Genomic DNA, 113,529 nt, shown 5'->3' with positions numbered 1-113,529 from the left:
GGGAGACGGTCGCCGGCTGCGGGGTGCTGTGCCCGGGTGGGGCGCGCGGTGGTGGCACGGCAGGTGCATGAGTCCGCTCGAATGCGCGACCATGGTGTGGGGCCGATCCGGTAGGAGGGTGTGGTGCGGCTGAGCGAGGTGCAAGCGCGGGCACGGTTCGCCCGAGGGCGGGTGGCGCGGTTGGCGACGGTCACCCGGAGCGGGAACCCGCATATCGTGCCCATTGTCTTCGCGCCGGTCGGCGAAACCGTCTACACCGGCGTCGACGCGAAACCCAAGTCGACGACCGCGTTACGGCGACTGGAGAACATGGCGGCGAACCCGAATGTAGCCGTGCTGGTCGACCATTACAGTGAGGACTGGGCACGGCTGTGGTGGGTACGCGCCGACGGCACGGCGCGGTTGGCCGAGGCGGATGAGGCGCGCACGGCCGTGGAACATTTGGCCGCGCGCTATCCGGTGTACCGGACCCAGCCGCCGCCGGGTCCGGTGGTCGCGATCCGCATCACGCGCTGGTCGGGCTGGTCGGCGAGTTGACACTGCCCGGACGGCTCGGATGTCGGCCGGTTTTCATGCCATCGCGAAGCGCAGCAGGGCCTGCTTATCGCCCTGCTTGATCTTGCCCTTGCGGTTGAGCACCTCGAGCTGCCAGACATCGCCGTTGCGGAACGCGCGGGCGACGGCATTGGCATTGTCGGTGCCGAGCAGCGACGGCCAGATATCGGCGACCTGCTGACTGCTGCCGCCGGTGCCGTCGTAGATCTTGAACGAGATGTTGTTCGCCTTGTCGAAGGATGAACCCTTCTTGAAGGCCGCGGCGACGAAGATGATGGCGTCGATGGCGCCCGGAACGTCGGCGAAGGTGACGTGCACGGTTTCGTCGTCGCCGGAGGCGGCGCCGGTCTGCTCGTCACCGGTGTGCAGGACCGCGCCGTTGCCCAGCGGATCGAGCGAATCGAGTCCGGCGAAGCGCACCGGCTCGCTGCCCTGCATGAGGATAGCGATCAGGTCCAGGTCCACTCCGCGCTTACGGCGTGCCCAACCGAGCGCTCCACCGCTGGTGCCCGCGCTCGGGTCCCAGCTCACTCCGACACTCAACTTGGTGATCCCCGCGAGATCCGCTGCGCCGTCTTCCTTCTTGAGCGTGATCATGAGTTCACAGTACCGGGCGTTTTCGAACGCCGGCCGACGACGGTTCGCCGACCCGCGAGTTCATCGCGCGGTGATGAACCCCCGCCTCACCATCCAGTCACGCGCCACTTCCGCCGGCTCGCGGCCGTCGACATCGACCTGACGGTTGAGTTCGGTGATGGCCGTGTTGGTGAGCTGTTCGGAGATGGGCGCCATGACCTCGGCGACCCGGGGATGGGCGGTGGCGAAGTCCGCGCGCATGACCAGGGCCGCATTGTATTTGGGGAAATAGCTTCGGTCGTCGTCGAGGACGACCAGGCCGAGGGCGGGGATACGTCCGTCGGTGACGGCCACCGAACCGAAACGGCATTGGCGGCCATCGGCCACGGAGGTGTAGACGAGGGCGTCCTGGACGATGTTCTTGCGGACGGCGCTTTCGTCGATACCGTATTTCTTCGCCATACCGGGAAAACCGTCCTGCCGGACATTGAATTCGGTGCCGACGCAGGTGACCGCGGCCCCGGCGTCGGAATTCACCAGGCGGGCGTAGTCGGAGAGGGTGCGCGCCCCGGTGGTTTCGGCGGTGGCCCGGTTGGTGACCAGGGCGTAGGTGTTGTTCATGGGGGCCATGGCCGTCCACACCATATCGTTGGCGGCCAGGTCGGCGTCGCGGACGGCTTCGAACTGGCCGATTTCACCGGCAACGGGGGTTTCGTTGCCGAGGTAGTTCATCCATCCGGTGCCGGTGTAGTCGTAGGCGAGGTCGATCTGGCCGTGCAGTTGCGCGTCGCGCAGGCTGTTGGAGCCCTGGATATCGGTGAGGTCGCGGACATCGGCGCCGGCGGCGACCAGGGCGAACTCGATGAGGTAGCCGAGGATGTTCTGTTCGGTGAAATCCTTGGAACCCACGGTGACCGGGACGCCGGCCAGCTCCGGCACCGGTTGGATACTGCCCGGGCCGACCCGCAGCGGAACGGCACCGCCGGATTCGAGGCCGCAGCCGGCGATGAGGGCCAGAATGGCGCAGAGGACGGCGGATACCGCGCCCGAGCGGATGGGGAGGCGGAACCGTCCGGTCATCGCAGTCCCCGGGGTCCGAGGAATTCTTCGGCCAAGGCGCCCAACCAGTCCACCAGCAGTGCCAGGACAACGGCGAGCACGGCGCCCACCATCAGCGTCACGGTATCGCGCAGTTTGTAGCCGGTGTCGATGAGGATGCCCAACCCGCCCGCGCTCACCAGGAACGACAGGGTCGCTGTGCCGACCGCGAGCACCAGGGAGGTGCGCAGCCCGGCCAGGATGTAGGGGATGGCGAGCGGGAACTCTATCCGGCGCAGCACCATGGCCGGTGACATGCCCTGCCCGCGGCCCGCGTCGATGAGTGCGGGGTCCACCTGCCGGTAACCGAGGATCGTATTGCGCAGAACCGGCAGCAGCGAATAGAAGGCGATGGGCGCCACTCCGATCCAGAAGCCGGTGGTCTCGGTGACCAGATAGAACAGCACGATCAGGCCGATGGCCGGGGCGGCCGCGCCGATATTGGCGACTCCGACGAATACCGGGGCGAGGCGGCGGTATCCCGGCCGGGTCAGCAGGGTTCCGAGGGGGACCGCGACGGCCAGCACAATGGCCACCACCGTGGCGGTGATCAGCACATGCTGCCAGGTGACGGTCGCGATAGTGCCCGCGCGCAGGCTCGCCCGCTGGGTGACGGTGAGATCGCGGTCGAAAGCCCACACCAGCACACCTACCGCGAGGGCGAGGGCCGACGCCGGCTGCAGCAGCAGACGTAACCGTTCCGCATGGCGTTGTGCCGCCCGGGAAGTGGTCCGAACCGGGCCCGACGCTGTCACGGCGTTCTCCCCTCGTCGGTCCGGCTGTCGGCGTGTTCGGCGCGCTGCCGTGCCAGATGCCCGACCAGGAGATCGATGGTGACCACACCGGTGTATCGGCCGCCTGTGTCGGTGACGATCGCGCGGGCGGTGCTCTCCCGCAACAGCGCTTCCAAGGCGTCCTGGAGGGTGGCCTGGTCGGATATCGGCTCGCCCACCGGTGTGCCGGCGGTGCGCACGGATTCGGCACGGCTCGTTTCCGGCGCCGATACCCAGCGCCGGGGACGGCGCTCGGAATCCAGGACGAGCACCGGGAGCCGGTCGGCGTCGTCGAGCGCGCGTCGCAGGGCCTCGACCGGTGCGTCCTCGGTCACGGTGGGGCAGCGGTCGAGTTCGATATCGCCCACCCGGGCGAGAGTGAGCTGTTTGAGGGAGGCATCGGCACCGATGAACTCGGCGACCGTCTCGTCGGCCGGGTCGGCGAGGATCGCGGCGGGGGTGTCGTATTGGCGGATCCGGGACCGCGCGCCCAGTACCGCGATACGGTCACCGAGTTTGACCGCCTCGTTGAAGTCGTGGGTGACGAAGACGATCGTTTTGCGCAGCCCCGACTGCAAGCGCATCAACTCGTCCTGCAGGAGTCCGCGGGTGACGGGGTCCACGGCACCGAACGGTTCGTCCATCAACAGCACCGGCGGGTCGGCGGCCAGCGCCCGTGCCACCCCGACGCGCTGCTGTTGGCCGCCGGAAAGCTGTCGGGGGTACCGATCCCGGAACTCGTGTGGCGGCAGGCCGACCAGTTCCAGCATCTCGTCGACGCGTGCCGCGATGCGGTCGCGGTCCCAACCGAGCAGTCTCGGCACGGTGGCGATGTTTCGGCCGACCGTCATATGCGGGAACAGGCCCGCTTGTTGGATGGAATAGCCGATGCCGCGGCGCAATTCGTCGGCATCGATGGACAGGGCGTCGATGCCGCCGATGCCGATGGTGCCGGAGGTGGGCTCGATGAGGCGGTTGATCATCCGCATGGTGGTGGTCTTGCCGCAGCCCGAGGGGCCGACCAACACCACGACCTCCCCGGCCGGGATGGTCATGCTCACGGCGTCCACGGCCGGTTGCGTTTGTCCCGGATACCGTTTGGTGACCGAGTCGAGCACGATCTCGACACCGGATACGGGTTCGGAGTCAGCCACGGATTCCCCTCGAGGTGGTCGGTCGGCCCAGCAGCACCAGGATGCCGTCCAGCAGGAGAGCCAATGTGACGATGAGCACCGTGCCGGTCAGTGCCTGCGGTACCGCGTTCGGGGTGCCCAGTCGGGAGAGGCCGGAGAAGATCAGATTGCCCAGTCCGGGGCCTTTGGCATAGGCGGCGATGGCGAGGATGCCCATCAACATCTGGGTGCTGATGCGGATTCCGGTGAGGATCGACGGCCATGCCAGGGGGAGTTCGATCGCGGTGAGAACCCGCAACCGGCTCATTCCGACTCCACGGGCGGCGTCGGTGACCGCGGGATCGACGGAGGTCAACCCGACAATGGTATTGCGCAGAATCGGCAGCAGCGCGTACAGCACCATGACGGTGATGGTCGGCGCCACCCCGAGTCCGAGCAGGGGGATCAACAGGCCGAGCAGGGCGAACGACGGGACGGTGAGAATGGTGCTCGCCGTGGCCGTGGCTAGCGCGGAGCCGAGCGGACTGCGGTGGACGAGGACGCCCAGCAGCACCGCGGCCGGCGTGGCCACCGCCACCGATTGCACCACCGCCGAGATGTGCAGGTATGAGTCGGTGAGCAGTTGGTAGCGCCGGTCGACGACGAAATCCCACAGGGTGTCCAGGGTGCCCTCACCTGCCGGTTCGGTCGGGGTACGGGCGGCGGGAACGGTTGTGCGCGAATCCGGGTGGGAGCGAGTGCACCGGGTCTACCGCTCCCGCGTGGGCCGCGGCCACGGGTTGCGCTCGAGTCGCTCGACGGATTCGTTGAAGCGTTCGACCAGCCGACTCAACTGTTCGACATCCTCGTCCGCCCAGTCGGCGACGACCTTCTCGAGCCCGCGGTGGTTCTGGGCGAGATCGCCTTCCAGCAGTTCCAACCCCTTGGCGCTGGGACGGATCTTGCGAGCTATGCCGCCTTCGGGGTCGGGAACCCGGTCGACCAGTCCCTGGTCGAGCATGGCGGCCACCTGGCGGTTGATCGTCGAGATGTCGAGTTTGAACGCTTCGGCCAGTTCGCGCAGGGTGAGCGGGGCGCCGAGACGCAGCCGGGTCAGGATCAGGAATGCCGATCGGTCGAGCCGACAACCGGGGTTGCGGCGGGTGGCCGGGAAATGCCGGGACAGCAGGGTCAGCTCCAGCGAGAGCCGGGACACGACCGTGTCGCCCGGGCTGTCGGTGGCCGTGGGGGAAGCACCCGAATCGGACATCTGTTCACTATCCCGTCTGTCTTCCGCGGATTCCAAATAATGCATTACACATAATATGTGTATTACGCACTCATATCGGCCGGGGTGGGACCTCCGATATCGTCGGCTTCGGGCGACTGTAGGCGTACTCGGGCCACGAGCTCGGACGGGCGTGCCGGTCCGTCACCTTCGTCGCGTACCGTGACGAACAGTTCGTGGGAGGTGATGGTCTCGGAGCGCTGGATGGTACCGATCGCTGTAGACGAACCGGTCTGGATCGACTACACCGAGTTCGGTGAACGTTTCGTCACCCACGCGGTGACGGTGCGGCGGATCGAGGACGCCATCGCCGGTATCGCCGGCCGTGGAATCACGATCGGACCGTTTTCGCTGGGGCCCGCCGGGCTCGCGGGGTTCGTCGCCGAGGGCAAGATGGGCAGACCCGAGGTCGTCCGCAACGGCCCGGATATCGTCTTCGAAACCCGGATTCCGGCGTTCCTCGCGCTGAAGGTGCTGCTCGGCGGAAAGAAACTGCGGGTGGAGACGGGTGTGTTCATCGGTCTCACCCTGCATGCCCGCACCGCCGAGCCCCTGCTGGTTGTCATCGACATCCCACGGGTTCGCCCGAACGATGTGAACGTGGTGCTGCGCGCCCGCGCCGAGGATTCGATGAGCGAATGGCTGCTCGACCCGATCGTGGGACGCTTGCGGCGCGAAATCGCCAAACGGGTGAACACGCTACTCGCCGATCCGTCGACGCGGCGCAGTCGGATCTACGATATCGAGGCCATCGTCGCGGGCGTCCGATCCGAACACCGCGCGCGCACCGAATTCGACTGGATCGACTACGCCGAGTTCGGGCGGCGGTTCTTCCCGCGGATCGTCACCCGCGAGCGGGTATTCGAGGTGGTGGACCGGCTTTCCGGGCGCCGCATCGAAGTCGGACCGTTCCGCGCCGGACCCCGGGCCTCGGCTCAGGTCGAGGTGCACGGCGAGGTCGGGACCCCGGAACTGGCCGAACGGGTCCATCTCCCTGCGGAACTCGGCGAACGGCTCGTGCCCGCGCTACCGACTCCCGCGGCCGGTACGTCCGCCGTCCAGTTCGATCTGCTGGTTCCGGTGTCGCTGGACATCACCGTCGACGTGCTCAAATCCAACCACTACCGAGTGGATCTGGCGATCCCGCTGGTGCTCACCGCCCGTGCCGCCGCACCGCTGTGGATCGTGATCGAGGCAGCGCCCCCCGTGGCCGCCGATATCCATATGGAATTCGCGGCGGACGGATTGCGGGCGGCCGCGCTCGGGGTACTGGCCAAGATCAAGAAACAGGTCGTCGGCCAGGTGGTGCGGTTCGTGGAACGGGAATTGGCGGACCCGGCGGGGCGCACTGTCGACGTGGCCGAACGCATCGATCGGTTGCTGTGATCTCGACACCGCCACCTTCCGAGTTACGGGTGTGATGGATGGTCCTGGAGTTCCATATGTGATTGTGATGGAATGAGGGCACGTTCGAGGCTCCCGGCGCGCGTCGCTTTGGGGAAGGCGCGCCGGGCACGCTGTTGCCATTCCGTCCGATTGTGCGCGAAGGAGTCCTGCGATGCCATCTGCCCTGTCTCGACGTGCTCTTTTCGGATACACAACGGCGGCCGCGGTCGGCGCGGCGGTCGCTACCACCGGGATGGCGGTCGGCTCACCTCGTGCCGCCGCCCGGCCGCTCGGCACCCTGCTCGACTACTCGGCCGGAGTGCCCGCCGCGGAAGCCATCAAGAACGCGGGTCATCTCGGGGTGATCCGATATGTGTCGGATCGACGACCCGGTGCCGAATGGATGGTGGGCAAACCGCTGCGGCGTGCCGAGGTGGAGACGCTGCGGGCGGCGGGACTGCGGATCGTCTCCTGCTATCAGTACGGCAAGGGGCCGACGGCGGACTGGCGAGGTGGCCAGGAGGCGGGGAAGCGGCACGCCGAACGCGGCCTGGGACTACATCGCGCCGCGGGCGGTCCGGAGGGGCGGCCGATCTACGCCTCCATCGACGACAATCCGACTCCGATCGATTTCGCCACCTTGGTCCTGCCGTACCTGCAGGGCTGGCAGGCGGTGCTGGGCCAGGAGAACACCGGCGTCTACGCCAATGCCCCGACCATCGAACTCGCCCGGCTCGCCGGCGTGGGCTCCTGGTATTGGCAGCACAATTGGGGAACCCCCGCGGGCTTCGTCCACCCGGCGGCCCACCTGCACCAGGTCGAAATCGACCGCCGCACCGTCGACGGGGTCGGAGTCGACGTGAACGATATCCTCACTCCCGAATACGGCGCCTGGTGAGCAATCCGCGAATCGCGCCACCCGCCGGCGGATACCGCCCGGAGCGAGATGAGGTCGCCACGTCGTAGTGCGGCAGCGGACCCGACCCTCAGGTTTGGCAATGGCAGGTGGAGGCGACGCGCAGGTCGGGTTCGTCGTCGGGGACCACACGCAGACCGGGCCGGGCCTCGGGAGAGTCGTGGTTGCCCATCCAGGACAGCAGCGACCACCGTGACAGCCCGGACAGGGCCGAACCGAGACTGGCGAACGAGCCGGACGAGATGACCGAGGCGAACGATCCGACCGAACCGATCGACAGGATCGAGCCGACACTGCCGATGGACAGGATCGAATACGCCGATCCGATCGACAGGATCGAGCCTTCCGAGCGGATGGACAGGATCGACCGGTGGGCGCGTCGGCTGTGGAGGCCGGTGCGGGACTTCGTCGGAATGTCGAGAGTCGCCATGGGTCCCGGTTTACCACAGTGGCGGGATGCGCGGGAGGGGTGAACCGTTTCTCCGCACGTCGATGCAGGAGGCCCGGCAGGCGAGAGCCGTGCCGGGCCTCCTGCACACGGATGTGTGTCAGGCGACCGTAAAGAATCCGAGGGTGGGTACGAAGGAGCAGGTGCGTGCCGCGCCGCCCTCGACCTGGGTGGTCAACGAGCCGCCGATGACGGCCACGATCCGGCCGCGGCCGGTGTCGGCGATCGCCGACAGGGTGGCCGGACCGTCGGGGTTGATATTGGCCTCGGTGGTGAGCGGCTGTACGCCGGAGGCGCCGGTATCCAGGTTGCGCCACTGCACGGTCATCGGCGGGTTCTGTGTCGCGGTCGGCCGTTCGGTACCGAGCGCGGTGAACACGAACCCCGTCTGGCCCGCGGCCGGACCGGGCGGCGGCAGCTGCGCGGGCCCGGGGACGGCGAGCGCGGTGCCGACCGAATCGCCGGAGGGAGCGATACATCCCTGGCCGATGGTCGGGTAGAGGAACTGGGCGATGGCCGGGCCGTTCTCCGGAACCTCGACGCCACCCCCGCCGCTTCCGTCCAGGAAGGTGATGACGCTTTCCAGGGTGGACTTGAGCTGCGGCGACAGCGGTACCGTCGCGAGCAGCTTGCGCGCCTGGTCCAGAATCAGTGCCTGCGTGCTGCCCGGTGCGGCGATATTCCCTGCCGGGCCGGGGGCCGCGATCGCGTCCGCGACGACGGGAGCCAGGGCGACCAGGGCGTCCACGGGTACGCCTTCCGGCACCATTGGGACACTGTTCACCGACGCTGCGGGTGCCGCCGGGGCCGCGAGAGCCGTGGTCGGCGCCGCGAGGGAAGCGCTCGCGGCAATGACAAGCGCGGACAATGCGATCCGCGATCCTCGGGTGCGAAGCACTGGTCTAGCCGTCCTTACCTCGGGGTACATCGGGTCGACGCTGAAATGCCGTCGTTTCGGGGTCACTCTAAGGACATCCTTGCACCTTGTACAGCGACGGGGCCGAGTTCATGACTGTTACCCATTCGTGGTATAGAACTTTGGGGTGTGACCCGTGTTTCTGCTGTGATTATTGATGCAAATGTTATTTGGAGCGTGTCACGAGGACCCATACCGTCCCCTCCGGTTTCGTCACAGAACAATGATCGATTCCGACAGCGCCGCCACCGGACGGCGCAGCCCGCTCGGTCCATCGAAGTGACATACGACAGCACCCTTGCGCGAGAAGCGCCCCGCGCGACAGAGCCTCCGTCTACTCGGGGGCCTCACCACGGTGCCCGCGCCCGCCCCGAGTCCACCAACCGCAGCGATTCCGCGCCGGCGACCTCGTACGGGAGGAGGCTCGAATATCGGTCCCGGGCCGACACCCCCTCGGACGTCTCACCCGGTGGTCGGGGCCCGCCCCGAGGGCCCGGTTCGACCGGAGCGACGTGGCGTCGGCAGCGCCGCGCTGGGAGAGCCCGCGTTGCCGGGCCCGTCCACCACCTTCGCGGATGCCTCACCCTCGGTGGCCGGGGCACGCCCCGGGTCTGGACCGGCCGGAGCGACGTCGCGTCGGCAGCGCCGCGAAGGGAGGGAAGGCCCGGGGTCATGAGGACCCCGACCCGCGCCGCCGGAGGCGGCGCCATTGAACACAGCTAATGTAGTGCGGGCCGGAAGCACCTGTCGCCGAATCGCCCACCCCTGCGGGTCCGGCCGACGGCCCGACTCGAAAGCCCGTGTAGTGAACCAGTCCCGCGCCCGGACCGATAGCCGTCCGTCCGCCGCACCCTTCCGTCTTGCCGTAGCGGCACTGGGTCTGACCGTGCTGGCGCGAATGCTGTGGATGCTGTTGGCACCCAATGGGATGAACCTGGTCGATCTGCACGTCTACGTGGACGGTTCGGCCGCATTGCTGACCGAACATCTCTACGACTTCACCTACGCGGAGAAGACCCCGGATTTCCCCTTGCCGTTCACCTATCCGCCGTTCGCTGCGGTGGTGTTCTTCCCACTGCACTATCTGCCGTTCACCCTTGTGGCGGTGTTGTGGCTGTCGGCCATCGCGGCGGCCCTGTATTGGGTGGTGCGGATCGCGTTCGAACTGCTGCTGGGTGCCGAGGAGGCTCGCCGGCCGCACCGGAGTACGGCGGTCGTGGCCTGGACCGCGGTCGGGCTGTGGCTGGAGCCGGTGCGCACCACCATCGACTACGGACAGGTCAATGTCTTCCTGATGCTCGGTGTCATGCTGGCGGTCCGCAGCAGCCGCTGGTGGGTCTCCGGACCGCTGGTCGGCATTGTCGCCGGCGTCAAACTGACCCCCGCGATCAGCGGGCTGTACTTCGTGGCCCGGCAGCGCTGGGCGGCGGTGCTGTGGTCGGCGGTGGTTTTCGCCGCGACCGTGGGTCTCAGCTTCCTGCTCGCGCCGGCGGAGACCCAGCGCTATTTCGGCACCCTGCTCGGCGACGCCGACCGGATCGGACCCGTGGGTTCGGTATGGAACCAGTCGTTGCGCGGGGCGCTGAGCCGCCTGCTCGGCACCGATGTGGAGACCGGCCCGTGGTGGCTGGCGGGGGTCGCGCTGACCGCCGTGGCGGCCTGGTTCGCCTGGCGTGCGCTGCGCCGCGACGATCTGCTGGGCACCCTTGTGGTGGTGCAGTTGTTCGGGCTGATGGTTTCGCCCATCTCGTGGTCGCACCACTGGGGCTGGCTGCTGCCCGCGGTGTTGTGGCTGCTGTACGGGCCGTACCGGTCGATGCCGGGAGCGAAGATCCTGGCCGGTTACTGGCTGCTGACCACCCTCGTCGGGGCGCCGTGGGTGCTGTCGTTCTTCCAGGACTCGATCTGGACGATTTCCCGGCCGGGGGTGCTGTCCTGGCTGGGTGCGGTGGATGTGATCGGTGTGCTGGTGCTCTATGCCTGGATCATCCGGTCGGGCCGTCAGATCGGTCGGGTCGGTCCGCCAGCCGATCTATCCGTCGAGCCAGAGCCACGTCCAGTGCCGTGAGCCCGCCCATGGAATGGGTGGACAGGGTGAAGGTGACCCTGCGCCAGCGGATATCGATATCGGGGTGGTGGTTGGCGTCCTCGGCGGCTTCGGCCACCCGTCGCACAAGTTCTATACCCGCGGGGAAGGAGGGCGCCTGCACGGTGCGGGTAATGGCGTCACCGGCGCGGGTCCACTCGGGCAGCGAATCGAGCGCTTCGGTTATTTCGGCGTCGGAGAGCAGCTGAGCGGTCATAGTGGCCGTGATACCACGGCACGCGGGATTTCATGCCCGGTTTTCGCATGCGATGCGGCGGGATGAAAAAGCGGCGGGCGCTCAGGCAGCGCGCGCCTTCTTCAGGCCTTTTTTCAGATCTTTGCCGGTGACGCCCGCGGCCTCCAGGCGTTTCATCCGCATAATGACGACAGGGCATTTCACGCAGCGCGTCTTCTTGCGGCAGCATTTCTTCTTCGGCTTAAGGTGCGAGACCTCTTTCGCCTTGACCTTGCCCATGGCGAGTTAGCTTACCCTAACCGGCATGCACCGGAGGAGGGGTGCGGCGGTGCCGGTAGGGTGTAACAGGCCGCGATGCCCGGAGTTCGCGTCTCCCTGTCGCAGGGTCCGGCCGAACAGCACAAGCCAACAGCAGGAGGAACCCGGCGTGTCGTCTGCACGCGATTTTCGCAATGTCGCCATCGTGGCCCATGTCGACCACGGAAAGACGACACTGGTCGACGCCATGCTGCGGCAATCAGGGGCGTTCGCCGAGCGGGTCGAACCGGTCGACCGGGTAATGGACTCCGGTGATCTGGAACGCGAGAAGGGCATCACCATTCTCGCCAAGAATACCGCCGTTCACCGGCATCACCCGGACGGCAGCGTCACCGTCATCAATGTCATCGACACCCCGGGTCACGCCGATTTCGGTGGCGAGGTGGAGCGGGGGCTGTCCATGGTCGACGGTGTGGTGCTGTTGGTCGACGCCTCCGAGGGCCCGCTGCCGCAGACCCGGTTCGTCCTGCGCAAGGCCCTGTCCGCGTGCCTGCCGGTGATCCTGGTGGTGAACAAGACCGACCGGCCCGACGCCCGGATCGCGGAGGTTGTCGAGGAAAGCCACGACCTACTGCTGGACCTGGCCTCCGATCTGGACGACGATGCCGCCGAGGCCGCCGAACTCGCGCTGGACCTGCCGGTGCTGTATGCCTCCGGCCGTGAGGGCAAGGCGTCCAAGGAGCGGCCGGAGAACGGCAGTGCCCCCGCCGCGGAGAACCTGGACGCCCTGTTCGACGTGTTGCTCGAGTGCATCCCGGCGCCCAAGGGCGATCCGAGCGCGCCCCTGCAGGCGCATGTCACCAACCTGGACGCGTCCGCGTTCCTGGGTCGTCTGGCGCTGGTACGGGTGCACAACGGCGAGCTGCGCAAGGGACAGACCGTCGCGTGGATGTACGCCGACGGCGTGAAGAACGTCAAGATCACCGAACTGCTGCAGACCATCGGCGTGGAACGGCAGCCGGGCGAGGTCGCGGTGGCGGGCGATATCGTCGCTGTCGCCGGGATCCCGGACATCATGATCGGCGATACCCTCGCCGATCCGGACAACCCGGTGGCGCTGCCGCGGATCACCGTGGACGAGCCCGCCATCTCCGCGGTCATCGGCACCAATACCTCGCCACTGGTGGGTCGGGTCCAAGGGCACAAGCTCACCGCCCGCATGGTGAAGGCGCGGCTCGACCAGGAACTGGTCGGCAATGTCTCGCTGCGGGTGCTCGATATCGGCCGCCCGGACGCCTGGGAGGTTCAGGGTCGCGGCGAACTGGCGCTGGCCGTTCTGGTGGAGACCATGCGCCGCGAGGGTTTCGAGCTGACCGTCGGGAAACCGCAGGTGGTGACCCGTCAGGTGGACGGCAAGGTGCACGAGCCGTACGAGGAGCTCACCATCGACTGCCCGGACGAATACCTGGGTGCGATCACCCAACTGCTGGCCAACCGCAAGGGCAAGATGGTGCAGATGACAAACCACGCCGCGGGTTGGGTGCGGATGGAGTTCATCGTGCCCTCACGCGGGCTCATCGGCTTCCGCACCGATTTCCTCACCGAGACCCGCGGCACCGGTATCGCCAACGCCGTTTCGCACGGGTACGCGCCGTGGGCCGGGGAGATCCGCGCCCGGCACACCGGGTCGCTGGTCTCCGACCGCGCAGGCACCGTGACCCCGTTCGCCATGATCCAGCTCGCCGACCGCGGCCAGTTCTTCGTGGAACCGGGCGCGGAGACCTATGAGGGCATGGTCGTGGGGATCAATCCGCGCGCGGAGGACCTCGATATCAATGTCACCCGGGAGAAGAAGCTCACCAATATGCGCTCCTCCACCGCCGACGTGATGGAGACCCTGGCCAAGCCGCTGCAGCTGGACCTGGAGAGTGCCATGGAGTTCTGCGCCGCCGACGAATGCGTGGAGGTGACCCCGGAGGTGGTGCGGGTGCGCAAGGTGACCCTGGGCGCCACCGAGCGGGCCCGGGAGCTATCCCGCCGCAAGGCCCGTGACCGGGCGGTGGCGCAGTAATAACCGGGTGTTCTGTTGCCTACCAGTAACGCCACCAGAAGGCCCCTCACCGTGGTGCCCGGCCCCATGAGGTCTCCAAAGGGTTGCGGCCCGTCTCGCGTTTCGGCGCCCGAAGCGCATGTGCCGAAGGCGCGAGTCTCGGGTGCCGAAACGCGAGACCCGTCAAGGCCGCAACCCCGCGCCGCCGGAGGCGGCGCAATCGAACACAGCGCAATCGGACACAGTAATGTGCCGATGGTGATTTCGGGGCTCCACCGGCGTGCGGTGCTACGCGCCCTCCTGGTCTTGACGACAGTCCTGCTGCCGGTTGTGGCCGGGTGCGCCGCGAATCCGCCGCCGCCCATCGCCAGCACCGAGAGCCCGGAGACCGAACCGGCGCGGCCGACCAAGAACACCGTCGTGGTGGCCATCGACGATATCGGGCTCGGGTTCAATCCCCATCTGCGTTCGAACCAGTCCCCGGCCGCCGCCGCCGTCGCGTCCATGGTGTTGCCGAGCCCGTTCCGCCCCACCCCCGATCCTGCGGTGCCGGGCGCCACAGTGTGGGTGCCGGACGCCGACCTGATCGAATCGGCGACGGTTACCGCACAGGAACCGTTCACCATCACCTACGAACTGCAGGATCAGGCGCACTGGTCCGACGGGGCGCCGATCGCCGCCGAGGACTTCTGGTATCTGTGGCAGCAGATGATCACCCAGCCGGGGGTTATCGACCCCGCCGGGTACCGGCTCATCACCGGGGTCACGTCCTCGGGCGGCGGCAAGACGGTCACGGTCACGATGGCAACCCCCTATCCGGCGTGGCGGGAGCTGTTCACGAATCTGCTGCCGTCGCATCTGATGAAGGATTCGCCCGGTGGTTTCCAGCGGACGCTGATCGAGCGGATCCCGGTCTCGGGCGGCAATTTTCACATCGAATCCGCCGACCCCGGCCGCGACGAGATCCTGCTCGAACGCAACGACCGTTTCTGGGGTAGCCCCGCTCGGCCCGATCAGATCCTGTTGCGCCGCGGCGGCACCCCCGCCCAGGTGGCCGATTCGCTGCGCACCGGTGACGCTCAGATGGCGCTGATCCACGGCGGTGTCGCCACCCAGGCACAGCTGGGGGCGATTCCATCGGTGCGGACCGCGATCATGCCGCAGTCGCGGCAGTTGCGGCTCGAACTCAACGGCCGCGACGGGGTGCTCGGCGACCACCGGGTCCGCACCGCGGTGCTCGCGTTGCTGGATCCGGCGCTGTTGGCGACCGTCGGCGCGCAGACCGGCGGCTGGGTGGAGCCGGTCCGGGCCCAGGTGCTCTCGCCCTCGGATCCCGGCTATGTGCCGACGGCGCCGCCGCGGCTGACCCCCGAGCAGGCGTTCGGGCTGCTGGCCGAGGCCGGTTTCGGTCGCGCCCCGGAACCACCGCCGGTATCGCCGACCTCGCCCGCGCCGCGACCTCGTTCACTGGCGAAGAACGGGAAGGCGCTGGCGCTGCGGATCGGCGCGGTGAGCGGGGACGAAACCGCGCTCGCGGTGGCCAATACCGCGGCCGACCAGTTGCGCAGCGCGGGGATCGAGGCCACCGTGCTCGCCCTGCCCGGTGACGAGCTGTACGGCAAGAGCCTGGTGGAGAACTCCGTCGACGCCATTGTCGGCTGGGAGGCCACCGGCGTGGACGCCGCCACCGTACTCGCCTCACGATACGGCTGTCCCCCTCGGCCGCCCGCGGACCCGGACGCCGAGGTGCCCGCCGCCGTGGAGGCGACCGGGCGGGCACCGAGCAATCTGTCCGGCGTCTGTGATCCGGCCCTGCAGCCGGAGATCGACGGCGCCCTGCGCGGTATCGACGTGGGACGTGTGCTGGGCGAGACCGAGCCGAAGCTGTGGGGAATGTCCACGGTGCTGCCGATCGTGCAGGACAATGTGGTGGCCGCGGCGGGCCCGTCGGTGGACGGCGCCTCGCTCAGCGGCGCCATCCAGGCCGGTATCTTCGGTGACTCGGCGATGTGGCGGAGAATGCCGTGAGCGCGGTCGACGGTACAGGCGGGCTGCTGCTGGTACACGCCCATCCCGACGACGAGTCCATCACCACCGGCGGCACCATCGCGCTCTACCGGCGACGCGGCGTGCCCGTGACGGTGGTGACCTGCACCCTCGGTGAGGAGGGGGAAGTCATCGGCGAGGAATGGGCCGGGCTGACCGCCGACCGTGCCGACCAGCTCGGCGGCTACCGCGTACTCGAACTGACCAGGGCACTGGCCGAACTGGATGTCACCGGGCCGCGTTTCCTCGGCGGTGCCGGCCGCTGGCGCGATTCCGGTATGGCGGGAACACCCTCGGCCGAACATCCCCGGGCCTTCGTCCGCTCCGGCGCCGCGGCGGTGGAGGCGCTGACGGATGTGCTGTTGGAGCTGCGGCCCCGCGTGGTGGTGGGGTACGACCCGAAGGGCGGGTACGGGCATCCGGACCACATTCGGGCCCATGAGGTCACCACGGTCGCCGTGGACGTCGCCGCCGAACGCGGGTGGGACACCCCCAAGTTCTATTGGACGGTCACCGACGAGGATATGCTGCGGCTGCACACCCGAGCCCTGACCCGCCGCACCGTCGATGGCCTCCCGGGTGCCCTGCCACCGGGCTGGCGGCTGCCGGGCGAAGGCGAATTGGCCTGTGTGCCCAGTATCTCCGTGACCACCACGGTGGATATCTCCGAGGTACTCGCCGCCAAACGCGCGGCGTTGCGCGCGCATGCCACCCAGGTGGCGGTGGCCCCGTCGGGCCGCGAATTCGCGTTGTCCAACCGGATTGCCCAACCTGTGCTGCCCGAGGAACACTATGTGCTGGTCCGCGGCCGGATAGGGCCCTGTGGGGCGGACGGTCGCGAGCACGATCTGTTCGCCTGACCGGAGTAGGTCGCGTGCGGCGGACCCCGACGACGGAGCACCGGTCCACGCGGTTTCGCCGGCTGCCGGGTCGGTGCGGGCGGGCCGCTTAGACTCGGCGCATGGACAACCGGGACCTCCAGCGCGCCGTACGGCACATCGCCCGCACGATTTCCCCGAGCGGGTATCAGCAGTCGCCTCTGTCGGCCCGGTCGCTCGCGTGACCGCCGCCGTGGACGATCCGGCACCCGTCAGCCCCGAGCGGTGGTCCCGTGCGGCCGCCACGCTGGGACCGATCGTCATCGGTGTGCTCATCCTGGATGCCGTGATCACCCTCGCCCTCGAGGTCCTGTACCTGCCCCTCTACCTGGGTGGTACGGCTTTCCCGGTCGCCGCGCTGTGCGCCGGGGCGGTGAATATCGCCCTGGTGCACGGCGCGAGTGTGATCTTGCCGCGCCCGGCGGTCATGTTCTTGCCGATGGCGGCGTGGTTGCTGTGTTTCCTGATCGCCGCCAGCAGCGGTCCGGGCGGTGACGTCCCGTTGGGCAGTAACCTGCGCACCCTGTTGTTGTTCCTCTGCGGAGTGGTGCCACCACTGCTCTACCTGTATGTGCTGGCCAACCGTTCCAGGCCCGCGGCCGCCCCGCGTCAGCGGCCCGGCAGCCCGCTGACCGGCCCGGAATAGTCCGGTACGGAATGGGGTTGTCATGGCTCACGAACTTGGTCGGGCCCGCCCCGGGTCCGGACCGGCCGGAGCGGATTCGCGGCAGCGGATTCGCGCAGGAAGGGACGACCCGGGGCGGCCCCGACCCGCGCCGCCGGAGACGGCGCTATCGGATACAGAGGGAGACAGTCGCGGATGAGTGACGCATGATCGAGGACGTGATCGACCTACCGAAGCCGGCCGTTCCATCTCCACCGCCCACCCCGTCGGCCTTGCGCCGGGCGCTGCGGCGCGCGCGAGACGGGGTGACACTCAATGTCGACGAGGCCACTGTGCTCCTGCACGCCCGCGACGATGACCTGGCCGATCTGTGCCGCAGTGCCGCTCAGGTACGCGATGCCGGGCTCGCCTCCGCCGGCCGCAGCGGCACCATCACCTATTCGCGCAATGTCTTCATCCCGCTCACCCATCTGTGCCGGGACACCTGCCACTACTGCACTTTCGTCACCGTGCCGGGCAAACTGCGCGCCCAGGGCCGGGGCATGTTCCTGGAGCCGGACGAAGTGCTCGATATCGCCCGGCGTGGCGCCGAACTGGGCTGTAAGGAGGCCCTGTTCACGCTCGGCGACCGACCGGAGGCGCGCTGGCCGGAGGCGGCCCAGTGGCTCGACGAACGCGGCTACGATTCCACGCTGGACTATCTGCGCGCGGTGTCCATTCTGGTGCTGGAGGAAACCGGCCTACTGCCGCATCTGAACCCCGGTGTCATGTCCTGGGAGGAGATCTCCCGACTCAAGCCGGTCGCGCAGTCGATGGGAATGATGCTGGAGACGACCGCGACGCGGCTGTTCACCGAGAAGGGCAACTGCCATTACGGAAGTCCGGACAAGGACCCGGCGGTGCGGTTGCGCGCCCTCACCGATGCCGGCCGGCTGTCGGTGCCCTTCACCACCGGCATCCTGGTGGGTATCGGTGAGACCGTGGCCGAACGGGCGGAGACCATTATGGCGATCCGCAAACAGCACAAGGCCTTCGGGCATATCCAGGAAGTCATCGTGCAGAACTTCCGCGCCAAGGGCGATACCGCCATGCGGAACGCTCCCGACGCCGATATGCAGGAGTTCCTGGCCGCTATCGCGGTGACCCGGCTGTTGCTCGGCCCGGACGTGCCGGTGCAGGCACCGCCGAACCTGGTGTCCGAACAGGAGTGTCGCGCCCTGCTCGACGCCGGTATCGACGACTGGGGCGGGGTGTCGCCGGTGACCCCCGACCATGTCAACCCGGAACGCCCCTGGCCCAATCTCGACACCCTCGCCGAGATCACCGCGTCCGCCGGATTCGAACTGGTGGAGCGCACCTCCGCGCATCCGAAATATGTCTGCGCGGGCAACCCGTGGACCGATCCGCGGATCGGCGCGCACGTCGCCGCCCTCACCGACCCCGAAACCGGGCTGGCCCGCCCCGATGTCGTCCCGACGGGTCTGCCGTGGCAGGAACCCGACGAATCGTGGGAGTCGGCGGGCCGGGTGGATCTGAATACCGCCATCGACACCGACGGCCGCAACACCGACACCCGCAGCGATATCAACAGCGCCTTCGGTGACTGGGAGACCGTGCGCGAACAGGTCCGCGATCTCGCGTCGGCGCCACAGCGTCTGGACGCCGACGTGCTGGACGCGCTGCGTGCCGCCGAACGCGACCCGGCCGACCTCACCGATGCCCAGTACCTGGCCCTGGCCACCGCCGACGGCCCCGATCTGGACGCGGTCGCCGACCTCGCCGACCGACTGCGCCGCGAGGTGTGCGGTGACGACGTCACCTACGTGGTCAACCGCAATATCAACTTCACCAATATCTGCTACACCGGCTGCCGGTTCTGTGCGTTCGCCCAGCGCAAGGGCGATGCCGATGCCTTCACCCTGAGTACCGAGGAGGTCGCCGACCGAGCCTGGGAGGCGTATGTGGAGGGCGCGACCGAGGTGTGTATGCAGGGCGGTATCGACCCCGACCTGCCGGTCACCGGGTATGCGGACCTGGTGCGCGCGGTCAAGGCCCGGGTGCCGTCCATGCACGTGCACGCCTTCAGCCCGATGGAGATCGTCAATGGCGCCTCTCGCGGCGGGGAAAGCGTGCGGGACTGGCTGGTGGCGTTGCGCGAGGCCGGGCTCGACACCATTCCCGGCACGGCCGCGGAAATCCTCGACGACGAGGTGCGCTGGGTGCTCACCAAGGGCAAACTGCCCGCCTCGGCCTGGATCGATGTGGTCACCACCGCACACCGGGTGGGGCTGCGATCCAGCTCGACCATGATGTACGGCCACGTCGACAACCCGAGCCACTGGGTCGGCCACCTGCGCATCCTGCGCGATATCCAGGATGAGACCGGAGGTTTCACCGAATTCGTGTTGCTGCCGTTCGTACACCAGAGCGCCCCCCTGTATCTGGCGGGCGCCTCCCGTCCGGGCCCGACCAACCGGGACAACCGCGCAGCGCACGCCCTGGCCCGCATCATGCTGCACGGCCGCATCGACAACGTCCAGACCAGCTGGGTGAAACTCGGCACCGTCGGCACCCAGGTCATGTTGCGCAGCGGCGCCAACGACCTCGGCGGCACCCTCATGGAGGAAACCATCTCCCGAATGGCCGGCTCCCAGCACGGTTCGGCCAAAACCGTCGCCGAACTCACCGAGATCGCCGCCGGAATAGGCCGCCCCGTCCGCGAACGCACCACCACCTACGGCACCCCGGACCACCGCGGCCCGGTCCCCGGCCTGGAACTGTCCCTCGGATGAGCCCACGACACCTCACCCGGTCATGGACAACGTCCAGGCCATACCGCCCATAGACGCCGGCCCGGCCGTACCCGCCCTCGGTACACCGGGCCGTGTCGTACCTGCCCCCGGTGCGTCGGGTCCCACGCGGTAACGCATCCGAATGGGCCGGGCCTTACGTCGGTAACGGCCCTAGCGCGCGCCGAGTCCTACGAGGCCCACAATGGGTTGCGGCCTGTCTCGCGTTTCGGCCCCCGAAGCGCATGCGCCGAAGGCGTGAGTCTCGGGGGTCGAAGCGCGAGGCCTGTCGGGGCCGCAACCCCGCGCCGCCGAGGGCGGCGCCAAATAGCACTGCGCCAGATAGTTAGGCCAGGCTGACCGAGGGTAACGTGTGGGGCGCCAGGATACTTGTGCACGGGCGTAGTGACCCCCCGAAGAAGGAAGACTAGGAGAGCGGCAGTGCCGTACATCATCGCTGAACCGTGCGTTGACGTGAAGGACAAGGCGTGCATCGAGGAATGCCCTGTGGATTGCATCTACGAGGGTGGCCGCATGCTCTACATTCATCCCGATGAATGCGTCGACTGTGGTGCGTGTGAACCGGTCTGCCCGGTGGAGGCGATCTTCTACGAGGACGACACCCCCGATCAGTGGAGCGGTTATGTGAACGCCAATGTCGACTTCTTCGACGAGCTGGGCTCGCCGGGTGGTGCCACCAAGGTCGGCAAGGTCGATTACGATCCGCCGTTCATCAAGGAACTGCCGCCCATGGCGGAGGACTGAGCGCGGCACGGTATGAACACCGAGGTTTCACCGCGTCGACGGGTCAGCGCGCTGCTGCCCGATTTTCCCTGGGACACCATCGCCGAGGCGAAGGCGAAGGCGGCCGCGCATCCCGACGGAATCGTCGATCTGTCGGTCGGCACTCCTGTCGACCCGGTGGACCCGTTGATCCGGATGGCGCTGGCCTCGGTGGCGGAGGTGCCCGGCTATCCCACTACGCACGGCACTCCCGAGTTGCGGGCGGCGGCCGTCGCCGCGTTGGCACGGCGATATGGGGTCACCGGGGTGGACTCGGCGGCGGTGTTGCCGGTTATCGGCACCAAGGAGTTGATCGCGGGGTTGCCGCGGCTGCTCGGCCTCGGTTCCACCGACCTGGTGGTGATTCCGGAGATCGCCTATCCGACCTATGAGGTGGGTGCGTTGTTGGCGGGGGCGGAGATCGCCCGGACCGACGGCCTCACCCGGTTGGGGCCGCGTTCGCCCGCGCTCATCTTCGTGAACTCACCGTCGAACCCGACCGGGCGTGTGCTCGGTGTCGGGCATCTGCGCAAGGTGGTGGCCTTCGCCCGCGAACGCCGTGCGATCGTGGCCTCCGACGAGTGCTACCTGGGGCTCGCCTGGGAGGGTGAGGCGGTATCGCTGCTGGATCCGCGGGTCTGCGACGGGGATCACACCGGCCTGCTGGCGGTGCATTCACTGTCGAAGACATCGAATCTGGCCAGTTACCGGGCCGGGTTCGTCACCGGCGATCCGGAACTGGTCGCCGAGCTGCTCGAGGTACGCAAGCATTCCGGGATGATGGTGCCGTTCCCGATCCAGGCGGCCATGACCGCCGCGCTCGGCGACGACACCCACGAATCGGCCCAGCGGGAGCGTTACCGGGCCCGCCGGGAGATTCTGCGGGCCGCCCTGATCACTGCCGGCTTCCGGATCGACCACTCCGATGCGGGGCTGTATCTGTGGTCCACCCGTGGTGAGCCCTGCCGTGACACCCTGGACTGGCTGGCCGACCGCGGGATTCTCGCCGCTCCCGGTGATTTCTACGGTCTCGCGAGCGCCGAACACGTTCGAATCGCGCTCACCGCCACCGACGAGCGGGTGGCCGCCGCCGCCGAACGGTTACGTAGTGTTTGATTGCGCCGCCTCCGGCGGCGCGGGGTCGCGGCCCTGGCGGGTCTCGCGTTTCAGCGCCCGAGACTCGTGCCTTCGGCACATGCGCTTCGGGCGCTGAAACGCGAGACGGGCCGCAACCCGTTATGGTCTCGGGACTTCAGGTCTTTCCTTTCTGCGCGAATTCGCGGACGTGAATCGCTGTGGTCGGTCCGGAGTCGGGGCCCGACCACCATGGCCTGTCGATGGTGGTCGGGGCGATACTGGTGCCTTTGTGGGGGTGGGCTTCATGTTCGGTGTGTAACAGCCGGCCGACATGCGCGTGGTGAGTACACGGCGGGGGCGGGAACGGAGCTAGCCTGGGGTATGGACGCTGTCACAGTTGTCCCCACCCCCGGCAACGAGCCGGTGCACAGCTACGCGCCGGGCAGCCCCGAACGGGAGCGGCTGCTCGGCAAGCTCGCCGAGATTTCCGGAACCACGGTCGATATCCCTCTGGTCATCGGGGGTAAGCACCGACCGGGAATGGGCGAGCGCCACGATATCGTCGCGCCGCACCGGCACCGGCAGGTGCTCGGGACCTACACCAACACCACCCACGCGGAGGCGAACGCCGCCATCGACGCCGCTTCGGCCGCCGCTCCCGAGTGGCGGGCCCTGCCGTTCGACGAACGGGCCGCCGTTCTGCTGCGCGCCGCCGAACTGCTGTCCGGACCGTGGCGGGAAACCCTGGCCGCGGCGACCATGCTCGGCCAGTCGAAATCGGTGGCGCAGGCTGAAATCGATGCTCCCTGTGAACTGGTGGATTTCTGGCGGTTCAATGTCGCCTTCGCCCGGGGAATCCTCGAACAGCAGCCGCAGTCGAGCCCGGGGGTGTGGAATCGGCTCGACTATCGGCCGTTGGAGGGTTTCGTCTACGCGATCACCCCGTTCAATTTCACCGCTATCGCCGGCAATCTGCCCACGGCGCCCGCGCTCATGGGCAATACCGTGGTGTGGAAGCCGTCGCCCACCCAGACCCTGGCCGCCTACTACACGATCCGCCTGCTGGAAGCGGCCGGACTGCCGCCCGGGGTGATCAATATGGTCACCGGCGACGGTGGGGAACTGTCGGAGGTCGCGTTGGCCGATCCGCGCCTGGCGGGAATCCATTTCACCGGTTCCACCACCACCTTCCGGTACCTGTGGCGGCAGGTGGGGGCGAATATCGGCAAGTATCACGGGTATCCGCGGCTGGTCGGCGAAACCGGTGGGAAGGATTTCATCGTCGCGCATACCTCCGCCGATCCGGCGGCGTTACGTACGGCGCTGGTCCGCGGCGCGTACGAATACCAGGGACAGAAATGTTCGGCGGCGTCCCGGGCGTATATCCCGCGGTCGGTATGGGGCGAAATGGGCGACGATTTCCTGGAACTGGCCGCGGGTCTCGAGTACGGGGACGTTTCGGATCTGGCGAATTTCGGCGGGGCGCTCATCGACCGTCGCGCCTATGACAAGAGCGTGACCGCTCTCGAACGAGCCCGCGCGGCCGGGGTGACCATCCCGGTGGGCGGCACTTACGACGCCGGCGAGGGCTGGTTCGTACGCCCGACCGTCCTGCTCGCCGACGACCCGCGTGACGAATCGTTCACCACCGAGTACTTCGGTCCGATCCTGTCGGTGTATCTCTACGACGATTCCCAGCCGGGCGCCTACGCGGCGATCCTGTCCGAGGCGGAGTCGGCGGCGCCGTATGCGTTGACGGGCGCGATATTCGCCCAGGAGCGGCAGGCGATCGAGCAGGCGTCGAATGCGCTGCGCTATGCCGCGGGGAACTTCTACGTCAATGACAAACCCACGGGGGCGGTGGTCGGTCAGCAGCCGTTCGGGGGCGCCCGAGCCTCCGGGACGGACGATAAGGCGGGGTCACCGCTGAATCTGCTGCGCTGGGTGGCGCCGCGGACGGTGAAAGAGACGTTCGTGCCGTCGGTGGATCACCGATATCCGCATATGGGGGTGTGATGAGAGTGGCCGGCGCGATCGTGGGGCCGCGTGGTCACGGCGTGTGCGGTCTCGGGCGGGCGCCGAGCGTCGATGTGGCCCGGACCGAGGAGGGGGCGTGAACCCGCTTCGTCCCGTGATTCTCGCCGCCGCCGGCTCGGGTCGGGTGAAGCGGATACTTGCCGGGGCGCCGGTGACCGCGCCGATCGTGCGTCGGTTCGTGGCGGGGGAAGGCCGGCCGGAGGTGATCGAGGCGGTGGGGGGACTGTTGGCCGATGGACGGGCGGTGAGCGTCGATTTTCTCGGTGAGAACACCACCGATCGCGTGCAGGCCGAACGCGCGGTGGCCGAATATCTGGCGCTGATGAACGATATGGCGGCGCTGGATATTTCGGCGGTTTCGAATACCGCCGCCCCATTGGAGATTTCGGTGAAATTGTCGGCGCTGGGCCAGACGCTGCCGGGGGGTGGTCCCGCGCTCTCCACCGACCACCTGCGCACCGTGTGCACCAAGGCGGCGCAGGCCGGGATATGGGTCACCGTGGACGCCGAGGACCACACCACCACCGATGCCACCTTGGCGGCGGTGGAACAGGTGCGGCCGGACTTTCCGTGGCTGGGCACGGTGGTGCAGGCGTATCTGCGACGCAGCGAGGGCGATTGCCGGGAATTGGCCGCGGCGGGTGCGCGGGTACGGCTGTGCAAAGGTGCCTACCGGGAACCGGAATCGGTGGCCTACCGAAGGCGGGTCGAGGTCGATTCCGCCTATCTGCGCTGCCTGGAGATACTCGCGCGCGGTGCGGGGCGACCGTTGGTGGCCTCGCACGATCCGCTCATGATCGCCGCGGCGGGCCGCATGGCCGCCGAAACCGGGCGCGGTGCGGGTGATCTGGAGTATCAGATGCTCTATGGTATCCGCGCCGATGAACAGCGCAGACTGGCCGCCACGGGGCAGTTCGTCCGGGTGTATGTGCCCTACGGCGACCAGTGGTACGGCTATCTCATGCGCAGGTTGGCCGAACGGCCGGCCAACCTCGCCTTCTTCCTCCGGGCGCTGGCCGGGAGGCAGTGATCAGACCAGCGGCTTGCCCTTGCGCATCCGCTTGCGCAGATCCCACAGGTAGTAGTTCATCGGGAACATGCGCAGCGGTTTGGGCAGCCGCCGTACCACGGCGCCGATGGTCCGCATCAGCCGGTCGAACCGCCGCTGGTCCTTCTCGGTCCACTCCATGAGCATCTGGTCGCGCAGATGCCGGGGCACCACACCGGTCACCACGAAACGGTGGAACCGCGCGGACATGATCCGCAGCGGCCAGGACACCATGGTCAGGTCGATCAGCCGGTTGAAGTACACCCGGGTTTCGTCGTTGATCGTGGTCCGGGCCAGGTTGTAGTCCCAGTATTCCTGGAAGGCGGCGCGGTCGGGCGGCCACATTTCCGGCCGCACCTGCAGGGTGGTGCCCAATCGGATGCTGTGCGCGTAGAACGCGTCGGCGGTGGCCTCGTCCATCGGTCCGCGCAGCTTCTCGATCATGTCGACGAAGCCCCAGTACAGGCAGGCGGCGACCCACAGTTGGAGTTTCGGGTCGAAGGCGTTGTACTTGACCGGGCTGGTGGGCTTGGTGCGGATATGGCGGTGCGAGCCGTTGACCGCCTGGCGGTAGGCGACGCGCTCTTCATCAGTGCCCATCATGGCCACCGCGAGGTAGGTCAAGGTGGTGCGTAGCCGTTTGAACGGGCGCACCATGATGTTGCCGCTGCGGACCTCGCTCTCCATCACTCCGTAGGCCACCGGCGGCATGCCCAGTTGCATGATGACGTTCGCGTTTCCTCCCAGGAAGGACGCGATGCCGTCGATGTAGTCCTCCACGTTGAAGTCGGGGTTCGGGGCGGTGGCGGTCTCGGGTCGCCGGCCTCCGAATTCCGGGCGTGGTGGGGGACCACCCATGGGGGCGGGCCGGGGAGCGGTCATCGGTGACCTCGCTTCACATGAGACGTTCCGGTGAGAAGGTAGTGCAATGAAAATCTCATTACCTCGGTGTCATGTCAAACACTGCTGAAACTATGAGATGATTACTTTGTCATTGCTTCGCGGGAATCGGGAGGTACCGAGATGGGCGGTCTGGCCAAACTGCTGCCCCTAGTACGTACAGGGCGCCGCGAACATGATCAGACGGTACTGCAGGCGGCGCTGCCGGCGTTCCTCGATTTCGGCATCAAGCGCACGAGTATGGCCGAGGTGGCGCGTCGCGGCGGACTGTCGCTGGCGACGCTGTACCGGCGCTTCTCCGGCAAATCCGAACTCATCCAGGCGGTGGGTCTTCAGCAGGCGCGGGAATTCATCGAAGGCGTCGACGCCGCCGTGCAGCGCCAGGCCGATCGCGATGCCGGCGCCGCGGATCAGATCGTCGAATTGTTCGTGGCCTTCCTCGAGGGTCTGCGCGGTAACAAACTGCTGGACCGACTGCTGACCACCGAACCGGAGATCGTGCTGCCGTACCTCACCACGCGGGGGGCGCCGGTGATCGAACTCGGCCGCGATTATCTGGCCGAGTTCATCACCCGACTACAAGGCGAGGGCAAACTGCCCGCCTATGACCCTCTGCCGCTGGCGGAGATGATCTCCCGCACCGCCCTGTCCATGGCGCTCACGCCGCAGACGGTCATTCCGCTCGACGATGACGCGGCGGCTCGGGAATATGCCCGCAACCATGTGGTGACGGCATTTCGGGTGCCCGGTTCGCTGGACTGAGGACGCCCCGGCAGAGGTCATACGAGCGGCCTGTCGAATCTGCGGCGCAGTCGCACATCGAGCAGGAGCAGCGATACGGGCAATGTCTTGGACCAGGTGGGTAGGAGTTTTTCCACCCGGCCGAGACACCGGAACAGGGTGTCGAACCGGTGTTGATCACGCTCGGTCCACCGCATGCCCATCTGTTCGCGTAACGGCGGTGGGAGCAGACCGGCGGTGACGAAGCGGTTGAACCGGCCCGCGGCCGGCCGGATCGGGCGGGGGAACATCTTCAGGCTCGCGATGTCGTCGAGCAGGTCGCGTACCGGCGGGTCGATCGACATGCCGGCCAGGTTCTCGTGCCAGTAGCGGTCGAACGCGGCCCGGTCCGGGGGCCAGAGTTCGGCCGGCATCTGCAGGGTGGTGCCCAGGCGTTCGGCATGGCGGTAGTAGGCATCGGCGAGTGTGTCGTCGAGGGGGCCGTGCAGACGGGTGTGGATGTCCTGCGCTCCCCAGTAGAGGCAGGCGGCCACCCAGAGTTGGAGTTTCGGGTCGAAGGCGTTGTATCCGACCGGGCTCTCCGGGGCGGACCGCACGAGGCGGTGCGAACCGTTGACCGCGCGGCGGTAGGACGCCCGCTCCTCCTCGGTGCCGAGCAGGGCCACCGCCAGGTAGGTCAGGGTGGTGCGGGTGCGCTTGTACGGGTGCAGCATGAGGTTGCCGCTGTCGACCTTGCTTTCCAGCACGCCGTATCCGACGGCCGGGTGGCTCAACTGCATGATCACATTGGCCGCGGCCCCGAGTAGCGCCGAGGCGTCGAGATGCCGGCGGAAATCGAAATCGGGGGCGGGCTGCCGGGTGTCGGGCCGGGACTCGGCCGACCCGGAGTGCTGGAGGTTGGTCATGGAGATCCTCCATGTTGAGAAACTTGTATACTAAGCCTCTCAATCTGTCACAGGTGTGTCAAGCGCCAGGAAAGCCGGCGCGGCGGATCGGCCCTGGTTCGGGCTGTCAACGCCTGTGGACAATCCGTAGAACGTTCCCGGGGCGCGCCGAGAACATCCGTCAACCCTGCGTCAGGGACGAGAAAGCGGCGCAAATAAGCTCGTCCAATGCCGTCCGGTCCCTCGCTGCTGCTCAGTTCCCTGGAATCACGTGCCATCGCCGCGGGCGTGGACATCCCGAACGCCGTGACGATCGACGGCGAGACGCTGTCCCGCAGCGACCTCCTGGGTGCCGCCACCTCGGTGGCGGAGCGGATCGCGCGCGCCGACCGTATCGCGGTCCTGGCCCGACCGACCGTCCCGACCGTGCTGGCCCTCGTCGGCTGCCTGATCGCGGGCGTCACCGTCGTACCGGTGCCGCCGGACGCCGGCCCGGCCGAGCGAGACCATATCCTCGCCGACTCCGGCGCCCAGGCCTGGCTGGGTTCGGCGCCCGAGGGCAGCGACCTGCCGGTGATCCCGGTGCGCAAGCACGCCCGCTCCTGGCACACCTACCCCGAACCGGATCCCGCCGCGCCCGCTTTCGTGCTCTACACCTCCGGCACCACAGGCCTGCCCAAAGGGGTGGTGCTGAGCCGGGCCGCCATCGCCGCCGGACTGGACGCCCTCGCCGACGCCTGGGCGTGGACCGCCGACGATGTGCTGGTCCACGGGCTGCCCCTATTCCACGTACACGGTCTGATCCTGGGTCTGCTGGGGCCGCTGCGTATCGGCAGTCCGCTCGTGCACACCGGCAGGCCGACACCCGAGAACTACGCCGCCGCCCACGGCACCATGTATTTCGGAGTGCCGACCGTATGGACCCGGATCGCCGAGGACCCCGACTCGGCGAAACGGCTACGCGACGCCCGGCTGCTGGTCTCGGGCAGCGCGCCACTACCGGTACCGGTGTTCGAGCGGCTGGTCGAACTCACCGGGCAGGCGCCGATCGAGCGGTACGGAATGAGCGAGACCATGATCACGCTGTCCACCCGCGCCGACGGGGAACGCCGCCCCGGCTGGGTGGGGACCCCGGTACGCGGGGTGCGGACCCGGTTGTATGACGAATCCGGGGCGCCGGTCCCGCACGACGGCGAGAGTATCGGCGGCCTGCAGGTGCGCGGCCCGATGCTGTTCGACGGCTATCTGGGGCGCCCGGACGCCACCGCGGACTGCTGGACCGACGACGGTTGGTTCCGCACCGGCGACGTCGCCGCCATCGACCCCGACGGCTTCCACCGCATCGTGGGCCGGGAATCCGTCGACCTCATCAAATCCGGCGGATACCGCATCGGTGCGGGCGAGGTGGAGACCACCCTGCTCGGCCATCCGGCGGTGGCCGAGGTGGCGGTGGTCGGTCTGCCGGACGACGACCTCGGACAGCGCATCGTCGCGTTCGTCGTGCCGCGCGCGGACGCGCCCGCCGAACAGGAACTGGTCGACCATGTCGCCGCGCAACTGTCGGTGCACAAACGTCCCCGGGAGATCCGCTTCGTGACTTCGCTGCCGCGCAACGCCATGGGCAAGGTGCAGAAGAAGCAGCTCGGACAGATCCGACCTTGACCTGAAGGGAACTCGAGGTTTTAGCGTCGGGGTCATGAACGATACGCTTGCTCCGGAACACATCGACTACCTCGCCGGCCAACGGCTCGGTCGCCTCGCCACCGTGCGCCCGGACGGCACCCCGCAGAACAACCCGGTCGGATTCCGCTACAACCCCGAGCTCGGCACCATCGACATCGCCGGATGGAATATGGGCCGATCCCGCAAGTTCCGCAATCTCGCCCACAACAACCGGGTGGCGTTCGTGGTGGACGATATCGCCTCGGTGCAACCCTGGCGGGTGCGCTGCCTGGAGATCCGTGGCACGGCCGAGGCGCTGACCGGGGTCGAAACCTATATCGGCGACCGTTCGGGAGAACTGATTCGCATCCACCCCGAACGCGTTATCGCCTTCGGTCTCGACGCCGGACGAGTGGCGGCCACGTCCTGAACCGGCGGGGCCGCCACGGGCTCAGTTGTGGGCGTGCAGTTCCTCGTTGAGCTCGATCCCCGTGCCACTGCGGGACAGCACCTCGACGGCGCCGGTCTGCGCATTGCGGCGGAAGAGCAGATTGTCCCTACCGGCGAGTTCCGCGGCCTTGACGACGGTGCCGTCAGGAGTGCCGACCTTGGTCCCCGCGGTCAGATACAGACCGGCCTCGACCACACAGTCGTCGCCGAGCGGGATACCGAGACCGGAATTGGCGCCCAGCAGCGACCGCTCGCCGATGGAGATGACCGTGGTACCGCCGCCCGAGAGCGTACCCATGGTGGACGCGCCGCCGCCGACATCGGAACCGTCACCGACCACCACACCGGCCGAGATACGGCCCTCCACCATCGACGTGCCGAGGGTACCGGCATTGAAGTTCACGAAACCCTCGTGCATCACCGTGGTCCCCGCGGCCAGATGCGCTCCCAGCCGCACCCGGTCGGCGTCTCCGATCCGCACCCCGGTGGGGATGACGTAATCGACCATGCGCGGGAACTTGTCCACGCTGTACACGGTCACCGGCCCGCGGGCCCGCAACCGGGCACGTGTCGCCTCGAAACCTTCCACCGCCGCCGGACCGTGGTTGGTCCACACCACATTGCTGAGCAGGCCGAACTGGCCTTCCAGGCTCACCTCGTGGGGTCGCACCAGACGGTGTGAGAGCAGATGCAGCCGCAGGTAGACATCGTGCGCGTCGACCGGCGCGGCGGACAGGTCCGCGATGGTGGTGCGCACCGCGACCACCTCCACACCGCGCGCGTCATCCGGACCCACCAACTCGGCGAACTCGGTCGGAACCTCGGTCGGCCGTTCGGTGCCGGTCGCGGTGAACTCACCCAGCTCCGGGCTCGGGAACCAGGTGTCCAGGACGGTCCCGTCCGTGGTGATATTGGCGATGCCGACAGCGGTTGCTCCCTGAGTGCTCACGACCCAAAGCCTAGCTGTGTCGGATTGCGCCGCCTCCCTGCCGTCCCGGTCAGGTTCTTCCGGCAATGGTTCGGGGTGGCCGCGGTAGCCGAGGACGTCGACAGCGAGGTAGTCGGGCGCCCTACCACGCCGTATCACGGCGTGTTCGTCGTCGACATCCACGACCGCTCCGAAGTGAACGACACTCGCATGGTTCCCTCGAGATTCCGGTGGTATAGCGCAGAACAACCGAGTTCGTGTAGTGCCTGGTCGGCGAATAGGTGGCCGGCCCCGGGAATGAAGGAGCAAATATGTCCACCCTCCACTTCACAGAGACGACGAGCGCGACACCCGAGCAGTTCGTCGCGGCCCTCACCGACTTCGGTCCCGGCCGCGAGCAGCTGTTCGGCAATAGCGCCGACGAATACCTCGAGGTACACGGCCGTGGCCCCAGCGAAGCCGATGTCACGGAGGGCTCGCGCGGCATCTGGGAACGCCTGCACTACGACTGGTCGGATCCCGATCACATCGTCATGAAGACCACCGACTCCAACCTATGGGGAGGCCACTCAGGCCACACCTACACCTTTACACGCCGACCCGACGGGAAAACCGAGGTGGATGTCGTCGTGGTGCGTGAGGGCAAGAATCTCAAAGGTCGGGTACTCGAAGCCGTAGTCGGAACCATCGGCAAGCCCGTCTTGGGGCAGGCGCTCCGAAAGACGGTCAAGGCTGTCGAAGCCCGCAACAGGGGCACGGACGAACCCTGAGGCCGGGTACGGCCGGGGATCGGTTCACGGGTCCGGGCCGAGACGGTCGCGGAGAGGTTCGGTTATGGCCGCGGGGGTGCCCGGGAGGTGCCGTGGTGGAGTGGCCGCATACGCTCGTAAATGTTGTGCGGCGTCGACGGCCGAACAGGCTGTCGCGCAAGGTCGTTGCAGGAGGCAAGTACGTGCTCGAACTCACTATGGCCGCCGTGTCCGCGGCGGATGAAGACGCCACCGGCGGCATGTTCATGGCCGAGGCACCCAGCGAGGAGGGTGCCGTACTGCGAGTGGGGCGGGACAAGGCGGCGTGCAGGCTCGCGACGCCGGAGGACTGGTTGTTCGTCTCCCGGGTCCAGCTGGAGTTCCTGTGTGGCCCCGACGGTGTCTGGCAGGTGACCTGGCTTCGCGGTTCGCAGGCCGACCCGGTCTCCGAGGTGCGGCTGACCGTGGACCGGTTCGCCCGGCCGATCGGATACGGCGCGACGGTGCCGCTGTCGAGGGGCGGCAACGGCAAGATCATCATCCAGGACCGCACCGGACCTCGCAGCATCGAGGTCGGCTTCTACCACGAGGCCTGAGCCACGCAGACGCCGGCGAAGGAGCCTCGGACGGTCGCGGACCCGACCAACTTCTCGCCCGTGAAGATCGAGTTCGTCGAGCCACCCCTTTCAGGCCGCCGCCGGTGCTGTTCACGGTGTCAGAACGAGGCGACCGGAAAAGTGGCCGGCGGCGAGGCGAATATGGGCTTCGGCGGCCGCATGCAGTGGGAGGGTGTCGGCGACGCGAGCGGTGAGCTGTCCCGCGAGGCGGGCGAGGGCTTTCCCGTCGGCGTGGATCCATTCGTGGTGGATGGTTATGCCGCGCAGGGGGACCGGGTCGACAACGCCGACGGCGGTGACGAAACAGCCGCGGTTGCGAATCGCGGCAAGAGCGCGGATACCGATGCCGGCACAGACTACGAGGTAGAAGGCGTTTCGCACGGTACCGCCGGATTTCTGGCGGATACTCCCCCTACCCCGAAAACCGGGCGGATATGTCGTATCTCCCGATGAGGCCGCCGGTCCCCGGTGGTGCCGCTCTACCGAATCCGGCGCCGAGCCGGTACGGGCAGCGGTTCGGAAAAAATCTTCACCGACAGCGATGAATTCTTCGCCGGTGCTCCGTCCTATCTGTTGAACGCGCTACCAACCCGGCGCGAACGACCACCACCCCCACCACCCCCACCACCCACTTCTCCGACGACGTCACCGACCGTCCCGGCACGATTGGCAACCGCGTCCTGTGGACCCTGCAGATCCTGCTCGGCCTGTTCTTCGTCATCGCCTCCGGCGGGCCGAAGCTCGTGATGCCGCACGCCTTGGCCGACAACGCCCCCGAGAATCTGACCATCCCCCTGGGACTGCTCGTCTTCATCGGAGTCGCCGAGGTCGCCGGCGGTATCGGCCTGATGGTGCCCCGGCTGTGCGCCCTGGCCGCCGCGGGTCTGTCCGTTCTCACCGTGCTCGCCGCCGCCACGCAGGCCTTCATCGCCGACAAGCCCGCGATGGGGATCTTCCCGTTGGTGCTCGCCGCGATCTTCGCCTGGATCGCCTACCAGCGCCGCGCCACCCTCACCGAGCTGCGCACCACGCTGTCGCGATGACAAATCCATGAGCACGACCGGCGCTCGGTGGACCACCCACCGAGCGCCGGTCGTGCGTTCTCGGATCGATCGCCTGTCGGGTTGGCGGCGATCGGTCCGGCGGCCATCTGGTTCGCGACGCCCCGGCTCGGGCGCCGCACCAGGTGGCCGTCGTCTTTTTCTCGCGAATGTTCCCGGCCCCCCGAACAGTTGGCGGGATCGCCGGCCTCGAACGGTATCCGCCGCGTCTCCTCGAGGAGCGCGTGTGCGCGGTCCGGAGTTTTATGCGTACGGCACCGCTGGGCGTAATCGGTCCGACGGTCCCGGGCCGCGGCGGGCGTGCGAGAGACGCGGTCGCGTGGGTGCCGGACGGTGTCGCGGTGGGGCGGACGCCTACGCTCGTATTCCGTGACCCTCGACCTGCGTGCCGATCCGATCGCGCTGACCGCCGCCCTCGTGGATATTCCGAGCGTTTCCCGGGACGAGGCCGCGATCACCGATGCCGTGGAAACCGCGCTGCGGACGCAGACCACCGGTTTCGAGGTGCTGCGGCACGGCAATGTGGTGCTCGCGCGCACCGACCGCGGGCTGCCGACCCGGGTCGTATTGGCCGGGCATCTGGACACCGTGCCGATCGCGGACAATGTGCCGAGCCGCCGCACCGTCGAGAACGGCGCCGAGGTGCTCTACGGCTGTGGCACGGTCGATATGAAATCCGGCGACGCGGTCTTCCTGCACCTAGCCGCGACCATCGCCGAACCGGCACACGATCTCACCCTGATCTTCTACGACTGCGAGGAGATCGCGGCCGAGTTCAACGGCCTGGCCGCCATCGAACGCGAGCTACCGTACTGGCTCGACGGTGACCTGGCGATCCTCGGAGAACCCTCCGGCGGCTGGATCGAGGCCGGCTGCCAGGGCACCCTGCGGGTCCGTCTGCGCACCGCCGGAGTGCGGGCGCATTCGGCACGGTCCTGGCTGGGTGACAACGCGATCCACCGGTTGGCCCCGATTCTGCGCCGGCTATCGGAGTACGAGGCCCGGCGGGTCGATATCGACGGATGCGAGTACCGGGAGGGGCTGTCCGCGATCCGGGTCGGCGGCGGGGTGGCGGGCAATGTGGTGCCCGATATCGCCGAGGTGGAGGTGAACTTCCGTTTCGCCCCCGACCGGTCGGTGGACCAGGCCGTCGAACACGTCCGCGAGGTATTCGCCGGTCTCGAGGTGGATTTCGAGGTCACCGACTCCGCCCCCGGAGCCCTCCCCGGCCTGACCGCACCCGCCGCGCAACGCCTCGTCACGGCCGTACGCGCCCACGGTTCGGCCGGTGTCCGCGCCAAATACGGTTGGACGGATGTCTCCCGGTTCGCGGCCCGCGGTATCCCGGCCGTCAACTTCGGCCCGGGCGACCCGAACCTCGCCCACAAACGCGACGAACACGTCCCCCTCACCCAGATCACCGCCGTCACGGCCATGCTCCGCGACTACCTGACCGACACCGCGCTCTGATCTCCTGTCGCCTCCCCACCGAATCCGCCACCTATGCACTCCCATTCACGTCGTGGTGTTGCTCTGGGGCATCGGCGCCCATGAGTTCGGCGATAGAGGACCGGCGCGCAAAACATCCGCCGTGTAGGTCGATCACGTCGGCAACACGCACGATCCGATCCAGTTGCCCGTCCAGATGGTCGATGGTGGTGACGAACACGGCCTCGGCCCTGTAGTGGCGGATCGTGGCGAGTAGCAGCGACAGCCGGGCGGTCTCGCCGCTGTCGACGCGGATCGTGGCGCACAACTCGTAACCTAGGCGCTGGGCCTTCTTTTCCATGCGCCGCTCGTCCCACTCCTGGCCGCGACCACACAAGTCGGTGCGCAGGTAGGCGACGGCCGGTGCGCGGTCGTCGTCGATCACCGGGCCTCCAACGGGTCGGAAGTGTTGTCCAGGGCGCGCAGATGGTCGATGACACGGGCCAGGATGACGGTGTGCGGCACATACGGCAGGAACGACACGCGGCCCATGACCTGCTCGTCGAGTGGGAATCGTTGGGGCAGTGTCATTCCATCACCGCCGACGTGTAGGCGAGACCGTCGAGAAAGCGGCAGCAGCCGTGTCCGGCGTGGAAGGACAGCAGAAACCGCGCGTGCTCGATACCGGCCGGGGCGATGTGGTCGTGGCACTTCTCCATCCGCCACCGGTTGACCAGATCGGCGGAGGCCGCGGCGATCATCGCATCCTCCCGGTATCCGGGACGATCTCGCCCATATCGACGAGGGTTCGCCAAGCGGCGCGTTTGCGTGCGCAGGCCAGGACATCGCAGTCGATATGGGCCTGCATGGCCGCGTGGGCCTCGAACCGGTTGAACGGGACCTCTGGTGCTTCATGCGGCCAATTCGGCGCCCATATGCCCGACCGCATCTCGGCGACCGGGTCTTGGATCTCTGTCATGGAGACCTCGGTGTGTTGTGGGTGTGTTGTGTAGTGGCTTGACGGCGCGGGGTCGGTGAGAGGCACGGCACCCATCGGCCATCGGGGGCCACATCCAGGATCGGTTGCCGGCGATGGTGAATACAGGTACGTGACAGGCACTTTGGTCCTACTCTGTCGGTATTCGACGCGCCGAGTTGAGGGGCAAAGGTGATCGAGCAATGGACGGGGGCCGACGTTCGTGCGCTGCGCGATGCGATGCGGCTGACACAGGAGGAGTTTGCGGCGGTATGCAACCGGGGGGTGCGCACGATCGGAAAATGGGAGCAGCAAGGCGAGACGGCCCTATTGAGCCCGCGGTCTGCGGATGTGATGGATACGCTGCTGGATGGGTTGCGTCCGGAGCAGACGCGTCGGTTTTACGGCGCCAGGCCGTCGTCTGAGCTGTCGGTAACTGCTGCCGTGCCCCGATCGGGGGGCCTACACTCTCCGTTGGATGCCGAACTGCGAGCGTGGGTCGAGATGAACCGAAGGGAATTGCTCCATATATTCGGTGGCGTTGCAGGTGGGCTGCCTGCCATTGCCGCAATGCTGGCCGGCCTGGATACGGACGAGCGACAGCAGTTCGGTGATGTGCTGATTCGTCCCGAACGCATCAACGATGCCACCATCGGACACATCGAGGATGCGTTTGACATAGCGTTGGCACAGAACGACCTGTACGGTCCCCATGCCGTTCTGCCCATGGTGATCACTCAACGGGCCATCGCCTCCGCGGTACTCGAGCAGGCACCGGATCGACTGAAGCCGCGGTTGTTGACGATCCGCAGTAAGCTCGCGCAACTCGCCGGGTGGATGCAGTTCGATCTGCGTGACTTCGGCGCCGCGAACGCCAGTTACGAGGATGCCCGCGAATCTGCTCATGAAGCGGGCAATGACGCGCTGGTGACCTTGGTGCTGTGCAATCTGAGTTACCTCGCGACCTGGAGAGGGGCACCCCGGACCGGTATCGACCATGCAGTGGCCGCGCAGAACTGGGCGCGGTCCGTGGATGACGGACGTCTGCGGTCATATGCCGCTGCCATGGCGGCGTTTGCGTACGCGAGTGCGGGCCAGCAGGGCGCGTGCCTGGCCGCGCTCGATGTCGCTGATGGCACTCTGCATGACATTCCGACGGAGGAAAATTCTGTCGCCTACTTCCATAGCCCCGGGTTGTTGCTGTCGTTCCGCAGCGACTGCATGTACCGGCTCGGGCGCGCAGACAATGCCCAGCAGGCGGCGGAGTCATCACTTGCATTGATCGATGGCAGTTTCATCCGCAATCGGGCCTTGGCCTATGTCGATCTCGCCCGTGCTCACATCGAGGCACGGGAAATCGATGGAGCGACGCAGGCGATCGGCAGCGCGGCCGGGTTGGCAGCGTCATGTCGTTCGGATCGTCTGCTGAGCATCATCTGCGAGGCGCGATCCGGTCTGGACCCGTGGTCCGGGGCTCTGTGCGTCCGTGAGCTCGACCAGTCGTTGGCCGACTATGGGCTTTTCAACTCTCGGATATAGATATCGAATTCTGGAGACACGAACGCTGGGGTGTCCTGTCGCCCGACCAGGCGCCACCCACCGATCGCGTGATAGAACGCGTGTGAGCCGTCGGCTTGGGGCTGCACGGCCAGCGTTGCGCGCTGTTCCGGGCGACTGTCGAGCAGCGTGTCCAATAGACGACGGCCGATGCCTCGCCGCCTATTGGACGCTTCAACCGCAAGATCGATCACGGCGAATGTCCTTCCCGGCCATTCGCATATCACCTCCGCGGGCACCGGCTGTCGGAAGCCGTCCCACCATCCGGCGTCCGGCGAAAGCGTAGACCCATAGACGAATCCGATCAGCGAGTCCTGATCGGACACCGCAAGTGCAATGCCGAAGCCCGGCGAGTCGATCATGTCGTTGAGCATTCGCCGATGCCGCGCGGCTTCGTTGTCCGGCCAGATAAACGGCGGCGCCGAGAACGTCCTGTCATATAGCGCGCAGATGGCGTCGAAGTATTGCCAGGCATCAGCTGCGGTTCCAACCCGCACCGAGACGTCCTTGTGCATGATCCGACGATAGGGGCGACACAACGCCGCTGCACGCCGAGCGCATCGCGCCTCACTACGTCCGCTCGCAAACCGTGGTGCGGGAGCTGGTCGGATCCTGGCCTCGGGCGAGTCGAGCTGTCGAGCGGGTCTGCGCCTGCTGTCGCAATGCTTCGTTCCATCGATATCCCGGCAGGGCCCGAAGGAACGTGCCGGCCATCACTACATCGAGCTGTCCCGCGCGTATCTACTGCAAGGAAACCGGCTGCGGGCATGGGAGGCGTTGTACGAAGCGAAAACGATCGCCCCGGCGCAGACCCGCTACAACCCGATGGTGCACGAAACCGTGCGGGCGCCGGCGCGTGCGGAAACCCGCAAGGTTGACACTGTGCACGGTTTTGCCGTGTGGTGCGGCATAACCGACCGGCTGTGATTCAGCCGGGAAGCCCCTTGGCCGTTGCCGGGGTAAGGAACTCGACCCGAAAGTCGGCGACGTAGTTGCTGCGTTGGTCGAGGAATCGACGGGTGTGTGCCTGCCGTTCGTGCTCCTCGAATGCTTCCCGGTCACGATAGACCTCGTAGAACACACGCGAGAGTGGCGCGTCTTCGATGGTGTGTGTGGCGTATACCAGGGTGCCGGGTTCGTGTTCTGCTATGCCCTGGGCGGTCTCTTCCACGAGCTGATCGAACGCTTCGGCGGCCACGGCGTCTTTCAGTTCGAACCTCACCACAAGCGCGAACAACGAACCCTCCCGTACATTCGGATCGTCCGAGGGGTCAGTGTCTCACGATCGCGGCGTAGAAGAGGGCATGGTGTGGCCGGAGGACTCGGGTGAAGATTCAGGCCGGCCGAACGCCGAGGAGGCGCCTTCCTCGACGGCCGAGCACCCCGGCCGTGGAGCGGATCACCCGGCCCGACACAGTAGCGTTGCGTTCATGTCCACCGATGCAGCCGATCCAGAGATCTCGGGTAAACCGAGGGTGTCAGCCAGATTCCGCGGACCCATCATGCTTCGCCGTGCGCGCAAGCCCGCGGGGGGCGATACGGCCGACCAGCATCTGCTGGATCGGCGCGACGACAGCGACTGGGTGCATACCGATCCGTGGCGGGTGTTGCGTATCCAGGCGGAATTCGTCGAGGGTTTCGGGGCGTTGGCCGAGGTTCCGCATGCGGTGAGTGTTTTCGGTTCCGCCCGTACCCCGGTCGACCATCCGGAGTATCAGGCCGCCCGGGCCATCGGCGCGGCGCTGGCGAGGGCCGGTTTCGCCGTGATCACCGGTGGCGGGCCGGGTGCCATGGAGGCAGCCAATCGGGGTGCGTCGGAGGCGGGTGGTTTCTCGATCGGGCTCGGGATCGAGTTGCCGTTCGAGCACAGCCTGAACGAATGGGTCGATCTGGGGATCAACTTCCGCTACTTCTTCGTCCGCAAGACGATGTTCTTGAAGTATTCGCAGGCGTTCATCTGTCTGCCGGGTGGTTACGGCACCCTGGACGAGATGTTCGAGGCCCTTACACTGGTGCAGACGCGCAAGATCACCCGTTTCCCGATCATCCTGTTCGGCACCCGGTACTGGGCGGGTCTGGTCGACTGGATTCGGGATTCGCTGCTGAGTTCGGGCAAGATCGGCGGGCTCGATATGGATCTCCTCCATCTCACCGACAGTGTGGAGGATGTGGTGCGGATCATCGAGCAGGCAGCGGCCGAACGGAACACGCTGGAAACGATCGGCACGGAGGACGAGTGGTGAGCGCGGGGACCGACGCCTCCTTCGCGGTGTGCGTCTACTGTTCGGCGGGCACCACCGATCACGAGCAGTTGCAGTTGGCGGCGCGGGTCGGCACGGAGATCGCCCGGCGCGGTTGGCGGCTGGTGTCCGGCGGGGGTCATGTGTCGATGATGGGCGCGGTGGCGACCGCTGCCCGCGCGGGCGGGGCCACCACCATCGGGGTGATCCCGAAACACCTGGTGCACCGCGAGGTGGCCGATGTGGACGCCGACGAGCTCGTCGTCACCGACACTATGCGCCGGCGCAAGCAGGTGATGGAGGATCGCGCCGACGCGTTCCTCACCCTCCCCGGCGGTATCGGCACCTTGGAGGAGTTCTTCGAAACCTGGACCGGCGGCTATCTGGGCGTGCACCGCAAGCCGATGGTGGTGCTCGATCCCGGCGGACATTACAAGGGCCTGTTCGCCTGGGTGGAGCAGCTGCACGATCGGGGTTTCGTCTCGCGGGAGGCGCTCGATCTGGTCACGGTCGTCGTCGATCCGGCGGCGGCTTTCGCCGTCCTGGATCGGGCGGCCGGTACGGTGCGCACCCCGGGCGGATGACCGGAGGCGAGCCTTCCGTCGGTACAGTCGAAGCCATGTTCGAGCCCGTCCGGCCGTTGCCGACACTGTGCGGACGGCCGGTGGCGACGGATCGCGCGCTGGTCATGGCCATCGTGAACCGCACTCCCGACTCCTTCTACGACCGGGGCGCCACCTTCGACGACGCGGCCGCCATGGCCGCCGTGGCCCGGGCCGTGGACTCCGGCGCCGACCTGGTCGATATCGGTGGAGTGAAGGCCGGGCCCGGTGCGACGGTCGATACCGCGGAGGAGATCCGGCGCGTGGTGCCGTTCGTCGCGGCCATCCGGGAGAAGTACCCCGAACTGTTGATCAGTGTCGACACCTGGCGGGCGGCGGTGGCCCGGGCAGCCGTGGGCGAGGGCGCGGACCTGATCAACGACACCTGGGCGGGCGCCGACCCGGAGCTGGTGCCGGTGGCCGCGGAGACGCGGGCGGGCATTGTCTGCAGCCACACCGGTGGCGCCGTGCCTCGGACGCGCCCGCATCGGGTCCGTTACGCCGATGTGCTGACCGAGGTGACCGAGACACTGGTGCGGGCGGCGGAGGCGGCCGCGGCGGCCGGGGTGCGACGGGATTCGATCCTGATCGATCCGACGCACGATTTCGGTAAGAACACCTACCACGGGCTCGAACTGTTGCGTGGAGCGGACGTTCTTGTAAACACCGGATGGCCTGTCTTGATGGCGCTTTCCAACAAGGATTTCATCGGAGAGACATTAGGTGTCGGTCTTTCCGAACGGTTGGAGGGCACATTGGCGGCAACTGCGTGGTCGGCGGCGGCCGGCGCTCGCGTCTTTCGCGTGCACGAGGTCGCCGAGACGCGGCGGGTCGTGGATATGATCGCCGCGATCCAGGGCATCCGGCCGCCGGTACGAACTCTGCGAGGTCTGGTATGAGCTTCCTACACACAGAGCATTCGGCCCCCGGGTGGTCGACCACCAATACCTGGGACACACCGGACTGGACGGTGGTCGACCTGGTTGCCGCCAAGGCGGGGCGCACGGTCTCGGTGGTGCTGCCCGCGCTCAACGAGGAGGACACCGTCGCCGAGGTGGTGGCGAGTATCCGGCCGCTGCTCGGCGGTCTGGTCGATGAATTGGTGGTGCTGGACTCCGGTTCCACCGATGCCACGGCCGAACGCGCCCGCGCCGCCGGCGCCCAGGTGATAACCCGGGAGCAGGCGATACCCGAACTGGAGCCGGTGCCGGGCAAGGGCGAGGTGCTGTGGCGCTCACTGGCGGTGACCAGCGGTGACCTGGTGGCCTTCGTCGACTCCGATCTGATCGACCCGGATCCGGCCTTCGTGCCGAAACTGCTCGGCCCGCTGCTGACCATCGACGATATGCATCTGGTCAAGGCGTACTATCGCCGACCGCTTCGGCACGGGACCGGACTGGACGCGCACGGCGGCGGCCGGGTCACCGAGCTGGTCGCCCGCCCGTTGCTGGCGGCCCTGCGTCCGGAGCTGTCGGTGGTGCTGCAACCGCTCGGCGGGGAATACGCGGGGACCCGGGAACTGCTCACCGCGGTACCGTTCGCCCCCGGCTACGGGGTGGAGATCGGACTGCTGCTCGATGCCTACGATCGTCTGGGCCTCGATGCCATCGGCCAGGTGAACCTGGGGGTGCGTACCCACCGCAATCGTCCGCTCGCCGATCTGGGCGTAATGAGCAGGCAGATCATGGGCACCGTTCTCGGACGCAGCGGCGTCCGGGACTCCGGGGCGGCGTTGACCCAGTTTCCGGTGGTAGGGGATGTCTTCACCGCTCGGTGTACGGAGGTCTCGCTGGCCGACCGGCCACCGATGAACACCATCCGGCCGGACCGGGTCGCCGCTTGACGGAGGGGCCGGCCCGGTAGGGACGGAGGAGACCCGGCGGTCGTAGGACCGGTCGTCGCCGGGCGGTGCACTGTCGGGGTGCCTTGGGGAGGGGCGGTCAGTGGTCCGGCTGCCGGTGCTGTGCCACGCGGGTGAAGGCCGAGGAGCGCCGCGGGAAATCCCGGCGCGGAGTGGAGGACCTTTCGGTGGTCGCGGGGGCTTCGGGGGCGCCGGCCGCGCGGCGGGAGCGCCGGGCACGCCCGGGCTTCGGCGTGGGAGAACCGGCCGCGTTGGTGTTCGCGCAGTCCTTGTTCCCTGTACCACCGTTGTCCGTATTGCCCTCGCGGCTCTCGTCTTCGGTGTTATCGGATGTGGGGGCGAGCTCCGGAGCGTCCGATGGCGGGGTGGGGGTGGGAGTGGTTCTCGGACCGCGTTTTTTGTCGGAGCGGCGGGAGCGCTTCATATGAGCGGAGGATTGCTCGGCCGCGGGTTCGGTCTCGGCCGCAGATTCGGTATCGGCCGCAGGTTCGGTCTCGGCCGTGGGTTCGGTGCCGGTCGTGGCCGAGCTGTCGGTGACCGATGTGGCCTCGGCTGTCGGCCTGGCGGGGTGTGATCTGCCGGCACTGTCCGGGACGGCGGTTGTGTTCCCTTCTGTGCCGGTCTCGTCCGCGGATGTTGTATCTGTATAGCTCGACGGTGACTTCTCGGTGGGGGAGTCCGGAGCCTCGAAAGGCTCGGGATCCGGATTGTCCGACCGGTCCGGTGCTGTTGTCCGTCGAGTATCGTCCGCGCCTGGGAAGTCGCCCGCGTCCGGTGAGTTGTTCGCGTCCGGTGAGTCGCCCGTGTCCGAGGAGTCGTCTGCGTCCGGTGAGTTGCCCGTACCCGGTGAGTCATCCGCGCTCGAGGAGCCGTCTGCGTCCGGTGAGTCGTCCGTGGTTGGCGGGGAAGCCTCCGCGTCTCGCGATCCGGGGCCTGCGATACGGTGCGCGCCGCCTGTGGTCCCGGGTGAGTCTTCGCTTCCGGGTTTTTCCGGTTCGGACCCGGTATCTCGTTCGTGATGGTTGCCGGAGGGCGGGGCGTCGGGTTCCTGATCTCGTTCTTCGGAGTGCTCGTCGGCCAGACGCGCCTGGAGTTCGGCAACGGTGATGTGTTCTCGTTCGAGGGTGGGATGGCGGACCACCAGGATCGCGAACGTCAGCAATCCGATAGCGATCAACACAATCCCCACGATTACCAGCGTATTCACCTGCGCCTCCATGGCATTTTTTCGGCGGATATGGAGATCGGCACGGTGTACTCACCCACGGGGGAGTTACTCCATAGTTATCCAATCATTGGAATGACGAAAAGAAACACACGGCATGAGTGACCTGGGTCACATTCAGCCTAACAATGTGGGCCGCGCGCGCAATCCTCCACCGGGTGGTATCGGACAGATCGTCGCTGCCGTACCCGTAGGGGCCTGCGGTGCGGACCGGTGTCGGTGGCGGGCTCGGGGCGCGGGTGTGGGGAGGTCAGCGGCGCTGTCGGAGCGCGTGCGCGCGCATATCCACCGGATCGTGCCGGAAAACGGGGGTGAGCAGATCGGCGTCCACCGGCTCCCCGGTGCTGCGGTCGTAGCGCACTCCGATCAGGGTGGAGAACCGGCGATTGCCGGCACGTTCGTGCAAGGTGGCGAGTCGGGTGGCGAGCAGGCGGACGGCCCCCAGCGAGCCGGGCGGATGCAGACCGTCGATAACGAGGACCGACCCGCATCCGTCGGGGCGCGGCAGCCGCGCCAGATAGGCGATATCGTGCGGGTCCGGGCCGGCCGGGCGGTAGATCCGCCGGGCCGCGCGGTCCTCGATACCGCGTCGCCCGTCGCCGGCGCGGGCGACCGCGCGACGCAGGCGGGGATCGGCGGAGATGAGATGGCGCAGACTGGGGGACAGTTCGGGGCCGCCGAGCACGATGAGTCCGTCCCGGCGTAGATCGATCGGCCGGCCGGGCGCGAACTGTTCGACGGTGACCGAGAAGCCCAGTTCGCGTAGCAGTTCCGCCAGGCGCGGCGCGGCCGCCGGGTCGGGTGCACCGATCAGCCTGCCCGCCCGGGTGTCCGGCACCAGCACGGTGAGTGGACCGTGTCCGAAGAACAGGCCCTCCGGTGCCGGTCCCTGGGTGCTCACCTGGTGAATGCGAGCGCGGGATAGGCCGGCCGCCGCGCCGATCCTGGCGAATGTCCAGCCGTCGGCGTGTAGTTCCCGAATAACCGCACGGCGAATCCGAGTGAGCTCGTTGATGGTCTGTTGCGCCGCGGCGACCCCCTCGGTAGCGGCCTTGAGTCGCTCGACTTTGTCTTCGATCGCGAATATTCGCGCCACGTCATCGGCCGACATGTGCGAAGTCTAGACAGCGGGCAGTCTTTCGGTGTCTAGATCGGTTGACGAATCAGGTGGCGTCGGTATCGATCGGCGGACGTTCGTTGCGTTCCAAGGGTTTCTCGTTCTTCGGCATTGGGTAATCTGTCAACCCACCGCTCGCGCCGAGTAGGTCCTTGGTATCGGGCACCGCCCGCTCGAGGTCTCTGAACAGCGAGTCATCGCCGTTCAGAAGGTGTTTGGTAACCGCCGCCCGCGGCGTCATTCCGCGCAATTCCTGGAGATCGGCCAGCGGTTTGCGGAGATCGTCGAATTCGGGTCCGAGTTCTTGTCTCAATTGCGCCGTCGCGCCGGTGGCGTAATCGCGTACCTGACGCAGGCTGCGCACAGTCCAGCGCACGGCTCCGGGCAATCGCTCCGGACCGAGAATGACGAGCGCGGCGACGAGCAAGACCAGCATCTCGCTCCACCCGATACTGCTGAACACGCCGTCCAGGCTACCCGCCGCGCCCGCCCGCCCGTCAGTCGGAGACCAGGGTCACCGGTATGTCCACCTGTCGGCCTTCCCTGATCAACTGCACGTTCACCTGCTGACCGATCGCGTGCGACTGCACCGCCACGACAAGTTCGTCGGGGTCGCTCACCTGACGATCACCAACCTTGACGATCACGTCGCCCTCGACGATGCCGGCGTTCGCGGCCGGGCTGCCGGGCATCACGTCCGCCACCTCGGCGCCGCTCATGACCTCGTTGGCGACCGCCTTCTGTCGCGCGCTGACCCCGAGGACGGGGTGGTGGATAGCGCCGTCGCGAATGAGTGTCTGGGCCACGGAGGTCATCTTGTCCACCGGTATGGAGAAGCCGAGACCGACGGAACCGCCGCTTTCCGAACGGATCGCGGTATTGATGCCGATCACCTGACCGTTCATGTTCACCAGTGCGCCACCGGAGTTACCGGGATTGATCGAGGCGTCGGTCTGTACGGCGTCGATCACGGCCTTGGTGTCGCTGCCCTCGCCCTCCAGTTTGACCGGGCGGTGCAGGGCGCTGACGATGCCGGACGTCACCGTCTCGGTCAGCCCGAGCGGGGACCCGATGGCCAGGACCGCGTCGCCGACCTGGACATCATCGGATTTGCCCAGCTGCGCCACAGTGAGATTTTTCACATCTACCTTGAGCACGGCCAGGTCCGTTTTCGGATCCCGGCCCACGATCTTCGCGGGCACGCGGGTGTCGTCGGAAAAGCTGACCTGGATGGTCGCTCGATTGGACTGGTCCTGGGCGGCCATCGAGATGACGTGGTTGTTGGTGACGATATAGCCGGCACCGTCGATGACCACACCCGACCCGGTGGCCCCATTGTCTCCGACAGTGGTGCGGATCGAGACCACCGAGGGCAGGACCGCATCCGCGACCTGGGCGATCTGCCCGTGTGGCCGCTCGCCGTCACTCTGTTCGAGGGTGACCCTGCGCGAGGTGAGGACGGAGGCGGTTTCCGCGGTCAGCCGCCCGACCAGACCGCCGATCAGACCGATTCCCAGAGCGATCGCGGCGAGTACCGCCAGCGCCTTGGGGGCGACGCGGGAGCCGAAGAGAACCTCTCGGGCGGACAGCTTCTCCGCCCGGGGCGCGACCGTCTCCGGGGCGGTGGGCAGCGCGGGGGCGCCCAGGCGGGCCCCGGTGCTCGGGTCGCGCCACGGGTTGGCCGGACCCGCGGTGGGCTCGGCATCGCCGACGGCATCCGGATCACGCTGCAGAAGTTCGGTGGAGCCCGGTGGACGCCCGAACGCCTCGGCCAGAACCGCCTCCGGCGGAGCACCGGATACCACCGGGGGCGTGTTGCTCGGAGCCTCGGAACGGGAAGGGTGTGGCCCGAACGGACCGGACTGGCCGGCCGGGCGGCGGAACGCCTGTGCGGTATGCGTGTCCACATGCGGGCGGTAGACCGGTCGCGGGGCCAGCACCGGCGCGCCGGCCGGCCGTAGATTGCCGTTGTTGGCCGCCGAATCCGGGTTCTCGGCCGGTGTGTTGTGCGTCGATTCGGAGGTCACTCGCCAAACTCTACTTGCGCCACCACGCTGTCCACCGCCTGCTGTCGAAGGTGGCGGTGAACGACTCGCTCAGGAAACCGAAAACTGCCTCGTTACGAGGGCTTCCGGCGGGAGTGCCGGGTTTTCCGCCACCGGGAAGTTCGGCCAGCGGGATGCGGGTCAAGCTGTCGTGCAGCCCTGCGGGTACCGACACCTGACCGGCCCGGCGCAGCGCGATCCGTGCCTGCTGCTGGGCTTCCACCTCGGCCGCGCATTCCGGGCACAGGGAAAGATGCTGCGCGGCACGCATATACGCGTTCATCCGCAGTTCGCCGTCCACATAGGCGGCGATGGCCTCGCTCGCCAGATGCTCGGTGGAGCGGAACCGCGGTGAACGAGGACTCGACATACCGAAGTCGTCACTCATTCGGTGCTCATCCTTCCCAACCGACATCGCTGATCGGCGGGCGCCGACGTCGTCCGGCGTCGAATCACCCGGGGTTCGCCTCGGCGGCGAACCTCTCCTGTGACCCATTATGCGCAAGGTAGTCGCGCAATGCCTGTCGACCACGATGGATACGACTGCGCACGGTTCCCAGTTTCACGCCGAGCGTCGCGCCGATCTCCTCGTAGGACAGTCCTTCGATATCGCACAGCACGACCGCGGCACGGAATTCCGGAGCCAGCGAGTCCAGCGCGGATTGGAGATCGGGGTCGAGTCGGGCATCGTGGAAGACCTGCTCGGGGCCGGGGCCGTCGGCGGCAACCCGCTCGTAGTCCTCGGGCAGCGCTTCCATCCGGATGCGGCTGCGGCGCCGGACCATGTCCAGGAAGAGGTTGGTGGTGATGCGGTGCAGCCAGCCCTCGAAGGTGCCCGGCTGGTAGTTCGACAGCGACCGGAAGACCCGGATGAAGGTCTCCTGGGTGAGGTCTTCGGCGTCCTGGGGATCACCGGAGAGGCGATACGCCAGTCGGTAGACCCGGTCGGCGTGTTCCCGGACCAGGTCGTCCCAGCTGGGCATGGCCGAGGGGTCGCCGGTGGCGTCGAAGGCAGCGGTTCCGGTGAGTTCGCCCAGACCGGACAGGTCCGCCATATCCATGGCGTCCCCTGCCGCGGCGAACCGGCCGGTTTCGCTCGGGTCGTGGTGCGCGTCGATGGCCGTGGCGCCGGCGTTGTCGGGACCGTCCGCCATGCCGGTATCCCATTCGGACACTGTGGTCTCCTCCCAGGGCAGTGTCGTATCCTCTTCGGTCAGTGCCCTGTCCTCACCGGGGAGCGGGTGCTCGGAGCCGGTGAATACTGCCGATCGGCGGGCCCGGGGCAGTTCGGACGGGCCAGTATACTCGCGCGCCGCATCGACCATGTGGATGTGGGGTACCTCCTACTCGGGACCGAGGCGCAGGGTCGCATACGGCGGTCCGGGTCTCGGAACGCCGTCGGCGGGTACAACCATCTCTTGGCTCGTCGTTGTTCCCGCGCCGGTCGGTCGACTGGTCTTGCGTGGTCACTACTGTCTCCTTCCCCGATATGGCTGGGGTATGCAGATCCTGAGGGACACCTGAGAATGTTTCGACCCGCTTTCCGCCGATTGGCATAGCCTCATGGGCGTGGCATCGAACCTGGAGCGAAATCTCGCCTACGTGGAGGAATCCGTCGTGGAGGACGAGGTCCTCGTCATCGCCCGCGAGCGGGCCACCGAACTGGGCGTCGCGCCGGTGGCGCCGTCGGTCGGGGCGCTGCTGAGTATGTATGCCCAGCTCGTCGACGCGCGGGCGGTGGTCGAGGTGGGGACCGGTGCCGGGATCAGCGGCCTGTGGCTGCTCGACGGTATGCGTGAGGACGGGACGCTCACCACCATCGACCTCGAGCCGGAACACCAGCGGGCCGCAAAGAAGGCGTTCCGCGCCGCCGCCATTCCGCCCGCCCGCACCAGGATGATCAACGGCCAGGCGCTGGATGTGCTCCCGCGCCTGGCCGACGGGGTCTATGACCTGGTGTTCGTGGACGCGGCGCCGATCGAATGCGCCCAGTATCTGACCGAGGCCGTCCGACTGCTCCGGCCGGGCGGCGCGCTCCTGTTGCACAACGCCCTACTGGGGGGTCGGGTTCCCGACCCGGCGCAGCGGGACGCGACCACTCAGGCGGTTCGGGAGGCCACCCGGACCATAGCCGAGGACCCCATGCTGACCAGCGTGCTCATCCCGGTCGGCGACGGCCTGCTCTGCGCCTCGAAGGGGTAGCGAAGACCGCTCACGGTGCCACGGCCGGGTGAGAGGGGCCGCCGGCCGGTGCCTCCCACCGGTCGTTGTCGCGCCGTCCGTCGGTCGAAGCGTCTTTACGGAATCTCTACGGAGTACCCCCTTGCCCAGTGACTGAACGAGTGTTTAACGTACTGAACATGCGTTCAACCGATGACCTGAATGCCCGGGCCCGTATCCGCGACACGGCGGTCGCGCTGTTCGGTGAACGAGGGTTCGGCATCGGGGTCCGCGCCATCGCGGCCGCGGCCGGCGTCTCCCCCGGATTGGTCAACCACCATTTCGGCTCCAAGGACGGGCTGCGTCGAGAATGCGACGACTACGTGTTGGGGGTTATCCGTGACTCGAAGATGAGTTATTTCAACCAGCCGTCCAGCGGCAATCTGCTACACCAATTGGCGGAGATCGAGGAGTTCGCTCCGGTTATCGCCTACGTGGTGCGCAGCTTCCAGGCCGGTGGCGGCCTCGCCGGTTCGCTGTTCGAACGCATGGTCGCCGACGTGGAACAGTATCTGGACGTGGGTATCGCCAACGGCGTCATGCGCAGGCCGCGGGACCTGAAGGCGATGGCCCGTTATCTCGCCACGGCGAACGGTGGCGGCATGCTGCTGTTCTTGCAACTGCACACCCAGGGCGACGGTCCCGTCGACTACCGCAAGGCGTTGCGGGAATACGCCGACCAGATGATGCTGCCCGCCCTCGAGGTCTTCACCGAGGGCCTGCTCACCGATTCGTCGATGATGGACACTCTGCTCTCCGCGGGCTACGACCACGGTTCATGGGCGCCGGACGCCGACCCGCTGTCCACCGAGCACGGGACGCCCCCGCTCGGAGGCGGTCCGGCCGGCCCCGACCGCGAGGCCGACTCGGCGACCGACAGGCACTGACCGGGCGCCGAGCCGGACGGACGCGCTCCATATGGGGGCGCAACGGGACTTTACAACTACCTTATTTCTCTTTTCCCACAAGGAGATTCGATGGTTTCGGCAATCCACATCCGAGATCTGCACAAACACTTCGGGCAGGTCCGTGCACTCGACGGGCTCGACCTGGAGGTCTTCGCGGGCGAGATCCATGGTTTCCTCGGGCCCAACGGAGCGGGCAAGTCCACCACCATCCGGGTCCTGCTCGGCCTGCTGTCGCGTACTTCCGGCGAGGTGCGGATGCTGGGGCGGGACCCGTGGGCCGACGCGGTGGCATTGCACCGCGAAATCGCCTACGTCCCCGGCGATGTCACACTGTGGCCGTCGCTGAGCGGCGGCGAGATCATCGACCTGCTCGCCACGATGCGCGGCGGTCTCGACACCGGGCGACGGGCCGAGCTGATCGAACGCTTCGAACTCGATCCTCGCAAAAAGGCCCGGACATACTCCAAGGGCAACCGGCAGAAGGTCGCGCTGGTCTCCGCCTTCTCCTCCCACGCCCAACTGCTGCTGTTGGACGAGCCGACCTCGGGTCTGGACCCGCTGATGGAGCAGGTCTTCGGCGAATGTGTTGCCGAGGCGACCGAACGCGGCGCGACCGTGCTGTTGTCCAGCCACATCCTGTCCGAGGTGGAAAAGCTGTGCGAGCGGGTCACCATCATCCGCGCCGGACGCACCGTGGAGAGCGGGACACTGGCGTCGATGCGGCATCTGAGCCGCACCTCCATCACCGCCGAACTGACCGGCGATCCCGGTGATATCGCGGCCCTGCCCGGCGTCGCCGACGTTCGCCTGGACGATCACACCCTGAGCTGCCAGGTCGACAGCGAGCACCTCGCCGGACTGATCCGCGTGCTCGGCGATACCGGGGTGAGGAGCCTGATCAGCCGGCCACCGACTCTGGAAGAGCTGTTCATGCGCCATTACTCGGTCAACGGCCGCGAGGCCGGCGAACTGCAGAAGGTGACGAAATGACCACCGCGATCGCGGGAACACGGCACCGCGTATTCGATACGCCACCCACCCGTATGGGCTTCGCCGGAACAACCCGGCTGCTGCGGTTGTACCTGCGCCGCGATCGGATCGTGGCGCCGTTGTGGATCCTGCTGCTGTCGCTGCCGCTGGGCGGGGTCTACATCGCCAGTATCGCCTCGGTGTACCCGACCGAGGCGGACCGTGCCTCGTTCGCCGCCACCGTGCTGGCGAGCCCGGCCCAGCTGGCCATGTACGGGCCCGTCTACAACACCTCCCTCGGCGCCGCCGGGGTCTGGAAAGCAGGAATGTTCCACACCCTGATCGCGGTGGCGACCATTCTCACGGTGATCCGGCACACCAGGGCCGAGGAGGAGACGGGCCGTGGCGAGATCATGGGCTCCACGGCGGTGGGCCGGTACGCGAACCTGACGGCCGCCCTGATCCTGGCCTTCGGTGGTGCGCTGGCGACCGGCCTGCTCGGCACGGTGAGCCTGGCCGCCTCGGATGTTCCGGCAAGCGGCTCGCTGGCCTTCGGACTCGCGCTCGCGGCCTCCGGCATGGTGTTCGCCGGTGTCGCGGCGGTGACGGCACAGGTCAGTTCTGGTGCCCGGTTGGCGCGAGGACTCGGTTTCGCGGTGCTGGGCGTGACCTACACGCTGCGTGCCGTCGGCGACGCGCAGGCGGGTGACGGGCCGGTGAGCCCCCTGACCTGGCTGTCTCCCCAGGGTTGGTCGCTACAGGTGCGGCCGTACGCGGGTGACCGGTGGTGGGTGCTGTTGCTGCATCTGACGCTGCTCGTGGTACTGATCGTCACGGCCTACGCGCTGCTGCGCCGGCGTGACGTGGGTGCGGGGCTCATCGCCGAGCGGCCGGGTCGGCCCGAGGCCGGGCCCACGCTGACCGGACCGCTCGGCCTGGCGGTCCGGCTGCAGCGGGGCACGCTGCTGGCCTGGACCATCGGTGTCGGCCTGTACGGCCTGGTGATCGGCAGTGTCGTGAACGGTATCGGCGACAGCTTCGGCAGCAACGAAACCCTGCGCGAGCTGATCACCAGAATGGGCGGCACCGACTCGCTCGAGGACTCGTTCGTCAACTACGCCTTCACGATGCTCGGTGTCGCGGGTGCGGCCTATGCCATTTCCGCGTCGCTGCGGCTGTTCGGCGAGGAGAACGGCGGACACGCCGAATCCGTGCTCACCGGCGCGGTCGGGCGGGTCCGCTGGGTGGCCTCGCATCTGGTGTTCGCGCTGGGCGGTCCGGTGGTCATCATGGTGACCGCCGCGGTGCTGGGCGGGCTGGTCTACGGGATCGCCGCCGACGATATCGGCGGGAAGCTGCCGGGAGTACTGGCCGCCGCGCTGGTGCAACTGCCCGCCATCTGGTTGTTCGCCGCGATCACCATCGCCCTGTTCGGACTGGCCCCGCGCTGGACCCCGCTGGCGTGGGGGTTGCTCACCGCCGCGATCGCGGTGTTTCTGCTCGGCTCGATCTCCGGCGCCCCGCAGTGGTTCCGTGACCTGGACCCGTTCGGTCACGCGCCGAAGGTCCCGGGCTCGGAGTTCACCGCCACGCCCGTGATCGCGGTCCTCGCTCTTGCCGCCGTGCTGTTGGCGGCGGGACTGGGCGGGGTGCGGGGACGCGATCTGCGCTGATCCGACGCACCTCGTACCGGTGCGCCCCCGTTCCGTATGAACGGGGGCGCACCGACGTGCGAGCGGTCACCGGCCGATCGCCTGCCGGTCACGCTCAGACCCAGGTCCCCTTGCCGACGGTGACCACACCACCGTTGCTGATGGCGAAGCGGCCGCGGTCGCGCTCCGGGTCGACCCCGATGATCTCGCCCTCCGACACCATGACGTTCTTGTCCAGGATCGCCCGCCGCACCACCGCTCCCCGCCCGATCCGCACCCCCGGCATCAGCACACTGCCCTCCACGGTGGCCCCCTCGTCGACCACCACATTGGCGCTGAGCACCGAATTGCGGACCGTCGCCGCCGACAGAATGCTGCCCGCGCCGACAATCGCCTCCTGTGCCAACCCGCCCTTGGCGAATTTCGCCGGCGGCAGGTTCTCGGCGGCGCCGCGGATCGGCCAGTGCCGGTTGTAGAGGTTGAACACCGGCTGTACCGACACCAGGTCCATATGCGCCTCGTAGAAGGCGTCGATGGTGCCGACATCCCGCCAGTAACCGCGGTCGCGGTCGGTGGCCCCCGGGACTTCATTGGCGGCGAAATCGTAGACGGCGGCCCGGCCCTCGGCGACCAGGTACGGAATGATATCGCCGCCCATATCGTGGTCGGAGTCGGGATTCTCCGCATCGGCCTTGATCGAATCCACCAGAACCTTGGTGGTGAACACATAGTTGCCCATGGACGCGAAGGTCATATTCGGGTCGTCGGGAATTCCCGGCGGATGCGTCGGTTTTTCCAGGAAACCGATGATGCGGCCGGATTCGTCGGAGTCGATACAGCCGAAAGCGCTCGCCTGGCTGCGCGGCACCCGGATACCGGCCACCGTGACCCCGGCGCCGGAATCGATATGGTGGGCGACCATCTGCTCCGGGTCCATTCGGTATACGTGGTCGGCGCCGAATACGACGATGTAGTCGGGATCCTCGTCGTAGATGAGGTTCAGCGATTGCATGATCGCGTCGGCGCTGCCGGTGTACCAGCGCGGACCGAGTCGCTGCTGGGCGGGCACGGGGGTTATGTATTCGCCGGCGAAACCGGACAGGCGCCAGGTCTGCGAGATATGCCGGTCCAGGGAATGCGATTTGTACTGTGTGAGCACACAGACCCGCATAAAACCGGCGTTGACGAGATTGCTGAGAACGAAGTCGATGAGGCGGTAGGCGCCGCCGAACGGAACGGCCGGTTTGGCCCGGTCGGCGGTGAGTGGAAAGAGTCGCTTGCCCTCGCCACCGGCGAGCACGATTCCGAGTACGTGCGGCTGGCTCCTCACGCTTTCAAACTACCCAACCGCCCGGCCCGTGGTGGCCCGTGCCGCCGGCAGCGTCTACGTTGAATCTCGTGAATTCCGGCACGGATGGTGAGCGTGCGGCGGTGGATCCGTTCGACCTGGAGTGGCTGCGGGTGGCCGTGCTGACCCGGGAGTATCCGCCGGAGGTGTACGGCGGGGCGGGCGTGCACGTCACCGAACTGGTGGGCCGACTGCGGTACTTGTGTGATGTGACGGTGCACTGCATGGGCGTGTCACGCACGGACGCGGTGGTGCACGGCCCGGACCCCGCCCTCTATGCCGCCAACGCGGCCGTGCAGATGATGTCCACCGAACTACGGATGGCCGACGCCGTCGGGGAAGTGGACGTCGTGCATTCGCATACCTGGTACACCGGCCTGGCCGGGCACCTCGCCGCCACCCTCTACGGCATCCCGCATGTGCTGACCGCCCATTCGCTGGAGCCGCGGCGGCCGTGGAAGGCCGAACAGCTCGGCGGCGGCTATCGCCTGTCGTCATGGTCGGAACGCACCGCGATCGAATCCGCCGACGCCGTTATCGCGGTGAGTGCGTGGATGCGCCGCGACGTGCTGGACGCCTATCCGGGGCTCGACCCGGACCGGGTGTACGTAGTGCACAACGGCATCGACTCGGCGGCCTGGCATCCCGGTCCGCCGCCCGCGGAGGGTCCCTCCATCCTCGCCGACCTCGGGGTGCGGTCCGACCGCCCGATGGCGGCGTTCGTGGGGCGGATCACCCGACAGAAGGGTGTCGCGCATCTGCTGGCCGCGGCACACGAGATGGACCCTGATATCCAGTTGGTGCTGTGTGCGGGTCTGCCCGACACCGAGGAGCTGGCGGTCGAGGTCGCCGATGCGGTCACCGAACTGCGCCGACAGCGGGGGAACGTGTTCTGGGTGCGGCAGATGCTGTCCACCGAGCAGGTCCGGCAGGTGCTGGCAGCCGCGACCGTGTTCATCTGCCCCTCGGTCTACGAGCCATTGGGCATCGTCAACCTGGAGGCCATGGCCTGCGGTACGGCGGTGGTCGCCTCCGATGTCGGTGGTATCCCGGAGGTCGTCGTCGACAACCGCACGGGCCGGCTGGTGCGCTACGACGCCGCCGACCCCGCCGCCTACGAGCGGGGTCTGGCGGCGGCGGTGAACGAGCTCGCCGCCGACCCCGACCGGTCGGCCGAGTTCGGAGCCGCCGGCCGGACACGTGCCATCGCCGAGTTCGACTGGTCTCATATCGCCGAACAGACCCTGCGGATCTACGACCGCGTCCGCAAGCCGTGACCCGAGCGGCCCGGCGCGGCCGACCGTTACGCCGAGCCGACCGAGGCGTTCGAAGCGATATCGTCGGCCAGCGGCGCGATGGCTGCGATGATCTCCTCGATGGTCTCCGCGGGCACTCCCGCCGCGGCCAGCGAGTCCTTCAGATGTCCGGCCACCAGTCCGAAATGGTGCATGGTGATTCCCCGACCCTGGTGGACCTGCTTCATCGGTGCACCGGTGTACGGGTCGGGGCCGCCGAGCGCGGCCGCGAAGAATTCAACCTGTTTGCCCTTCAACCTCGCCATATTGGTGCCGGTGAAGAAACCGAACAATTCGTCGTCGGCGAGTACGCGTGTGTAGAAATCGGCGACGACGGCTTCGAGTGCCTCATATCCGCCGATCCGATCGAAGATATTGATGGTTTTCCGCTTCTGGAACAGTGTCGGCATCCGCATGGAACAAGGACACCATCCGGTCGTTGCCGGGCCGTAAGTTGCGTGTGGCAAATGGATTGCCCTGTATACCAATGCGTTTACCGTCGCCTCACCGGTCGGCCACCGGCGCGGCGAGGTTTGTCACGGAACACGCGGGGCATGCCCGGGCCGGCTCATCGTCGGCGGTAGAGGCGCACGGTAACCGAAGCGGTCACTTCCCACGGCTCGGGCAACGTCTCGACCCGCTCCGCCACGGATAGCGCGTGATGGGCGGACGGCCCCATCGCCACCACATGGGCCATATCGGCGCGGGCGAGCCTCATCGGATACTCGACCGTGGTGCGGTCTTCGAGCTCGAAATATCCCGCCATACTCTCGGCGAGCCGCCGGTCCTTGTCCGGGTCGACCTGGACCATACCGAGTGGACGGATCAGCTCACCGAGATGGCGGGTGGTGGGGGTGACCACCGCGTAGCGGCCGTGCGGGCCGAGGGAAGCGGCGACCGCGGCGGGATTGCGCGGGGCGAAGACCGACAGCACCGCGTCCAGGGCCGCGGCGCGGATCGGCAGTCCGCGCCAGGCGTCGGCCACCACGGCGGCGGCTCGCGGGTGGACGCGCGCACAACGCCGTCCCGCGAATTTGGATACGTCCAGGGCGATCCCGCGCGCCCGCGGCAGCGCGTCGAGCACCCGGGCCGAGTAGTACCCCGTGCCCGCGCCGACTTCCAGGATCAACGGGTCCGCGGCCGGTATCCCGGGTACGGCGAGGACCCCGATCACGGCATCGGCGATCGGGGCGAAATGGCCGCCGCCCTGAAATGCCGCGCGGGCATCCAACATGGCGGCGGTATCGCCGGTCATGTTGGTGGCGCTGCCGGTGAGCAGACTGATATAGCCCTGGCGGGCGATATCGAAACTGTGCCCGTTCTCGCACCGCAGCCGACCCTCGAGGGGATGCAGGGCGCCGGCGCATTCCGGACAGGCCAACGCGTCCGCGACCGCCGCGAGCGCCGAATGGTCGATGGGTCTAGCTGGTGACACTCTTCAGTTCGTCACCGAGAGCCGCGGCTTCATCCGGCGTGAGCTCTACGACCAGACGCCCGCCACCCTCGAGCGGGACCCGCATGACGATCCCACGCCCTTCCTTGGTTGCCTCGAGGGGACCGTCCCCGGTGCGGGGCTTCATGGCCGCCATCCTCTGCTCCCTCCAGATCTGCGCGGTATGCTGCGCACTTGCTCGGATCTTGCGGTTGTTGCCAACCGTGCGGCCCGCCGACATCTGCGGGCTGCACCTGATCTATTCTTCCCTATCGCCGGATCGGCCGGATACCTGACGTCGAAATGTAACCGCTCGGTCATCGCCTCAGGTAGTACTGTCCACCCAGCACTCGGCGAGGTGATCGTCCACCATTCCGGTGGCCTGCATAAGGGCATACGCCGTGGTGGGGCCGACAAAACGAAACCCGCGTCGCTTCAATTCCTTTGCCAGGGCGGTGGATTCGGGGGTTATCGCGGGAATGTCGGCAAGGGCGCGTGGACGCGGGCGCGGCGGCGGCGCGAACGACCACAGCAGTTCGTCGAGCCCGATATCGAGATCCCGTGCCACCTTCGCGTTCGCGATACACGCCTCGACTTTGGCGCGGTTGCGCACGATCCCGGCATCGGCCAACAGCCGCTCCCGATCCGCCTGGTCGAACTCGGCCACCCGCCCGATGGTGAACCCGTCGAAGGCAGCCCGGAACGCGGGTCGTTTGCGCAGGATCGTGATCCAGGACAGGCCCGCCTGGAAGGTTTCCAGACACAGTCGTTCGAACAGCGCGTCGTCACCGTGCAGTGGACGACCCCACTCCTGGTCGTGATAGTCCCGGTAGATCTGGGAGTCCACCGACCACGGGCAGCGCACTCGGTCCTCGGGGTTCATGATGCCTCGGATCCATTGGGCGGGACCGGATGCGCGGCAGCGCGCGCCTCGGCCAGTTGAGCCTGGAGTTCGTCGATACGGGCCGCCAGCCGGGACAGGGCCCAATCCACCTCGCCGGCCTTGTATCCGCGAAACACCTGCTGGAAGCGCAACGCCCGGACATCCGCCCCGGTGATCCCCTCGACCGGCAGCACCGTGGCCGTCGTCCCCTCGGGTAGTGGACCGAGCTCCTCCGAGCGGCCGAACACGGCACTGGCCACGAGGAACAGCACCGCGGCGACCAGGCCGACGATCAATACGTACAGCAGCAGGGTGAGCATGCGCCGAGCATATTAAGCGTCGCCGACACCCGACACCGTGCCGGGCCTCACAGATGCCGGGTGGTGTCGATACCCAGCGACATACCGGCCAGCCCCCGACGGCGTACGGCGAGTTTCTCGGCAACCTCACGGAGGGCGACGGCGGCCGGATTGGCCGGATCGCGCAGGACGATCGGGGTGCCCTCGTCACCCGCCTCGCGCAGCGCCTGCTCGATCGGGATCTGGCCGAGCAACGGGACCTCGGCGCCGACCGCGCGGGTGAGCCGGTCGGCGACGGCCTGCCCGCCGCCGGAACCGTACAGATCCATCCGCGTGCCATCCGGAAGATCCAGCCAGGACATGTTCTCCACCACTCCGGCGATGCGCTGCCGAGTCTGCAAGGCGATGGCCCCGGCGCGTTCGGCGACCTCGGCGGCCGCCGGCTGCGGTGTGGTGACTACCAGGATCTCGGCGTTCGGAATCAGCTGGGCGATGGAGATCGCCACATCACCGGTGCCGGGAGGCAGGTCCAGCAGCAGAATGTCCAGATCGCCCCAGAACACATCGGCGAGGAACTGTTGCAGAGCCCGATGCAGCATCGGGCCGCGCCACACCACCGGGGTGTTGCCCCGAGTGAACTGGGCGATCGAGATCATTCGCACGTCGTGCGCGGTCGGCGGCATGATCATCCGCTCCACCTGGGTGGGGCGGGCATCGGTGCCGAGCATGCGCGGAATGGAGTGACCGTAGATATCGGCGTCGAGTACCCCGACCGAAAGCCCACATGCGGCCATGGCCGCGGCCAGGTTGACGGTGACGCTGGACTTGCCGACCCCGCCCTTACCGGAGGCCACCGCATATACCCGAGTCAGCGAACCGGGCTGGGCGAACGGAATCACCGGATCGGCCGAATCACCGCGCAGCTGCCTGCGCAGCTCGGTGCGCTGTTCATCACTCATCACATCGAGGTCGACCGTGACCGGACCCACCCCGGGCACATCGGCGACCGCCTTGGTGACACGCTGAGTGATCTCGGTGCGCAGCGGACAGCCGGCCGTCGTCAGGTAGACATCGATGTGCACACTGCTGTCGTCACCGATCCGGATGCTCTTCACCATGCCCAGTTCGGTGATCGGCTTACGGATCTCCGGGTCGTCAACCTTCGCGAGAGCGCCCCGCACCTCCGCTTCCGTTACCACTGGCATACCGCCGAGTCTAGCCGTGTTCGATGGCGCCGCCTTCGGCGGCGCGGGGGCCGAAGAACCGGTTAGTGGATGCGGGGGAGTTCCGACGGGTGGGGGGTTACGCCGGTGTTGTAGGAGTTGGCCCAGGCCATGACATTGGCGACGTAGGCCATGGAGTGGTTGTAGCGCAGGATCGCGCGGGTCTGCTGGCTCACATCGCGCATGTTCAGTCCGCCGTCGCACAGATATTTGCCCGCGGTCAGCGTCGCGTCGTAGTAGTTCTGTGGATCGGCGATACCGTCGCCGTTGCCGTCGGCGCCGTAACGCGCCCAGGTCTCGGGCAGGAACTGCATGGGTCCGACCGCGCGGTCGTAGCCGGCGATACCGTCGAGGGCGCCGCCATCGGAGTCGGAGATGACATTGTTGCCCGATAGGCTGCCGTCCAGGGCCGGTCCGTAGACCGGTTCGAGCGCGTTGCCTTCGGCGTCGGCCCGACCGTCGAACATATGCGTGGATTCGACCCGGCCGATACCGGCCAGCATCGTCCACGACATTCCGCACTCGGGATTCTCCTCGGCCAGGATCTGCTCGGCGGAGGTATAGGCGGCGTTGGCGATACCGGGAATACCCATATGCCCCGGCGGCAGTTCGGCCCGTGGCCGACCCGCGGGTCGCGCAACGGTTTTGATCTCGGGTTCGACGCTGCGCGACTGTTTGGCCATGGCGTGCACCGCGTTCTCGTCGACCACGGGCCGCTCCGCCGCCGCCATCGAGGCGTCCGGTTTATCGGAGTCCGCGCTCGGTAAATGCATCTGCACCGTTGCCGCGGTCGGATCGGTGTTCACGGCCGCGGTGGCATTGACCGCCACGACACTTGCGGGGACCAATCCGGTGAGCGCCAGAATGGAACTGCGGGAAATGGTGGCAGGTGTTTGTTTACGGTGACGCCCCACGTGCAGTGACCTTCCATCGAACACACTTGCACTCAGCTGCACGGAGGCCGGATTCGTTAGCTCCTCGTGATCTGAGTAGGGGAAGGCTACCGCATCCGAGATGTATTTGTTACCCCTCTGTGATCGAAAAAAGGTTTGGTTCAGGATTTTTGGCGTAACCAGAGGCGGCGTGGCGGAAGCGGGGTGCCCTCACGGCGGCGGCGGGATCTGTTCGGTCGGGGCCGGTGCGGGAGCCTGCGGGAGAGGGACGACGATGCCGAACGGGAGGGAGAGAGTCGGCGCGGGCGGCGGGGTCGGTGCGGGTTGGGTGCCCTCGGGGGCCGGCGGGGCCGCCGAGGGGTCGGAGTGTTCGGGTGCGGGGGCCGGGGAATTGCCGGGCGGTACGGCGGGGGTGTCGGGGCGGGCGGGGGCGGGAAGCACCTCGGGTTCGGCGTTCGGAGCACCGGGGGCCGGTGGGCAGAGGACGCCGCAGGGGATGGGCGGCAGGCCGGGGATGTGGATCATCGGCTGCTGCGGGGTCGTGGGGATGACGGGTGGTACCGGCGGCGGTGCCTCGTTGGTGGTGGCCGTTCGGGTGTCGACGGCGGTCATATCGGTACCGGGGCCGAGAGGGGTGGGGGAGCTGCCGGGCGGGATGACATCGGGGGTGATCGGTACGGCCGACGGGCCGCCGCCGGTGCGGTAGGCGAGCGACCAGCTCAAAACATTGGCCGCGTAGGACATCGAGTTGTTGTAGCGCAGGACGGCGCGCAATTCCTGTTGCGGATCACGCAGATTCAGTCCACCCGAGCACAGGTATTTTCCGGCGGCCAGGGCGGCGTCGAAGACGTTGTGCGGGTCGGCGCGGCCGTCGGCATTGCCGTCGGCCTGGTAGTGGGCCCAGGTCTCGGGCAGAAACTGCATGGGGCCGAGGGCGCGCACATAGCTGCCGTCGGGCGCTCGGATGACCTCGTTGCCGGGTAGGGTGCCATCCAGGGCGGGGCCGAGGATGGGGGTGGTGGTCGTTCCGGCGGCGTCGGTACGGCCGTTGTTCGCGTGCCCGGATTCGATTCGGCCGATAGCGGCGAGCAGACTCCAGGACAGACCGCAGCCGGGCATCGTCGACCGCATGGCCAGTTCGGCATTGCGGTAGGCGGCCAGCACGATTTCCGGAATACCGAGCGCGCCACCGCTTCGCGGGAAGTTGAGGGTGTGCAGCGGAACAGTGCCGGCGAACGGGGGAATCCCGTCGGCGGGAGCCGGGCGCAGGGCCCGCAGTTTGCGCGGGGGTTCCGGTTCGACCGGCAGCATGCCAAGTGTCTGGGCCACTTTGGCCTCGGCGGCCTTCTCGTCGGCCGCGCGAGCCGCGTCGTCCGCCTCGGCGTGGCGGGCCCCCTGAGCCTTCGGAGGGGCGGACGGACTGCCGATATGTGCCGCAGAACCACCAGCTACCAGGCCTGCCATGACCAGAGCCGACATTGCAACAGGGGTAGGTATCCGCATTCGGCAACACCAATCCTCTACGTCGCTGGAGAGCAACCGTCTCGGACATCGTCCGGGGGCCGGCTCAGGACAACGTGATCCAGGTTACCTAGCGGTCAGGAGCAAGTTGCGGATTTCCGGTCAGCCATCCGCTCGAGGCGGTGAAACCGAGACAGAAGAGGGCTTGCGGCCGGAGCTTTTCTTGCGTGCGATCTTGGTCGCCTTATCCGGCTCGTACACCGAATCACCTTTCGCCGCAGCCTCGATCCGCCCCAGCGCGGTGTGGACATCGTCCAGTTCGCGGCGGAGGTAGTCGCGAGTGGCCACCTCGCCCACGGCGAGTCGCAGCGCGGCGAGTTCTCGGGCCAGGAATTCCGTATCGGCCTTGGTCTGCGCGGCGCGCAGTCGGTCCTCTTCCAGCGATATTCGGTCACGGTTGTCCTGCCGGTTCTGCGCCAGCAGGATCAGCGGTGCGGCATAGGCGGCCTGGGTGGAGAAGGCCAGGTTGAGCAGGATGAACGGGTATGGGTCCCAGCGCAGCGAGATGGCGAACACGTTGAGCACGATCCAGACGAGCACCACCACCGTCTGCAACGCGAGATAGCGGCCGGTGCCCAGGAACCGGGCGATTCGCTCGCTGCCGCGGGCCAATGCCTCGGCGTCCCAGTCGAATCGGAACCGTGATTCGACCGGTGTCTCCAGTCGCTGCCGGGCAGTCCGCCCGCCCACGCTCTTGTCGGTGATACCCGGGTCAGTCACGGCCGCCCACTCCTTCGTACAGTTCCTCGTCCTCCCGCCAGTCCGTGGGCAGCAGATGGTCGAGCACATCGTCCACGCTCACCGCGCCGAGTAGATGGCTCTGATCATCCACCACCGGCCCGCACACCAGGTTGTATGCGGCGAAATAACGGGTCACGGCGGTGAGCGCGGCATCGGGACGCAGCGGGGCCAGGTCGGTGTCGAGGATTCCGCCCACCAGGTGGGCGGGCGGTTCCCGCAGCAGCTGCTGCAGATGGACGCAGCCCATGTAGCGCCCGGTGGGGGTGGCGGTCGGAGGCCGCACCACGAACACCATCGACGCCAGCGCGGGGGTCAAATCGGGATTGCGCACCCGGGCCAGCGCTTCGGCGACCGTCGTCGCGGGAGTGACGATCACCGGCTGGGGCGTCATCAGGCCGCCCGCCGTATCCGGGGAATGCTCCAGCAGCCGGCGCACCGGCTCGGACTCCTGCGGATCCATCACGGTCAGCAGCGATTCGGCCTCGCCTTCGGACAATTCGCCCAGCAGGTCGGCCACGTCGTCGGGGTCCATGGCCTCCAAGACGTCGGCGGCCCGGGCGATGTCCAGATGGCCGATCAGTTCCAGCTGGTTGTCTCGGGGCAGCTCCTGGATCACATCGGCGAGCCGTTCGTCGTCGAGCGCGACGGCCGCCTCCAGCCGTCGTTTCACCGGCAACTCGCGCAGCAAATGCGCGACATCGGCGGCGCGCAGGCCCTCGAACTGTTCCAGCAGGACGGTGACGTCCTGTCCCGGCCGGCCGATCTCGTACGGGGTGAGACCGCCGATGTGGGTCCAATCCACCACATGCACGGTGCGGCGCCGGCCGAGCCGTCGGTGGCCGCGGACCGCGACCCGGCACACCCGCCAGTCGCGGGTCCGGGTCTGTTCGATACCGAGGTCGGTGACGAAGACGTCCACCCCGGCCAGGTCGGGCAGATCCGGGTCGTCCACCCGCACCGCGGAATCCACGATCTGCGCCAGCGCCAGCAGCTCTCCGGGACGCTGGGCGAATCTGCGCAGGTTGACGGTGCCGGTATTGAGGGCGACCGCGCCGGGTTCGATCGAGGTCACCCGCAGCATGGGCACGAAGATCCGTCGCCGGGTCGGCAACTCCACCACGAGCCCGTGTACCTGCGGCTGCTGCCGGTCGTAGCGGACGGCCACCACGACGTCGCGGACACGGCCGATAGACTCGCCGTCCGGCCCCAACACCGCCAGACCGGCCAGTCTGGCGACATACACCCTGGTCGCTGCCATACGGCCAGGCTAGAGGTTCCCGGGCCGCACAGGGCCGACGACAGGAGTGTGATGAAGCCACGCCGTTCCGTGCTCGCCGTGCCGGGCAGCAATCCGACGATGATCGCCAAGGCCAAGGGCCTGCCCGTCGACGAGGTGTTTCTGGACCTGGAGGACGCCGTCGCCCCCGGCGCGAAGGTCGCCGCCCGCGCCAATATCGTGGCCGCCCTCAACGATTCCGGATGGGGCGAGCAGCTGCGGGTGGTGCGGGTGAACGACTGGACCACCGCCTGGACCTACGCCGATGTCATCTCCGTGGTCGACGGCGCCGGCACCGCCCTCGACGCCATCCTGCTGCCCAAGGTCATCGACGCGGGCCAGGTGCGGGCCCTGGATCTGCTGCTGAGTCAGTTGGAACGGGCCAACAGTCTGGAACCCGGCCGGATCGGTATAGAGCCGCAGATCGAGAACGCGCTCGGCCTGCGCAATATCGACGAGATCGCCACCGCGAGCCCCCGGGTGCAGACGTTGGTGTTCGGCCCCGCCGATTTCATGGCCAGTATCAATATGCGAACTCTGGTCGTGGGAGAGCAGCCGGAGGGTTACGACACCGGTGATGCCTACCACCACATCCTGATGACCATCCTGCTCACCGCCCGAGCCCATGGACTGCAGGCCATCGACGGCCCATATCTGCAGATCCGGGATATCGAAGGCTTCCGTCGGGCAGCGGCGCGCACCGCGGCCCTCGGCTTCGATGGCAAATGGGTACTGCACCCGAGCCAGGTCGACGCGGCCAACGAGATCTTCAGCCCGCGCCAGGCCGATTACGACCGCGCGGAGCTGATCCTCGACGCCTACGCCTACCACACCTCGGAAGCCGGCGGCGCCCGCGGCGCCGTCATGCTCGGCGACGAGATGATCGACGAGGCCAGCGCCAAAATGGCCGCTGTCGTCGCTGAGAAAGGCCGTGCCGCCGGTATGACCCGCACCACCGCCTTCACCCCACCCCAGGAGTAGAACCACCGCCCGACAGGACCCACACCCCGCCAAGCCCCCGGACGGACAAGCCTTCGCCGGTGGGCCGCCCGCGCCCCGGGCCGCCCGGCGCGATGTCGTGCCGGCGTTATCGCGCAGAGGGAACCCGCGGTAACGGCCCGCCGGCCTCCACTCTTCGGACACCTCGCCGTGGTGGTCGGGCTCGGCTCGGTTTCGACCGATGTCGAGCGGGTGGTCCGGGCAGAGAGAAGCCCGAACCGCCGGCCCCTCGACGCACCTCGTCGGACACGTCACGGTGGTGTTCGGGCCCGCCCGCCCCTGGACCGACCGTAGCGACGACGCAGCAGCGGCGCGCGGAAAACAGGCCCCAAGGCTTCGAAGTCCACAAAGGGTTGCGTCCCGTCTCGCGTTTCAGGCCCGAAGCGCATGTGCCGAAGGTACGAGTCTCGGGCGCTGAAACGCGAGACCCGCCAGGGCCGCAACCCCACGCCGTCGAAGGCGGCGCCATATATACAGCAGAATGGATGTATGACGAATCCCATAGGGAACCCGAATCGTGGCAGACAGGGGCTGCCGACACCGCCTTCGGGGTGGCCTGTCGGTTCGTATCCGACCTATGCCGAGGCCCAGCGGGCCGTGGACTATCTGGCCGACAACCAGTTCCCGGTGCAGAACGTGACCATCGTCGGAGTGGACCTCATGCAGGTGGAGCGGGTGCTCTACCGGTTGAACTGGGGCAAGGTGATCGGCGGCGGGGTGGTGTCGGGCGCCTGGCTGGGTCTGTTCCTCGGTCTGTTGCTGAGCTTGTTCACCACCGGCGGTGCGCTGGGTCCGCTGCTCGTCGGTCTGGTCGGCGGCATCATCTTCGGGGTCATCTCCACCACGATCCCGTATGCGGCCACCCGTGGGCAGCGTGATTTCGCCTCGACCATGCAATTGGTCGCGGGGCGTTACGACGTGCTCTGTGATCCGAAGACCGCCGAGCAGGCCCGGGACATGCTGGCCCGGCTGGCGATCTAGCGGTGGAGGTCGTCGAACGGGTACGTGCCGGTGTGTTGCGGCATTTCGGGGTGGATGCCGCGTCGGTGGACGCCGCGTCGGTGACATTCCTCGGCCTCGAACCCATCGAGATTCTGCGTATTCCCAGCGCCGATCGGGTGCACTATGCGACGGTGGGCGGGTCCCGACACCCCATGGGCGATCCCGGCCAACCGCATGCCGATCCGGTGCGCGGACCGCGCGCGGAACTGGTGTTGACCTTGGCTTCCAGCGTGGGCGCGAGTTCCGGCCTGGTGCGGTCGCTGGGGGTGTTGGTCGCCACACCCGCTGTGGAAGGCGTTGTGCTGCAAGCGGACGCGCTACTGGATCTGGGGGAACCGATCTGGCGGGATGCCCCGTTCACCGCGGCCCTGCTGGGCCCGAGCGATATTCCGGAGATCGATCTGCCCGCCCCGGCGGAGCCGGTGCGGTATTTCGAGCTCGTTCCGGTTACGGCCACCGAGGCGGCCTGGGTACGTGTACGCGGTGCACAGGCCTTGCGTGACGCGTGGGACGAGGCCGGTATCGACGTATACGACCCCCACCGCGGCGCGGCCTCCCTCTGAGCCCTTTCCGAGCCGAGTCCTTCCAGGCCCCGTGAACGCCTCCTCTCCCCGGGTAGGCGCCGATACCCCCACGGTTGATGGCCTGTCCCTGCCTCCAGGAGGCGCGTCACACCAACGGTCAGGACCCACGCTCTCGACCGACCGCAGCGGCGCCGCGCCGGGAGGGCCCGCGCCGCCGGCAGGCGGCGCCATCGAACACAGCCGCCGGCAGGCGGCGCCATCGAACACAGCCGCCGGCAGGCGGCGCCATCCGACATTGCAGACTGTAGGGCGTGCGTATCGACCTGCATACCCATTCCACCGCGTCGGATGGGACCGACAGCCCAGCGGAGTTGGTCGGAAAGGCGGCGGCCGCCGGTTTGGACGTGGTGGCGATCACCGATCACGACACCACCGCCGGGTGGGCCGAGGCGGTGGCGGCTCGCCCGGCCGGGCTCGCGCTGGTTCGGGGGATGGAGATGTCGTGTGTGGGGCTCGGCGAGGACGGTTGGCCGGTGCCGGTGCATCTGTTGGCCTACCTGTTCGATCCGGCCGATCGCGGCTTCGCCGAGGAGCGGGAGCGGTTGCGGGCCGAACGGATCGAGCGGGTGCGCGCCATGGCCGAACGGATGGCCGAGGACGGGCTTCCCATCGATCCGGACGCGGTGTTGGTGGGGGCGGGTCCAGCGGCGGGTCGTCCGCATCTGGCTCGGGCGCTGGTCGCGGCCGGGGTGGTCCCCGATGTGGACGCGGCGTTCGCCGAGCTGCTCGCGCCGACCGGCCCTTACTACGTGGAGAAGGCCGATACTCCGTTGCGGCGTGCCGTGGAGTTGATCGCGAACGCCGGTGGGGTGAGCGTTGTCGCACATGCCCGGGCCCGGAAACGCGGCCGGCTGTTGGCAGTGGAGGAGATCCGAGACCTGGCCGGGCGCGGGCTCGGCGGTCTCGAGGTCGCTCATCCCGATCACAGCGTGGACGATCGGTTGCTGCTCGCGGATCTGGTCGCGGAGTTGTCGCTGATCGGCACGGGTTCGTCGGATTACCACGGCGACAACAAGACGATCGCGCTCGGTGAGTGCACCACCGAGGTGGCGCAATTCGAGAAGCTGGTAAATCGTGCGACCGGTGTGTCGGTGGTGTCGTGAAACTGGTGCGCGGTATCGGTGGGGCGGTCGCCGCGGGAGTTGTGCTGCTCGCGCTGGTGGTGGTGGGCGCCGCGGTCTGGGGGCAGCGGCGCGGTTTTCCCGGGCCCGGTGGTGAATCGGTGGCGTGGCATATCGGGGTCGCGGTTCTTGTCGTTGTGGCGCAATGTTTTTCGGATCGACACCGGGGTACGCGGGCATTCGCGGCTTCGCTGGGAGTATTGGTGGCGGCCGGTTTTCTGCTGAATACGCAGTGGTGGGGCTGAGCGCGCCGCACAACGGTCCGCGTTCGGTTGTCGGGCGGCTCTCACATCGGTTCTCGCCGGCCATGGGAGCTTTCCCTTGCGCGAGGGTAATGCCGGCGTCCTAGGCTGATCCGATGGTGGGAGCGCTTCGACCGCGACGCGCGGATATCGGTACCCGGTTTGGTATCGGACCGCGGAGCCGGCACAATTATGCGAATTCCCGATCGTTGCCACCGCCGGGTCGGGATGTCCGGCTGTCACCGCTATCCGACGCACCATCACGGTCCGCGATGATCGCCCCTGCTTTTCCACCGGGCGCACCCGCCCGGTTTCGCTGTACGGATCAGCGCCCGCCTCGAATAACCGCGCCGCGTCGCATGTTGTCGAGCGCGCCCTGCTGTCGGGATTGTCGAGAACATTTCGCCGGAAACACGTCGGCCGGCGCATCCGATGAGCGATATGACGCAGCTAACACCGAATACCCGGCGGTAACCGTCCCTTGGTTACGACCGCAACCCGCAGGAGTGAAATCGTGTCATCTGTGACTGACTCACCGAACGCCACTGCCAGCAAGAATGGGTCCGACGACCTGTCGGCGATCACCCACGAGGAGATCTTCGCCGGTCACCTCGGCGGCAAGCTCACGGTAGAGCTCAGCGCCCCACTGGAGACCCAGCGCGATCTATCGATCGCCTACACGCCGGGTGTTGCGCAGGTGAGCCGGGCGATCGCCGAAGACGAGTCGTTGGCCAAGCGCTACACCTGGACCGACCGGCTGGTCGTCGTGGTCAGCGACGGTTCCGCGGTGCTGGGTCTGGGCGATATCGGTCCGCGGGCCTCGCTGCCGGTCATGGAGGGCAAGGCGGCGCTGTTCAAGAAGTTCGCCGGCCTGGACTCCATTCCGATCGTGCTCGACACCAAGGATGTCGATGAGATCGTCGAAACCCTGATCCGGCTGCGTCCGAGCTTCGGCGCGGTGAATCTGGAGGACATCTCGGCGCCGCGCTGCTTCGAGATCGAGAAGCGGGTTGTCGAGGCGCTGGATTGCCCCGTCATGCACGACGACCAACACGGCACCGCCATTGTGGTGCTGGCGGCGCTCAATGGGGCGGCCAAGGTTCAGGGGCGCGGTGTCTCGGGGCTGAAGGTGGTGGTCTCCGGTGCCGGCGCGGCCGGTGTCGCGTGCACCAATATCCTGATGGCCGCCGGTGTCGCCGATGTGACGGTGCTGGACTCCAAGGGCATCGTGAGCCGCGATCGCTCCGACCTCAACGCGGTGAAGTCGGATCTGGCCCGGCGCACCAATCCGCGCGGGCTCACCGGTTCCGCCGTCGATGCGCTGGCCGGCGCCGATGTGTTCCTCGGCCTGTCGGCCGGAACCATCGCCGAGGAGCTCATCGCGTCGATGGCACCGGAGGCGATCGTGTTCGCCATGTCCAATCCCGATCCGGAGATCCACCCGGACGTGGCCGCCAAGTACGCCTCGATCGTCGCCACCGGCCGCAGCGATTTCCCGAACCAGATCAACAATGTGCTCGCCTTCCCCGGCGTGTTCAAGGGCGCGCTGGACGCGGGCGCGCGGCGGATCACCGAGGGGATGAAGATCGCCGCCGCCGACGCCATTCTCGGCGTGGTCGGCGACGAGTTGGCGCCGGACAAGATTGTGCCCAGCCCGCTGGATCCGCGTGTGGCGCCCGCGGTCGCCGAGGCGGTCGCCGCCGCGGCCCGCGCCGAGGGTGTCGCCTGACGGATCGTTCGGCCGCCTCCCGCGGCGGATGAGGTACCGAGACAACGACAGGGCACCCGGCCGCCGCGGCCGGGTGCCCTGTCGTTGTCGCACCGGTGTCCGGCGGTGTCGCCCGGTGGGGATCTCAACGCACGGCTGTGGATACGGGGTCGAGAACCACCGGTAGATTCGGGAAGGTCATGCCGCCCTTTGCCGGGGTGTACGGAGCGGGTTCACGGAAGTTGGTGTCGCCGAATGGTGCTGGCCGCGTCCGGTCGGATACTGGGCCGGGTTCTCGTCGTCGCGATGACGGTGCTGGCCGTGTCGTGCGGTTCCGACGAGACCGAATCACTTGTCGTCGGGGCGGGGGATTCGGCGGAATCGCGGCTGCTGGCCGAGATCTACGGTCAGGCACTGGCCCGGACCGGTGCGACCGTGGAGGTTCGACCCGAGCAGGGTGGACGTGCGCGGCTGCTGGCGGCACTCGACGCCGGGACGGTCACCCTGTTCCCCGACCACAACGGCGCCCTGTTGGCCCAGCTGAACGCCGATGCCGAGGCGTGGACGCCGAAGAAGGTGGATGAGGCGTTGAACGGCTCCCTGCCGCAGGGGCTGACGGTCTCCGACACCGCCGACGGCACCGATCTACGGCCCACGGTGTTGATCACCGCCGCGACTGCCCAACAGCGCGGTATCCGGGATCTCGCCGATCTGGGGCCGGTGTGTCCTTTGCTGACAGCGGGGGTGGCGCCGGCGCCGGGAATGCTCGGGCTTCCGGCCGCCGCCACGAAGATCGCGGAGTGCGATTTCACCGCTACGCGTGTCTTCGCTCGCGCCGATGAACTGCGGCGTGCCCTGGCGGACGGGCTGGTTCAGGTCGGTGTGCTCGGTGGTCCGGTCGAAGTGCTTGCCGGCGGCATCGACGGGTTGACCGTCCTGGCGGACCGTCCGGGCGCCGCGGACGATCCGGATACGGCCGCGGTGCGTGCGGAAAATGTGCTTACGCTGGTCCGCAAGGGCATGCTCGACGAGCGGGAACTGGAAAAGCTCAACTACGTGGCCGGTGAGCTCACCACCGATGAATTGCTCTCCCTCGTCCGGCGGGTCCGGGAGGAGAATGCTCATCCCGGTGACCTCGCCAGGACCTGGCTGGACGCGCACGGTCTGTAGTGCCCTTCGTTCGGTGAAGTAATGGACAAGTCCGTGTCGGTTGGCACGGCGGATGTCTGCCGGGGCGGTATGACCGTTGATCGGCAGGCGAATATCGGGCTACGATTCAACCGTAGAGTTCGCTACGGTGCTGAAAGCGATAGCGCGGTCGCTTGTCGGGTCGTATTTGTCCGAATATGTGAAATTCTCCCGAATCCCGGCGCATCGGAGGGTGATTCGTCTGCCATTGTAGGGTTTTCCCTACTGCTGTTCTGTCTGTGCAGTCGCCAGAATTGTGTCCCTGACTCGACTCAGCGAGTACCGAATACCGCTATCAGAACGCAGGCAGAAACGTGCCCTCTCTCTACCTCGGCGCCGTCGGCGCTGCCATGGAACATCAATGGATACCGCAATATCACGCGGGGACCGCAAATCGGGAGTTGTCCCGGGGGAGGCAGCGATGACCGCCGGGCATCCGGCCTCGCACCGGCATACGCGAGAAATCGGACCAGTGGACCTGGGTGAGCATCGGGCACGGGAAATCTGTGGGACGTACTTTCCGGCCTGCACCGAAGAGGTGCGGCAGAGGGTGATATCGGCGGCGCGTGCGGGAATCCCGGTGTATCCGCTGAGCACCGGCCGGAATTGGGGAATGGGTTCACGCTTTCCGGTGGTCGACGGCTGCGAGGTCCTCGACCTGAGCCGGATGACCACTGTCCGGACGCTGGACCTGGATCTCGGCTATGCCGTGGTCGAGCCGGGCGTGACCCAGCGACAACTCGCCGAATTGCTCGTCGACACACCGTGGATGCTGAACGTGACCGCCGGCTGCGCGGACGCCGGCATTGTCGGGAACACACTCGAGCGTGGCGACGGTACGATACGCCCGCGGCTCGATGATCTCCTCGGGCTCGAAGTTGTGCTCGGTTCCGGTGAGGTCATGACCACCGGCGGTCTGGACCGCAACGGTCGGCGACCGGGTGCGGTGGCGGGGCCGGATCTTACTCGTGCCTTCGTGCAGAGCAATCTCGGTGTGATCACCGCGATGGCGATCGGTCTCGTCCCGCGCCCCCCGGCGATCACCCTGGTGCACGCCACCTTCGCCAAGACCGCCCTCACCGAGGCGATCGAGGCGGTGATCCGGGTCGGCCGAACGCGGATCGCGACCGACGGGATGCTGCGCTTGAAGGAGCTTTTCGTGGTTCCCGAGGCCGGTCGCACCGCGGTCCCCGAAACCGCCGACCTCGACGCCGTCACGGTCCAGGTGCCCCTGCTCGGCTCGCACGCGGCCGTCGAGCTCGCCGAGAACAACATCCGCGAGATATTCTCCCGTGTCCGTGGGCTCCTCTCCTACCGAGCACTGGACACTTCGGACACGCCTGCCGACGACCCGCTGTACCCCCGCACGCTGTTCGCCCGCGGGATTCCGTCATGCGCGAATATTCAGCGTGGAATGGGCGTCGACTCCTGCTCACAGGTCGACCGGTCGCCGGTCGGTTGGCTGATGTTCCTGCCCGTGGTGCCATTCGGGCAGGACTCTTTGGGCAAGGCGGTCGAACTCTTCGAAGCCGAGGCCGAGCGGTACGGCACGGCGGGAATGCTCGAGTTCAATGTGATTTCGCAGCACTCCACCAATATGGTCGCGCAGATCCCGTTCGTGCGGGACTCCGATGGTATCGAGCGGGCACACGAGTTGCGCCGGGCGGCGCGTAAGTCGTTTCTGCGTGCGGGCTTCCCGCCATATCGCTCCAATATCGACCATGAGCCGTGGGAATTGGCCGATCGGTCGGCCGACTACCAGGACACGCCACTACATGTGCTGAAACGCGCCTATGATCCGGCCGCGATCATCGCACCGGGTCGATTCTTGGCAGCGAACCGATGACCGGCGCGCGGACCGAGGTAACGGTCCCGCTGGATGTGGACTGCGTCATCCTCGGTGCCGGGGTGGGCGGTGCGCTGCTGGCGTTGCTCCTGGGCCGCAAGGGTCATCGCGTGCTGGTGGTCGAATCCCGGCCCGACATACCCTCACGCGGCGCCGACATCCTCAAGCCGCGCGGCATCCGCATCCTCGCCGAACACGGTCTGCTCGACGGACTTGTGCTACGGAAGGCGTTGAAGCGCAAGGTCATCGACTTCCACCATGACGGTTCCCTGCTGTTCTCCTATGACTTCGCCGAGCACACCGGGATCGGCTACTTCCTGGCCGTCCCGTACTCCAAGACGGTGGGCACCATCCTCGCGGCATGTGGCGAGCTGCCGAATGTCGACATCTGCTTCGGCAGGCGGATGGTCGATGTGCACGTCGCGGATTCCGGGGTGACCGAGGCGGCGTTGGACAACGGCACCGTGGTGCGAGCGCGCGTGTTCGTCGATTCCGGCGGTTCCCCCTCACCACTGTGCGATTTCGTCGCGGCACCCCGGGTTACCAGCAGCCACGGCCACCTTCTGCGGATGACCACGGTGCCGGTCACGCCCAGCGTCGTCGCGCGAAACCGGCTCTATTTCGATTCGAGTGGCTGGTTCGCCTACTTCTATCCGGTGACCACCGAACTGGCCAGAGTGTTCGTCGGCGTCCCGAAGGATCTGGACGCACCGGTGTTCTGTGACCGTGCCATCGACCTGTCCGCGCGGTTGGCCACCTTCGTTACGCACAGCGAGGATGCGCTCGCGCTGCTGGACCTGGATCAGTTCGTTCGCGCACCTGTGTCCGTCTACTACAGCATGTCCAATCACCGTGGCAATGTGGCTCTTCTCGGCAGTGCCGTGTTCTCGCCGCACCCGATGACCGGTCAGGGAATGAGTTACACCATGGAGGACGCGACAGTACTGGCAGAGATCCTGACCGAGGCGTGCGAGGACGGTGAGTTGGAGCAGTCGCTCCGGCAGCGATACCGGCCACGGTGTTCGATGCACTCCGAACTGATCGCCTACGGCGATGCCCTCGCCAACTCCTACTTCGATCGCGCTGCCTACCTGAACGCGCACCGAGCCCATCTCCATGGGGGGGACTGCTAGCCGTGTCCCGGCATGCCGGCGGCAGGGAGATCCTCCACCGTCATATTCGACGCCGGCTCCGGCCTGCCGGGACGAGGCGGGCAGGCCGCGCATGGGCTGTAACGTACCTTCGCTCGGCGAAATAACGGGCGGTATGTGACAGTTGGCATGGGTAGTGTCTGTTGCGGCAGCGTGGCCGGTAACCGGCAGGCGGATCTCGGGCGGTGATCCGACCCGCACCCGACGACCAGTGACGGCGCTCCCGGTGCCGATCGGATAGGTAGGAACGAATATGCCCACCCGTAACCCATGGCTCGCGTTATCGGCGCTGGTCGTCGGTTTCTTCATGATTCTGCTGGACATGACGATCGTGGCCGTCGCCAATCCGGCCATCATGCGAAGTCTGCACGCCGATATCCCGCAGGTCGTCTGGGTCACCAGCGCCTACCTGCTCGCCTATGCGGTGCCGCTGCTGATCACCGGCCGGCTCGGCGACCGCTTCGGGCCGAAGAACATCTACCTGCTCGGCCTGACCGTCTTCACCACCGCCTCGCTGTGGTGCGGGTTGTCCGGCACCATCGGCATGCTGATCACCGCGCGGGCCGTCCAGGGGCTCGGCGCCGCGCTCATGACCCCGCAGACCATGGCGGTGATCACCCGTACCTTCCCGCCGGACCGCCGCGGCGCGGCGATGGGTCTGTGGGGCGGGGTGGCCGGTCTGGCGACGCTGGTCGGCCCGCTGCTGGGTGGTTTCCTGGTGGACGGTCTGGGATGGGAGTGGATCTTCATCGTCAACGTCCCGGTCGGTATCGTCGCGTTCGCGCTGGCCTTCTGGCTGGTCCCGTCCCTGCCCACCCAGTCGCACAAGTTCGACATCCCCGGCGTGGTACTCAGCGCGCTGGGCATGTTCGGCCTGGTGTTCGGTATCCAGGAGGGCAACAGCTATGACTGGTCGGCCCGGATCTGGTTGCTGATCGGAGCGGGACTGCTGGTGCTCGCGGTGTTCGTGCTCTACCAGGCGCGCGGGGTCGGCGAGCCGCTGGTACCGCTGGGACTGTTCCGCGACCGTAATTTCGCCCTGTCGAATCTGGCCATCGCGTCCATGGCGGCGGCGACCACCGCCCTCATGGTGCCGACCTACTTCTATCTGCAGTCCGTGCGGGAAATGTCACCCACCGAATCCGCACTGGTTTTCGCTCCCATGGCAATCGTCACCGCGTTCAGCGCGCCGCTGGTCGGCAGGTTCGTGGGGCGGCGGCATCCCCGGATCATCCCCACCGTCGGCTTCACCTTGTTCGCACTGTCGGTGATGTGGTTCGCGCTGTTGATGAGCGATTCGCACTCCTCGATCGCGGCATTCCTGGCCGCTTCGGTGGTGGCCGGGTTGGCGAACGCCTGTATCTGGGGCCCGCTGGCGACCACCGCCACGCATAACCTGCCGGTCCGACAGGCGGGCGCGGGTGCCGGTGTCTACAACACCACCCGGCAGGTGGGGTCGGTATTGGGCAGTGCCGCCATCAGCGCGCTGGTCGCCGGCCGGATGAGCGCCAACGGCCTCGGCGAGGTGCCGGCGGGCGAGGGGATGGGCACCGGCCCGATTCCGGAACCGGTGCAGCAGGCGTTCAGCTCGGCGCTCGCTGATTCCACCTATCTGCCCGCCCTGATCCTGGTGATAGGCGCGGTCACCTCGGCCCTGTTCATCCGGCATACCACCGCTCGTCCGGCCCCGTCCGTGGAGTTGGGGAAAGAGGAGTCGCTCACGGTCTCGTAGGGGTCGGATCGGGTGACACGCGGTTCGGCGGGTCTCGGCCTCCTCTATGAGGATCTGTTTATCGGCTACGGAACGAGGCGATGTCGTGAATCCAATCGCCGAGGCCACCCCCGATACCGGATGCCGAGCGCATGCGAGCCTGTGGATCAACGATCTGGCCTGGTATGCCAGGGCTATTGGCAACCGACGAGTTGGTCTCCCGTGACAAAGGGTTTCGCCCGAGCGCATTCGAGCAGTACATGCAGACTTTGGCTCGGTAAAGCCTCGAGATTCGGCAGGGTCCCACCTCCCCGGGTTCGTCGATGGCCGCTTGCCTTGGTTCGAGTTCGGATTTTCGTCTCGGAACGATATGGGCGCCGATGGCGGATCGTCGCCACCGACGCCCGTCGGTATCGGAGGACAGTGGATCAGCTGTAGATTTTTTCGACCTCGTCGCCGTACTTCTTCATGACGACCGCCCGCTTGAGTGACATCTTGGGGGTGAGTTCGCCGGTCTCCTGGGTCCAGTCGACGGTGAGGATACGGACCTTCTTGATCTGCTCGGCGCGCGAGACGCTCCTGTTGGCCTCCGCGACCGCGGCATCGATCTGGGCGACGAGTTCGGGGTGCTCCAGCAGCTGTTCCATCGGAAGGTCGGCGGCCACCTCATGGCGTTCCTTCCAACCCGGCAGCGCCTCCGGGTCGAGGGTGATCAGCGCGGCGATGAACGGCTTCCCGTCGCCTACCACCATGACCTGGCCGATCAGGGGGTGCGCCCGCAGTGGATCCTCCAGCAGGGTCGGCGAGACGTTCTTACCGCCCGCGGTGACCAGGATTTCCTTCTTCCGGCCGGTGATGGTGATGAACCCGTCGGCGTCGAGGGTGGCCAGGTCGCCGGTCTTGAACCAGCCGTCCTCGAACGCGTCCTCCGTGGCGTCGGCATTGCCCCAGTAACCGTCGAACACCACCGAGCCGCGCAGCAGCAGTTCGCCGTCTTCGGCGATCTTGACGGCATGCCCTTCGATCGGCCGGCCGACGGTGCCCACGCGAATGTGCTCGGGGGTGTTCACCGAGACGGCCGCGGTGGTCTCGGTGAGGCCGTAGCCCTCGTAGATGGTTACGCCGACACCGCGGAAGAAGTGACCCAGGTGCGCGCCCAGTGGGCCGCCACCGGACACCGCGGCCTCGCAGTTGCCGCCGAGCGCGGCGCGCAGTTTGCCGTAGACCAGTTTGTCGAACAGCGCGTGCTTGGTCTTCAGGATCAGACCCGGCCCGCCGGTTTCGAGGGCCTCGCTGTAGGCGATCGCGGTATCGGCGGCCGCGTCGAAGATTTTGCCCCTACCCTCGTCTTGCGCTTTCTGCCTGGCGCCGTTGTATACCTTCTCGAACACCCGCGGCACCGAGAGCACGAAGTTGGGCCTGTGGTGAGCGAACTGTTCCACCAGGGTGGACCAGTCCGAGGTGTGCGCGACGGTGACCTCGGCGTCGAAGGCGGCCAGGGCGACGGCGCGGGCGAAGACGTGCGCCATCGGCAGGAACATCAGCGTCTTCTTGCCCGGCGCCACGTACCGGCCCAGCGCGATCCGGTCGGAACGCGATTCGGCGTAGAGGTTGGCATGGGTGAGCATGACACCCTTGGGCCGCCCGGTGGTTCCGGAGGTGTAGATCAGGGTGGCCGGGGAGGCGGCGTTGACCTGCTTGCGCCGGTTGTGCACCTGCTCGTCGTCCAGATCCTTACCTCGCGCGATGAGGTCGTCGACCGCGCCCTGATCGATCTGCAGCCGCTCCCGCAGGTCGGGCAGGTCGCCGGGGGTGATCTCGTCGATCACCTTCCGGTGTTTGTCGTTGTCGAGGATCAGCAGTTTGGTCCCGGAGTCCTGCAGAATCCACTTGGCCTGTTCGGCGGCCGAACTGTCGTAGATGGCGACGGTGCAGCCGCCGGCGGCCCAGATCGCGAAGTCGAGGACGGCCCACTCGTAGCGGGTCGGAGCCATGATGGCCACGCGGTCGCCCAGTTCGATTCCGGAGGCGATGAAACCCTTGGCGACATCGGTGACAGTGCGAGCGAACTCCGTTGCCGTCACATCCCGCCAGGTGCCGCTGCCGGTGGGCACATTGAACAGCACCGCGTTCGGTGATTCCTGGGCGTGGCGGAAGACGCTGTCGGAATTGTTGGCGTCATCCGGGATGGTGTAGGAAGCCGGAGCTTCGAACTCTCGCATCATGGCCCTTCCACGTAGTCAACTCGTCGGTAATGTACGCCACCGCGTGCGGCCGATGGGCCCGACCCCGTCGACAAAAAGCCCGGTCGACGCGGTAGCCGGCGGAAACAGACCCGATCAACTCATCCTATGTCGCGCAGCGGCGCGGGACGCAGACCTTCTCGGAGAAATTCGGCCAATTCGGACAATGCCGCGGCGGCGGGCCGGACCAGGGCGGCCTGGAGCTGGGCCACATGCCACAGCCCGTGGGTCTCGGTGAACCGGACACTCACCCCGGCCGCCCGCAGCGCCCCGGCGAGTTCGACGCACTGCGAGTGCAGCAGTTCGCCGGTGTCGACCTGGATACAGGTCGGCGGCAGGCCGGGGAGGATGCCGCGCAGCGGCGCGTAGCCGGGATCGGTGCAGTCGCCGTCGCCCAGGTAGGCGGCGGCGCAGGCGCGCGACCACAGTGTGCCGACCACCAGATCCCGCTCCCGCTCCGGGACGTGGTTCGGATCGACCCACGGGGCGATCAGTCCGAGGGCCGCCGGGGTGTGACCGTGGCGGGCGATCAGGCGCTGAGCGGTGGCCAGTGCCAGTCCGCCGCCGGCCGAATCGCCCGCGATGGCGATGCGCTCGGGGTGGTAGTCGTGCCGCTCGACCAGTTCCAGGAACGCGGCCTCGGCATCCTCGAGGGCCGCAGGGAAGGGGTGCTCGGGGGCCGGCCGGTAGTCGAGCGTGTAGACCGGGCTGCCGGTATCCCGAGCCAGGCGGGCGGCCAGCGAACGGTGGGTGGCCAGGGAGCCGACCGCGTATCCACCGCCGTGGAGGTAGAGCACGGCGGCGGGGTGGTCGTCCGCGGCGGGGGAGCCGAGACGTTCGGCGGGCCGACCGGCCAGCCGCATCCGCCGCACCGTGGTGCCGGGTGGAACCGGCTGCAGCCGGGAGCCGATATCGATCAGGGTCCGCTGCAGCGGAAACGGCATGCGGTTGTGGAGGGCCACCCGGTACAGCGGGCCGAGTACGGCGCGCACAACGGGCAGCGGTATGGCGATGTCGTGCATGGAATCTTCCGGTCCGGGCCCGATCAGGGCAGAAAGCGCCGCTCGACGTTGGCCGCGATGCGCTGGTAACCCGACGCCGCGACCCGCACGAACAGGTCGAGTAGTTTGGCCTCCCAGCCGATCAGTATTCGCCCGCGGCCCTTGCGGACCCCGTCGACAATGGTCTGCGCGGCCATCTCCGGACTGTGCATGGCCAGGTACCTGTCGAACATCGCGCCGGCGTTCTTCGCGTCGATGCCCTCGACGTAAGTGGCGTTGCGCGCGACCGCGGTCTTGATACCGCCGGGGTGTACACAGGTGACCCGCACGGGATGGCGGGCGACGATCATTTCCTGGCGCAGCGCCTCGGTGAAACCGCGGACCGCGAATTTGGCCGAGTTGTAGGCGCTCTGCCCGGGCACGGCGATCAGCCCGAACAGGCTGGATACGTTCACCACGTGCCCGTCACCGGATTCGATCAGATACGGCAGGAACGCCTTGGTGCCGTTGACGACACCCCAGAAGTCGACGTCCATGATCCGTTCGATGTCCTTGAAATCGGTTTTGACGACTTCACCGTGATGGGCGATACCGGCGTTGTTGTAGACCTGGTGCACCACACCGAAATGCTCTTTCACCGCCTCGGCGTAGAGCAGGACCGATTCCCGTTCCGCCACGTCGAGCCGATCCGATTTCACCTGCGCGCCCAGCCGCTCGCAGCGTTGTACGGTTTCGGCCAGGCCGTCGGTATCAATATCGGACAGCGCAAGTTCGGCGCCGCGCCGGGCCAGGTTCTCCGCGAGCGCGCGACCGATACCGGAACCTGCTCCGGTGATCACGCAGACCTTGCCGCGGAAGTAGCCTTCGTCGCGCCCACCCGTCTCCCGGCCGCGACCCCTCACGGAATCGCTGCGCGATGCTGTGCTCATTGTGCAGTCACCACTTTCAGATCGGACCGGGCGGAGGCGTCGTCCTCGGCCGTGGTCATAGAGTAGGCATCGATATCGAATTTCTTTGTCAGCCTACGGAATTCGAAGGTGAAATCCGGCCAGAGCGTGGTGTTGTTACCGTGCTTGTCCAGATACCAGCTGGCGCAACCACCGGTGTTCCAGACGGTTTTGCCGAGTTTTCGCTGCAGTTCGGCGTTGAAGGCGTCCTGCACGTCGCGGCGCACCTCGAGGGTGCGCAGCCCCTTGCGTTCGAAGGTGGCCAGCGCGTCGGCGATGTAGTTGATCTGCGATTCGATCATGTACACCATCGAGGTGTGCCCGAGGCCGACGTTCGGTCCGAGCAGGAAGAACATATTCGGGAAGTTGGCGATGGCCGATCCCTTGTAACCCTGCTGGCCGATCTCGTCGAACACCTCCGACAGGCTGCGGCCGTCGCGGCCGTAGACGGTCTCGTAGGTGGGGGAGTCGGTGACGTGGAAACCGGTGGCAACGATGATGGCGTCCACCTCGCGGACGGTGCCGTCCTCGGTGACGATGGAGTTCTCCCGGATCTCGGCGATACCGTCGGTGACCACGTCGACATTGTCTCGGTCGAGCGCGGGGTAGTAGTCGTTGGAGATCAGCATGCGCTTGCAGCCGATCCGGAAGTTCGGGGTGACCTTCTCCCGCAGTTCGGGGTCGCTGATCTCCGAGCGCAGCTTGGCCTTGGCCAGGGCTTCGAAACCGCGCATCAGCGGCGGGAACTTGGCCAGGCCGACGACCTGGGTCTCGCGGGCCGCGTAGATGGCGGCGCGTGACAGCCGCTGCACACCGGGCACGTACTTGAACGCCAGCCGTTCGGGCAGGGTGTAGGGACGGTCCAGGCGGGGGAGCAGCCAGGGCGCGGTGCGCTGGTAGACGTCGAGGTGGCCGACCTGCCCGGCGATGGCGGGCACGATCTGGATGGCCGAGGCGCCGGTGCCGATCACCGCCACCCGTTTGCCGGTCAGGTTCGAGTCGTGGTTCCAGCGGGCGGAGTGGAAGATCTCGCCGGTGAAGTCGTTGATGCCCTTGATATCGGGCAGGTTGGGTTCGCAGAGCGCGCCCACCGCGGAGATCACCGTATCGGCGGTGAAGCGGCCTTGACCGGAGTCGATCTCCCAGCGCGCGTTCTGGGCGTTCCAGCGTGCGGAGGTGACGTCGCAGTCGAAGAGGTGGTTGTCCAGAACGTCGTAGCGGCGGGCCACGTCGCGGATATAGGACTGGATCTCGGTCTGGCGGGAGAACGAGCGCGACCAGTTCGGATTGAGGGCGAACGAGTACGAGTACAGATGCGACGGGACGTCGCAGGCCGCGCCCGGGTAGGTGTTGTCGCGCCAGGTGCCGCCGACATCGCTGCCGCGCTCCAACACGAGGAAATCGCGCTGCCCCTGCTGGGCCAGCCGGATGGCCATGCCGAGGCCGGAGAATCCGCTGCCGATGATGATGGTCCGCAGGTGGCGGGTGTGGTCGGCGACAGCTTTGTCTGTAACCTTGCGACTCATATACTCAGCCTAAGTTGCTATTGAGTGGGAGTCAATAGTATTGACCACTGCTCAATAGGGGTCAAGGATATTGACTCGCGTTCAGTAATATGACGATGTGACTACGACGAGGCCGGAGGAAACCGCGAAGCGAATCCGCCTGAGTCCCGAGGAACGCCGGGCTCAGCTGATCGGCCTCGGCATCGAAATGCTGGGCGAACGCGCCATCGAGGACATCTCGATCAGCGAGATAGCGGCGCAGGCCGGGATCTCCCGCGGCCTGCTGTTCCACTACTTCCCGACCAAACAGGACTACCAGTTCGCTGTGCTGCAACAGGCCGCCACCGGCCTGCTCGAACGAATCGCCCCCGACCCCGAGCTGAGCGCGTTCGACATGCTGCGCGATTCGGTCGGCCGCTATGTGAACTACGCCGACGAGAACCGCACCACCTACCTCGCTCTGCTGCGCGGTCCGTCCGGCATGAACCCCGAACTATCGGGCATGATCGACGAAACCCGCAACGCCATCGTCCGTCTCGTCCTCGATGTGGCACCCCTGGCCGACGGGGACAAGGCCGACCCCCGGCTCGCGCTCGCGGTACGCGGCTGGATCGCCTTCACCGAGGAAATCACCCTGTCCTGGCTGCGTGAGGAAAGTATCGCCCGCGCCGAACTGATCGACCTGCTCGTCGAGTCCCTGCCGGCACTGACGATTTCGATCAACCCGGCTCTCGCCGCCGCCTTGCGCTACTGAGCCCACTTCGACCGCGTCGGGCCTGCGGTTGCCGCCCGTGGCCGTTGGGCACTACTCGCCGGCGGTGGTCTGTCCGACGATCTCGTCGGTGGCCTGCCGGTAGGCGTCGGCGGCGCGGGTGAAGTAGTCGAAGAGGAGTGCACGCTGTTCGGGCGTGTAGCTCTCGATGATGGCGCCGATCTCGCGACGGGCGGAGGACGGCACTCGATCGAGGTCGGCAGGTCGGTCGACAGGTTCGACCATGACCTTGCGGCGGTCGCCCGGGGCGGCGGCGCGGCGCACGTAGCCGGCCTGTTCGAGACGGTCGATGAGACGGGTGGTGGGACCCGTGGTGAGACCGGTGCGGGCACCGAGTTCACCGGGGGTCATGGCCCCGCTCAGCTCCAGGATGTTCAGCGCGTACAGGTCCGTCGCCCCGAGTCCGACCGCCTTCGCTCCGGCCTGCGCGTGCAGAACCACCGAACTCAGGTACCGGCGAAAGACCAGGCCGGGATCGTCGTCTCGCGGACGTGTTGACAAGGCGAAGCCCTCTCTCCTAATCTCTTCCTAGACGAAGAGAAATCTTTTAGGAAGTTAAATCTTCCAAGAAGAGAATAGCATGGGAAGGGCTACCGTCATGACGTCGGCCATTGCCGAGACCGAACCGACCACGCCACGCAAGCCGCGACGCCGCACCGTGCTGCGCGCCCTCGGGGCCGCCACACTGACACTCGGCGTCGTCGCCGGCGGATACGTGTGGCTGGATCGGACCTCCGATATCCGCAGTACCGGTGTCGCCGAGTGCACACACGTCACCCCCGATGGTGGCAGCGCCGACGACCTGCGGGCGGTATGCGCGACCATCGCGACGATGACCGCCGCCTGGGACCGCAACGACGCCGACGCGTTCGGCGCGACCTTCACCGAGAACGCCACCTACACCACCTTTCTGGGCACCCACTACGCGGGTCGCCGCGATCTGACCGAGGCGCACCGTGCCCTGTTCTCGGGATTCCTCGAAGACACCAAGCTCGCCGACTCCTTTCTCGGCGTGCGGTTCCACGGCGACGACGTCGCGATCGTCACCACCCGCGGCGACCGCTACGAAGATGACCGCCCGGCGGCGCTGTCCAAGACGCAGACCTACACCCTGGTGCGGGAAACCGACGGGCAGTGGCGGATCGCGAGCTTCCACAACACCAAGCGGCAACCGATCATGGAGCGCATCTCGTTCCTGTTCGACCCGGCGACGGAGCCGGAGGCCGAACGGTGAGAGCGATGGTGACCGGCGCCAGTGCCGGAATCGGACGCGCCTTCGCGGTATCGCTTGCGGCGCAGGGCTATTCGGTAACCGCCGTGGCACGTGGAACCGAGGGGCTCGAGACGTTGATCGCCGACCTCGGTGACGGACATGACCACCTCACCGCCGACCTCGGCTCCGAAGAAGGGCTGCATGCGGTAGCGGAACGGCTCCGGGGCGGCGGTTACACGCTGCTGATCAACAATGCCGGGACCGCCGTGCACGGTGATTTCGCCGCCGTCCCGCTCGAACCGTCGCTCACCACACTGGATGTGAACTGTCGTGCGGTGGTCGTCCTGGCCCACGCCTTCCTCGGCACGGCCACACCCGGCAGTGCCCTGGTGAACGTGTCCTCGACGCTCGGGCACACCCCGAAACCCGGCCTCGCCGTCTACAGCGCCACCAAGGCCTTCGTCACCGCATTCTCCGAAACGCTGTGGTACGAGCAGCGAGCGCGCGGCGTTCGGGTGTCGGCCCTGTGCCCGGGCGTCACCGCCACGGCCTCGCAGGCCGCCACCGACGTGCCGTCCTGGTTGGTCCAGACATCCGAGCAGGTGGTGGATCGCGCGTGGAGAGCACTATCCGACGAGGGCGGTCCCGTCGTATTCACCGGCCCGCTCAACCGGGCATTCACCGCCGCATTGCGGCTGCTACCCCGTCGGGCCGCTCTGGCCCTGTCGGCCGATTGAAGGAGACCGAAATGACCACCGATACCATCGCTGTCCGCGCCCTCATCGAACGCAGCCGAGAGGCGTGGAATCGCGGCGACGGCGCCGCCTACGGCGCCTGCTTCACCGACGATGCCACCGACGTCACCTATGTCGGCACCGTCTACCACGGCGGTTCGGAGATCGGCCGAGCCCATCAGGCCTTGTTCGACAGCTTCCTGAAGGGCACGCGTCTGACGGTCGAGATCCTCGAGATCCGCTACTACGGAGCGGACACCGCCATCGTTGTGACACGCGGTGAATCCTCGAAGCGACGGCCCGGAAAGCTGGGCAAACTGGCCACCTACACCGTCGTCCGCGACACCGACGGACAGTGGCGTATCGCGGCCGTGCAGAAGACCCGGCGCAAGCCGCTCATGGAGGCCGTGACCTTCATGTCCCGGCCCGCCACTCGGCCCGCCACACACTGATGGCCGCCATCGCGGTCCTCGGCGCCACCGGCCGCACCGGGCGGGTGGTGGTCGACCGGGCCCTGGCCCGAGGACATCACGTCACCGCGATCGTCCGCCCGACCACGGCCGCGGCTCCCGTGCGCGGAGCGACCGTGGTCACAGTCGATCCGTGCGCGCCGGGAGGATTGACCGGACTGCTCGACGACCACGACGTGGTGATCTCGGCGCTCGGCGCGACCGGGCGCGGCCCCACCACCGTCTACTCCGACGCCACCGCCGAGATCATCGCCGCCATGCACCCGGCCGGACGACTTCTGGTGGTCTCCTCGGCGGGGCTGGGCGTTCCGGCGGATGCGAGACCGAGTACCAGGCTCCTCGCCGCCGTTCTGCGCGGAGCCATGCGACACACCTACTCCGATATGGCCCACATGGAACGCCTGCTCACGCGGAGTGAACTGCGTTGGACAGCCGTCCGCCCCACCGGGCTGACCGATGCGCCCGCCGGCGGCAGACCACGTATCTCTCACCGGCCGCGAGCGCGAAGGTCGGTCCGCGTACCTCACGAACCGATCTCGCCGACTATCTCCTCGACGCCATCGACGACCCGCGCACCCATCGGTCCGTGGTCGCCATCTCGTCCTGACCACGACCTGCCTGCGCCGTGGCGCATCGTGCCGATTCGGCGGTGGTTGTCCGACAGTTCGGTTGTCGGCCGCCGAGTCGTGGCCGAGCCGCAGGTGCATCGTACCGGGGCGCGATCGACGGCTCCTCGGTCAAAGAATACTGGATCTCCCGGTTGAGCGCCGCCAGATCACCGCGCAGGGAGCCGGTATCGCCGGGGTGCCAGTTCTGGTCGAATCCCTATCACCCATTTACCGAAGGAGCCCCTCCATGCCCGATCGTCCCGCACTCGTTCCCGCGGACCCCACCATGCTCCACCCCATGCCCGACCAGCCGCGGGTGGTGCTGCTGAAACCCCTGATCACTTCGCCGCTCATCGAGGTCGGGGAGTTCACCTACTACGACGACCCGGACGATGCGACCGCGTTCGAAACCCGCAACGTGCTGTACCACTACGGACCGGAAAAGCTGATCATCGGGAAGTTCTGCGCGCTGGGCACGGGAGTGCGCTTCATCATGAACGGCGCCAACCACCGCATGGACGGCCCCTCGACCTTCCCGTTCCCCACCATGGGCGGCTCATGGTCGGAGCACTTCGATCTACTCACCGGTCTGCCCAACCGAGGCGACACCATTGTCGGCAACGACGTCTGGTTCGGCCACGGTGCGACGGTGCTGCCCGGCGTACGGATCGGTCACGGCGCGATCATCGGCACCGGAGCCATGGTCACCGGCAACGTACCCGACTACGGCATCGTCGGCGGTAACCCGGCCCGCCTCATCCGCGCCCGCTACAACGACCGGGACATCGCCCGACTGCTGGCGGTGGCCTGGTGGAACTGGCCGCTGGAGCACATCACCGAGCACGTGCGGACGATCATGTCGGGCAGCATCGCCGACCTCGAAGCCGCCGCCCCGCCCACCGTGTGATGCGCACGGGCAGTTCCCGCCGCGAAGAGCCCTGTGCCCCTTCGCCGTAGACCTGAAACGAGTGATCCGCCATATCCCCTCACCCCGCCGGGCGCCGCCGCGTACCGGGCGAAGTTCGCCCGGTGGCTTGCCGACTGCGGAGCGTCCACCCCCGACGTGGACGCCTTCTCCGGTCTTCCTGCGCGGGCTCTGGCGCTTGATCCCGCGGGCGATCCTGGAACAGGCGGACGCCTTCGTCACCCACGCCGGAATGGGTGGTTGCGGCGAAGGACTGTTGGCCGGTGTGCCGGTGATCGCCGTGCCCCAGGCCACCGAACGGTTCATCAACGCCGACCGGCTCGTCGAACTGGGTATGGCCCGCCGCATCGACACCCGGGACGCCGCCCGGGACTCTACGGGCGGCCTTGAACGACCCCGTCGGCGACGCCGAGGTCGCCCGCCGGTCGGCGCGGTTGCGCGCCGACGCACGACCCGAAGGTGGCACCATGCGAGCCGCCGACCTTATCGGGGACAGTTGGGCCGAGTGCTATCCACCGCAGAGGGGGCGGTCACGGCTTTCGCCTCCGCCGCACTCGCCGATCCCTGAGGACTACGCCGCCTGCCGTGCGAGAACCTCTACCTCGATGGGTAGCGGCGTATGGCCGGAACCGCCCACCACATCGGAACCGACCTCGTTCACCAGGACAGCCGGAGTGTCTGCAAACCTCGGAAGTAGAACGCGGGGGAGTAGTCCACCCGGTATTCGGAGGCGAGGGCGGCCTGGGGCAGCCGGCCGGTGAGGACCGTCAGTGCCTCGATGGCCTCGCGGTGAGCCAGGGTGCGGCCCAGACAGCGGTGGATTCCTTGGCCGAATGCCATGTGCCGACGGATGTTGTCGCGACCGGGGCGGAACCGACCGGGTTCGTCGAAGACCTCGGCGTCCCGGTTGGCGGCGCCGAACAGCAACAGCACCTGTTCACCCGCACGCACGGTGATATCGCCGATCCGCACATCACGGGTCGCCACCCTGGTGAGTCCTCGATGGGGTGCCTCCGTGCGCAGTGTTTCCTCCCACATCGCCGGTATGACACCGGGATCGCTGCTCGCCTCATGCCAATGGCGGCCGCCGTCAGTGGTCAGCATCAGATAGACGGTGCTGTCGATGCCGTCCGTCGTGGTGTGGATGCCCCCCGCGTACAGACCTCGGATGAACATCTTCATATCCGGCAGCGCCCGCTGTTCGGGGATGTCCTCGTCGGCGTAGACACGCACCAGATCGGACACGATGTCCTCGCGTGGGTCGGCACGGCGGTCGGCGATGAGCTGTTCGAGGTACCGCTCGTATTCGACGTATTGATGGGCCAGCGTGATCTGCCGGTCGTGGGGGGTCAAGGGGCTCATCAGGCCCAGGAAGGCATCGTTCCAGGTTTCCACCTGGTCCATATCGGGTTCAGGGATGCCCACCAACCGACTGAGCACGCGCTTGACATACGGCAGTGTGAACCGGGCGACCAGTTCCACCGAGCCGTCTTCGACGAAGCCATCGACCAGGGAGTTGGCGAGTTCTCGAAGGTAGGGAACCTGTTGTTGGATGCGCGGGCCGTCCATCACAGCGTGGCCGATCCGTCGCATGGCCTGGTGTTCGGGCGGATCGGTCTGCAGCATGTGCTGTCCGGGCGGACCGGCCTGCGCGATGATGCCCAGCACGTCCGGGGGGAGCACCTTGTCCAGGGGCGGAGCCGCGGCGGCGTTGGAGAAGGTGTCGGTATCGTTCACCACGCGTTCGATATCGCTGTAGCGTGTGAGTAGCCAAGCCCCGATGGCCTCGTTCCATACCACTGGCTCATGGCGTTGGGACCAGGCGTAATAACGGAACGGGTCTTCCCGGTGCGGGGATCTGGTCGGATCGTAGTCGGTGTCTATGATCGCGTCGGTAATGGAGCTGTCGGTCACGAGATACTTTCTGCTCGCTCGGATCGGGCGGAACGCCCAGCGCGACTATATGGCCTATTACCCGTCCGTACTCCTCAATCATGGTGAACGCTATGCGTTTGGAGCTATCGCACACAGCGCGCTGCCATGTGCGGTGATTTCTCGGCGCCGGATTTCACCCGTATGGCTCCCCTACTCCGGGATGCTCCTCGGAGTAGGCAGGCCCGTTGCGCGACGAAGGCCTAGCCCCACCGATGTGCCTGCGTATCCTCGACCGACTCCGGCAGGACCGATAGGGAATCGGCGAGCGAAACGGTGTGGACAACCGAGGTGGAGGGCGTGGTCGTGTCGGGGTTCTCCGGGAGCGCGATCTCTGGCGGTGCCGGCAGCCTATCGGGTCTCCCCGCTGCCGACCGAGCGAGACATCCGGGTGAGCATCGTCTTGCGCGGTGTGCGCATGGACTACCGGGCCTGCCGCACCGCCGCCTGAACTTCGTCCGGGAGTGGCGCCGAGAATACGGTTCGGATGAGGTATCCATATCCGCGGACGGTGTAGCGGGATTGCGCCGCCTGCCGTGCGAAAGCCTCTACTTCGAAAGATAACGCCGCCGTAGGGTACGGCTCACCGATGCCTACCTGTCGCGGACAGGCGCAAGGTGATCAGCGCGGCGGCGGTTTCCTCCTCGAGGCGCCGGCCGATTTCCTCGAAACCGAGGTGCGCGTAGAAACCGCGGGCCGCCGAATTGCGTTCGTATACCTCCAGGGTGACGGTGCCGTGCAGGTTCAGCGCGTGGTCGACCAGCGCTCGGCCGATGCCGATGCCTTGAACCTCCGGGTCGACGAACAATCCGCCGATTTCCGAGCCCAGCATGCCGAGCAGGCCCACCACGCCGTGCGCGCGGGTTTCGGCGACCCAATTGTCGGCCTGGACGAGGTACACCTCGCGGATCTTGCGTTCGCGTTCGCCGGTGCCCTCGCCGGGGATGAAGGGGTGGGCGATCCTCGATGCCCGCCCCCACAGGTCGACCACCACTTCCTCGTCGTCGTGTCGGTAAGGGCGGATGGTCGGCAGGTCCGGTGTCATGGGCTGAGCGATCACCAGAGGACTGTAGGCACTCGCCGGTGCCGGAAGAAACCGATTTGCGGCGCCGGCCGGGCGCCGACTTGCCGATTGTGATACTGCCCAGACTGTCTAGACGGATAGGTGGATGGAAAATGAGCTGGCAGGTTCAGGAAGCGAAACAGCGCTTCAGTAAGTTGCTCGGAAGCGCTACTACCGAAGGACCGCAGGTGGTCACCCGCCACGGTGAGGAGATCGCCGTGGCGGTGGACATCGCTGAATACCGTCGGCTCAATGGCGAGGTTCTCGACTTCAAGGACTTTCTTCGTACCGGACCGGAACCGGACGACGTCGACATCACCCGTGACAAGGCACTGCCGCGCGAGATCGACTGGGAAGTCTGATGGCGTTCCTTCTCGATACCAATGTGGTATCCGAACTGCGTACACGGAACGCGGACAAGAATGTGCTCACTTGGTACGAAGGAGTCCAGTCGAACCAGCTCTACCTCGGCGTTGTCACCCTCGGTGAAATCCGGCTCGGTATCGAGCGGCTTCGGCGGCGGGACGGTGTCCAGGCGGAGCTTCTGGAGAAATGGCTGGGAAGGCTGCGCGTCACATACCGGGATCGCATCCAATCACTCGACGACGAGGTGGCCGAAGAGTGGGGTCGTCTCAATATTCCCGATGCGCTGCCGATACTCGATGGCCTACTGGCGGCGACCGCATCCGTGCGCGGCTGGACGCTGGTGACGCGAAATGTCCGGGACATCGAGCGCTGCGGCGTAGCGACGCTCAACCCGTTCGAGTACACAGGCTGACCGAAATCGAACATTTCGGTGCGGGCCGGCCTGATGTCCGGCTCGCAGTAGGCCCGGCGGCTCGCGGCGCGCGGTCACTGTCAGGACTTCGCCGGCACGGCGAAGGGCCGAGCCCCCATACGGTGGCTCGGCCCTTCTCGCGGTGCCGATCAGTTGGTCGGCTCGAAGGCCTCTTCGATGATCTCGGCCTGTTCCACCGCGTGCACCTTGCTCGAACCCGAAGACGGGGCCGACATGGCGCGACGCGAGATACGACGCAGTCTGCCCAGGCGATCGGGGAGGATCTCGGGCAGGTGCAGACCGAAGAACGGCCAGGCACCCTGGTTGGCCGGTTCTTCCTGGACCCACGCGATATCGGTGGCGTTCGGGTAGCCCGCCAGCGACTCGTTCAGGCGGTACTGCGGGATCGGGTACAGCTGCTCGATCCGCACGATCGCGATATCCTCGCGCTTCTGCTTGGCCTTGGTCGCGGCCAACTCGTAGTAGAGCTTGCCGCTGGTCAACAGGATCCGCTTCACCTTCTCGCGGTCGCCGACGCCCTGCTCATAGGTGGGCTCGTCGAACACCGAACGGAACTTGCTCTCGGTGAAGTCCTTCAGGTCACTGACCACCGCCTTGTTGCGCAGCATCGACTTCGGGGTGAAGACGATCAGCGGCCGACGGATACCGTCGAGCACGTGCCGGCGCAGCAGGTGGAAGTAGTTGGCCGGCGTGGACGGCACCGCGACCGTCATGGAACCTTCCGCACACAGCTGGAGGAAGCGCTCGATCCGGCCGGAGGTGTGGTCCGGGCCCTGACCCTCGTGGCCGTGCGGCAGCAGCAGCACGACCTCCGACAGCTGACCCCACTTGGCCTCACCGGAGGAGATGAACTCGTCGATGATCGACTGCGCGCCGTTGACGAAGTCGCCGAACTGCGCCTCCCACAACACCAGCGCGTCCGGGTTGCCCAGCGAGTAGCCGTACTCGAAACCGACGGCCGCGAATTCGCTCAGCGCCGAGTCGTGGACGGCGAACCAGCCGGGATCGGCGCTGCCGATATTGTGCAGCGGCGTGTACTCCTCGGCGGTCTTGCGGTCGATGAGCACCGCGTGCCGCTGGGTGAAGGTACCGCGCCGGGAATCCTGACCGGTCAGGCGCACCGCCCGGCCCTCATCGATGAGCGTGCCGAAGGCCAGCAGCTCGGCGAAGGCCCAGTCGATCTTGCCCTCGTAGGCCATTTCGCGGCGCTTCTCCAACACCGGCCTGACCCGCGGGTGCACATTGAAGCCGTCGGGCACGTTGACGAAGGCGTCGCCGATGCGCTGCAGCACCGACTTGTCCACCGCGGTGAGCACCGTACCGGGCACCGTCTGGTCCTTCTCCACGGACGCGCTCGGCCCCGGCGGGTACTTCTCCAGTTCACGGACCTCGTTGAACACCCGCTCCAACTGGCCCTGGTAATCGCGCAGGGCGTCCTCGGCCTCTTTCAGCGAGATATCACCGCGGCCGATCAGGCTCTCGGTGTAGCTCTTGCGGACGCTGCGCTTGGTGTCGATGACGTCGTACATGTACGGCTGGGTCATCGACGGGTCGTCGCCCTCGTTGTGGCCGCGGCGGCGGTAACAGATCAGGTCGATCACCACGTCCTTGCGGAACTTCTGCCGGAAGTCGACCGCGAGCCGGGCCACCCAGTCGCACGCCTCCGGATCGTCGCCGTTGACGTGGAAGATCGGGGCGCCGATGAACTTGGCGATATCGGTGCAGTATTCGGTGGAGCGGCTGTTCTCCGGCGCGGTGGTGAAACCGATCTGGTTGTTCACCACGATGTGGATGGTGCCGCCCACGCGGTAGCCGCGCAGACCCGACATGTTCAGGGTCTCGGCGACCACACCCTGCCCGGCGAACGCGGCGTCACCGTGCAGCATCAGCGGTACGACCGAGAAGCCCTCGTCGCCGTCGCCCTTGTCCAGCAGATCCTGCTTGGCGCGGACCAAACCCTCCAGCACCGGATCGACCGCCTCCAGATGCGAGGGGTTGGCGGTGAGCGAGACCTTGATTTCGTTGTCGCCGAACATCTGCAGGTAGTTGCCCTCGGCACCGAGGTGGTACTTCACGTCGCCCGAACCGTGTGTGGCGGCCGGGTTCATATTGCCCTCGAACTCGGTGAAGATCTTCGAGTACGGCTTGCCGACGATATTGGCCAGCACATTGAGCCGGCCACGGTGCGGCATACCGATGATGACCTCGTCGAGGGTGTGCTCGGCGCACTGGTCGATCACGGCGTCCATCATCGGGATCACCGCTTCGGCGCCCTCCAGCGAGAACCGCTTCTGGCCGACGTACTTGGTCTGCAGGAAGGTTTCGAACGCCTCGGCCGCGTTGAGCCGGTTCAGAATGTACTTCTGCTGGGCGACGGTTGGTTTGACGTGCTTCTGCTCGGCCCGGTCCTGGATCCACTTCAGCTGCTCGGGATCCAGGATGTGGGTGTATTCGACGCCGACATGCCGACAGTAGGCGTCACGCAGCACCGACAGCACATCGCGCAGCTTCATCTGCTCCTGGCCGTGGAAGCCACCGACATTGAACTGGCGGTCCAGGTCCCACAGGGTCAGGCCGTGCTGGGTGATGTCCAGGTCGGGGTGGCTGCGGAACTTGTCCTTGACCAGGCGCAGCGGATCGGTGTCGGCCATCAGATGGCCGCGGTTGCGGTAGGCGGCGATCATCTCCAGCACACGGGTGCTCTTGTCGACACCGCGTTCCCGGACGTCCTTGCGCCAGCGCACCGGCTCATACGGCACGCCCAGACCGTGGAAGATCTCGTCGTAGAACTCGTCGGCGATCAGCAGGTTGTGGATGGTGCGCAGGAAATCGCCCGACTCCGCACCCTGGATGATGCGGTGGTCGTAGGTGGAGGTGAGGGTCATCAGCTTGCCCACGCCGATCTCGGCGAGGCGCTCATCGCTCATCCCCTGGAACTCGGCCGGGTACTCCATGGCGCCCGCGCCGATGATCGCGCCCTGGCCGGGCATCAGCCGCGGCACCGAGTGCACGGTGCCGATGGTGCCCGGGTTGGTCAGCGAGATGGTGACACCGGAGAAATCCTCGGTGGTCAGCTTGCCCTCGCGGGCCCGGCGGACGATGTCCTCGTAGGCGCTGTGGAACTGACCGAAGCTCATCTCCTCGGCGCCCTTGATGGCGGCGACGACCAGCGACCGGCTGCCGTCCTTGCCCGGCAGATCGATGGCCAGGCCCAAGTTGGTGTGCGCGGGGGTAACCGCGTTCGGTTTGCCGTCGACCTCGGCGAAGTGCCGGTTCATGTTCGGGAAGGACTTGACCGCCTGCACGATGGCGTAACCGAGCAGGTGGGTGAAGGAGATCTTGCCGCCGCGGGTGCGGGCCAGATGGTTGTTGATGACCAGACGGTTGTCGATCATCAGCTTGGCCGGCACGGCGCGGACGCTGGTCGCGGTCGGGATGGATAGCGATGCCGACATGTTCTTGGCGACGGCCGCGGCGGCCCCGCGTAAGACCTTGGATTGGTCCTCCACCGCGGTCGGTTTGGGTCCACCGGAAGTGGGGGCGGCGTTGGAATTCCGGGCCGGGGTGGTCTGCGGCTTGCGCACCTGCTGCGGAGCGGTGCTCTTGGCCGCGGGTGCGGCGGTGGTCGCGGCGACAGCTCCGGCTCCGGCCGGTTTCACCGCGGCGGTGGTGGCGGGTGCGCTGTTGGTGGACGGCGCGGGGGCCGGGGCGGCGGTCGCGGGCTTCGGCGGTGCGGGCCGGGTCTCCGGCGCGGAGGCGGCTCGGTCGGCTCCCGCGTCACCGGCTGTTTCGGGGTTGTAATCGGCGAGGAACTCGTGCCAGCTTTCATCGACCGACGATGGGTCTTGCTGGAACTTCTGGTACATCTCGTCGACCAGCCACTGGTTCTGTCCGAACTGGGAAGTTGAGCTGCTCACAGCAGGTGTTCGCCTCATTTCGTTCTTCGCGCTGCGACGTTTGTGACGTGCCCGGCCCGGGGATCGGCGGACGTACGCCGATGCACCCGTTCAGAGGATAGGCCCACGCGCCCGATGGTCACGCAACCCCACCACCCGACAGCCCCGACCTCATTGTTGGTGCCTCGTCCTCTATCGAGAATATGCCCTCGTCGTTACCCGCCGCTGCCCACAGCCGGGCATACTCACCGCCCGTGGCGAGCAGCTCGGCATGGGTGCCGGTCTCGACGATCCGGCCGTGGGCGACCACGGCGATCCGATCCGCGCGGGCGGCGGTGGCCAACCGGTGCGCGACCACGACGGTGGTGCGGTCACGGGCCAGCGAACCGGTGGCGACCAGCACCTTCTCCTCGGTATCCGGGTCGAGGGTGGCCGTGGCCTCGTCCAGTAGCAAGAGATCGGGGTCCACCAGATGGGCCCGGGCCAGGGCGATCAACTGCCGCTGTCCGGCCGACAGGCCGCGGCCGCGTTCTCCCACCGGTTGACGCATTCCCAGCGGCAGGGAGGCGATCATCTCGGCCGCGCCCACCGCTCGAGCGGCCTCGGCGATCTCGACCTCGCTCGCGGATGGTTTCCCGAATGCGATGTTGCCGGTGATATCGCCGGTGAACAGGTGAGCTTCCTGCGGGACGATGCCGAGCCGGCGACGGTAGTCCGACAGCCGGTAGTCCCGGATATCGACCCCGTCCACGTAGATCCGGCCGGTGTCGGTGGGCGCGGGGTCGTAGAGCCGGGCCAGGAGCTTCACGATCGTCGATTTGCCCGCGCCGGTGGCACCGACCAGGGCCAGTGTCGTCCCCGGCGGAATATCCAGATCGACACCGTCGAGGGCGGGCCGTTCGCTTCCCGGGTAGCGGAACCGCAGGGCCCGTACCGCGACCTCGCCGCGCAGCCGGTCGGAGATCGATACCGCGTCGGTCCGGTCGGCGGCAATCGAGGACGGGGTGCGCAGCAGGGCGCCGATACGGCGCAGCCCCACCCGGGCCTGCTGGTAGCCGTCGAACACCTGGGACAGCTGCTGGATCGGACCGAACAGCAGTTCCAGATACAACACGAACGCGACCAGGGTGCCCGCGCTGGTACCGCCGTCGGCCACCGCGTGGGCTCCGATGAAGACCACCAGGGCCAGCGCCAGGTCCGACCACGCCACCACGAAGGCGAAGTACAGCGCGATGGCGCGCTGTGCCCGCATCCGGCTGCGCCGGTAGCGCAGCGAGTATTCGGCGAAGCGCTGCGCCGCGGGCCGTTCGTGCCGGTATGCCTGCACCGCCCGCAGCCCGGCGATGTTCTCCTGGAAATCGGCGTTGACGGTGGATACGTGTTCGCGGGAGACGCTGTAGGCGACCGAGGACACCCGGCGGAAGATCACCGTGGCCCCGATCAGCGGCGGCAACACTCCCAGCAGCACCACCAATGCCAGTCCGGTATCGATCACCAGCAGCGCGGCCGCGATCCCGAGCAGGGACAGCGCGCTCACCAGCGAGGTCGACACCCCGGTCTGCAGGAAGGTGCTCAAGGCATCCACGTCGGTCGTCATCCGGGTCATGATCCGACCGGACATCTCCCGTTCGTAGTAGTCCAGCCCGAGCCGCTGCAGATGGGCGTAACTGCGTATGCGCAGGCCGTAGAGGACGCGTTCGCCGGTACGGGCGGTGAGCGTGGTGAGGGCCGCGGCCACCGCCCAGCCCACCGCGACCAGTAGTACGCCCAGGAACGCCGCCCGGGGCAGCGCGCTCGGATCGCCGCCGGTGACGCCGGTATCGATGGCGTACCGCACGATCGGCGGGAAGCCGATGCCGATGAGCGCGTCGAGCGCGAGCAGCACCATGACGGTCAGCACCAGCCGGCGGACCGGCCACAGCAGCCGGGTCAGCCGGAATCCCGGATCGGGTGCGCGCAGGCGCCGGTCGTCGAGGCCGGGCTCCTCGGTGGCCGGTGGCAGTTTCTCGATGACACGGCGAAGTTCCGGGGTCTCGCTCAGATCGGCGGATACGCGGTCGGCCCGGCCGTGGGCGGGTGTCCGCGGCGGGAGCCGGTCCGGGTCGGGTATGGCGCCGACCGCGGGTGTTGTGACGGGGGCGGGCAGGCGGATGACCCGGTCGGCGTGGGCGAGGGTGGATTCGCGGTGGGCCAGGATCAGGGTGGTGCGCGTGCCGGCGTCGGGCAGCGCGCCGAAAATGGCCGCCTCGGTCACCGCGTCCACGGCCGAGGTCGCGTCGTCCAGCACCAGGATGCGGGGACGGGCCAGCAACGCCCGGGCCAGGGCGATGCGCTGGCGCTGCCCACCGGACAGGGTGAGCCCGCGTTCGCCGACCACGGTGTCGTAGCCGTTGGAGAGCCGTTCGATGAACTCATCGGCCGCGGCCAGTTTCGCCGCGTGCCGGATCTCGGCGTCGGTGGCGTCCGGGCGGCCGAGGGCGATATTCGCGGCGATGGTGTCGCTGAAGAGGAACGGGTCGTCGAGGACGACCCCGATGGCCTCGCGGAGCTGTTCGGCGCGGACATCGGCGATATCGACGGCCACGCGCCGGCGGCCGGCCGCGGTCGCCGGCCCGGGCATATCCCCGTCTCCGCTCCCGAACAGCCGGATACGGCCGGAATCGGGGCGGTAGAAGCGCGGCAGCAGCAGCGACAGCGTGGTCTTACCGGAACCGGACGGACCGATGATCGCCACTGTCTCGCCGGGGCGCACCGTCAGATCCAGATCGCACAGCACCGATTGACCGGGGTCGAAGCCGAAAGTCAGTCCTTCGATATCGATTCCGAGCGGTCCGTCCGGCAGCGGGACCGGCCGGGGCGGGTCGGCGATCGTGGGCGCGGCGTCGATCACCTGGTACACACGTTCGGCCGCGGCCCGGGTGAGCTGGGCCAGGATCACCACCGAGGCCATGACGCGGGCGGTGGTGGTCATGGTGGTGACATAGGCCGTGAAGGCGAGGAACGTGCCGAGCCCGATATCGCCGCGCAGGGCCAGCATCCCGCCGAGGGCGATCACCGCGACCAGGCCCGCCTGCGGGATCGCCGCCAGGGTGGGCGCGAACCGGGAATTGATCGAGGCGGCCCGCATCCGTTCCGCGAACAGGGCACGCCCGTGCCGTTCCAGCCGATCGACCATGCGGGCTTCCTGCCCGAAGCCCTTGACCACCCGCACCCCGGTCACGGTTTCCTCGACGTGCTGGGCGAGTTCGGCGGCACGCTGCTGGGCCGACCAGGTGGCGGCGTGCAGGCGGGGTCGCAGCCGGTACACCACCACCGCGACCGCGGGCACCATCAGCAGCGCCACCCCGGCCAGCAGGGGCGACAGCCACAGCATCACCCCGGCGGCGAGCAGGAACTGCAGCAGTGCCATACCCGACAGCGGAGCCATGGCCAGCAGACTCTGCACCAGTTGCAGGTCGGTGATGGACCGGGAGACCACCTGCCCGGTGCGCAGTGCGTCCTGTCCGGCGCCGTCCAGGCGCTGCAACGAGCCCAGCAGTGCTACCCGCAGGGTGTGCTGGACGTCCAGGGAGAGCCGGCCGGCCAGCAGCCGCCGCCCGAACGACGCGACGAAGCGACCCGCGGCCAGCAGCATCAGCAGGCCGGCGACGACCCCGATGACAGCGGTATCGCCGACACCGGCCGCGTCGATCGCCTGTTTGGTGAGCAGCGGCGCCACGATCTCGGCGGCCGCGCCCGCCACCAGCGTTACCGCGATACCCGCCACCGTGCCGCGGTGGCGCAGGCATTCCGACCAGATCCGGCGTAGCCAGCCCGCCTCGGACGGGCCGCCGTCTCCGGCCACCCCCATGATCATTCCCCTGTCGTTTCGTGCCATCCACGATAACGACGCCTACCGACGAGCCGTTGTTCCCGTCGGCCGGGGCTCAGAGCTCGTCGGTGCGCACCGACCACCAACCCAAACCGCCGATGCCGATGGCCCACAGGAGCAGAACCACCATCGCAGCCGGGGTGGGGGCGAGGATATCGCTGTCGGTGAACGAACCGACGGCCACTGTACTCACCGTCGACGACACGGGCAGCAGCGTCGACAGGCCCGGTAGACCGATTCCGCTGGTGACCGCCCAGATGAGCGGTTCGGCGAACAGCAGCCAGCCCAGCACCACGCCCACCGCGGTGAGCGGTGAACGCAGCCACAGGCCGAGACCGGTCCCGATCACCGCCCAGCAGACCGCGGCCAGCAAACCGCCGCCCAGCACCCCGAACAGACCGGCGCCGAACTCGAATTTGTCGCGGCCGAACACCAGCAGACAGGCCAGTGCCACGACCTCCGCGACGAGCGCGGCGGCCAGTGCCACGCCTGCGGTGACCAGCATCTTCGCCCCGGCCAGCCGATCGCGGTCGGGGGTGAACAACGCCGTCACGGCGAGCGTGTCGTAGCGGTGTTCGCCCCCGGCGCCCGCGGCGGCGAACGCGCCCGCCGCCAGGATCACGGCCGCCAGCGCCAGGTACAGACCCACCGTGGCGGCGCCGGTCGCCGGTTCGCCCCGGGGGTCGCGTGGTCCGGCCAGGAGGGCGGTGGTCGACACGGCCAGAAGCGCGACGACCGGGACCAGCGCGGCCATCGACCGGGCATACCGCAGCGTGATCGCCTTGCGGTACTCGGCATGAAGCGGCGGAAGCAGATCCGCCGGTACGACGTCGATCATCGAGGAACCCCGTGCGGCATCGGAGTGGACGGTTGCGGCATCCGGTAACCGGGTGCCGGAGGGGGAGCGGGGTGCGCGGTCGGTTTGGTGAGGGACGCCAACACCCGATCCGGATGGATCGGATCGGCGACGATACCGTCCAGCCGGACGGCGGCGGCATGCGCGGCGGCCACGATCTCCGTTTCGGTCGCCCCCGCCACCGCCAGCCGGCCGTCGGGGCGGATGACGGCGTCGGTCAGCCCACGGGAGGCGAGCATGGTCGCCAGGGCGATCGGCGAGGACGACGCGACGACCAGCCGGTCGGGATTACCGCGCCGCAACCGGGCCGGGCTGCCCTGGTACACCACCGTGCCCTCACTGAGCACCACCAGTCGGTCGGTCGCCGGCAGTACCGGGGCCAGACGCTGCGCGGTGGACAGAACCGTACCGCCGCGGCGGATATGCGCGCGCAGGAACTCCTGCAGCCAGGCCAGTTCGCCGGCGTCCAGTTCGGCGGTGGGCTCGTCGAGTATCAACAGCGGCGGATCGGTGAGCAGCGCCGTGGCCAAGGCGGCCCGGGTTCCCTCGCCCGGGGTCAGTTCGCCCGCCTTGGTGCGGGCCCGTTCGGCCAGTCCGGTCAGTTCCAGCACCGCGCGCACCCGGGCGTCAGGCAGGCCCGCGGCGGCCGCGTACACGCGCAGATGGTCTCGGACGGTCCGGTCGGGGTACAGCCCGCGGGGCGAGAGCACCGCGCCCACGGTGGCGGCTCCGGGACCGGCGACCGCGCTGTGGCCGGTACGCACCGGGTTCGATCCCGCGACGGTGACGGACCCCGCGGTGGGCTCCACCAGACCGAGCAGGATGCGCAGGATGGTCGTCTTGCCCGAGGCGGGCGGCCCGACCAGGACGGTGGCGGTTCCGGCGGGGACGGCGAAGCTCACGTCCTGCACCGCGGTGAGGAAACCGTCGTAGCGTTTGGTCAGTCCCCGGGCCGTGATCGCCGGGGGACGCGTCGTACTCACTGCGGATCGACCGGGTGCTGCGGGGCGGCCGGGGGTTCCGGTGCCGCCTTGTCCAGGGCGGTCAGCGGCGCGGCGTCCACGATCCGGACAGCGTCCGGCCAGGCGGCCGGCGCGGGCCCGAACGCCTTGCGCGCGTTGTTGACGGTGGCCTTGCCGAGGGTCCGGTTACCCACACCGCCGATCACGGCGCCGATCCCGGCGGGAACCACCTTGCCCGCCATCAACGCCATCCGTTTGGTGAGGAAGCGCACGGCGAACCGCTTGAGCAGCGAATCGTTCATTCCGGCGATCCCGGGAATCCGATTGGCGAAGGCGGTGCCCCAGTTCTTGGCCGAGCTTCCGATGCTCTTCTGCACGATCTGCATACCGGCATCGCCCAACACCACGGCCAGCACCAGCGCGCGCCGCTGTTCGGAGTCGTCGGGCCGGACCCCGTGCACGGCCGCCACCGCGAGGGTGAACAGCGCCGATACCTCCAGGAAGAGGGTGGTCTCCGCACCGACCGCGCCGAGTGCGGCGATGGTGCCCACACCGGGCAGGGCCGCGACCGCGCCGACCGCGCCGCCACTGCCGGTCACCGCGAGTAGATACTGTTTCTCCAGCCGGGAGATGATCTGTGCGGGGGTTTCGCCGGGGTGGGCGCGGCGCAGACGCGCGACGTATTCGGCCACCGCGGGCGCCTGTAGACGAGAACCGCTGTCGAGCAGTTCGATGACGGTTTTCTCGAACGCCCCTTGAAACACGGCGTCATCCTCCTCTTTGCCCTCTGCTGGAGACTGTAGGGCACCGAGCCGGTCGGTACGTCATGACGACAACGTCACAACCGGACGGCCCGGTTCCCGAATACCCGGGGCGGGCGCCGATTATCAGGCGCGCCGCCAGGTCGCACCGGCCATGTGGACTGCGTCTCCATGGACGGCGGGGTCCGTCAGTGCAGCGGGGTGGCCTCCGCGGGCACCCGTTCGGCCTCGGGCACAGGCCCCGGCGGAGTGCCGTCACCGAACGGGCGGCCGCCGAGTTCCTCGCGGCCGTGCGGGGTGAGCCAGTTCGACAGGTCCGGGCCCTTGGGCACCACCCGGGTGGGATTGATATCGGCGTGCACCACGTAGTAATGGGTCTTGATCTGCGCGAAGTCGGTGGTGTCGCCGAAACCGGGGGTCTGGAACAGGTCGCGGGCGTAGGACCACAGCACCGGCATCTCGGTCAGTTTGTTCCGGTTGCATTTGAAATGGCCGTGGTACACGGGATCGAAGCGGGCCAGCGTGGTGAACAACCGGACATCGGCCTCGGTGATGGTGTCGCCGACCAGGTAGCGTTGGCCGGCCAACCGGTCCGACAACCAGTCCAGTGCGGTGAACAGCCGGTCGTAGGCCTCCTCGTAGGCATACTGGGCGCCGGCGAAACCGCAGCGGTAGACCCCGTTGTTCACCTCCCGGAAAACCCGGGCGTTCACCTCGTCGATCTCCGCGCGCAGCGGTTCGGGGTACAGGTCCGGCGCCCCGTCGCGGTGGTGGGCGGACCATTCGGTGGAGAAGTCCAGGGTTATCTGCGCGTAGTCGTTGGTGACCACCTGGCCGGTCGGGACGTCCACGACGGCCGGTACGGTGATGCCGCGCGGATAGTCCGGGAACCGGGCCAGATACGCGTCGCGCAGCCGCGGGATACCGAGCACCGGGTCGACCCCGCCGGGGTCCAGATCGAAGGTCCAGCTCAGTTTGTCGTGGGTGGGGCCGCACAGTCCCAGGGAGACCGCCTGTTCCAGTCCCAGCAGCCGGCGCACGATCAGGGTGCGGTTGGCCCACGGACAGGCCCGCGCGGCGATCAGTCGGTAGCGTCCCGGTTCCACGGGATATCCGTCGCGGCCGTCGGCCGTGATGCGGGTGGTTATGTAGTGGGTGTCGCGTTTGAACTCGGTTTTCTCGACATATGTGCCCTGCTCCGCTCCCGACTCGCTCACACGGACAGTCTCGCAGACCGAGCGGTCATTCGGCGGTATACGGGCCATAGGCTGACCGGTATGAGTGAAACGAAACCCACTCGGCTGGAGCGGACCGCTACCGAGGGCGGAGCCGAAATGGCCACGCTGACCCTGGCCCATCCGCCGCTGAACCTGTTCGACCGGGCCATGTTCGATGCCCTGGTCGCCGATATCGCGGAGTTGACGGCGAACCCGCCGCGCGCTGTGTTGCTGCGGGCCGAGGGCAAGGTCGTTTCCGGCGGGGTGGATGTGCACACCTTCGACGGGCTCACCACCGAACAGGGCGCCGAGCTGTGGCGGGATCTGTTCGCCCGGATCTGCCATCCCTTGGAGGCGCTGCCGTGTCCGGTGGTGTTCGCCGCGCACGGGCTCACTCTCACCGCGGCCTTCGAGATCGCCCTGGCCTGCGATGTGATCGTGGCGGCGCCGGCGGCGAAATTCGGGCTGGTGGAGATCGTGGTGGGGTTGACCCCGTCGATGGGCGGTCCGCAGCGGTTGGCCGAGCGGGCGGGTTCGGGCCGGGCTCGGGAGCTGGTCATGACCGGTGGTCTGTACGACGCGGCGACCATGGCCGACTGGGGTGTGGTGAACGCCGTGCACGAGGACGTCGACGCCGCGGCCGTGGCCCTGGCCCGCCGGCTCGCCGAAGGCCCCACCCGGGCGCACGCGGCCACCAAACAGATCGTCGCGGCCTGGCGTTCCGGTGGTGTGGCGCACGCGGATTCGGTGACTCCGCAGGTGTCGGCCGAGCTGTTCGACACCGAGGATCTGCGTAGTGCCGTGCGCAGCTTCCTGACAGTGGGGCCGGGGAAGGCGACATATACCGGTCGTTGAGCGGAGCGCGGATCGGGCGCATCGGTGGGTGCGGCGGTAGCGAGGAGACCGCCGCACCCACCGCGGGATCACGACACGGCGACTTTCGCCGACTCGCCCCCTTTCCTGTGATCTGCATCATATAGTCGCAGTGCCCGACTTTTCGAGCGCGCGGAGGTCCGATGCAAGACGGCACTACGGCAACATTCGGGCCACTTCTCCTCTCGAGCGACGCGAACGACTCGGCGCGTCTGTTGGTCGAATATCCCGGATCGGGAGCCCGATCCGATACACCGCTGTCCCGGGGGGCGGACGGGGTGCTGCGCTACGGCAATCTCGGCCCCGCACTCACCGAACTGCTCGATGTTCAGGTGCATGCCTTCGCCGAGCGGGAGGCCGTGGTCGAGCTCGGCGGTCCCCGGCTCACCTATCGGGAGCTGTGGCATTCGGCGTCGCGGGTGGCGGGAGGACTGCAGGACCACGGCATCGGCTACGGTGACCGGGTCGCCGTGCACATGCCCCCCGGTGCGCGCTGGGTACAGGCGTTTCTCGGTGCGCTGCTCAGCGGGGCGGTGCCGGTGGCGGTCCACCACGGCCTGCCCGAGCCCCTGGTCGAGCGGGTGATCGCCGACAGTGATGCCGACTATGTGCTCGGATCGCGTGGCCGCGGCTGCGGTGCCACCCGCCCGGGGGCGCAGGTGGAGGCCGAACTGCCCGACGGGGCCCCCTTCATCGACGACGGTGCGACCCTGAACGATCTGGCCCTGCTCTGCTACACCAGCGGTGCGGGGTCGGCCGGGACGGCCGCATCGACACCGAGGGGCGTCGAGCTCACCAATGAGAATCTGCTGTCGGCGATTCGCTCCATGGTCGCGGCCCTCGACCTGTCGTCGGAGGGTCTGCGCAATCTGGTGCTACTGCCGCTCGCGCACGCCGGCGGTTGCGTCGATCAGCTGCTGCCGACCTTCGCGGTGGGCGGCACGGTGGTGCTGGCACCCGATACCGGTCGGCCGCTGGAAGCCCTGCGTGAAGCCCTGGTCACCGAGCGTATCGATATGATCTCGGCGAACGCGCGGATTCTCGACGGGATACTGCCCACCCTGGCCGGCGAACGCGCCGAGGGTCTGCCCACCGACAGGGTGGTTCGAATCAGCACGGCCGGTCGGCCCGCCGCGGATACCCGGGAATCGTCTCGGTCGCCGGCCATCGGGATGGCCGAGAAGCTCTATCGGGTGTTCCCCTCCGCCCGGCAGTGGTCGCTGTGGGGCGCGACGGAGACGAGCGGAATCGGGCTGGCCATCGGCCCCACGGCGGGTCCGGCCGACGACGAGGGTGGCCTGGTGCTCGGCCTCCCGTTCGGCGGTACCGAGCTCGCGCTGTGCGGGCCGCGGGCGAAGGACGGGCACGGCGAGCTGCTGTGCCGGGGGCCGAATGTGACCCGCCGGTATTGGAACGATCCGCAGAGCACCGCCGCCCGGTTCACCGGGACGTGGTTCCACACCGGGGATCAGGTCACCATCGGCGCCGACGGTCTGGTACGCCGCAGCGCGTAGCGACGGGCCACCGACATTCGCGGGGCCGGTTCAGTCGACCAGGCGGGCCCGCAGGCGGGTGCGCAGGTCCCGCGTCAGTCCTACGGCCGACATATAGGTCTCGAACTCGCCGTGCAGATCCCGCACCGCGTCGTTGGCCGCCCGCAGGTATTCCTCCCGCACTCCCAAGATGTTGTCGGCCAGTTCCCGCTCGGGGCCGAGTTCCTCCCGCATGGCGGCGCGCAGCTCCGCTACCGCGCGGTTGCTGAGCAGGTAGTCGGCCAGGATGTCCTCCTCGGTGACTCCCACCGCCCGCAGCAGGGTGGCGATGGCCCAGCCGGTGCGGTCCTTGCCCGCGGCGCAGTGCACCAGGACGGCGCCCTCCTCGGCGACAATGGACTTCGCGATCGCCACAATGGCCGCGTGGGCCTGGGGTCGCGCCGGGAAGTTCCGGTACACGTCGAACATGTAGGTGAGAGCGGAGAGTTCGGCGGTCTCCCCGGCCCGCTCATGGGGTGGCGCTCCGACCGTACTGTCGTAGAACGGGGTGACGACGAGGCGGATCTCCGGTGGTAGGTGATCGTGTCCGGCGCGCTCGATCTCCCGATGGCCGCGCAGGTCGTGGACGGCACGGACGCCGAGTTCGCGCAGCGTGGCGTGCCCGTTCTCGTCCACTCGGCTGAGCTGGGCCGAGCGCAACAGCACACCCGGCCGGAGTTGCGCCCCGTCGATGGTGCGGAGACCGCCGAGATCGCGGTAGTTGAAGGTGCCGCGGATGCGGAGATGGTCGGCGGATGTGGAGCTGGTCACCGGAACAGGCTATCGGTGGCCCCCGCGGGCCCGGCTGTGTGATGGAGCACACGTAGCGGGGGTGAGTCCTGGCGGAAGTACAGTAGTCGATGGCCTGTCGACGGGAAGGGGCGAGAAGAATGTCCCGATGACCGGCACACTACGGGCCGGGATCGCATCGTGGTGCGGGGCGGTCGCAGGAACAGGGTTTCCTTCGGGGTGAAAAACAATCTTCGAGTACAGAATCGTTATCTAAAACGTTCCTAAACTCTGGAAATATTCTAATATCGGAGAAGGTTGGACTGGATCGACCGAACAATCCCGACTTCTGCCGCTGGTCCAGTCAGTCGCCTCGGAGCCGCGAATACGGCCCGGAGTGCGCGAGCCATCTGCGAGGGAGCTGTCGTTGAGCGCACGTGGAGAAATGTTGAAAGACCGTCAGAGCGCCCGCATAGCGGTCGAGGTGACGGAAGCCGTCCGCACAGTGGCGGCCTCCCTGGATATCACCGGGGTGCGCGCGCTGCGTACATTACTGCACGCCGGGCTGAGTGCGTACTGGCCGACGATCAAGGCCGCGCCGGCCCAGCAGGTGCTCGCCTACGAGCGGACCGTGCAGCAGTTGCGTCAACACTGGGACGACCGATCCGAGTATTCACCCGAACCCGTGGTCGCCGCGCGGGTGCGCAGGCATGAGAACGAGGTGGCGGCCGGCCTCCAACTCTGCGCCGAACTCTCCGGCTGCCAGTGGTTGGAACCGGTGGAGTCCATCGCGGCGTGCGCCATCTCGGTGGTACAGGGGGTGGTACTGCGTTGGCTGGCCGATTGTGACGACGAGGCGGTCCTGGTGGCCTTCGACGATCTGGTATCCAATCTGTCCGCCCGGGCGGTGTGCGCCTAGGAGCACTTCCGTCCCCACTCCGGCCGGAGGTAATACCCGCGTCCGCGACCCTGGACGTTTGACCAGTTGAATGGTTGAGTGGGCGGGTGAGCGAGACTTCACCGTTTGCCGCCCTGCACACGGCCACCGCCGAGCTGGACCCGCCACTCGCGGTGCTCGATCTGGATGCCGTTAACGCCAATGCCGCCGACCTGGTGCGCCGCGCCTCGGGCCGGCCCATCCGAGTGGCGAGTAAATCCGTGCGTTGCCGCGCGGTATTGGAACTGGTCCTCGGTAGTGAGCTGACCGCCGCCGGCGGGTTCGCCGGCATCATGTCCTATTCCCTGGCCGAGGCCATCTGGCTGGTTCGCCACGGTGCGCGCGATGTGCTGCTCGGCTACCCGACCGTCGACCGGACGGCGTTGACCGAACTCGCCGGCGACCGGCGACTGTCCGACGCCATCACGCTGATGGTCGACGATATCGCCCAACTCGACCTGATTCGCGCCGCCGTCGGCTCCGACCGGTTGCGTCCGCGCATCTGTCTGGATGTGGACGCCTCCCTGCGGATCGGTCCGCTGCATCTGGGAGTGCGCCGCTCACCCGTCCGTACCCCCGAGCAAGCGGTGCGGCTGGCGACGCAGGCGCGGGAACGCGGTTTCGATGTGGTGGGTGTGATGACCTACGAGGCGCAGATCGCCGGACTTCCGGACAGCTCGATGGCGGTGCGCCTGATGAAGAAGGTCTCCGCCGCCGAGATCGGCCGGCGGCGCACTGCGGTCCTGGACGCGGTGGTGTCCGCCGTCGGGCCGTTGGAGATCGTGAACAGCGGTGGCACCGGTTCGGTGGAGCTGTCCGCCGCCGCTGACGGGGTCACCGAGGTGACCGCGGGTTCGGGGCTGTCCGTGCCGACCCTGTTCGACGAGTACCGGTCCTTCACCGCGCGGCCCGCGCTCTATTTCGCCCTGCCGGTATTGCGCAAACCGGCCTCCGGGGTGACGACGGTCTTCGCCGGCGGCTATATCGCGTCCGGTCCGCCCGGGACCGCGCGGGTTCCCAGACCGGTGTGGCCGGTGGGATTGGGTCTGCTCGGTACCGAGGGTGCGGGCGAGGTACAGACACCGTTGTCGGGGGCGGCTGGGCCGGCCATCGGCGATCGAGTGTGGTTCCGGCATGCGAAGGCGGGTGAGCTGTGCGAACGGTTCGACCGGTTGTATCTGGTGGACGGCAACGGCGCTCGGACCGCGGTGCCGACGTACCGGGGTGAAGGGCAGTGTTTCGGCTGACCGTGCCGATACCGGCCGGGCCGGAGGGAGCGGCACGGCATGCCTTTGAGCGGACGACCGGTTTGGTATTTGTCGCGCGGTGATTTTCGCTGTAGCGTGCGAAATCGACGTATATTTCGGGGCCGCTGTAATACGGCATGAAATTCCCGGAGAAATCACCGGGATCGGTGTCCGGTGAAATACGTGGTAGCGCTCGTCCGGGTCGAATACGAACTCAGGTCAGCTGTATGAAACGCGCGAGTTCGGAAAGGCCTTCCGGTGTGTCCGGCAGGTATTCGGTCAGCAATGGCGAGCGGATGACGATCGCCTTCCATCTGGCCCGGCACAGGGCATCGTGAACCAGCGTGCGCGAGACCAGGGGTGTCATCCCACACGGGGCGTCGTCGGGGGCGGAGGTCGTCACCGACAACAGCACCACGGCAGCTTCCCGACCCCGGAACAGGTCGGGCGTGCCGACCAGAACGTCCTCGATCCTGGCGTTGGCCAGCAGCGTGCGAATCCGATTGGCCTGTGCCCGATAGGGCGTCACCACGAAAATATCGTGCGCCCGCAGCCTTTCGCTCGACGAGCCCGATATCCAGGAGCGGCCGAGCAGCACCCGCACCTGCCGCACCACCTCGCGCGCCTCGGCGTCCGAGACGGTGGAGTTGCCGTGATGGGTTACCAGTACCGTGCTGATACCGGGCTCGGTCGCATCGGGTCCGCGGGGCACCGTCGCGGTGGTCTCGGCCCGAAGCCTGCCGGCGTAGTAGAGGCGGGAGATCGGTTCGCTCACCCTCGGATGCGACCGGCGGGTGCGGTCCAGGAAATAACCCCGGTACGCGGGCAGGACATCGTGCCCTCCGGTGAGCCATTCGAGGACGGGCAGGTCCGCCGGTTCCGGATGCGGTCCGGCCGGCCGGGGTCGGGCGCCGGACCCGGTGTCCGGATTGCCGAGGACGAGGAGATTGCGGGCGCTCACCGCCACACCGACGGTATCCGCCAGGGCGAATACGCCCGCGTCCGCGATCACCAGCAGATCGAGAGCGCCGTGGGGCACCTGTCCCGGGTCGGCGAAATCTCCGGCGGCACCGCCGAGCACACAGCCCCGGATAGCGTTCTCCAGGAAGCGTGGCCAGCGGGCGGGGGGGAACGACCGTCCATTCGGAGGCGACGGCCACCGCGTCCTGCTTGGCCACCAGTTCCGGCAGCACTCCGGCACGGACCACGGCGTCCAGCAGATTCTCCACCACGATGGACGAGGGGGCGACGACCCCGACCCGCCAGTGGTGCCGCGTGACGAGTTCGGCGACGACCCCGGCGACGGTCGTGGTTCTGCCGGTACCGGTGGGGGCCTGTACGGCCAGATAAGAGCGGTCCAGATCGCGCAGTGCCGCCGTGATCGCGGCCGTAGGGTCACCGGATGTCCGCGGCAGCGCGTCGCGGGTCCGCAGCCGGGGTCCGCGGAGCGCGAGAATGTCGAAGATCGCGGTCTCCGGGACGGCGGGCAGCGCCATGAGCAACTGCCCGCCGAGATATTCGACCGCTGCCGCGGTCTCGTCGACCTCGCCCCGCAGCCGGGGTGCGATGGCGGCGGGCAGGTCGCCATAGGGGGCGCAGCCCGGTGGAAGTTCTTCCTCCAGCCGCACGGTATCCGCGAATTCGGCGTCGACCGAGCAGCCGAGAACGGTAGCGGTCGCCAGTCCGCGCGCGGTGCCGGTGGTGCGCATACCGGGCGTGGGGCGGTCGTAGCAGGTGTACACCGCGGTACCGGGGGCGAGCCTGCCGGTGCCGATCCGGCCGGTCAGGGTCAGGAACCGGCGCATGATGTCGCCGCGCGGGCCGAGATGCCATTTCGTGTCGACCGTGCCCCATTCGGCGACCATCGCCCCGGAGGTGTCCGGCCATTCCTCGAAGGGGCGGTTCAGCAGGTCGATATGGCTCCACCAGGCGGACTGCCGTTCGCGGCGGTGGTAACCGAGCGCCGCGGCGGTGAGGGCTGCCACCCGCCGGGAATCGAGCGGCGGGCAGGCCGGGAATGGTTCGGGGATCGGGTCGGGCGGTAGCGGAGCCCCATGCCGCGAGGTGGTCTCGTCGGGTGCTTGCTCGGCCGTGTCCGGGCGGATGGGCGAGGTGCTGTCGTCGGCGTATTCGGTGAGAGCGGCTTCGACCGAGCTCGGATACGACGGAGGTGCGGTGACGGCCCAGCGGACCGGAGCGGTTTCCACCGGGGCGGGGTGGGTCCGGTCCCGCCGGCGCGTCCGGGCGCCCAGCCAGTCCCGAAGCCGCAGCACCACGCGGGAGTCCGGTTCGTCCGGGGGCACGGAATCCGCGAGGAGGACGCGCAGCCGATCCAGCTCATAGGAGCGCACACCGATCAGGACGGCGCCACGGAGGAACGGGTAGAGGTCGACGAGGATATTCGCGCGGAACAGTTCGTCGAGGGCCTCTTCGCCGGTACCGAGGCGTCCGCTCGCCGACAGCAGCGCCGACCGTACCGTCGAGCCGTAGTGGTAGACGCGCAGATCCGAATGGTGGTCACGCCGGCGGGCGACGGTGTCGACGAGTTCGGTGAGCACCCGCCGCTGTTCGGCGCGGGATCGGCGGCGCTGTTCGGATGGGAGATACGGGCCCGCCGGATCGACGACGATGTCGCGGGAGAGCAGGGTGGTGGCGCGGTCGCCGAGTTCGATCCGCAGCCGCCGCGGCGCCACGCGCCGCGCCGTCAGGGCCAGGTCGTCGGGGGAGGAGGCCGGTAGTGCGGCGACGGTGGCCGGGTCGAGGAGAACATGCTCCGGGCGACCGGAACCTTCCTACCGGAGCTGGATATCGGCCTGGCGACGGAGTCGGGCGAGGGTGCGTGCCGGTATCCCGCTCGGGACGGACGGGTGGGCGGCCGAGCGTGAGGCGCCGGTATGAGCGGCCAGCCGGTCGATGGTGGTGATACCGGCCTCACGCAGCCGTGCCCGAGTAGCCGAATCCGTACCCGCCACCAGCAGTAGGTCCCGGGATTCGGACAGGGCCGCGGTACAGGTGCGGCAGCGGCCGCAGGCCCGATAGCGCGGGTCATCCCATTGCACCGGCAGGAGTTCGTCGAGTTGTTCGGCGACGATCCTTTCCACCCTGCGGCGTCGGGACCGGTATACCGGGAGCGCGTCGGCGAGCGCGACGGTGTGCGTGTGGTCGCCGATACGGACCGTCACCAACGGATCGACCGGCTCCCCGGCGCGTTCCACGGCCTGCGCGCAGGCCGCCGCTTCCACGGCGGTCGCGACAATGCGGTCCGGATCGGGAGTGTCGCCGAGCACTCGGTAGCGGGTGCCGTGGGCAGTGCGTACCAGGGCATCGGCGCGGGCGACGAAGTCGTCGATTCACATCGTGCGGCGCGCACGAGATCCGCGGTACCGCATACGACCCGATCACCGACAACGAACAACCGTGCCCTCCTGCGTCCAGCGGGACACCGGCCAGCGCAAACCATCCTGCGCGCCGGACGGCAACACTGTAACCAGTGCCTCCACGCTATGGGCCGCGGGTCGGACCGGCACGGCCGGGCGAGGGAAGCGTGCGCGGGGAAACGGCTCAGGAACGCGGTTTACGCCGTTCCTGTCGTTTGCCGCCGTCCCGACGCGGCCCACGGCCGAGTCCACGGTGCACGGGCGGGCCGGGGTCCGGCTGTAGTTGGATCAACACACCGCTGATCCGGGTTCCGCGAAGCGCCTCCAGGGTCTCCTCCGGCAGTTGGGCGGGCAGTTCCACCAGACTGTGGTCGGGACGGATGCTGATATGCCCGAAATCGCTGCGCCGCAGACCGCCCTCGTTGGCGATGGCGCCGACGATCGCGCCGGGCACCACCCGATGCCGTTTGCCGACATTGATCCGATAGGTGGCCAGTTCGGTGCCGGTCACCCGATGCCGACCGGCCGCGCTGCGTCGCTCGCCGTCGAAGGCGCGCGGCGCTCGTTCACGGCGCGGGCGTTCCACCGGTTCCGGTTCGGGCTCCAGGAAGAAGTCGTCGCCGTCCTGCGCGCTCACCGCCAGCGCCGCGGCGATATCCGCCAGCGGGATGTTGTGCTCGCGTTCGTAGTCTTCGATCAGGCCGCGGAACAGGGCCAGGTTGTCGGAGCTGAGGTTCTCGGTGATGGCGTCGCCGAATTTGGCGACCCGCTGCGCGTTCACATCGTCCACGCTGGGCAGCTGCATCTCGGTCAGCGGATGCCGGGTGGCGCGTTCGATGGACTTGAGCAGATGCCGTTCCCGGGGCGCCACGAACAGCAGGGCCTGGCCGCTGCGTCCCGCCCGGCCGGTGCGCCCGATCCGGTGCACATACGACTCGGTGTCGTGCGGGATGTCGTAGTTGACCACATGCGAGATGCGATCGACATCCAGACCGCGGGCGGCGACATCGGTGGCGACCAGAATGTCGAGGGCGCCCGCCTTGAGCTGCCCGATAGTGCGTTCCCGCTGCGCCTGCACGATATCGCCATTGATCGCCGCCGCGGAGAAACCGCGGGCGCGCAGCTTCTCGGCCAACTCCTCGGTGGCCTGTTTGGTGCGCACGAAGATGATCATGGCCTCGAACGGCTCCACCTCGAGAATTCGGGTGAGCGCGTCGAGTTTGCGCTGATGGGAGACCTGCACCCAGCGCTGGGTGATATTGGTGTTGGTGGTGGTCCGCGCCTCGACCGTGACCTCCACCGGCTCGTGCAGATACTGCTCGGCGATCTTGCGGATGGCCGTGGGCATGGTCGCGGAGAACAGCGCGACCTGCTTGTCGTCGGGGGTGTCGGCGAGGATGCGCTCCACATCCTCCTGGAACCCCATCTTCAGCATCTCGTCGGCCTCGTCGAGCACCAGGTACCGCAACCGGGTCAAATCCAGGGTGCCCTTCTCCAGGTGGTCGATCACCCGGCCCGGGGTGCCCACCACCACCTGCGCGCCGCGCCGCAGGCCGGACAGCTGCACCCCGTAGCCCTGCCCGCCGTAGATGGGCAGGACGTGCACCTCCGGCATATGCGTGGCGTAGCGGCCGAACGCCTCGGCGACCTGGATGGCCAGCTCGCGGGTAGGGGCGAGCACCAGCGCGGTGGGCTGTTTGCCGGTGGGGCGCCCCCGCAGCAGACCCATCAGAATGGGGATGGCGAAGGCAGCGGTCTTACCGGTACCGGTCTGTGCCAGACCGACCACATCGGCGCCATCCAGCAGTGGCGGGATGGTGGCCGCCTGGATGGGCGACGGGGATTCGTAACCGACATCGGCGATGGCCGCGAGGATTCGGTCATCGATGCCGAGGTCGGCGAAGGACGGGCCGGCGGCGTCAAGTTCGGTGGTGTCGCGAACCATGTCGTTGGTTACGCCGGCGTCCTGATTGGTGCTCATTGACCAGTAGTTTACTGCCTGGTCCTGGTAGTACCGGCCACCGGGCCAATACGGTGAGCACCATGGAAGCCGATACCACGACCACCGCGCCGCCGTCGGAAGCCGCCCGGACCGATATCGCCGTGGTGCAATTCGCACCGTATACCGACCGGTCGGCCAACCTCGCGGTGCTCGCCGATCATGTGCGGACGGCGGCGGCCCACGGCGCTCGGGTGGTGGTCGCGCCGGAGTATTCGATGTTCGCGGTCGCCCGGCTGGATCGGCGGGCGGTCGCCGCGGCGGAGCCGCTCACCGGTCCGTTCGTCACCGGCCTCGCCGAACTGGCCGCGCGGACGGGGGTGTACCTGGTCGCCGGGGTGGTCGAGACCACAGAACCGGACGACGGCCGGATCCACAACACGCTGGTGGCGCTCGCCCCGGACGGAACGCTCATCGCCTCCTACCGCAAGGTGCATCTCTACGACGCATTCGGGCAGCGGGAATCCGAGATCGTGCGTCCCGGTCCGCTCGCCGAGCCCGCCACCTTCACCGTCGACGGCGTGAGGTTCGGCCTGCAGACCTGCTTCGACCTGCGCTTTCCGGAGGGGTTCCGGCGCCTTGCCGCAGCGGGGGCGCAGGTGCTGCTGCTGCCTGCGCAGTGGATCCCCGGACCGGGCAAGGTCGACCAGTGGACGACGCTGCTGCGTGCCCGCGCCATCGAGAACACCGTCTATGTGGCGGCGGCGGACCAGTGCGCGCCCCGCGGGGCGGGTGCGTCGATGATCATCGATCCCACCGGGGCGGTATTGGGTGAACTGGCCGACGAGCCGGGGGTGGTACACGCCGGAATAGACATCGACCGACTGGCACGGGTGCGGGCCGTCAATCCGAGCCTCGCCCTGCGGCGCTACACCATCGCGGCGGAGTAGCGTTCCAGGTGATGACCTACGCCGATCGCACCTCCGCCGGACAGGCGCTGGGCAACCACCTGACGCACCTGCGCGCGGCGAACCCGCTGGTGCTCGGGCTGCCGCGCGGCGGCGTCCCGGTCGCCGCCGCGGTCCGCGAGGTGATCGGCGGAGACCTGGACATTCTGCTGGTCCGCAAGCTCGGTGTGCCCTGGCAGCCGGAGCTGGCGGCGGGCGCGATCGGAGAAGACGACGCCCGCGTGGTCAACCGGGAGGTACTGCGACAGACCGGGCTCGAGCCGCGGGAACTGGACGAGATAGAGGAGACCGAACGCGCCGAGCTGCGTCGCCGCCGTTCGGTCTGGCGCGAAGGCGCCGCCCCGATACCGATGGCCGGGCGCACCGTCGTGATCGTCGACGACGGCATGGCGACCGGGGCGACGGTCCTGGTGGCCTGTCGGGTGGCGCGCTCCCAGCGCCCGAGCCGGGTCGTGGTGGCGGTACCGGTGGCCTCGCCCGAGGCGATGCGCCGGGTGGCGGCCGAAGCCGACGAGCTGGTGTGTCCGCTGGTACCGGCGTCGCTCGGCGGGGTCGGGGGCGCCTACCTCGACTTCCACCAGCTCGACGACAGCGAAGTGACGGAACTGCTCGGCTCCCGAGAGCCGATGACGCCCGAGCCGGGCGGCGAACTCTAGTACGCTCGCGGCGAAAATCGTGTCCCACCACCGTGCGTCGCCTCTTTGCCACAATCGTGACATGAGCTTTTTCGAAGGTGCCCGCGGGCAGTTGCACTATCGCGCGTGGCCTGTCGATGAGGCGCCGGCGGGTCTGGTGCTGCTGCCGGGGACAGGCCAGCACAGCGGGCACTACCACCGTTTCGCCCGGCAGGTGAACGGTGCCGGATTCCGGATGTGGGCGTTGGACACGGCCGGGCACGGGCTCAGCGAGGGGGATCCGGAGCGGCCGGGCACATTGCGTGAGCTCGTGGCCGACGCGGTGCGCCTGGTCGAGCTGGTGCGCCGAGACCATCCGACCATGCCGTTGACTCTTATGGGGCATTCGCTCGGAGCGGTCACCGCTCTGGGCATGTTGGGCGCGGCGGTGCCGCCGCCGGCCGACGCGGAGCATTCGATGGACGGTACGGTCTCCGCGGGCTATCCGCTGGTCCCGGCCCTGGACGCGAACATATTGGCCGGCCTGGTGCTATGCGGTACCCCGCGGCGGGCGCTGGGCGGTGGGGTGCCGGGCGCGCCGGGAACACCGCTGCCGGAACGGTTTCCGGTATTGGTGGTACACGGTGTCGACGATCGTCGCGCCCCGATGGACGCCGTGCGAGTCTGGACGAGCCGCCACGAATCGGTAGATTTACGAGTGTATTCCGACGCCGGGCACGATCTGCTGCACGAACCGGTACACGCGCGAGTCGGCGCCGATATCGTGCGATGGATGCGGGAAGTGGTCGTGGCGTCGGCGGGGCACAGCCACCGATAGCTGTCGCGTACAGCGGATCAGGAAGGGGGACGGGGTGCAGTCGAACAGTATCGCCGTGCTCGACTCGGCCGTCGAAGACGGACGGTTGTGGATCGATGGGGTGTTGGTCGCCGAGGGCGCCCACGAACGCTGCGCGCAGCGTTACGAGCAGCTGGCCGACCAGGTGGACGCGCAGATCGAAACACTCACCGCCGCCCTGTCTCTCCCGGGCTTCGGCGGTTTCGACTCGGGTGCGGCCCTACGCCGAGGCTTCGAGGACAAGGCGACCGGCGCGATCGACGCGCTGCGCCGGTATTCCGATACCGCACGCCGACTCGCCGGGATCTTCCGGGACGCGGCGGCGGCCTACCACGAGATCGACGGCGATATGGCGGGTCTGCTGGGCCGGACGGGAGAGTCCGTCGACGGTGCCGTGTCGGTGGGAGGTTCCCGTGCGTGAGCTGCCACGCTCCACCCACCGCGGCGCCCATCGGCTCGATCCCGAGTACGCGCCGACGGTGGAGG

The 113,529-nt window shown here is 67.7% G+C and carries 115 protein-coding genes (1 of these 115 only partly in view); 61 read left to right on the top strand and 54 right to left on the bottom strand.

What is annotated here, in order from left to right; all coding sequences use genetic code 11:
- Positions 1-129 precede the first annotated feature (129 nt).
- Complete coding sequence (locus ON20_RS20625) at positions 130-537, top strand: TIGR03668 family PPOX class F420-dependent oxidoreductase (protein ID WP_040837846.1); 408 nt, start codon at positions 130-132, stop codon at positions 535-537.
- Between the two features lie 33 nt (positions 538-570).
- Here ON20_RS20625 and ON20_RS20620 read toward each other — a convergent pair whose 3' ends face one another.
- The 6 genes from ON20_RS20620 to ON20_RS20595 all read right to left on the bottom strand — a co-directional run bounded on the left by ON20_RS20620 (position 571) and on the right by ON20_RS20595 (position 5,384).
- A complete protein-coding gene (locus tag ON20_RS20620) occupies positions 571-1,152 on the bottom strand; it encodes a TerD family protein (RefSeq protein ID WP_040837702.1) in 582 nt (193 codons plus the stop codon).
- A 60-nt stretch (positions 1,153-1,212) separates the two neighbouring features.
- The gene (locus ON20_RS20615) at positions 1,213-2,211 is read right to left on the bottom strand and encodes a glycine betaine ABC transporter substrate-binding protein (protein WP_040837701.1); all 999 of its coding nucleotides are present in this window, start codon (positions 2,209-2,211) and stop codon (positions 1,213-1,215) included.
- Positions 2,208-2,984, bottom strand: coding sequence for an ABC transporter permease (locus ON20_RS20610; protein WP_040837700.1), 777 nt, complete (start codon positions 2,982-2,984; stop codon positions 2,208-2,210). Before ON20_RS20610 ends, ON20_RS20615 begins: the two co-directional genes overlap by 4 nt.
- Positions 2,981-4,156, bottom strand: a complete 1,176-nt coding sequence (locus ON20_RS20605; RefSeq protein ID WP_040837699.1) for an ABC transporter ATP-binding protein — start codon at positions 4,154-4,156, stop codon at positions 2,981-2,983. Before ON20_RS20605 ends, ON20_RS20610 begins: the two co-directional genes overlap by 4 nt.
- Complete coding sequence (locus ON20_RS20600) at positions 4,149-4,799, bottom strand: ABC transporter permease (RefSeq protein WP_040837698.1); 651 nt, start codon at positions 4,797-4,799, stop codon at positions 4,149-4,151. The genes ON20_RS20605 and ON20_RS20600 overlap by 8 nt, the downstream gene beginning before the upstream one ends.
- Positions 4,800-4,883: 84 nt before the next feature.
- Complete coding sequence (locus tag ON20_RS20595; protein WP_083865104.1) at positions 4,884-5,384, bottom strand: MarR family winged helix-turn-helix transcriptional regulator; 501 nt, start codon at positions 5,382-5,384, stop codon at positions 4,884-4,886.
- A 180-nt stretch (positions 5,385-5,564) separates the two neighbouring features.
- Here ON20_RS20595 and ON20_RS20590 point away from each other — a divergent pair, with 180 nt between their 5' ends.
- Together ON20_RS20590 and ON20_RS20585 are read left to right on the top strand one after the other, a co-directional pair.
- Positions 5,565-6,788 (top strand): hypothetical protein, encoded by a 1,224-nt coding sequence (locus tag ON20_RS20590; RefSeq protein WP_245547339.1) that lies wholly within the window; start codon positions 5,565-5,567, stop codon positions 6,786-6,788.
- A 172-nt stretch (positions 6,789-6,960) separates the two neighbouring features.
- Entirely contained in the window at positions 6,961-7,686 is a 726-nt protein-coding gene (locus ON20_RS20585) for a DUF1906 domain-containing protein (protein WP_040837697.1), read from the top strand.
- 88 nt (positions 7,687-7,774) lie between these two features.
- Here ON20_RS20585 and ON20_RS20580 read toward each other — a convergent pair whose 3' ends face one another.
- Together ON20_RS20580 and ON20_RS20575 are read right to left on the bottom strand one after the other, a co-directional pair.
- A complete protein-coding gene (locus ON20_RS20580) occupies positions 7,775-8,134 on the bottom strand; it encodes a hypothetical protein (protein WP_051162929.1) in 360 nt (119 codons plus the stop codon).
- Between the two features lie 118 nt (positions 8,135-8,252).
- Positions 8,253-9,050, bottom strand: a complete 798-nt coding sequence (locus ON20_RS20575) for an Rv1157c family protein (protein WP_040837696.1) — start codon at positions 9,048-9,050, stop codon at positions 8,253-8,255.
- Between the two features lie 823 nt (positions 9,051-9,873).
- On the opposite strand from ON20_RS20575, the gene ON20_RS20570 reads away from it, so the two are divergent.
- Positions 9,874-11,136: a mannosyltransferase gene (locus ON20_RS20570; RefSeq protein ID WP_051162927.1), complete on the top strand. Its 1,263-nt coding sequence runs from the start codon at positions 9,874-9,876 to the stop codon at positions 11,134-11,136.
- Here the strand turns inward: ON20_RS20570 and ON20_RS20565 are convergent.
- Entirely contained in the window at positions 11,054-11,371 is a 318-nt protein-coding gene (locus ON20_RS20565) for a 4a-hydroxytetrahydrobiopterin dehydratase (protein WP_040837694.1), read from the bottom strand. The genes ON20_RS20570 and ON20_RS20565 overlap by 83 nt on opposite strands.
- 81 nt (positions 11,372-11,452) lie before the next feature.
- Positions 11,453-11,629 (bottom strand): hypothetical protein, encoded by a 177-nt coding sequence (locus tag ON20_RS37435; protein WP_086009027.1) that lies wholly within the window; start codon positions 11,627-11,629, stop codon positions 11,453-11,455.
- A 148-nt stretch (positions 11,630-11,777) separates the two neighbouring features.
- Here ON20_RS37435 and typA point away from each other — a divergent pair, with 148 nt between their 5' ends.
- From typA to ON20_RS20515, 9 genes are all read left to right on the top strand, one after another.
- Positions 11,778-13,679 (top strand): translational GTPase TypA, encoded by a 1,902-nt coding sequence (typA, locus tag ON20_RS20555; protein ID WP_040837687.1) that lies wholly within the window; start codon positions 11,778-11,780, stop codon positions 13,677-13,679.
- 234 nt (positions 13,680-13,913) lie between these two features.
- Entirely contained in the window at positions 13,914-15,686 is a 1,773-nt protein-coding gene (locus ON20_RS20550; RefSeq protein WP_040837685.1) for an ABC transporter family substrate-binding protein, read from the top strand.
- Complete coding sequence (gene mshB / locus ON20_RS20545; protein WP_040837841.1) at positions 15,683-16,564, top strand: N-acetyl-1-D-myo-inositol-2-amino-2-deoxy-alpha-D-glucopyranoside deacetylase; 882 nt, start codon at positions 15,683-15,685, stop codon at positions 16,562-16,564. The genes ON20_RS20550 and mshB overlap by 4 nt, the downstream gene beginning before the upstream one ends.
- A 199-nt stretch (positions 16,565-16,763) precedes the next feature.
- Positions 16,764-17,228: a hypothetical protein gene (locus ON20_RS20540; protein WP_051162925.1), complete on the top strand. Its 465-nt coding sequence runs from the start codon at positions 16,764-16,766 to the stop codon at positions 17,226-17,228.
- A gap of 185 nt (positions 17,229-17,413) precedes the next feature.
- On the top strand, positions 17,414-19,999 hold the full coding sequence (locus ON20_RS20535; RefSeq protein ID WP_040837683.1) for a bifunctional FO biosynthesis protein CofGH: 2,586 nt from the start codon (positions 17,414-17,416) through the stop codon (positions 19,997-19,999).
- 438 nt (positions 20,000-20,437) lie between these two features.
- On the top strand, positions 20,438-20,761 hold the full coding sequence (gene fdxA / locus ON20_RS20530) for a ferredoxin (RefSeq protein ID WP_040791880.1): 324 nt from the start codon (positions 20,438-20,440) through the stop codon (positions 20,759-20,761).
- 12 nt (positions 20,762-20,773) lie between these two features.
- Complete coding sequence (gene dapC / locus ON20_RS20525) at positions 20,774-21,895, top strand: succinyldiaminopimelate transaminase (RefSeq protein ID WP_040837680.1); 1,122 nt, start codon at positions 20,774-20,776, stop codon at positions 21,893-21,895.
- A 342-nt stretch (positions 21,896-22,237) separates the two neighbouring features.
- The gene (gene pruA, locus ON20_RS20520) at positions 22,238-23,872 is read left to right on the top strand and encodes an L-glutamate gamma-semialdehyde dehydrogenase (RefSeq protein WP_040837678.1); all 1,635 of its coding nucleotides are present in this window, start codon (positions 22,238-22,240) and stop codon (positions 23,870-23,872) included.
- 97 nt (positions 23,873-23,969) lie between these two features.
- Positions 23,970-24,923: a proline dehydrogenase family protein gene (locus tag ON20_RS20515; RefSeq protein ID WP_040837676.1), complete on the top strand. Its 954-nt coding sequence runs from the start codon at positions 23,970-23,972 to the stop codon at positions 24,921-24,923.
- On the opposite strand, the gene ON20_RS20510 is transcribed toward ON20_RS20515, so the two are convergent.
- Positions 24,924-25,823: an oxygenase MpaB family protein gene (locus tag ON20_RS20510; protein ID WP_083865088.1), complete on the bottom strand. Its 900-nt coding sequence runs from the start codon at positions 25,821-25,823 to the stop codon at positions 24,924-24,926.
- 141 nt (positions 25,824-25,964) lie between these two features.
- Between ON20_RS20510 and ON20_RS20505 the strand changes: the two genes are divergently transcribed.
- Positions 25,965-26,603 (top strand): TetR/AcrR family transcriptional regulator, encoded by a 639-nt coding sequence (locus ON20_RS20505; RefSeq protein ID WP_040837675.1) that lies wholly within the window; start codon positions 25,965-25,967, stop codon positions 26,601-26,603.
- Between the two features lie 17 nt (positions 26,604-26,620).
- Here the strand turns inward: ON20_RS20505 and ON20_RS20500 are convergent, their stop codons facing one another.
- Positions 26,621-27,487: an oxygenase MpaB family protein gene (locus ON20_RS20500; protein WP_040837673.1), complete on the bottom strand. Its 867-nt coding sequence runs from the start codon at positions 27,485-27,487 to the stop codon at positions 26,621-26,623.
- A gap of 207 nt (positions 27,488-27,694) precedes the next feature.
- Here ON20_RS20500 and ON20_RS20495 point away from each other — a divergent pair, with 207 nt between their 5' ends.
- Positions 27,695-29,128 (top strand): acyl-CoA synthetase, encoded by a 1,434-nt coding sequence (locus ON20_RS20495; RefSeq protein WP_040837672.1) that lies wholly within the window; start codon positions 27,695-27,697, stop codon positions 29,126-29,128.
- 34 nt (positions 29,129-29,162) lie between these two features.
- Positions 29,163-29,558: a PPOX class F420-dependent oxidoreductase gene (locus ON20_RS20490; protein ID WP_051162922.1), complete on the top strand. Its 396-nt coding sequence runs from the start codon at positions 29,163-29,165 to the stop codon at positions 29,556-29,558.
- A 21-nt stretch (positions 29,559-29,579) separates the two neighbouring features.
- Here ON20_RS20490 and dapD read toward each other — a convergent pair whose 3' ends face one another.
- A complete protein-coding gene (dapD, locus tag ON20_RS20485) occupies positions 29,580-30,527 on the bottom strand; it encodes a 2,3,4,5-tetrahydropyridine-2,6-dicarboxylate N-succinyltransferase (RefSeq protein ID WP_040837837.1) in 948 nt (315 codons plus the stop codon).
- Between the two features lie 290 nt (positions 30,528-30,817).
- Here dapD and ON20_RS20480 point away from each other — a divergent pair, with 290 nt between their 5' ends.
- Together ON20_RS20480 and ON20_RS20475 are read left to right on the top strand one after the other, a co-directional pair.
- Positions 30,818-31,276, top strand: coding sequence for a hypothetical protein (locus ON20_RS20480; RefSeq protein ID WP_040837671.1), 459 nt, complete (start codon positions 30,818-30,820; stop codon positions 31,274-31,276).
- A 182-nt stretch (positions 31,277-31,458) separates the two neighbouring features.
- Positions 31,459-31,851: a hypothetical protein gene (locus ON20_RS20475; protein WP_040837670.1), complete on the top strand. Its 393-nt coding sequence runs from the start codon at positions 31,459-31,461 to the stop codon at positions 31,849-31,851.
- A gap of 111 nt (positions 31,852-31,962) precedes the next feature.
- Here ON20_RS20475 and ON20_RS36600 read toward each other — a convergent pair whose 3' ends face one another.
- Positions 31,963-32,253 carry an MDR/zinc-dependent alcohol dehydrogenase-like family protein gene (locus tag ON20_RS36600; RefSeq protein WP_157228922.1) on the bottom strand — a complete coding sequence of 97 codons (291 nt, stop codon included), beginning with the start codon at positions 32,251-32,253 and terminating at the stop codon, positions 31,963-31,965.
- Between the two features lie 164 nt (positions 32,254-32,417).
- On the opposite strand from ON20_RS36600, the gene ON20_RS39095 reads away from it, so the two are divergent.
- Together ON20_RS39095 and dapE are read left to right on the top strand one after the other, a co-directional pair.
- Positions 32,418-32,915: a DoxX family protein gene (locus tag ON20_RS39095; RefSeq protein WP_083865087.1), complete on the top strand. Its 498-nt coding sequence runs from the start codon at positions 32,418-32,420 to the stop codon at positions 32,913-32,915.
- Between the two features lie 387 nt (positions 32,916-33,302).
- On the top strand, positions 33,303-34,403 hold the full coding sequence (gene dapE / locus ON20_RS20460) for a succinyl-diaminopimelate desuccinylase (protein WP_040837668.1): 1,101 nt from the start codon (positions 33,303-33,305) through the stop codon (positions 34,401-34,403).
- Positions 34,404-34,434: 31 nt separating this feature from the next.
- On the opposite strand, the gene ON20_RS20455 is transcribed toward dapE, so the two are convergent.
- The 4 genes from ON20_RS20455 to ON20_RS20450 are packed head-to-tail and all read right to left on the bottom strand — an operon-like array spanning position 34,435 to position 35,340.
- On the bottom strand, positions 34,435-34,806 hold the full coding sequence (locus tag ON20_RS20455) for a hypothetical protein (protein ID WP_040837666.1): 372 nt from the start codon (positions 34,804-34,806) through the stop codon (positions 34,435-34,437).
- Positions 34,803-34,952, bottom strand: coding sequence for a hypothetical protein (locus ON20_RS36595; RefSeq protein ID WP_157228921.1), 150 nt, complete (start codon positions 34,950-34,952; stop codon positions 34,803-34,805). Before ON20_RS36595 ends, ON20_RS20455 begins: the two co-directional genes overlap by 4 nt.
- Complete coding sequence (locus ON20_RS36590; RefSeq protein ID WP_157228920.1) at positions 34,949-35,122, bottom strand: hypothetical protein; 174 nt, start codon at positions 35,120-35,122, stop codon at positions 34,949-34,951. The genes ON20_RS36595 and ON20_RS36590 overlap by 4 nt, the downstream gene beginning before the upstream one ends.
- Positions 35,119-35,340 (bottom strand): hypothetical protein, encoded by a 222-nt coding sequence (locus tag ON20_RS20450; RefSeq protein ID WP_157228919.1) that lies wholly within the window; start codon positions 35,338-35,340, stop codon positions 35,119-35,121. Before ON20_RS20450 ends, ON20_RS36590 begins: the two co-directional genes overlap by 4 nt.
- A gap of 189 nt (positions 35,341-35,529) precedes the next feature.
- Here ON20_RS20450 and ON20_RS20445 point away from each other — a divergent pair, with 189 nt between their 5' ends.
- On the top strand, positions 35,530-36,876 hold the full coding sequence (locus ON20_RS20445) for a helix-turn-helix domain-containing protein (RefSeq protein WP_157228918.1): 1,347 nt from the start codon (positions 35,530-35,532) through the stop codon (positions 36,874-36,876).
- Here the strand turns inward: ON20_RS20445 and ON20_RS20440 are convergent.
- Positions 36,849-37,409, bottom strand: a complete 561-nt coding sequence (locus ON20_RS20440; protein WP_051162917.1) for a GNAT family N-acetyltransferase — start codon at positions 37,407-37,409, stop codon at positions 36,849-36,851. The genes ON20_RS20445 and ON20_RS20440 overlap by 28 nt on opposite strands.
- A gap of 413 nt (positions 37,410-37,822) precedes the next feature.
- Positions 37,823-38,131, bottom strand: a complete 309-nt coding sequence (locus ON20_RS20435; RefSeq protein ID WP_040837660.1) for a putative quinol monooxygenase — start codon at positions 38,129-38,131, stop codon at positions 37,823-37,825.
- Positions 38,132-38,324: 193 nt separating this feature from the next.
- Here ON20_RS20435 and ON20_RS20430 point away from each other — a divergent pair, with 193 nt between their 5' ends.
- From ON20_RS20430 to ON20_RS20415, 4 genes are read left to right on the top strand one after another with little or no spacing between them, the layout of a single operon-like run.
- Positions 38,325-39,137, top strand: coding sequence for an LOG family protein (locus ON20_RS20430; RefSeq protein ID WP_051162914.1), 813 nt, complete (start codon positions 38,325-38,327; stop codon positions 39,135-39,137).
- Positions 39,134-39,718 (top strand): LOG family protein, encoded by a 585-nt coding sequence (locus ON20_RS20425; RefSeq protein ID WP_040837833.1) that lies wholly within the window; start codon positions 39,134-39,136, stop codon positions 39,716-39,718. Before ON20_RS20430 ends, ON20_RS20425 begins: the two co-directional genes overlap by 4 nt.
- Positions 39,719-39,753: 35 nt before the next feature.
- Complete coding sequence (gene folP / locus ON20_RS20420) at positions 39,754-40,635, top strand: dihydropteroate synthase (protein WP_040837832.1); 882 nt, start codon at positions 39,754-39,756, stop codon at positions 40,633-40,635.
- Positions 40,632-41,579 carry a glucosyl-3-phosphoglycerate synthase gene (locus ON20_RS20415; RefSeq protein ID WP_040837658.1) on the top strand — a complete coding sequence of 316 codons (948 nt, stop codon included), beginning with the start codon at positions 40,632-40,634 and terminating at the stop codon, positions 41,577-41,579. Before folP ends, ON20_RS20415 begins: the two co-directional genes overlap by 4 nt.
- Positions 41,580-41,676: 97 nt before the next feature.
- On the opposite strand, the gene ON20_RS36585 is transcribed toward ON20_RS20415, so the two are convergent.
- Positions 41,677-42,021, bottom strand: coding sequence for a hypothetical protein (locus tag ON20_RS36585; protein WP_157228917.1), 345 nt, complete (start codon positions 42,019-42,021; stop codon positions 41,677-41,679).
- A gap of 591 nt (positions 42,022-42,612) precedes the next feature.
- Here ON20_RS36585 and ON20_RS36580 point away from each other — a divergent pair.
- Positions 42,613-42,927, top strand: a complete 315-nt coding sequence (locus ON20_RS36580) for a hypothetical protein (RefSeq protein ID WP_157228916.1) — start codon at positions 42,613-42,615, stop codon at positions 42,925-42,927.
- 145 nt (positions 42,928-43,072) lie between these two features.
- On the opposite strand, the gene ON20_RS20405 is transcribed toward ON20_RS36580, so the two are convergent.
- From ON20_RS20405 to sigE, 5 genes are all read right to left on the bottom strand, one after another.
- A complete protein-coding gene (locus ON20_RS20405) occupies positions 43,073-43,933 on the bottom strand; it encodes a hypothetical protein (protein ID WP_040837654.1) in 861 nt (286 codons plus the stop codon).
- A 52-nt stretch (positions 43,934-43,985) separates the two neighbouring features.
- The gene (gene tatB, locus ON20_RS20400) at positions 43,986-44,402 is read right to left on the bottom strand and encodes a Sec-independent protein translocase protein TatB (protein ID WP_040837652.1); all 417 of its coding nucleotides are present in this window, start codon (positions 44,400-44,402) and stop codon (positions 43,986-43,988) included.
- 34 nt (positions 44,403-44,436) lie between these two features.
- Entirely contained in the window at positions 44,437-45,966 is a 1,530-nt protein-coding gene (locus ON20_RS20395; RefSeq protein WP_040837650.1) for a S1C family serine protease, read from the bottom strand.
- Positions 45,967-45,976: 10 nt separating this feature from the next.
- Positions 45,977-46,372 (bottom strand): hypothetical protein, encoded by a 396-nt coding sequence (locus tag ON20_RS20390; RefSeq protein ID WP_040837648.1) that lies wholly within the window; start codon positions 46,370-46,372, stop codon positions 45,977-45,979.
- Positions 46,373-46,436: 64 nt separating this feature from the next.
- The gene (gene sigE, locus ON20_RS20385; RefSeq protein WP_051162961.1) at positions 46,437-47,045 is read right to left on the bottom strand and encodes an RNA polymerase sigma factor SigE; all 609 of its coding nucleotides are present in this window, start codon (positions 47,043-47,045) and stop codon (positions 46,437-46,439) included.
- 502 nt (positions 47,046-47,547) lie between these two features.
- Here sigE and ON20_RS20380 point away from each other — a divergent pair.
- The 4 genes from ON20_RS20380 (at position 47,548) to ON20_RS20365 (ending at position 51,754) form a co-directional block, all read left to right on the top strand.
- Entirely contained in the window at positions 47,548-48,186 is a 639-nt protein-coding gene (locus ON20_RS20380) for an O-methyltransferase (protein WP_040837647.1), read from the top strand.
- A gap of 158 nt (positions 48,187-48,344) precedes the next feature.
- Positions 48,345-49,091, top strand: coding sequence for a TetR/AcrR family transcriptional regulator (locus tag ON20_RS20375; RefSeq protein ID WP_083865086.1), 747 nt, complete (start codon positions 48,345-48,347; stop codon positions 49,089-49,091).
- Positions 49,092-49,181: 90 nt separating this feature from the next.
- Positions 49,182-50,102, top strand: a complete 921-nt coding sequence (locus ON20_RS20370) for an ABC transporter ATP-binding protein (RefSeq protein ID WP_040837646.1) — start codon at positions 49,182-49,184, stop codon at positions 50,100-50,102.
- Complete coding sequence (locus ON20_RS20365) at positions 50,099-51,754, top strand: ABC transporter permease (RefSeq protein WP_040837645.1); 1,656 nt, start codon at positions 50,099-50,101, stop codon at positions 51,752-51,754. Before ON20_RS20370 ends, ON20_RS20365 begins: the two co-directional genes overlap by 4 nt.
- Before the next feature lie 94 nt (positions 51,755-51,848).
- Here ON20_RS20365 and glgC read toward each other — a convergent pair whose 3' ends face one another.
- Complete coding sequence (gene glgC / locus ON20_RS20360) at positions 51,849-53,063, bottom strand: glucose-1-phosphate adenylyltransferase (protein WP_040837644.1); 1,215 nt, start codon at positions 53,061-53,063, stop codon at positions 51,849-51,851.
- Between the two features lie 125 nt (positions 53,064-53,188).
- Between glgC and glgA the strand changes: the two genes are divergently transcribed.
- The gene (gene glgA, locus ON20_RS20355; protein ID WP_040837827.1) at positions 53,189-54,358 is read left to right on the top strand and encodes a glycogen synthase; all 1,170 of its coding nucleotides are present in this window, start codon (positions 53,189-53,191) and stop codon (positions 54,356-54,358) included.
- A gap of 26 nt (positions 54,359-54,384) precedes the next feature.
- On the opposite strand, the gene ON20_RS20350 is transcribed toward glgA, so the two are convergent.
- The 10 genes from ON20_RS20350 to ON20_RS20305 form a co-directional block, all read right to left on the bottom strand.
- Positions 54,385-54,792 (bottom strand): group I truncated hemoglobin, encoded by a 408-nt coding sequence (locus ON20_RS20350; protein WP_040837643.1) that lies wholly within the window; start codon positions 54,790-54,792, stop codon positions 54,385-54,387.
- Between the two features lie 152 nt (positions 54,793-54,944).
- Positions 54,945-55,811: a putative RNA methyltransferase gene (locus ON20_RS20345; RefSeq protein ID WP_245547336.1), complete on the bottom strand. Its 867-nt coding sequence runs from the start codon at positions 55,809-55,811 to the stop codon at positions 54,945-54,947.
- Positions 55,798-55,965 (bottom strand): DUF3117 domain-containing protein, encoded by a 168-nt coding sequence (locus ON20_RS20340; protein ID WP_011211259.1) that lies wholly within the window; start codon positions 55,963-55,965, stop codon positions 55,798-55,800. The genes ON20_RS20345 and ON20_RS20340 overlap by 14 nt, the downstream gene beginning before the upstream one ends.
- A 168-nt stretch (positions 55,966-56,133) precedes the next feature.
- The gene (locus ON20_RS20335; protein ID WP_040837641.1) at positions 56,134-56,691 is read right to left on the bottom strand and encodes a DNA-3-methyladenine glycosylase I; all 558 of its coding nucleotides are present in this window, start codon (positions 56,689-56,691) and stop codon (positions 56,134-56,136) included.
- Positions 56,688-57,011, bottom strand: coding sequence for a DivIVA domain-containing protein (locus ON20_RS20330; RefSeq protein WP_040837640.1), 324 nt, complete (start codon positions 57,009-57,011; stop codon positions 56,688-56,690). Before ON20_RS20330 ends, ON20_RS20335 begins: the two co-directional genes overlap by 4 nt.
- 47 nt (positions 57,012-57,058) lie before the next feature.
- Positions 57,059-58,195, bottom strand: a complete 1,137-nt coding sequence (locus ON20_RS20325) for an Mrp/NBP35 family ATP-binding protein (RefSeq protein WP_040837639.1) — start codon at positions 58,193-58,195, stop codon at positions 57,059-57,061.
- A 62-nt stretch (positions 58,196-58,257) separates the two neighbouring features.
- Positions 58,258-59,127, bottom strand: coding sequence for a lytic transglycosylase domain-containing protein (locus ON20_RS20320; RefSeq protein ID WP_040837638.1), 870 nt, complete (start codon positions 59,125-59,127; stop codon positions 58,258-58,260).
- A 189-nt stretch (positions 59,128-59,316) separates the two neighbouring features.
- Entirely contained in the window at positions 59,317-60,570 is a 1,254-nt protein-coding gene (locus tag ON20_RS20315; RefSeq protein ID WP_306306869.1) for a lytic transglycosylase domain-containing protein, read from the bottom strand.
- Between the two features lie 159 nt (positions 60,571-60,729).
- Positions 60,730-61,332: a DUF1003 domain-containing protein gene (locus ON20_RS20310; RefSeq protein WP_040837823.1), complete on the bottom strand. Its 603-nt coding sequence runs from the start codon at positions 61,330-61,332 to the stop codon at positions 60,730-60,732.
- A 7-nt stretch (positions 61,333-61,339) separates the two neighbouring features.
- Positions 61,340-62,626 carry a magnesium transporter MgtE N-terminal domain-containing protein gene (locus ON20_RS20305; RefSeq protein WP_040837636.1) on the bottom strand — a complete coding sequence of 429 codons (1,287 nt, stop codon included), beginning with the start codon at positions 62,624-62,626 and terminating at the stop codon, positions 61,340-61,342.
- Positions 62,627-62,677: 51 nt separating this feature from the next.
- Here ON20_RS20305 and ON20_RS20300 point away from each other — a divergent pair, with 51 nt between their 5' ends.
- The 10 genes from ON20_RS20300 to ON20_RS20255 all read left to right on the top strand — a co-directional run bounded on the left by ON20_RS20300 (position 62,678) and on the right by ON20_RS20255 (position 74,217).
- Positions 62,678-63,625: an HpcH/HpaI aldolase/citrate lyase family protein gene (locus ON20_RS20300; protein ID WP_040837635.1), complete on the top strand. Its 948-nt coding sequence runs from the start codon at positions 62,678-62,680 to the stop codon at positions 63,623-63,625.
- 507 nt (positions 63,626-64,132) lie between these two features.
- On the top strand, positions 64,133-64,624 hold the full coding sequence (locus tag ON20_RS20295; RefSeq protein ID WP_040837634.1) for a YflT domain-containing protein: 492 nt from the start codon (positions 64,133-64,135) through the stop codon (positions 64,622-64,624).
- Between the two features lie 2 nt (positions 64,625-64,626).
- Positions 64,627-65,208: a suppressor of fused domain protein gene (locus tag ON20_RS20290; RefSeq protein ID WP_040837633.1), complete on the top strand. Its 582-nt coding sequence runs from the start codon at positions 64,627-64,629 to the stop codon at positions 65,206-65,208.
- Positions 65,209-65,480: 272 nt separating this feature from the next.
- Positions 65,481-66,332, top strand: a complete 852-nt coding sequence (locus ON20_RS20285; RefSeq protein WP_040837632.1) for a PHP domain-containing protein — start codon at positions 65,481-65,483, stop codon at positions 66,330-66,332.
- The gene (locus tag ON20_RS20280) at positions 66,329-66,595 is read left to right on the top strand and encodes a hypothetical protein (RefSeq protein ID WP_083865085.1); all 267 of its coding nucleotides are present in this window, start codon (positions 66,329-66,331) and stop codon (positions 66,593-66,595) included. The genes ON20_RS20285 and ON20_RS20280 overlap by 4 nt, the downstream gene beginning before the upstream one ends.
- Before the next feature lie 520 nt (positions 66,596-67,115).
- Positions 67,116-68,321: an NAD(P)-dependent malic enzyme gene (locus ON20_RS20275; protein WP_083865084.1), complete on the top strand. Its 1,206-nt coding sequence runs from the start codon at positions 67,116-67,118 to the stop codon at positions 68,319-68,321.
- Between the two features lie 234 nt (positions 68,322-68,555).
- Complete coding sequence (locus ON20_RS20270; protein ID WP_040837630.1) at positions 68,556-69,470, top strand: glycine betaine ABC transporter substrate-binding protein; 915 nt, start codon at positions 68,556-68,558, stop codon at positions 69,468-69,470.
- Between the two features lie 439 nt (positions 69,471-69,909).
- Entirely contained in the window at positions 69,910-71,334 is a 1,425-nt protein-coding gene (locus ON20_RS33325) for an FAD-binding oxidoreductase (RefSeq protein WP_051162913.1), read from the top strand.
- Entirely contained in the window at positions 71,331-72,467 is a 1,137-nt protein-coding gene (locus tag ON20_RS20260; protein ID WP_040837628.1) for an FAD-dependent monooxygenase, read from the top strand. The genes ON20_RS33325 and ON20_RS20260 overlap by 4 nt, the downstream gene beginning before the upstream one ends.
- 271 nt (positions 72,468-72,738) lie before the next feature.
- Positions 72,739-74,217: a DHA2 family efflux MFS transporter permease subunit gene (locus tag ON20_RS20255; protein WP_040837626.1), complete on the top strand. Its 1,479-nt coding sequence runs from the start codon at positions 72,739-72,741 to the stop codon at positions 74,215-74,217.
- 407 nt (positions 74,218-74,624) lie between these two features.
- Here ON20_RS20255 and ON20_RS20250 read toward each other — a convergent pair whose 3' ends face one another.
- The 4 genes from ON20_RS20250 to ON20_RS20235 form a co-directional block, all read right to left on the bottom strand.
- A complete protein-coding gene (locus ON20_RS20250; RefSeq protein ID WP_040837816.1) occupies positions 74,625-76,418 on the bottom strand; it encodes an AMP-dependent synthetase/ligase in 1,794 nt (597 codons plus the stop codon).
- Positions 76,419-76,540: 122 nt separating this feature from the next.
- The gene (locus ON20_RS20245) at positions 76,541-77,461 is read right to left on the bottom strand and encodes an alpha/beta hydrolase (protein WP_040837624.1); all 921 of its coding nucleotides are present in this window, start codon (positions 77,459-77,461) and stop codon (positions 76,541-76,543) included.
- Between the two features lie 23 nt (positions 77,462-77,484).
- Positions 77,485-78,369 (bottom strand): SDR family NAD(P)-dependent oxidoreductase, encoded by an 885-nt coding sequence (locus ON20_RS20240; protein WP_083865082.1) that lies wholly within the window; start codon positions 78,367-78,369, stop codon positions 77,485-77,487.
- Positions 78,366-79,913: a flavin-containing monooxygenase gene (locus ON20_RS20235; RefSeq protein WP_040837623.1), complete on the bottom strand. Its 1,548-nt coding sequence runs from the start codon at positions 79,911-79,913 to the stop codon at positions 78,366-78,368. The genes ON20_RS20240 and ON20_RS20235 overlap by 4 nt, the downstream gene beginning before the upstream one ends.
- 97 nt (positions 79,914-80,010) lie before the next feature.
- Here ON20_RS20235 and ON20_RS20230 point away from each other — a divergent pair, with 97 nt between their 5' ends.
- The gene (locus ON20_RS20230) at positions 80,011-80,646 is read left to right on the top strand and encodes a TetR/AcrR family transcriptional regulator (protein WP_040837621.1); all 636 of its coding nucleotides are present in this window, start codon (positions 80,011-80,013) and stop codon (positions 80,644-80,646) included.
- Positions 80,647-80,697: 51 nt separating this feature from the next.
- Here ON20_RS20230 and ON20_RS20225 read toward each other — a convergent pair whose 3' ends face one another.
- Complete coding sequence (locus ON20_RS20225) at positions 80,698-81,165, bottom strand: MarR family winged helix-turn-helix transcriptional regulator (protein ID WP_083865081.1); 468 nt, start codon at positions 81,163-81,165, stop codon at positions 80,698-80,700.
- Positions 81,166-81,244: 79 nt separating this feature from the next.
- On the opposite strand from ON20_RS20225, the gene ON20_RS34660 reads away from it, so the two are divergent.
- From ON20_RS34660 to ON20_RS36575, 6 genes are all read left to right on the top strand, one after another.
- Positions 81,245-81,898 (top strand): SgcJ/EcaC family oxidoreductase, encoded by a 654-nt coding sequence (locus ON20_RS34660; protein ID WP_245547335.1) that lies wholly within the window; start codon positions 81,245-81,247, stop codon positions 81,896-81,898.
- Between the two features lie 5 nt (positions 81,899-81,903).
- On the top strand, positions 81,904-82,614 hold the full coding sequence (locus ON20_RS20215; protein WP_051162911.1) for an SDR family NAD(P)-dependent oxidoreductase: 711 nt from the start codon (positions 81,904-81,906) through the stop codon (positions 82,612-82,614).
- A gap of 11 nt (positions 82,615-82,625) precedes the next feature.
- A complete protein-coding gene (locus tag ON20_RS20210) occupies positions 82,626-83,063 on the top strand; it encodes an SgcJ/EcaC family oxidoreductase (RefSeq protein WP_040837617.1) in 438 nt (145 codons plus the stop codon).
- On the top strand, positions 83,063-83,845 hold the full coding sequence (locus tag ON20_RS20205; protein ID WP_051162910.1) for an NAD(P)-dependent oxidoreductase: 783 nt from the start codon (positions 83,063-83,065) through the stop codon (positions 83,843-83,845). The genes ON20_RS20210 and ON20_RS20205 overlap by 1 nt, the downstream gene beginning before the upstream one ends.
- 91 nt (positions 83,846-83,936) lie before the next feature.
- Positions 83,937-84,596: a CatB-related O-acetyltransferase gene (locus ON20_RS20200; RefSeq protein ID WP_040837615.1), complete on the top strand. Its 660-nt coding sequence runs from the start codon at positions 83,937-83,939 to the stop codon at positions 84,594-84,596.
- Positions 84,597-84,723: 127 nt separating this feature from the next.
- A complete protein-coding gene (locus ON20_RS36575; RefSeq protein WP_245547334.1) occupies positions 84,724-85,182 on the top strand; it encodes a nucleotide disphospho-sugar-binding domain-containing protein in 459 nt (152 codons plus the stop codon).
- 89 nt (positions 85,183-85,271) lie between these two features.
- Here ON20_RS36575 and ON20_RS20190 read toward each other — a convergent pair whose 3' ends face one another.
- Complete coding sequence (locus ON20_RS20190) at positions 85,272-86,528, bottom strand: cytochrome P450 (RefSeq protein WP_040837613.1); 1,257 nt, start codon at positions 86,526-86,528, stop codon at positions 85,272-85,274.
- A 601-nt stretch (positions 86,529-87,129) separates the two neighbouring features.
- Positions 87,130-87,606, bottom strand: coding sequence for a GNAT family N-acetyltransferase (locus ON20_RS20185; protein WP_245547333.1), 477 nt, complete (start codon positions 87,604-87,606; stop codon positions 87,130-87,132).
- A gap of 116 nt (positions 87,607-87,722) precedes the next feature.
- On the opposite strand from ON20_RS20185, the gene ON20_RS20180 reads away from it, so the two are divergent.
- Positions 87,723-87,971, top strand: coding sequence for a type II toxin-antitoxin system Phd/YefM family antitoxin (locus ON20_RS20180; protein WP_040837609.1), 249 nt, complete (start codon positions 87,723-87,725; stop codon positions 87,969-87,971).
- A complete protein-coding gene (locus tag ON20_RS20175) occupies positions 87,971-88,387 on the top strand; it encodes a type II toxin-antitoxin system VapC family toxin (protein ID WP_040837607.1) in 417 nt (138 codons plus the stop codon). The genes ON20_RS20180 and ON20_RS20175 overlap by 1 nt, the downstream gene beginning before the upstream one ends.
- Before the next feature lie 149 nt (positions 88,388-88,536).
- Here ON20_RS20175 and ON20_RS20170 read toward each other — a convergent pair whose 3' ends face one another.
- The 6 genes from ON20_RS20170 to ON20_RS20145 all read right to left on the bottom strand — a co-directional run bounded on the left by ON20_RS20170 (position 88,537) and on the right by ON20_RS20145 (position 100,019).
- Positions 88,537-92,274: a multifunctional oxoglutarate decarboxylase/oxoglutarate dehydrogenase thiamine pyrophosphate-binding subunit/dihydrolipoyllysine-residue succinyltransferase subunit gene (locus tag ON20_RS20170; protein ID WP_051162954.1), complete on the bottom strand. Its 3,738-nt coding sequence runs from the start codon at positions 92,272-92,274 to the stop codon at positions 88,537-88,539.
- A 169-nt stretch (positions 92,275-92,443) separates the two neighbouring features.
- Positions 92,444-96,160 carry an ABC transporter ATP-binding protein gene (locus tag ON20_RS20165; RefSeq protein ID WP_040837603.1) on the bottom strand — a complete coding sequence of 1,239 codons (3,717 nt, stop codon included), beginning with the start codon at positions 96,158-96,160 and terminating at the stop codon, positions 92,444-92,446.
- A 70-nt stretch (positions 96,161-96,230) separates the two neighbouring features.
- Positions 96,231-97,013: an ABC transporter permease gene (locus tag ON20_RS20160; protein WP_040837601.1), complete on the bottom strand. Its 783-nt coding sequence runs from the start codon at positions 97,011-97,013 to the stop codon at positions 96,231-96,233.
- Positions 97,010-98,014 carry an ABC transporter ATP-binding protein gene (locus tag ON20_RS20155; protein WP_040837599.1) on the bottom strand — a complete coding sequence of 335 codons (1,005 nt, stop codon included), beginning with the start codon at positions 98,012-98,014 and terminating at the stop codon, positions 97,010-97,012. The genes ON20_RS20160 and ON20_RS20155 overlap by 4 nt, the downstream gene beginning before the upstream one ends.
- Complete coding sequence (locus tag ON20_RS20150) at positions 98,011-98,757, bottom strand: hypothetical protein (protein ID WP_040837597.1); 747 nt, start codon at positions 98,755-98,757, stop codon at positions 98,011-98,013. Before ON20_RS20150 ends, ON20_RS20155 begins: the two co-directional genes overlap by 4 nt.
- Before the next feature lie 185 nt (positions 98,758-98,942).
- Positions 98,943-100,019, bottom strand: coding sequence for a glutathione S-transferase family protein (locus tag ON20_RS20145; RefSeq protein ID WP_051162906.1), 1,077 nt, complete (start codon positions 100,017-100,019; stop codon positions 98,943-98,945).
- 12 nt (positions 100,020-100,031) lie between these two features.
- Here ON20_RS20145 and ON20_RS20140 point away from each other — a divergent pair, with 12 nt between their 5' ends.
- Together ON20_RS20140 and ON20_RS20135 are read left to right on the top strand one after the other, a co-directional pair.
- A complete protein-coding gene (locus ON20_RS20140) occupies positions 100,032-100,826 on the top strand; it encodes an enoyl-CoA hydratase/isomerase family protein (protein ID WP_040837595.1) in 795 nt (264 codons plus the stop codon).
- A gap of 161 nt (positions 100,827-100,987) precedes the next feature.
- Entirely contained in the window at positions 100,988-102,358 is a 1,371-nt protein-coding gene (locus tag ON20_RS20135; RefSeq protein WP_083865078.1) for a class I adenylate-forming enzyme family protein, read from the top strand.
- Between the two features lie 30 nt (positions 102,359-102,388).
- Here ON20_RS20135 and ON20_RS20130 read toward each other — a convergent pair whose 3' ends face one another.
- On the bottom strand, positions 102,389-103,147 hold the full coding sequence (locus ON20_RS20130) for a tyrosine-protein phosphatase (RefSeq protein WP_040837593.1): 759 nt from the start codon (positions 103,145-103,147) through the stop codon (positions 102,389-102,391).
- 385 nt (positions 103,148-103,532) lie between these two features.
- Between ON20_RS20130 and ON20_RS20125 the strand changes: the two genes are divergently transcribed.
- Both ON20_RS20125 and ON20_RS20120 read left to right on the top strand, forming a co-directional pair.
- Positions 103,533-104,024: a hypothetical protein gene (locus ON20_RS20125; RefSeq protein WP_040837591.1), complete on the top strand. Its 492-nt coding sequence runs from the start codon at positions 103,533-103,535 to the stop codon at positions 104,022-104,024.
- Between the two features lie 86 nt (positions 104,025-104,110).
- The gene (locus ON20_RS20120) at positions 104,111-105,289 is read left to right on the top strand and encodes an amino acid deaminase/aldolase (RefSeq protein WP_051162902.1); all 1,179 of its coding nucleotides are present in this window, start codon (positions 104,111-104,113) and stop codon (positions 105,287-105,289) included.
- 214 nt (positions 105,290-105,503) lie between these two features.
- Here the strand turns inward: ON20_RS20120 and ON20_RS36570 are convergent, their stop codons facing one another.
- Entirely contained in the window at positions 105,504-106,370 is an 867-nt protein-coding gene (locus ON20_RS36570; RefSeq protein ID WP_051162900.1) for a DEAD/DEAH box helicase, read from the bottom strand.
- A gap of 187 nt (positions 106,371-106,557) precedes the next feature.
- Here ON20_RS36570 and ON20_RS36565 point away from each other — a divergent pair, with 187 nt between their 5' ends.
- The gene (locus ON20_RS36565; RefSeq protein ID WP_157228915.1) at positions 106,558-107,334 is read left to right on the top strand and encodes a hypothetical protein; all 777 of its coding nucleotides are present in this window, start codon (positions 106,558-106,560) and stop codon (positions 107,332-107,334) included.
- 171 nt (positions 107,335-107,505) lie between these two features.
- Positions 107,506-108,027 (top strand): hypothetical protein, encoded by a 522-nt coding sequence (locus ON20_RS33310; protein ID WP_051162895.1) that lies wholly within the window; start codon positions 107,506-107,508, stop codon positions 108,025-108,027.
- A gap of 54 nt (positions 108,028-108,081) precedes the next feature.
- Here ON20_RS33310 and ON20_RS33305 read toward each other — a convergent pair whose 3' ends face one another.
- Positions 108,082-108,576 carry a hypothetical protein gene (locus ON20_RS33305; RefSeq protein WP_051162894.1) on the bottom strand — a complete coding sequence of 165 codons (495 nt, stop codon included), beginning with the start codon at positions 108,574-108,576 and terminating at the stop codon, positions 108,082-108,084.
- A 274-nt stretch (positions 108,577-108,850) separates the two neighbouring features.
- Positions 108,851-110,647: a DEAD/DEAH box helicase gene (locus tag ON20_RS20110; RefSeq protein ID WP_040837589.1), complete on the bottom strand. Its 1,797-nt coding sequence runs from the start codon at positions 110,645-110,647 to the stop codon at positions 108,851-108,853.
- 62 nt (positions 110,648-110,709) lie between these two features.
- Between ON20_RS20110 and ON20_RS20105 the strand changes: the two genes are divergently transcribed.
- From ON20_RS20105 to ON20_RS20085, 5 genes are all read left to right on the top strand, one after another.
- Positions 110,710-111,555 (top strand): carbon-nitrogen hydrolase family protein, encoded by an 846-nt coding sequence (locus ON20_RS20105; protein ID WP_051162892.1) that lies wholly within the window; start codon positions 110,710-110,712, stop codon positions 111,553-111,555.
- A gap of 11 nt (positions 111,556-111,566) precedes the next feature.
- Positions 111,567-112,229 carry a phosphoribosyltransferase gene (locus ON20_RS20100; protein ID WP_051162890.1) on the top strand — a complete coding sequence of 221 codons (663 nt, stop codon included), beginning with the start codon at positions 111,567-111,569 and terminating at the stop codon, positions 112,227-112,229.
- Between the two features lie 61 nt (positions 112,230-112,290).
- Positions 112,291-113,025 (top strand): alpha/beta hydrolase, encoded by a 735-nt coding sequence (locus tag ON20_RS20095; protein WP_040837587.1) that lies wholly within the window; start codon positions 112,291-112,293, stop codon positions 113,023-113,025.
- Between the two features lie 34 nt (positions 113,026-113,059).
- On the top strand, positions 113,060-113,464 hold the full coding sequence (locus tag ON20_RS20090; RefSeq protein ID WP_040837586.1) for a hypothetical protein: 405 nt from the start codon (positions 113,060-113,062) through the stop codon (positions 113,462-113,464).
- A protein-coding gene (locus ON20_RS20085; protein WP_040837584.1) for a PPE domain-containing protein crosses the window boundary here: on the top strand, positions 113,457-113,529 show its beginning. The gene runs 1,208 nt beyond the window's last position; the window shows 73 of its 1,281 coding nt (coding positions 1-73); it begins with the start codon at positions 113,457-113,459; its stop codon lies beyond the right edge, outside the window. Before ON20_RS20090 ends, ON20_RS20085 begins: the two co-directional genes overlap by 8 nt.

It is taken from the genome of Nocardia brevicatena NBRC 12119 (genome assembly GCF_000308495.1).
In the GTDB taxonomy this organism is placed as follows: domain Bacteria; phylum Actinomycetota; class Actinomycetes; order Mycobacteriales; family Mycobacteriaceae; genus Nocardia; species Nocardia brevicatena.
This window is presented reverse-complemented; position numbering and strand designations above follow the sequence as displayed.

Excerpts from the sequence above, each read along its gene's own strand:
- ON20_RS20620 (WP_040837702.1), bottom strand. The coding sequence starts at position 1,152 with ATGATCACGCTCAAGAAGGAAGACGGCGCAGCGGATCTCGCGGGGATC.
- ON20_RS20615 (WP_040837701.1), bottom strand. The coding sequence starts at position 2,211 with ATGACCGGACGGTTCCGCCTCCCCATCCGCTCGGGCGCGGTATCCGCC.
- ON20_RS20595 (WP_083865104.1), bottom strand. The coding sequence starts at position 5,384 with ATGTCCGATTCGGGTGCTTCCCCCACGGCCACCGACAGCCCGGGCGAC.
- ON20_RS20585 (WP_040837697.1), top strand. The coding sequence starts at position 6,961 with ATGCCATCTGCCCTGTCTCGACGTGCTCTTTTCGGATACACAACGGCG.
- ON20_RS20580 (WP_051162929.1), bottom strand. The coding sequence starts at position 8,134 with ATGGCGACTCTCGACATTCCGACGAAGTCCCGCACCGGCCTCCACAGC.
- ON20_RS20565 (WP_040837694.1), bottom strand. The coding sequence starts at position 11,371 with ATGACCGCTCAGCTGCTCTCCGACGCCGAAATAACCGAAGCGCTCGAT.
- ON20_RS37435 (WP_086009027.1), bottom strand. The coding sequence starts at position 11,629 with ATGGGCAAGGTCAAGGCGAAAGAGGTCTCGCACCTTAAGCCGAAGAAG.
- ON20_RS20550 (WP_040837685.1), top strand. The coding sequence starts at position 13,914 with ATGGTGATTTCGGGGCTCCACCGGCGTGCGGTGCTACGCGCCCTCCTG.
- ON20_RS20535 (WP_040837683.1), top strand. The coding sequence starts at position 17,414 with ATGATCGAGGACGTGATCGACCTACCGAAGCCGGCCGTTCCATCTCCA.
- dapC (WP_040837680.1), top strand. The coding sequence starts at position 20,774 with ATGAACACCGAGGTTTCACCGCGTCGACGGGTCAGCGCGCTGCTGCCC.
- pruA (WP_040837678.1), top strand. The coding sequence starts at position 22,238 with ATGGACGCTGTCACAGTTGTCCCCACCCCCGGCAACGAGCCGGTGCAC.
- ON20_RS20510 (WP_083865088.1), bottom strand. The coding sequence starts at position 25,823 with ATGACCGCTCCCCGGCCCGCCCCCATGGGTGGTCCCCCACCACGCCCG.
- ON20_RS20505 (WP_040837675.1), top strand. The coding sequence starts at position 25,965 with ATGGGCGGTCTGGCCAAACTGCTGCCCCTAGTACGTACAGGGCGCCGC.
- ON20_RS20500 (WP_040837673.1), bottom strand. The coding sequence starts at position 27,487 with ATGACCAACCTCCAGCACTCCGGGTCGGCCGAGTCCCGGCCCGACACC.
- ON20_RS20495 (WP_040837672.1), top strand. The coding sequence starts at position 27,695 with ATGCCGTCCGGTCCCTCGCTGCTGCTCAGTTCCCTGGAATCACGTGCC.
- ON20_RS20490 (WP_051162922.1), top strand. The coding sequence starts at position 29,163 with ATGAACGATACGCTTGCTCCGGAACACATCGACTACCTCGCCGGCCAA.
- ON20_RS20480 (WP_040837671.1), top strand. The coding sequence starts at position 30,818 with ATGTCCACCCTCCACTTCACAGAGACGACGAGCGCGACACCCGAGCAG.
- ON20_RS36595 (WP_157228921.1), bottom strand. The coding sequence starts at position 34,952 with ATGACACTGCCCCAACGATTCCCACTCGACGAGCAGGTCATGGGCCGC.
- ON20_RS36590 (WP_157228920.1), bottom strand. The coding sequence starts at position 35,122 with ATGATCGCCGCGGCCTCCGCCGATCTGGTCAACCGGTGGCGGATGGAG.
- ON20_RS20450 (WP_157228919.1), bottom strand. The coding sequence starts at position 35,340 with ATGACAGAGATCCAAGACCCGGTCGCCGAGATGCGGTCGGGCATATGG.
- ON20_RS20440 (WP_051162917.1), bottom strand. The coding sequence starts at position 37,409 with ATGCACAAGGACGTCTCGGTGCGGGTTGGAACCGCAGCTGATGCCTGG.
- ON20_RS20430 (WP_051162914.1), top strand. The coding sequence starts at position 38,325 with ATGTCCACCGATGCAGCCGATCCAGAGATCTCGGGTAAACCGAGGGTG.
- folP (WP_040837832.1), top strand. The coding sequence starts at position 39,754 with ATGTTCGAGCCCGTCCGGCCGTTGCCGACACTGTGCGGACGGCCGGTG.
- ON20_RS20415 (WP_040837658.1), top strand. The coding sequence starts at position 40,632 with ATGAGCTTCCTACACACAGAGCATTCGGCCCCCGGGTGGTCGACCACC.
- ON20_RS36585 (WP_157228917.1), bottom strand. The coding sequence starts at position 42,021 with ATGAAGCGCTCCCGCCGCTCCGACAAAAAACGCGGTCCGAGAACCACT.
- ON20_RS20405 (WP_040837654.1), bottom strand. The coding sequence starts at position 43,933 with ATGTCGGCCGATGACGTGGCGCGAATATTCGCGATCGAAGACAAAGTC.
- ON20_RS20390 (WP_040837648.1), bottom strand. The coding sequence starts at position 46,372 with ATGAGTGACGACTTCGGTATGTCGAGTCCTCGTTCACCGCGGTTCCGC.
- sigE (WP_051162961.1), bottom strand. The coding sequence starts at position 47,045 with ATGGATATGGCGGACCTGTCCGGTCTGGGCGAACTCACCGGAACCGCT.
- ON20_RS20380 (WP_040837647.1), top strand. The coding sequence starts at position 47,548 with ATGGGCGTGGCATCGAACCTGGAGCGAAATCTCGCCTACGTGGAGGAA.
- ON20_RS20375 (WP_083865086.1), top strand. The coding sequence starts at position 48,345 with ATGCGTTCAACCGATGACCTGAATGCCCGGGCCCGTATCCGCGACACG.
- ON20_RS20370 (WP_040837646.1), top strand. The coding sequence starts at position 49,182 with ATGGTTTCGGCAATCCACATCCGAGATCTGCACAAACACTTCGGGCAG.
- ON20_RS20365 (WP_040837645.1), top strand. The coding sequence starts at position 50,099 with ATGACCACCGCGATCGCGGGAACACGGCACCGCGTATTCGATACGCCA.
- ON20_RS20350 (WP_040837643.1), bottom strand. The coding sequence starts at position 54,792 with ATGCGGATGCCGACACTGTTCCAGAAGCGGAAAACCATCAATATCTTC.
- ON20_RS20340 (WP_011211259.1), bottom strand. The coding sequence starts at position 55,965 with ATGGCGGCCATGAAGCCCCGCACCGGGGACGGTCCCCTCGAGGCAACC.
- ON20_RS20335 (WP_040837641.1), bottom strand. The coding sequence starts at position 56,691 with ATGAACCCCGAGGACCGAGTGCGCTGCCCGTGGTCGGTGGACTCCCAG.
- ON20_RS20330 (WP_040837640.1), bottom strand. The coding sequence starts at position 57,011 with ATGCTCACCCTGCTGCTGTACGTATTGATCGTCGGCCTGGTCGCCGCG.
- ON20_RS20325 (WP_040837639.1), bottom strand. The coding sequence starts at position 58,195 with ATGCCAGTGGTAACGGAAGCGGAGGTGCGGGGCGCTCTCGCGAAGGTT.
- ON20_RS20315 (WP_306306869.1), bottom strand. The coding sequence starts at position 60,570 with ATGGCAGGCCTGGTAGCTGGTGGTTCTGCGGCACATATCGGCAGTCCG.
- ON20_RS20305 (WP_040837636.1), bottom strand. The coding sequence starts at position 62,626 with ATGGCAGCGACCAGGGTGTATGTCGCCAGACTGGCCGGTCTGGCGGTG.
- ON20_RS20300 (WP_040837635.1), top strand. The coding sequence starts at position 62,678 with ATGAAGCCACGCCGTTCCGTGCTCGCCGTGCCGGGCAGCAATCCGACG.
- ON20_RS20295 (WP_040837634.1), top strand. The coding sequence starts at position 64,133 with ATGACGAATCCCATAGGGAACCCGAATCGTGGCAGACAGGGGCTGCCG.
- ON20_RS20270 (WP_040837630.1), top strand. The coding sequence starts at position 68,556 with ATGGTGCTGGCCGCGTCCGGTCGGATACTGGGCCGGGTTCTCGTCGTC.
- ON20_RS33325 (WP_051162913.1), top strand. The coding sequence starts at position 69,910 with ATGACCGCCGGGCATCCGGCCTCGCACCGGCATACGCGAGAAATCGGA.
- ON20_RS20260 (WP_040837628.1), top strand. The coding sequence starts at position 71,331 with ATGACCGGCGCGCGGACCGAGGTAACGGTCCCGCTGGATGTGGACTGC.
- ON20_RS20255 (WP_040837626.1), top strand. The coding sequence starts at position 72,739 with ATGCCCACCCGTAACCCATGGCTCGCGTTATCGGCGCTGGTCGTCGGT.
- ON20_RS20250 (WP_040837816.1), bottom strand. The coding sequence starts at position 76,418 with ATGCGAGAGTTCGAAGCTCCGGCTTCCTACACCATCCCGGATGACGCC.
- ON20_RS20245 (WP_040837624.1), bottom strand. The coding sequence starts at position 77,461 with ATGCACGACATCGCCATACCGCTGCCCGTTGTGCGCGCCGTACTCGGC.
- ON20_RS20240 (WP_083865082.1), bottom strand. The coding sequence starts at position 78,369 with ATGAGCACAGCATCGCGCAGCGATTCCGTGAGGGGTCGCGGCCGGGAG.
- ON20_RS20235 (WP_040837623.1), bottom strand. The coding sequence starts at position 79,913 with ATGAGTCGCAAGGTTACAGACAAAGCTGTCGCCGACCACACCCGCCAC.
- ON20_RS34660 (WP_245547335.1), top strand. The coding sequence starts at position 81,245 with ATGGGAAGGGCTACCGTCATGACGTCGGCCATTGCCGAGACCGAACCG.
- ON20_RS20215 (WP_051162911.1), top strand. The coding sequence starts at position 81,904 with ATGGTGACCGGCGCCAGTGCCGGAATCGGACGCGCCTTCGCGGTATCG.
- ON20_RS20210 (WP_040837617.1), top strand. The coding sequence starts at position 82,626 with ATGACCACCGATACCATCGCTGTCCGCGCCCTCATCGAACGCAGCCGA.
- ON20_RS20205 (WP_051162910.1), top strand. The coding sequence starts at position 83,063 with ATGGCCGCCATCGCGGTCCTCGGCGCCACCGGCCGCACCGGGCGGGTG.
- ON20_RS20200 (WP_040837615.1), top strand. The coding sequence starts at position 83,937 with ATGCCCGATCGTCCCGCACTCGTTCCCGCGGACCCCACCATGCTCCAC.
- ON20_RS20180 (WP_040837609.1), top strand. The coding sequence starts at position 87,723 with ATGAGCTGGCAGGTTCAGGAAGCGAAACAGCGCTTCAGTAAGTTGCTC.
- ON20_RS20175 (WP_040837607.1), top strand. The coding sequence starts at position 87,971 with ATGGCGTTCCTTCTCGATACCAATGTGGTATCCGAACTGCGTACACGG.
- ON20_RS20170 (WP_051162954.1), bottom strand. The coding sequence starts at position 92,274 with ATGTACCAGAAGTTCCAGCAAGACCCATCGTCGGTCGATGAAAGCTGG.
- ON20_RS20165 (WP_040837603.1), bottom strand. The coding sequence starts at position 96,160 with ATGATCATGGGGGTGGCCGGAGACGGCGGCCCGTCCGAGGCGGGCTGG.
- ON20_RS20160 (WP_040837601.1), bottom strand. The coding sequence starts at position 97,013 with ATGATCGACGTCGTACCGGCGGATCTGCTTCCGCCGCTTCATGCCGAG.
- ON20_RS20145 (WP_051162906.1), bottom strand. The coding sequence starts at position 100,019 with ATGGCCCGTATACCGCCGAATGACCGCTCGGTCTGCGAGACTGTCCGT.
- ON20_RS20140 (WP_040837595.1), top strand. The coding sequence starts at position 100,032 with ATGAGTGAAACGAAACCCACTCGGCTGGAGCGGACCGCTACCGAGGGC.
- ON20_RS20135 (WP_083865078.1), top strand. The coding sequence starts at position 100,988 with ATGCAAGACGGCACTACGGCAACATTCGGGCCACTTCTCCTCTCGAGC.
- ON20_RS20110 (WP_040837589.1), bottom strand. The coding sequence starts at position 110,647 with ATGAGCACCAATCAGGACGCCGGCGTAACCAACGACATGGTTCGCGAC.
- ON20_RS20105 (WP_051162892.1), top strand. The coding sequence starts at position 110,710 with ATGGAAGCCGATACCACGACCACCGCGCCGCCGTCGGAAGCCGCCCGG.
- ON20_RS20100 (WP_051162890.1), top strand. The coding sequence starts at position 111,567 with ATGACCTACGCCGATCGCACCTCCGCCGGACAGGCGCTGGGCAACCAC.
- ON20_RS20095 (WP_040837587.1), top strand. The coding sequence starts at position 112,291 with ATGAGCTTTTTCGAAGGTGCCCGCGGGCAGTTGCACTATCGCGCGTGG.